Below are 115,343 nucleotides of genomic sequence, written 5' to 3'. Positions count from 1 at the left end.
GGCGGGCGGGCGCTGGCGGCTGCGATCCATTGGCCCAGTCGGGCAGGGGGGCGTGATGGCGGGCCATGCGCCGCGCGCCGCTTTGCGCAAACCAATGGGCCAGCGCGATGAGGGCTTCGGCCTCCTGCCCAAACGGGATGATTGTTCCGCAAACGCGCCCATCGGCCCGCAGGATCAGGCCGCCATCTGCGCCGCGTTCGATGCGGAAATCGCCCGGTTCGGCGCTCAGGATCGGTGCCCGTCCGGCATCGATGACAAAGCCGACCTTACCCGGCAGGGGCGGCAGTCGATCTATGCGCGCCATCAGGTCGCAGGCTATGCGGTGACTGTCATCGCCCTCGGCCCAGTTGGGGGCGATCAGGATATTGCGCGCCCTTTCACGCCACGCATCGGGATCGGTCAGCCCATGCTCGATCAATTGCACAATCAGCAGGGGCCAGTTCGCCTCGCTCACGCCGCGGATCTGGAGATTGGCGCGGCGGGTGATGTCGATCATGCCATTGCCACAGGTCTGGGCCAGCGCGCAAAGCGCCAGCGCCTGATCGCGGCTCAGGCGGCCAAGGCGCGGCTTGATGCGGACCAGCAGGCCATCACCGGTCGCCATCGGGCGCCATGCATCGGGGCACCAGCCCTTGATCGCAAAGCCGCTCATGCGGTCGGGTCCAGCGGCAGGGAGGCAAGGATCGAATTGCGCCTCGTCGTCCACAGGCCAGCGGCGTGGAGCGTGGCAAAGCGGGCCTCCATCGCGGCCAGCGCGCCAGGGTTTTCGCGATCGAGAAACGCGCGGACATCGCCTTGGCCCAGCGTGGCATCGTGATAGAGGTCGAAGAGATGCGGCGGCACGCAGCCCGCCAGATGAGCAAAAGCGCCCAGATGGTCTAGCGTGGCGGCGATCTCGGCCGCTCCGCGAAAGCCGTGGCGCATCATGCCCGCGATCCAGCCGGGATGGACGGCGCGGGCGCGTACCACGCGGGCGATTTCTTCGGTGAGAGCGCGGGCGACCGGACGGGCCGGATCGCGACTGTCGAGGTGATAGAGCGCGGCATTGCCCCCGGTCACGGCTTGCGCTGCGGCAAAACCGGCCTCATGCGCGGCATAATCAGCGGCCAGCAAGAGGTCACTTTCAGTCAAATCCTGAAGATGGACAAAGGCATCGGCCTTGGCCACACGGCGTCGCAAGCCATCGGGATCGGCATGGGATTGGGGTGCGTCCAGCGCATGATCGGAGGCGGCCAGCCATGCCTCTCCGGCCTTGCGGCGGGCCTCATCGCCATAGGCATCGGCCGCGATGCCAAGGCCGTAGCGCCCCGGCGCGGGGCCATAGACGCGCGGGGCGGCGATGGTTCCGGCAAAGGGGTTCCAGTCGTCCGGTTCGTCGCGTTCGCACAGGGCGCGCACCGCCTGACCGAACAGGACCGGCAGATTGGGGAAAGCATCGCGCAGCAGGCCCGAGACGCGCAGGGTCACATCGATGCGCGGGTGGTCGAGCAGGGCCAGCGGCAGGATTTCCACCCCCGTCACTCGCTCCGAAGTCAGATCCCACAGCGGTTTCGCGCCCAACAGGTGCAGCGCCATGGCAAATTCCTCGCCCGCCGTGCGCATCGTGGCCGAACCCCACAGGTCCACCACCAGCCCGCGCGGATAATCGCCATGATCCTGCAAATGCCGCCGGATCAGTTCCTGCGCCAGCACCACCCCTTGCGCATGGGCCGCGCGCGAGGGAACGGAGCGCGGGTCGATGGTGTAGAGATTGCGCCCCGTGGGCAGCACATCCCCGCGCCCGCGATGGGGAGAGCCGGAGGGACCGGGGGGCACGAAACGCCCCGCCAGCGCGGCCTGCAATCCTGCGCGCTCGGCCGCGCCATGTTCGCCCCGGCCAAAGATGTGGAGGCCATCGCCATACTGGCTCTCCTTGATGTCGCAGACGAAGCGGTCGATGCGGGTGATCGCCTCGGCGGGCGTGGCGGCGGCGGACAGCCCCAGTTCGGCCTCCAGCCCCAATCCTTGCGCCTCGTTGCGGATGGCGGTTTGCAGACGGTCGCGCCGGGCCGGATCAAGCCCCCCGGCGTTGGAAAATTCATCCAGCAAGGCTTCGAGCGTGGCCAGCCCCGCGCCATGGGCGGTGGGCGCAAGCGGGGGCGGGGCATGGCCGATAGTGACGGCGGCGATGCGGCGTTTGGCTTGGGCCGCCTCGCCCGGATCGTTGACGATGAAGGGATAGATTACCGGCATGCCCATGGTCAGCGCCTCGGGCCAGCAGGCGTCGGACAGTGCCACAGCCTTGCCCGGCAGCCATTCCAGCGTGCCATGCGCGCCCATATGCACCAGCGCGTCGATGCCGCGTGCGCGCAGCCAGAGATAGAAGGCGACATAGGCATGGCGTGGGCAATGCGAGAGATCGTGATAATCGCCATCGCGCGAGGCCGCATCGCCGCGCTCTGGCTGAAGCGCGATCAAGGTGCGGCCGGTGGTGATGGCGGCAAAATGGAACTGGCCCTCGATTGTGGCGGGATCGCTTTCGGGTGGGCCCCAATTTTGCTCCAGCGCATCGTGCAAAGGGGCGGGCAGGGTTGCGAGCTCGGCGCGGTACGCATCGAGCGGCCAGCCCACGCTTTGCTGCGCCAAAGCGGTCGCCAGATCAGGCACCGCAGGCTCGCCCAGATCGCTCAGCATCGCCTGCGCTGATGCCAGCGCGTCGAGGCCAACCGCATGAGCCATCTGATGCGCCTTGCCGGGATAGGTGGAGAGGATGATGGCCACGCGCCGGTCCTGCGCGGGTTTGCGGGCCAGAGCGATCCAGCCCGAAACCCGCGCGACGATGGCGGCGATCCGCGCCGGATCGCCCCGGTGCAGGTTTTGCGCAAAGCCCAGCGCCGGATCATGGGCTGCGGCTTCCTTGAAACTGGCCACGCCAGCAAACACCCGCCCGTCGATTTCGGGCAAGACCACATGCATCGCCAGATCGGCGGGCGACAGCCCGCGTGAGGCAGCCTCCCATGCCACGCGCGACGATGTGGCCAGCGCCAGTTGAAACACCGGCACATTGGCGACGTCGAGCGGGGTCTGGCTGCTCTCGTCGCGGGCGGAAAAGGCGGTCGCGTTGAGGATCGCCGCCGGGGCAAGTTCGCGGACCCAGCGTTCAATCAAAGCCCGCGATTGCGGTTCCTTCAGCGAGGGGGCGAAAAGCGAGAGCGTATCATAGCCTGCCGCCTCAAACGCTTGATGCAATTGGGCAAAGGGGTCGAGATCATGCGCGGCCAAATAGGAGCGGTAAAAGACGATCAGCACAAGCGGGCGGGTGGATTGAAAGGCCGAGGGATCGCAGACCCCGTGCGCCGGATGCCATCCCCCGGCCATCGGCAATTCTGCGCCCGCGCTCGCCGAGGTCACCGAGAACCCCGCCGCGCCGGCCAGCAGGCCCAGCGCCGCGCCCGCCGCATCGGCCCCGCCGCCATCGCACAGGCGGCCCAGATCGGCCAGCAGCCCCGACGCCACGGTCGAGGCCGAGTTCAGCCTTGCATCCGGGCGCCCGTCCGCAGGCAGCACCGCCAGTGCGATGCCCCGCGACCGGGCCAGCAGTTCGACCTGTTGCAGCCCATAGGGCCAATAGGCCTGTCCCCCGATCAGCCGGATCAGGATCGCCCGCGCGCCCGACAAAGTCCGCTCGATATAGGTATCGACCGAGAGGGGATGGGCCAGCGCCGACAGATTGGCGAGGCGCAGCGAAGGAAAGGCCGGATCCCGCTCCCGCGCCTGATGCCATGCCGCCGCGAAAGCCCCAAGGTCGCTGTCGGAAAAGGACAGCACGACCAGATCCGCAGGCGCCTGCCCCAGATCCTGCGGGATGGCGACCTCCTCCATCCCGTGCGTTTCGCGGAAGATGATATGCATCGGGTTTAGCCCGCCAGCGTGGCCCTGATGGCGGCGGCGTCAATATGGCCGCGTTCGGCAATGGCGACCAAGGTGGTCTGGCGCGTTTCGCCCGCGCGCCATGGGCGGTCATAATGGTGGCGCACCCGCCCGCCCACGGCCTGAACCAGCAGGCGCATCGGCTTGCCCGCCACAGCGGCATAGCCTTTGACGCGCAGGATTTGATGCTTGTCGGCCAGCAGGCCGATGCGCGCGGCCAGATCCGACGGGTCGGTGATTTCGGGCAGGGTGACGACTGTGCTGTCGAAATCATCGTGTTCGTGGTCATCCTCGCCATCGTGGTGCGAGGGGCGGGCGGCAATGTCATCCTCAGCGGCGGCGCCAAGGCCAAGGATGACGCGAGGGTCGATGACGCCCTCGGCCAGTTCAAGGATGGGGCGCGAGGTTTCCGCCGCGATCACCGCGCGGGCGGCGGCAGTGCCCTGCGGCCCGGCAAGGTCCACCTTGGTCAGCAGCACCATGTCGGCGCAGGCCAGTTGATCTTCGAAGACTTCGGAGAGCGGGGTTTCATGGTCCACGCCCGGATCGGCGGAGCGCTGGGCCTCGATGGCGGCGGGATCGGGGGCAAAGCGGCCTGCCGCCACCGCCTCGGCATCGGCCAGCGCCAGCACGCCATCGACCGTGATCCGGCTGCGGATCGCGGGCCAGTCAAACGCTTTGAGCAGGGGCTTGGGCAGGGCAAGGCCCGATGTTTCGATCAGAATGTGATCGGGGCGGGGATCGAGCGCCAGCAGGTGTTCGACCGTGGGGATAAAATCATCGGCCACCGTACAGCAGATGCAGCCATTGGCCAGTTCGACAATGCTTTCCGCCGGGCAATCGGGGATCGCGCAGGATTGCAGAATGTCGCCATCCACCCCCAAAGTGCCGAATTCATTGACCACCACGGCCAGCCTTCGCCCGCCCGCGTTGCGGATCAGATGGCTGATAAGCGTGGTCTTTCCCGCGCCCAGAAAGCCGGTGACGATGGTGACAGGAACCTTGGTCAGGTCGGACACAGCTACTTCTCCCGCGCGCCGGAGCGAGACAGGGCGGGGCATACCGGAAAGATCCGGCCGGAGCGCGACGACGGGCGGGCGCGACAAGGCGCCCGTGACCACGCAACCCGTGCAGCCCCAGCCACACAGTTCGCCGCTCAGACGGAGAAGTACCGTGCCGTGACCATTCCCTGGACCAAGGCAAGAGCGACCGGTGCGCCGGCAGGTCTCCTGGCTTGCGGGTCACAGCTTGATGCACGCCTTCCCAGACCGTTAAGCCCAGTGGCCGCCCCCCCGGGATGGTGGGGGACATGTGCATCGCGCTATCCGCTCACAGTTGCAGGGACAGCCGCGGATTTGGGGAGGCAAGCCCCCCGCACCGCATTCCCGATTAAGCCCGTTTAATGGGCACCGGCGCGATCAGTGAAAACCGGGTTGCCCCGATATTCGCCGCTGTTTCTAAACCACATGGCGCGAAAAGCAATTGGTGTGTTTACGAAACCTCGATTTCGTCAAAGCGCTTCCAGCGATAGATGGCGAAACTGAACACCCAGCACAGGACGAACAGGGCGATGATGCCAAAGCCCAGACTGTTGAAATTTTCACCCAATTGCGCCGCCATGGCCCAAGGCCAGCCCGTCAGGCCCAGCTTGCCCCCGATCAGCGCCAGCGTTTCGATCCCGCCGATGACGATGGCGACGATGGCCGAAACCAGCGTAATGGTGATGTTGTAATAGAGCTTGCGGATCGGCTTTACAAAGGCCCATTCATAGGCACCCAGCATCACCACCCCATCGGCCGTGTCGATCAACGCCATCCCGGCTGCAAACAGAGCGGGCAGCACCAGCACTGTGGATAGAGACAGGCCATTGGCCGCCTGATTGGCCGACATGCCCAGAATGGCGACCTCGGTGGCCGTGTCAAAACCGAGGCCGAAGAGGAAACCGAGCGGCGCCATATGCCAACTCCTGCTGATCAGCCGGAACATTGGGGCGAACAGCCGCGAGAGGGGGCCGCGCGATCCGGTCAGCATGTTGAGATCGGCCTCTGTGTAAGCGCCGCCCGCCCGGACATAAGCAAAGCTGCGCCAGACCGAGCGCAGGATGGCAAGGTTCATGCCCGCAATGGTGAAGAGGAACAGCGCCGAGATCACAGTAGCAATCACCCCGCCGATCTCCTTGAAGGCGCCGAAGCGGGCCAGAGCGCTGGCTGTCAGGGCGATGCCGACAGAGGCGATGGCGATGATACCTGAATGGCCCAGCGCGAACCAGAAGCCCACCGTGATCGGGCGCTGGCCATCCTGCATCAGCTTGCGCGTCACATTGTCGATGGCCGCGATATGATCGGCATCGACCGCATGGCGCAGGCCCAGCCCCCACGCCAGCAGCGCCGTCCCCAGCATCAGCGGTTGATGATGAAACAGGCCAAAGGCCCAGCCCCAGATGGCGATATTGGCAACGATCAGTGCGATCAGCAGCGCCCCGATCCGGCGGCGCAGCGATTTGAAATGGATGCTCATGATGCAAAACAGTCCCCCGGCGTCTTGCGACAGGGCCGGGGCAGACCCGCGCAAACGGGCGGCACGCGCAAGGGTCGGACGCCAAGAGCGACCCGCGCACGTATCCGTTGCGGCCCCGGCCGCTTATGCGTCGCTCAGACGGAGTACACCGTGCCGCGGCCATCCCCTGGGCCAGGGCAAGAGCGACCAGACGCCGGCAGGTCTCCTGGCTTGCGGGTCACAGCTTGATGCACGCCTTCCCAGACCTCGCAGGATTTAGCGTCCGGCCCAGTGGCTGGCCCTTTGCAAGGGCGCATGTGCATCGCGCTATCCACTTACAGTTGCAGGGACAGCCGCGGATTTGGGGAGGCAAGCCCCCCGCACCGCATTCCCGATTAAGCCCGTTTAATGGGCACCGGCGCGATCAGTTTGGCGACCGGATTGGCCGCCGGGGGCATGGTTACTGCAAATGGCGGGCGATGCCAAGAAGCGGCGAACGACAAAAGAGCCATGGAACGGGGGAGAGACCCATCCCATGGCTCTGCCTATTGATCATTCAGGCCGGCGCCCTCCTGATCAATGCGATCTGGCATCGTTTACATTACCAGTTGTAGGTAAAGCTTGCCCCATAGGTGCGCGGGGCCTGATATTGCTCGCGATAGGTCTGATAGGTCGCGCTGGTCGGGGCCGAGGCCGAGGAGAGCACAATCGTGTCCTCCAGATTGCGGACAAAGGCCGAAAGCGTCCAGTTGGCAGGCTCGTGCTTATAGGTCATGATGATGTCGCTGCGATGATAGCTGTCCTGACGGTCGGAGGTGAAATTGTAGAAGGTAAAGTACGATTCCGATTCAATATGCGTCTGGAAACGCGGGGTCAGACGCCCGCCGAAAACATGGAAATCATGCTCATAGCCCAGATTGACAGTCCAGACCGGGGCCTGGGGGGGACGCTTGCCGTCAAGCTGCCAGTTGGCGCCCACCAGCTTGCCCTCAGCCGCCGCCGCGCGGGCCAATTGACCGCTGACCGCCGCAGCGAAATTGGTGAAGCGCGCGTCCTGATAGGCGACATAGGCGTTGAAGTGATCGTCGGGCGTAGGATCGAACAAGGCGTCTAGTTCCACACCCTTATAGCGCGACGAACCGGCATTCAGCACCAGCGTGGCCACCGCGCCGTTTGAATTGGTGACGGTCTGCGACACCTGCTGATCGGTGTAATTGTAGAGATAGGCCGAGAGGTTGAGTTGAAGCCGGTTGTCCAGAAAGCGGTTCTTGGCCCCGATTTCATAGGCCGTGATGCTTTCGGGATTATAGGCCGCCAAATCGGTGAAGCCGCCCGCCTTATAACCGGTGTCGAATTTGGCATAGATCAGGTTGCGCGGCGTCACCTGATAATTGAGCGCGGCGTGCCAGGTGGTCTTGCTGCTTGCCGCAGTCGAATTTTGCGGCGTTGTCACCATCACGCAGGAATTGGTGAGGTAGCATTTGGTGTTCAGATAGGTGGTGACATTGGTAACGGTGTTATAGCCGATTCGGTGCTTGTCATCTTTGGAATAGCGCGCGCCCGCTTCCGCCGTCAGGCCGGGGATCAGCTCATACGAGGCCTGACCGAAGGCGGCCTTGGCCTCTGCAACGATATCGGGATAGACGTAATTCTGGATCAGGAAAGGCGTGCCCGAAATCGAATCCTGCCCCGGAAAATCCTGAAACTGCGTGGTCAGGTTGTTGCTTTCCTTGAAGTAAAATCCGCCGAACTGCCATTTCAGCGGCCCCTTGCTGTTCGAGGACAGGCGCAGTTCGTGGTTCCAAGAGGGCAGGTTTTCCCGTTGGCCAAAGGTGAAATTCTGGCGATTGGTGCCATAGGCGCCGCCCAGCGTGGTGCGCCGGTCGATTTTGAAGCGGCGATAGCCGCCCTGATAGGTCAGCGTGGCAAAGGTGAAGTCATAATCGGCCTGGGCGCGGAAATTCCACGCCTTGGTGCGCAGGAAAGAACCGGCGGGCATCGGGAAATCCTTGGCATTGCCGCGCGGGGGAACGCCCAGATCGACATCGCCCACCGCGTAACCGGCAGGAACATTGGCGGCGGTATAGAGCACCCATGGAATGGCCTGTGTTGCCGTTCCTACGCCGTCAAAGTCCGAATATTCCCCGGTCAGCAACAGCGAGAAGCGATCCGTGGGCTTCATCAACACATGCAGACGGGCCGAGCGGCTGTGTTCATCGTCGGCATTGGCGGAAGGCGCATTGTTGCGATAGCCGTCATGGTCGCGCAACTGAAATGCGGCGCGCAGCGTGATCCAATCATTGACGGGCACGTTGATCATGCCCTTCACATTATGCATCCGGTAATTGCCCGCCTCGACGCCCAGATAGGCTGACAGGTCGCCCGGCTTGGGTTTGGCCGTCACGATGTTGATCGCCCCGCCCGTGGCATTGCGGCCCAGCAGCGTGCCCTGCGGTCCGCGCAGCACTTCGACGCGCTCCAGATCGAACATGGACGCATTGAGGCCCAGCGCGCGTTGCAGGTTGAAGCCGTCGATGCTGATCGAAACGGCCGGATCGCCGATTTCCGAGGTGTCGCGACTGGAAACGCCGCGCACGCTGATGATCGTGGCGGGGCCTGCCTGCGCAAAGCTGACGCTGGGGGCCACGGCGGTCAGATCAGCCACACTGCCGACGCCGTTACGCGCCAGTGTTTCGGGGGTCAGGACCGACATGGCGATGGCGGTTTTCTGCTCGGTGCTTTTGCGCTTTTCGGCGGTGACGACGATTTCGCCCAGTCCTGCGGGTTGAGCGCTGACGGTTTGGGTTGCGCTGTTCTGAGCCATCGCCGGCGCGGCCTGAAGGTAGAGCGCGATGGTCAGATTGGATGAGATTGCAGCAAGCCAGTTCTTTTTCATGTGGGGCTGTCCCTCCCTGGGATGGCTTTGCCGGCGATGGTCACGGCGACCGATTCGTCTCGGCAATGGGATTGTCATATTTTTCGGGAGGAGAAATTTCAAGGTTAAAGTGAATGCACTTTTACGCTATATTGCGGAGACAAAGGGTGCAGTTCAGGAAAGGTGTCGGGATGAGCTGGCGCCGCATTCGGGCGTGGGATTTAGCGAACGGGCTCTGGAAATTCTGATTTTATGGCAAATTCCTGCGAATCCGGCAGCGAGAAAAGGTGCGAAAAACGAAAAATGTTTTATAAAATCACCCTTGCGCCGGGCGGGCAAAACGGCATACAGTTTTGTCGCAAATCAAGAGGCTGCCAGAGAGGTCAATCATGAAGTTGTCGCGACGTGAATTCGGTTTGGGCGCTGCTGTGCTGGGCATGGGCGCTCCGGCTTTTGCGGCATCGCGCCGTTCGACCCCAAGGCTGCAACTGGGCGTGCAGACCTACAGCTTTCGGGATATGTTGCAGACGCCCGGAGATATGATCGACAAGATGATCGCGGGTTGCCGCGCGGTGGGGCTTTCCAGCGTGGAATTGTTCGAGCCGACCATTCAGCCGCCCGCCTTTTCGGTTGATGCGCCATGGGCGATTGTGGCGGGTAAACCGACCGAAGCCTCGCTCTATGGGCGTCCGCCCGAAGGGCCCAAGCCCGCCTCGGCCCAGCAGGTGCGCGAACAGGTGCGCGCGTGGCGCCTGAATACGCCCATGTCGCATTTCGCCGCCATCGGCGCACGCTTTCGCGCCGCCGGGATTGCTGTGCAGGCGTTTAACTTTGGCCTGAAGGAGGATTGCACCGATGCCGAGGTGGAGCGCGGCTTTACCATGACCCGCGCCTTGGGCACGCGCATCATGACCGCCTCGACAACGCTGAAAATGGCCGAGCGCACCGCGCCTTTCGCCGCGCGCCATCGCGTCATTCTGGGCCTCCACGGCCATTCCAACCTGCATGACCCCAACCAGTTCGCCACACCCGAAAGTTTTGAGAGGGGGCTGGCCATGTCGCCCTTCTATCGGATCAATTTCGATATCGGCCATTTTGTCGCGGCCGGTTTCGATGCGCCTGCTTTCCTTGAAAAGCATCACGAAAAGATCGTCAGCATCCACCTCAAGGATCGCAAATTGCACGAAGGGGCCAATACCGTTTTTGGCCAGGGCGATACGCCGATCCGCGATGTGGTGCGAATGATCGCGCGCCATGGCTGGGCGATCCCCGCGATGCTGGAGTATGAATATGCCGGGACGGATTCGTTGACCGAATTGCGCCGGATGAAGGACTATGTCCGGGCGGCCTTGGTGTGATGGATCTGTTTTAGGGCTGCAAAAGGCGCCGCTCTCACTGGGAGCGGCGCCTTTTTTATGGCATGCAGTCAGGCGGCGCAGGCTGCCACGGCCTCGGATTCCCCCTCTTGCCTGGGCACCAGCGCTATAGCCAGCGCCGAAAGCGCGGCAACAGCGGCAAAGCCAATGAAATTCCACGCCATATCCAGTTGATAGGTCGCGATCATCCCGCCCAGCAGCGGCCCGCAGATCGACCCCATGCGCGAGAAGCTGAGGCAGCTGCCCACGGCTGTGGCGCGCAGCGCCGGGCTGAAATATTGGGACAGATAGCTGGTCACCATCACGGCGGCCGACACCGTGCCGACCCCTGCCAGCGCCACGATGCCATAGGTCATCATCAGTGGCCATTTGTGGGAAAGCAGCAGGATGGCCACCGCTCCGCCGCAAAAGGCGGCCACGATGATGGGCGCGCGGCCATGACGGTCGGCCAACCGGCCCAGCATGATGCCGCCCACCGAGGAGGCCAGCGCGAACACTCCCAGAAACATGATGCTGGGGCCAAGATCATAGCCCGAGGCGCGCATGATCTGGGGCAGCCATGTGTTCAGCCCATAGACGAGGATCATGCCGGTAAAGGTGGTCAGCCAGAAGCCGAGCGTGGCGCGCGCATGGCCATCGGCAAACAGCGCCCGCACGCCGGGTTTGATCGCGCCCTCAGCGGGCGGTGGGGCCAGATCCGCCGGATCAAGGCCGTAGCGACGGGCGATGTCGTCCGCCTTTTCATAGCGTCCCTTGCCCATCAGATAGGCAGCCGATTCCGGCAAAAGCCACAGGATGGCGGGTAACAGCACAAGCGGCGCGGCGCCCAGCGCCACGATCGGGCGCCAGCCCGCGTTTTGCAGCAGGAAGAAGGAAGCGAGCGCGGCGGCAAAGATGCCTAGCGAATAGCCGGAATACATGATGGCAAATTCGCGATTGATCTTTCCGCGCGGGGCAAATTCGCAGGCAAAGGCGGCGGCCACCGGCACGATGCCGCCAATGCCGATCCCTGCCAGAAAGCGCATGGCCGCAAAGAACAGCGGGGTTGGCGCCGCCGCTGCCGCTGCGCTGGTGATCGAAAACAGCGTCAGGCAGGCGATGAAGCAGGTCTTGCGGCCAAAGCGGTCGCTCAGCACGCCAAAGCCGTATCCGCCAAAGAACATGCCTGCCATGGCCGCGCTGGCCAGCAGGCTGGCCGAGGTCGGTCCCAGATGCCACGCCGGATCATTGAGCAGTCCGGGCAGTACAGCGCCCAGCACGCCCATGTCATAGCCTTCGGAAAAGAGGCCGAACCAACAGATCCAGATGATCAGCCGGGGCCGGCAATACCACGGGCGGCCAGACCGCAGGCGGGATTCGGGCGGGAAAGGCATCGTCAAGAACATCCTCCTTGGCGCCTTGCGGGGCGCAGGCCTGATCGGGGTGGTGCGGGCGTTGCTCTGGCCGGTTGCGCAAAGATGCATACCAGACATCGCGCTTCGCCTCGCCGCATGCCTCCGTGGGAAATGGGGCGGGATTAAACTGAATGCAGTTTTAGCTTGCATCAAACCGCGCGATCTATCAAGCTTGAAATATCAGAGCGGCGGTTCAGGCCGTCCTGCAAAACTATCCGCGATCTGCAATGTCGATCAAAGGTGTGCTCAATTTATCGAAAATATATTCTATATCATTCTAATAATTGAATTTATCGACTCCATCGCGATACCCCGCCTCACGGCTCATCGCAGAGGGATTCGACGTTGAAAACGAAAGGTTGTGCCGCAGGTGGATCTGAAAAATAGAATTCAGTCTATGCGCGTTCACGGATCGGTCTATGTCGATCCGGAGATCTTCGAGCTGGAAATGCAGCGCGTTTTTGGCCGCGCATGGGTCTTTCTCGGCCATGAATCGCAGGCCTGCGGCGCCGGTGACTATTATGCCACGCATATCGGGCGTGAACCGGTCATGATGCTGCGGGGCAAGGATGGCGTTCTGCGCGGTTTTTACAACCGCTGCGCTCATAAAGGCGCGCAGCTCGTGCCCGATGGCGCGGGCCAGATGAAGGCGATCCGCTGCGGCTATCACGGCTGGATCTATGGTCTGGACGGCGCGCTGCGCACCGTGCCCGCGCAAAAGGGCTATGGCGAGCGCCCGGTCAAGCCCGGCGCTTGTGATTATGGCATGGCGGCGCTGCCCGGTTTCGCCTCCTATCGCGGGTTCGTGTTCGGCCGTCTGGCGGCGGATGGGCCGTCGCTGGAGGAATGGCTGGGCCCGATGGCGGGTTCGCTCGACAATTTCGTCGATCGCGCTCCGCTTGGCGAGATCGAGGTGGCGGGCGGCGTGTTGCGCTATGATCACGCCTGCAACTGGAAATTCTTCATGGAAAACACGCTCGACGCGCTGCATCCGATGGTGGTGCATATGTCGGCGGCGCGCCCCGCGCGGGCGGTGGCGGCGCAATTGCCGCAAGGCGCCGATGCGCTGCATTTCGAGCTTCAGGCATTGGCGCCCTTTTCGGCCAGCTATGATTTCTTCGACGAAATGGGCGCGCGGGTGATGCCCCATGGTCATGCCGATTTGGGCGGCAAGGCCAGCATCCATTCCGCCTATGCCGAGGTTGACGCCTATTGGCGGGCGATGGTTGAGGGCCATGGCGAGAAGCGCGCAAGCCAGATCCTGTCGGTCAGCCGCAACAATTCCATCGCCTATCCCAGCCTGATGCTCAAGGCGCCGGTGCAGTTGCTGCGCGTGGTGCGCCCCTTGGCGGTGGATCGCACGATCATCGAAACATGGCATTTCCGGCTGAAAGGTGCGCCGCCTTCGACCTTTCAGCGCACCATCGCCTATTCCACGCTGGTCAACAGTTCGGCGGGCATGGTGGGGCCGGACGATCACGAAATCTATCGCCGGATGCAGGCCGGGCTTAAGGCCGGACAGCCCGAATGGGTCGAGCTGGGCCGCTATGCCGATCTCGCGCCGCCAGGCCCCGATGGCGCGACCGAAGTGCCAGGCACCAGCGATGCGCTGTTTCGCGGTCAGTTTCAGGCCTGGCTCGATCTGATGGAGGCGGCATGACACGGGCCGATCTGCTCGAACGCGTGACCGGCTTCCTGTTTGACGAAGCCGAGATGCTTGACCGGCGCGACTGGGATAGCTGGGGCGCTCTGTTCGATCCTGAAGGGATTTACTGGCTGTCCGCGCGCGCCGATCAGAGCGATCCGCTCGAAGAAGTCTCGCTGATCTATGACACGCCCTTGTTGCGCCAGATCCGTTTGGAGCGGCTGAAAAATGATGATGCCTCCTCGCTCGCCCCCGGTGTGCGCTCGGTGCATCATGTGGGCAATATTCAGCTTGGCCCGGTCGATCCGGGATCGGAGGATGTCATCGTTCGCTCCCGTCTGATGGTGGGGCAATGGACGCCCTCGGCCCAGACGACCTTTCACGCCCGCGTCATCCATGTCCTGTCTTTCGATGGTGCGCGCCTGCTGATCCGGCGCAAGCGGGTCGAACTGCTGGGAGCCGAAGGGCCTTTGGGCGACATTCTCACCATTCTTTGAAATGGACCGCGCCGACGGCCCATGCTCCCCCGATTTTTCAGGAAGTTTCAATGTCGACACCACAATTTCCCGCGCAATTCTCTCCACGGGCGTCGCGATTGATCGATGCCTTTGCGCCGGATCAGCGGACCATTATCTCCATGCTTTCGCGGCGCTGCGAGACGGCGGGTGATACGCCTCTGCTGCTGATCGACGGGGCGGTCCTGTCCGCGCGCGATCTTGCCGACCGCGCCGGGCGCAGCGCGGCAAGGCTGGCGCAGGCGGGGATCGAGCCGGGTGACCGGGTGGCTCTGCTTTGCGGCAACCGGCTGGAATTTTTCGATATGCTGCTGGGCACGATCTGGCTGGGCGCGATTGCCGTGCCGATCAACCGCGCCGCGCGCGGGGCGCAATTACAGCATATCCTGGCCAATAGCGGCGCGCGCCTGCTGGTGCTGGAGGCCGATGTGGCGCAGGCCATGGCCTATGTCCCGAGCGATGATCTGGCGCTGGAGGCGATCTGGATACTGCCCGCGCGCGGCGAGGATGCCTTGCCGGAAACCGCCGGAGAATGGGCGCTGCGCCCTGTACCCGAACCGGGTGCCCCGCGTGAGCCTGCCGCCACCGGCCCGGCCCATACCGCGATGATCATCTATACTTCGGGCACCACCGGGCCGTCCAAGGGCGTCTGCTGCCCTCAGGCGCAGTTCTTCTGGTGGGGCCTCAACAGCATCGATGTGCTCGAGATCGAGGCGGAGGATGTGCTGCTTACCACCTTGCCGTTGTTTCATGTCAATGCGCTGGGCGCCTTCTTTCAGGCGCTGCTGTCGGGGTCGCGGCTGGTGGTGATGGACCGTTTTTCTGCCAGCGGTTTCAGCGCCGCCCTGGCTCGGCATGGCGCAACGGTGACCTATCTGCTGGGCGCGATGGTGTCGATCCTGCTGGCCACTCCGGATCAGCCGGATGACGCCGCCCACAGGGTGCGCCGCGCATTGGCCCCCGGTGTTCCGGCCCAGTTCCACGCCGCCTTTGCTGGGCGCTATGGCATGGCGCTGATCGACGGCTATGGCGCGACAGAGAGCAATTTCGTGATCGGCGGGGGAGATCCTCTGCCCGGCTGTATGGGCAAGGTGCGCCCCGGCTATGAGGCCATGGTGGCCGATGAGGACGACAATCCGCTGCCCGATGGCATGCCGGGCGAATTACTGCTGCGCGCCGGCCATCCTCATGTCTTTGCCGCCGGTTATCATGAGATGCCGTCGCAAACGGCGGCGTCATGGCGCAACCTGTGGCTGCATACTGGCGACCGCGTGTGGCGCGATGCGGAGGGGCGTTTCTATTTCATGGATCGGATCAAGGACGCGATCCGGCGTCGCGGCGAGAACATTTCCGCCTTCGAGGTCGAGCAGGTCCTTCTGTCCCATCCCGCCATCGCCATCGCGGCGGTCTATCCAGTGCCCAGCGAACATGGCGAGGATGAGGTGATGGCCTCGCTCGTCCTGCGCGAGGGTGCGGCGCTTTCGCCCGAGGCGCTGCTCGATTTCTGTCAGCCGCGCATGACCTATTTTTCCGTCCCGCGTTATGTGCGCTTTGCCGATACGCTGCCGACCACGGAAAATGGCAAGGTCCAGAAATTCCGCCTGCGCGATATGGGCGTCACGCCTGATACGTGGGACCGCGAGGCGGCGGGCTATCAGGTGGCGCGCGCTGTTCGGGCGGTGGCGGGCTGATGGCGGTGCAGCCTTTCGACGGGGTGGCCGTCGTGGCGCCCACCACGGTGCGCTATGTTCGCCACAGCGACAAGCCGGCCCATTGGTGGGTCGGGCGGGCGCTGCATGATGTGATCGCGGCGGCGGGCATCGCCAAGGAGGAGGTGGATGGTCTGGCACTGTCCTCCTTCACCATGGGGCCGGATACGACCATCGCTATGACCGAGCATTTCGATATGGCCCCGCGCTGGATCGAATGGCTGCCTACGGGCGGGGCCAGTGGGGTGATGGCGCTGCGCCGCGCGGCGCGGGCGGTGCAGATGGGCGATGCTTCGGTTGTTGCCTGTATCGGCGCCGATACCGCCAATCCGGCCAGCTTTGCCGAACTGGTCCGAAATTTCAGCCATTTTTCCGATTCGGCTGTGCGGCCCTATGGCGCGCCGGGGCCTAATGGCATGTTTGCTTTGATTACCGCAAATTACATGGCGCGTTTTGGCGCGACCCGCGCCGACTTCGGGGCCATCGCCACGTCACAGCGCGCCAATGCAGCAGGCAATCCCAACGCCCTGCTAGGGAGCAAGGTGCTCAACCTTGAGCAATATCTGGCCGCCCCGGCCATTGTTGAGCCGCTGCATCTGTTCGATTGCGTGATGCCATGCGCGGGGGCCGAGGCCTTTCTGGTGATGAGCGAGGAACGGGCGCGGGGGCTGGGCCTCCCCCATGCCGTGATCCGGGGCAGCATCGAGCGTCACAATGCCTATTTCGACGAGCCGGTGGCGGTGCGGGCGGGTTGGGCGATGGACCGTGACAGTCTTTATGCGCAGGCCGGTGTCGGGCCGGAAGCGATGGATTGTCTGGAGGTCTATGACGATTATCCCGTCATCGTGGCGATGCAACTCGAAGATCTGGGCTTTTGCGCCAAGGGCGAAGCGGCGCAGTTTTTGCGGCATAACTCGCTCACCATCGAGGGCGCTTTGCCGGTCAACACTTCGGGCGGTCAGCTTTCCTGCGGTCAGGCGGGGGCGGCGGGGGGATTCCTGCCGGTGGTCGAGGCCCTGCGGCAAATAACCGGCCAAACGCTGGGGCGCCGGGTGGCGGGCGCACGTCTGGCGCTGGCCAGCGGCTATGGCATGGTGACTTATGATCGCTGTCTGGCCACGGCGGCGGCTGTTCTGGAGGGGCGGGCATGACCATCACCTTACAAGGTTGCGCCCAATGCGGGGCGCGGCAATATCCGCCGCGTGCGCTGTGCCGTGCCTGTCTGGCCGATGCGTTGAGGCCGGTGGAGGAAACGGGCGAGGGGCGGTTGATCGTCAGCGCCATCGTCCATCGCAGTCTGGAGCCGGGTTTTGCCGGTGATCTGCCCTTGCGGATTGGGACAGTGCATCTGGACTGCGGGTTGCGGATCATCGCCTTTGTCGATGCGGGGCTTGTCGATGGCCAATCCGTTCGCTTGCGGCAGGAGGCAGGGGCCGTTGCTCTTTGGCATGCGGGCGCGCTGGAGGCGGGCGTATGACAGGCTTTTGCCATTTCCTGACCGCGATGGCGGATGAGGGGGGCAGGGATATGGGCGCCGATCGTATCGCCTGGTTGCTGGGGGCGATTGACGGGCTGCGTCATGCGGTGGCGATGGGGCCTGCGGGCGCGCGTGATCTCTATTACGACGATGGTCCGGCGCCGGTTGGGATGCTGCAACTCTACTATGACCGGCTGGAGGATCTGGAAGCGGGGGCAAATGGGGCCTTGGTCCGATTGCCAGAGGTTTTGGGGCGTGGTGTGTCCTTGCGCCATCAGGCGATGGTCTGCCGCAGCTTTACTGTGCCTGAGGCGGCGCGTGTGGTGACAGGCTGTGCCTATATGGTCCATTATTGGGGGCAGCCGCGCAATGCTAACGCCTGGCATGGGCATTATCTGGCCCATCACGCGCCGGTCATGGCCCGGTTTCCCGGTTTGCGCAGCCTCGAAATTTATACGCCCGTCGAATGGGTCGATGATCTGGACTGGCCGCGTGAGACGCATTTTCAGCGCAACCGTATCCTGTTCGACGATGAGGGGGCGCTGGAGCATGCGCTGCATTCGCCGGTCCGCGACGAGATGAAGGCCGACCGCGCCCAATTCCCCGCCTTTGAAGGAGGCAGCGGGCATTTCGCGATGAAAACCATGACTTTATGCAACCGGCGGGGAGCGTTCGATCATGCGGTTTGATATGGATGAGCTTTCCGCCGCCCATCGCTATCGCCTGATGACATCTTCGGTGACGCCGCGCCCGATTGCGTGGGTGACCTCGGTGGGCAAGGATGACTTGCGTAATGCAGCGCCCTTCAGCTCGTTCAACATGATGGGGGCCTCGCCTCCGATTCTCGCGCTGGGGCTGCAATCGCGGGCCGATGGGACCGCCAAGGATACGCTGGCCAATATCGCGGCCACGGGCGAACTGGTGGTCAATCTGGTCAGCGTGGAGGATGCTGCGGCGATGAATGAGACGGCCCGCGATTTCGCGCCGCAGGTCGATGAACTGGCGCATTGCGGGATTGACTGGTTGCCGTCCGATGCTGTCACGCCCCCGCGCATCGCCAGCGCCCCGGTCAGTTTCGAATGCCGCACGGCCCATCTGATCGAGATGGGGCCGGATCTGACCGTTGTGCTGGCGCGGGTTGCGGTGATGCATGTGGTGGATCGGTTCGTGATCGATGCCGAAAGAGGGCATCTCGATACGCCCGCGATGCAGCTCGTCGGGCGGATGCAGGGACCGGGCTGGTATGTCCGCTCCACCGACCTGATGCAGATGATGCCGCCTTTATGATCCGAATTTGGGCGAAAATAGGCTGGACAGCGCGGAGCAGAGGTGCAATCCGAATTCAGTTTTAAGGGTGAAGCGCATGAGCACGTCTGACAAAATTGTTCCGGTGAATCCCTCATCCGGCAGCCCGGACATCTATCAGACGGTCTTGAAACGTATCCAGCGCGGCGAAATCAAGGATGGCGAAAGAATCGTCGATACCGCAATCGCGGCCGAATTCGGCGTTTCGCGCATGCCCGCGCGTCAGGCTCTGCTCCTGCTGGTCCACGAAGGCTATCTGGTTGGCACCACGCGGGGCTTTGCCTTGCCGCAATTGTCGGATCAGGATGTGGCTGAGATTTTCGAGGTCCGCCTGCAACTCGAGCCCAGAGCTGCGGGATCGGCTTGCCCTCGGCTGGAGGCCGAGCATCTGGTCGCCCTGCGCAAGGCCTATGAACTGGCCGCTGCGGCGCAGGCTGCGGGCGATACCGAAGGGCTGATGGATGCCAACAGCCAGTTTCGTCAGGTCTGGCTGGATCTGGTGCCCAACAAGCGGATGGCCGCCTCGATCCAGCGCTTTGTCGATCAGGTGTTGATCGTGCGCCGCCGCACGGTGATCGATCCAGGCGCGCAGAAGCTGGTGGTCGAACTGACGCTCGATCTGCTTCATGCCTTTGAGCGGCGCGATGGCCTGCGGGTTCACGATCTGATGATCGGCTTCATCAACGAGGCGCGCGACATCTATTTCGCCAGCGACAGCGCCGCCGATGTGGGCGCGCGCCGGGGCAAAGCGAAGGCGGCAGGCGGCTGATCGCCCCGCTCAGATCGCCGTTCCGCCCCATGTGGCCAGCCAATGATCGAGGCGGCTTTTAAGCGCCCGGTCGCGACCGAACCGCAGATCATCCTCCTTCATGCATTCCACCACCTCGAAGGTGAAGGCATCGGCGCCGTAGAGCGTCCATGCCTCCTGCAGGCTGCGATGGGGATTGCCGCCCTGACGCAGGGTAAACCACAGGCGGTTCTGGATGGTGGACAGGTCGGGGGCCTTGCCGATCCATAATTGGCCCGAGGCAGCGCAACGCAGGGCATAGATGCCCGCCTCGACCTTGCGATCCTTATAGGCCGTCACGGCCTCGCGCCTGCTTTGTCCCGTCATTGTGGTTCCTTTCCCATTCCGTCTTCTTTATATTACCCGGATATATTGACTCGCAAGCATGGATAATTCATCAGGGCATAATGATGGAAAGTGCTTTGGATCACCCCCTTTCGACACCTTGTACCGCCTTTGTCGGCGGGCGGAGGCTGGCCGCCGGCGATCTGGCCGATGTGGCGCTGGCCGTGAATGCGCGGATGGAGGGTGCGCAGGCCCCGATCCTGATCTTTGACGATGCCACCGGGGCGCAGATCGATATCGACCTGCGCGGCACAACGGCGCAAATCATCTCCAGACTGGCCGCCTATCAGGGGGCCCGGCCGGAGGCGCGCAAACGCGGCCGTCCCAAGCTGGGGGTGGTCGCGCGGGAAGTCACCCTTCTGCCGCGCCACTGGGACTGGCTGGCCCAGCAGCCGGGCGGAGCATCGCAGGCCCTGCGCCGTCTGGTCGAACAGGCGCGCAAGGAGGATAAAGGGCGCACCGCGACCCGCCTAGCCCATGAACGGGCCTATCGTTTCATGGCGGCGCTGGCGGGCGATTTTCCCGATTTCGAGGCGGTGAGCCGGGCGCTGTTTGCCGATGACATGGCCGCGCTGGCTACGGCGATGGAGGGATGGCCGGGGGATGTGCGCGATCATGCGCTGCATCTTGCCCGCCCGGTTGAGGAGGGTTGAAGCGACGGCAATAAATTGAGCAATCGCAATGCGGTTGCGATCTGTTCCTTCTAGTTGAGCGGCAGCCGCAATGCCTCCAATTAGGCGAGGAGCAAATCAGATGACGCGCAAACCGACCCCACCGACCCCCTTTAAGATCGAAGCCGATGCAGGCAGCGGTTTCTGGCACAAGGGCCCGGCTGACACGCTGCCTCCGCCCGATATGATGGGGCCCTATATGCGCAACCGCCCGGTGGGCGCATCAAACGCCGAAGGGCGCAAGGCGTGGATTATCGGGGGCGGGATCGGCGGCCTTGCGGCGGCCTTCTATCTGATCCGCGACGGAAGCATGCGGGGCGAGGATATCACGGTCCTCGATGCTCTGAATATTGCGGGCGGTTCGCTCGACGGCGCGGGCAATGCAGAGGATGGCTATATCATTCGCGGCGGACGCGAGATGAACTGGAATTACGACAATTTCTGGGATGTGTTTCAGGATGTCCCGGCGCTGGAATTGCCGGAGGGCTATAGCGTTCTGGACGAATACCGGATGGTCAACGATGCCGATCCCAACTGGTCCAAATCGCGCCTGATGCACAAGCAGGGCCAGATCCGCGACTTTTCCACACTGGGGCTGAGCCTTGCTCATCAATGGGAAATCATCCGCCTTTTGCTGAAACGCAAGGAGGAACTGGACGACATCACCATCGAGCAATATTTCAACCCAAGCTTTCTGGAGACCAATTTCTGGTATCTCTGGCGCTCGATGTTCGCCTTTGAAAACTGGCAGAGCCTGCTTGAAATGAAGCTCTATATGCATCGTTTCCTTGATGCGATCGACGGGCTGACCGATATGACGGCCTTGGTCTTTCCCAAATATAACCAATATGACAGCTTTGTCGTTCCGCTGACCGGGATGCTGCGGGCGCAGGGCGTGCAATTCCGCTTTGGCGTTCGCGCGCATGATCTGGATATGACGCAGCAGGATGATCGCCGCACTGTCACCGCCATCCGCTGTCGGGTCGGTGAAGAGGACCAGACCATCGCGGTGGCCCCGGACGATCTGGTCTTTGCCCTGACCGGTTCCATGACCGAGGGCACCGCCTATGGCGACATGGATCATGCGCCCGAACTCAAGCGCGGCAATGATGATCCGGGCGAGGACAGCGACTGGGCCTTGTGGAAGAAACTGGCGCGCCAATCGCCCATTTTTGGCAAGCCGGAGAAGTTTTACGGCAATGTCGCGGGTTCGATGTGGGAATCGGCCACGCTCACCTGTCGGCCATCGCCGCTGGTGGAACGGCTCAAGGAACTGTGCGTCAACGATCCCTATTCGGGCAAGACCGCAACCGGGGGGATCATCACCTTTACCGACTCCAATTGGGTGATGAGCTTTACCTGCAACCGCCAGCCCCATTTCCCGACGCAGCCCGATGATGTGCTGGTGCTGTGGGTCTATGCGCTGTTGATGGACAAGGAGGGCAATTGCGTCAAAAAGCCGATGCCTGCATGCACCGGCCGCGAAATCCTGACCGAATTGTGCCATCATCTGGGCATCGCGGACCGGATCGACGAGATTGCCGCCAACACCAAGGTGCGCATGGCGCTGATGCCCTATATCACCGCCATGTTCATGCCGCGCGCCGCCGGGGATCGCCCCCGCGTGGTGCCGCCCGGCTGCACCAATCTGGCCTTGCTGGGGCAATTTGTTGAAACCAGCAATGACATCATCTTCACCATGGAGGCATCGGTGCGCACGGCGCGGATCGGGGCCTATACGCTGCTGGGCCTGCGCAAACAGGTGGCCGATATCAGCCCGACCCAATATGACATACGCAATATCCTGAAAGGCGCCCGCGCGCTCAACAATGGCCGGCCCTTTCCCGGCGAGCGCCTGCTCCATGCGCTGCTTGGCAAGACCTATTACGCCCATATCCTGCCGCCGCTGCCCGAACCGGAGGATAGCCTGATCGACAAGGCAAAGGAGGAGATGGCCTCGCTGATCGAGCGGGCAGCCGGTATCTATGCAAGGTTTTGCGGGCGCGGATCAGAGCATTAGCCGATAGCCCACGCCCGGTTCGTTGCGGATGACACTCTGTTCGACCGGAACATCCTCCAGCTTGCGCCGCAATCCTCGCGCGGCCACACGCAGATATTCCACCGCCTGCTCCTGTCCGGGGCCCCATACCGCGCGCAGGATCGCGGCATGCGATACAACCCGCCCCGGATAACGCGCCAGTTCGGCCAGAAAGCCATATTCCTTGGGGCTGAGATGCACCTCTGCCCCATCGCGCCGCACGATGCGGGCCGCCAGATCGACCTCCACCGCCCCAAAACGCACCATCGGCGCGGTATTATCGGCCAGCAGCCGATTGCGCAGGGCGACCCGAACGCGGGCGAGGACTTCGTCCGTATCGAAGGGTTTGGTGACATAATCATCCGCGCCCAGATCGAGCGCGGCCACCTTTTGCGCCGTGGCATCGCGGGCCGAGACGACCAGCAGCGCCGCCCGGCTCGCCTTGACCGGCCCGATCAGCTCCTGCCCATCCCGGTCGGGCAGGCCCAGATCGAGCAGGACCAGATCGGGCTTGTCGATATCCAGCGCGGCCATCGCCTCGCGTGCATTGGAGGCTTCCACCACATCCATGCCCGCCCGCGACAGGCTGCCTCGCAACAGGCGGCGGATCGCCATTTCATCGTCCACCACCAGAATTTTGGCCAGTTTTCCGGGCGCGGTCATGACCTGTCATTTTCCTTCCATAGCAATCCGCCGGGCATGCGCAGCGTAAAACAGGCTCCCTTGCCATCCGCGCGATTGGCCGCACTCACCTGCAGTCCCATCGCTTCGGCAAAACCCTTGACGATGGCAAGGCCAAGCCCGGTGCCGCCCTTGCGGTCCGATCCTTCGAGTCGGGTGAAGGTTTCGAACACGCGGGTTTCGCTGCCCGGCGGCAATCCGGGGCCTTCGTCAATCACCGCCAGATCCAGTCCGTCGGTATCGGCGCGCGCCTCTATGCGGATAGGCGTGTCGGCGGGGCTGTAATGGGCGGCATTCTCGATCAGGTTTATCAGGCAATGGTGCAGCAAGCGCGGATCAAGCCGCACGAGGGGCAGATCGGCGGCTATATCCACGGCCAGCTTCCTGTGACCCAGCAAACGGCGCAGATCATGCGCGGCGCTGCCGACCGCCTCGGCCAGATCGACCGGCTCGGGATGCAGTTCGACCGCGCCCGTCTCGATCCGTACCATGTCGAGGAGGTTGGCGACGAAGCGTTGCAGCCGCTCGGCCTCGGCGCGGGCAAGGTTCAGCACGCGCTCCTGTTCAGGATCGGCGGGCATCAGATCACCCAGCAGGCCGATAACGGCGGTGAGCGGCGTACGCAGATCGTGGCTGACTGAGGAGAGCAGGGCGGCGCGCAAGGCATCGCGCTCCTCCAGCCGCCGCAGATGGCCGCGCTCGGCCTCCAGCCGGATGCGGTCCAGCGCAAGGCCCGCCTGATCGAGAAAACTGGTCAGCATGGGCAACAGATCGGCCCGCACCGGCTGGGCCGCATCGGGATGCGCCACGCCAAGTACGGCCAGCGCCTTGCCTCCGGCTTCGACCGGCAGGAACAGCCATTCGGCCGCCGAAAGCGTGTCCGATCCGCGCCCGGCGGGCTTGCGATTGTCAAAGGACCATTGCGCCACCACCCTGTCCAGCGCTTGCAGGGTGATCTCCTTCGGACTGGCCGCGATCTGGGCAAGGGCGCCGTCCTCGGGCATCAGCAGGACCGTATAGCACCCCAGCAGCCCCGCGCCCTCCTCGCACAGCACGCGCCCCAGTTCGCCCGCCGCGCCGATCCCTGTCAACTGCCGCGCAAACCCGGCCAGCGCGCTGGAGCGCACCGCGCTGGCCCGAGACAGCATCGCCGTATCACGCAAACGCCCCGCCATATGGCTGACCACCAGAGCCACCGCCAGCAGCACCACCACCGTGATCAGATTTTGCGGATCGGCGATGGTGAAAGTGTGGATAGGGGGAATGAAGAAGAAATTATACGCGAGCGAGGAGAGCAGCCCGGTTACGATCCCCGTCCACAGCCCATAGCGCGTGGCCGCCAGCATCACCGGCAGCAGATAGAGCAGCGCGATATTGGTCACGCTGCCCAGAGCGGCAAACATGACGCCCGCAAAAGTGACGCAGGCGGTCAGCGCGCCCGAGATCAGCAGGCCGGGCGGGAGCAGCCAAGCGGCCAGATCGAACTCTCCATCGCGTGCTGCCACAGGGCGGCGGGGCGCGGCCGCGCAGGGCACGATATGCATGGCCGCGCCAAGCCCCAAAGCCGCCAGTTGCGCCGGCAGGGCATCCCGCCGGAACAGACTCCGACGCCTGCCCTGACCCAGCACGAGGATAGTGGCGCGCAAATCCGCCGCCATATGGGCCAGCCCTTCGGCCAGCCCCCCCGCCGGAATAGTCGCCACCTGCGCCCCCAGTTGCGAGGCGAGATGAAGCGCGGCGGACAGATCCTCGCGCAATGACGACGCGGGCGAGGAATGGCCGGTTTCGATATGCACCACCGTCCAGGGCGCGCAGAGCGAATCCGCCAGCCTCTTGCCCGCGCGCACCACCTCGTGTGCCCCGGCATCCGCGCCCACGGCCACCAAAAGACGCTCGCCTGCCGCCCATGTGCCCTCAAGAGCATGGGCGCGCAGGTAATCGAGCATCTGCACATCGACCGCCTGCGCCGCACGGCGCAGCGCCAGTTCGCGCAGGGCCGTGAGATTGGAATGCGAAAAGAAATGGGCCAGCGCCCGGCTTGCCTCCTGCGGCACATAGACCTTGCCCGCTTTCAGCCGCTCGATCAGCTCGCCGGGGGGAATGTCCACCACCTCGATCTCGGCATGGTCCAGCACCCGGTCGGGCAGCGTCTCACGCACGCGCAGCCGGGCAAAGGATGCAACCACGTCGTTGAGGCTTTCCAGGTGCTGGACATTGAGGGTCGAGTAAACGTCGATCCCCGCATTCAGCACTTCCTCGACATCCTGCCAGCGCTTGTCATGGCGGCAACCGGGCGCGTTGGTATGGGCCAGCTCGTCGATCAGCACGAGGGCGGGACGGCGGGCGATGATGGCGTCGAGGTCCATCTCATGCAGGGTCTGTCCGCGATGGTCGATGGCGCGGCGGGGGATGATTTCAAAGCCTGTCGCGCGCTGCTCGGTCTCGGCGCGGCCATGGGTTTCGATCACGCCGATCACCACATCCTCGCCCGCATCGCGGCGGCGCGCGGCCTGCATCAGCATTTCATAGGTCTTGCCCACGCCGGGGGCCGCCCCAAGGAAAAGCTTGAGGCGGCCCCGGACGCCGTCCTGCCGGTTGAGCGCGCGCAGCAGGGCATCAGGATCGGGGCGGATAGTGTTCACCGCGCCATCATGCTCCTTGTTGTCTGGCTGGTCGAGGGGCCGCGTCGAGGGCCAGATTGAGCCGCAGCACATTGACCCGGTTTTCGCCCAGCACGCCCGCCAGCGGCGCTTCGATGGCGGCGCGCACCAGCGCCTCGACGCGCTCCACAGGCATTTGGCGGGCCTGCGCCACGCGGGGGGCCTGCAAAAGAGCCGCCTCGGGGCTGATATGGGGGTCAAGCCCCGAGGCGGAGGTGGTCACCATTGCAGGTGGGACATTGTGATAGCCTTGGGCGCGCAGGGCGGAGGTATCCTTGGCGATGCGCTGCGCCAGCACGGCGGATGCAGGACCAAGGTTGGACCCGGCCGAGGCGCTGGCGTCATAGTTGGCGGCCGACGGGCGGGGGTGGAAATAGCCGGGCGCGGCAAAGCTTTGGGCAAGCAGTTCCGAACCGATCACCCGCCCATTGCGCTCGATCAGGCTGCCATTGGCCTGATGGGGAAACAGGGCCTGTGCGGCGGCGGTGATGGCCAGAGGATAGGCCCCGCCCAGCAGCAGGGCAAAACCGGCGGTCATCACCAGAGCAGGGCGCAGGGCGGAAGCAAAAGTCTTGAGCATGGGTTATCTCCCTCAGGCCAGATTGAGCGCGGCAACGGCAAGGTCGATGGCCTTGATGCCGACAAAGGGTGCGATCAGCCCGCCCAGCCCATAGATCGCCAGATTGCGCGCCAGCATCGGCCCGGCTCCCATCGGGCGATAGGTCACGCCTCTCAGCGCCAGCGGCACCAGCGCCGGAATGATCAGCGCATTGAAAATGATGGCCGAAAGGATCGCGCTTTGCGGGCTGGCCAGCCCCATCACGTTGAGCGCGCCAAGGCCGGGATAAAGCACCACGAACATGGCCGGAATAATGGCGAAATATTTGGCCACATCATTGGCCACGCTAAAGGTGGTCAGCGCCCCGCGCGTCATCAGCAATTGCTTGCCCAGACCCACGATCTCGATCAGCTTGGTCGGGTCAGAGTCCAGATCGACCATATTGCCCGCCTCGCGCGCGGCCTGTGTGCCGGTGTTCATTGCCACGCCCACATCAGCCTGCGCCAGAGCGGGCGCGTCATTGGTGCCATCGCCGCACATGGCCACAAGGCGCCCGCCTTGCTGTTCGTGCCGGATCAGGGCAAGCTTGTCCTCGGGCGTGGCTTCGGCAAGGAAATCATCAACGCCTGCCTCAGCAGCGATGGCGGCGGCGGTCAGGGGGTTGTCGCCGGTGATCATCACGGTGCGGATGCCCATCTGGCGCAATTGTGCAAAGCGGTCGCGCACGCCCGATTTGATGATGTCTTTGAGCGCAACCACTCCCAGCAGGCGGCCATTTTCCGCCACGCCCAGCGGGGTCTGGCCAAGGCGGGCGATGTCATCGGCGATGCGGCGCAGTTCAGCGGCGGCGCCTGGCGCGGCATCGGGATGGGCGCGCAGCAGCGAATCCACCGCACCCTTCTGGATTAGACTTTGCGCCGTGCGGATGCCCGACAGGCGTGTCTGGGCGGTAAAGGGGATGATCTGAGCATCCTCGGGCAGCGCGCCCTGCGCCAGATTGGCGGCGCGGGCCAGCACCACGATGCTGCGCCCCTCGGGCGTTTCATCGGCCAGACTGGCTATCAGCGCGGCCTGCGCAAGGCGTTCCATCGGCACGCCGGTCAGGGGGCGCAGCTCGCAGGCCGCCCGGTCGCCCACGGTGATCGTGCCCGTCTTGTCGAGCAGCAGCACGTCGATGTCGCCCGCCGCCTCGACCGCGCGGCCCGATTTGGCCAGCACGTTGAAACGCACCAGCCGGTCCATCCCGGCGATGCCGATGGCCGAGAGCAGCGCGGCAATCGTGGTGGGAATGAGGGTGATCAGCAGCGCCGCCAGCACCGCCACGGGCACGCTGCCCCCCGCATAATGGGCAAAGGCGGGGATGGTGGACACCGCGATCAGGAAGATGATCGTCAGCCCCACCAGCAGGATCGTCAGCGCGATCTCATTGGGGGTCTTTTGCCGCTGCGCGCCTTCGACCAGCGCGATCATGCGGTCGAGAAAGCCCTGCCCCGGCTCCTGCGTCACGCGCATACGGATATGATCGGAAATGACGCGGGTGCCGGCGGTAACGGCACTGCGGTCGCCGCCTGCCTCGCGGATGACAGGGGCGCTCTCGCCGGTGATGGCGGCCTCGTTGACGCTGGCTACGCCCTCGATCACCTCGCCATCGGCCGGGATCAGGTCGCCGGTTTCGACGATTACCTCGTCGCCGCGCTGCAACTGGCTGGCCGGGATCATGCGGCCATCGGGCAGGCGGGCGACCAGATCGGATTTTGCGGCGCGCAGGGATGCGGCCTGCGCCCGCCCGCGCCCTTCGGCCAGCGCCTCGGCAAAGGTGCCGAACAGCACGGTCAGCCAGAGCCAGACGATCAGTTGCAGTTGAAAGCCCAGCGACAGGCCGCTGCCGCCGATTATCAGCAGGATGGACAGCAGCGTGGCCACGACGGCGGTGGTGAAGAGCACCGGATTGCCGATGAGTTCACGCGGAGCCAGCTTGCGCAAGGCATCGCGCATTGCGGGCAGCACCAGTTCGGGCGCAAACATGGATTGGGGGGTGGACATCACTGTGGTCCTTTAGAAAGCAGTATGGGCCAGCACCGAAACCTGATCGGCAATCGGGCCAAGCGCGAGGCTGGGCAGGAAGGTGAGGCCGCCAAGGATCAGGATCACCCCGATCAGCAGGCCGACCCACAGCGCCCCGGTGGTGGGAAAGGAACCGGCGGTGGCGGGCGTATGCCGCTTGGCGGCAAGGCTGCCTGCGATGGCCAGCACGGGGATGATGACAAAGAAGCGCCCCACCCACATGGCTACGCCCAGCAGACCATTGTAAAACGGCGTGCCTGCGCTGAGCCCGGCAAAGGCCGAGCCATTGTTGGCCGTGGCCGAGGAGAAGGCGTAGAGGATCTCGCTAAACCCATGCGGGCCTTTGTTGAGAGGTCCGGCCAAGCCGGCAGGCAGCACGGCGGCCAGCGCGGTAAACCCAAGGATCGAGAGCGGCAGCACGGCAATCGCCAGCACAGCCAGCTTGACCTCGCGCGCCTCGATCTTCTTGCCGACATATTCAGGGGTGCGCCCCACCATCAAACCGGCCACGAACACCGCCAGCAGCGCAAAGAGCAGAAAGCCGTAAATCCCCGAGCCCACGCCGCCGATGACGATCTCGCCAAGCTGCATGTTGAAGATCGGGATCAGGCCGCCGATCGCGGTGAAACTGTCGTGCATGGCGTTGACGGCGCCGCAGCTGGCCGCGGTGGTGACGGCGGAGAACAGGGCGCTGGCGGCGATGCCGAAGCGCACTTCCTTGCCCTCCATATGTCCGCCCGCCATGGCCAGAGTGGCGCCGTCGGCCTCCTGCCAATAGGCGATGCCAGCGCCCGCCACGAACAGGATCAGCATCGCGCAAAGGATCGCCCAGCCCTGACGCGTGTTGCCTACCGCGCGGCCAAAGCACCATGTCAGGCCCGACCCGATGGCAAAGATCGAGAGCATCTGGACGAAATTGGTGAGCGCGGAGGGATTTTCGAAGGGATGGGCAGAATTGGCGTTGTAGAAACCGCCGCCATTGGTGCCCAGCATCTTGATCGCTTCCTGGCTGGCCACGGGGCCAAGCACGATGGCCTGACGCGCGCCCTCCAGCGCATGGGCCTCGACAAGGCTGGTGAAGGTCTGCGGCACGCCGCAGGCGACCAGAAACAGCGCGTAGATCACGCAGAGCGGCAGCAGGAGATAGAGCGTCACGCGGGTGCAATCGGCCCAGAAATTGCCCACAGTCTTTGCCTCATGGCGGGCAAAGCCGCGAAACAGGGCAAAGGCAATGGCGATGCCCGTGGCGGCCGAGAGGAAATTATGGATCGTCAGGCCGACCATCTGGCTGAAGTTCGAGAGCACGCTTTCGCCCGCATACCATTGCCAGTTGGTGTTGGTGACAAAGGCGATGGCGGTGTTCATCGCGCCATCCGCGCCAATGCCCGCCAATCCGCGCGGGTTCATCGGCAAGACGCCCTGAAGCCGCAGGATCGCATAGGTGAAGAGCGTCAGCACCACCTGAAAGGTCAGCATATGCAGCCCATAGGCCAGCCAGCCCTGTTCGCGGTTCGGATCAATGCCCGATGCGCGATAGAACCCACGTTCAAGCGGGCCGAGCACGCGGTGCAGGGGAGTGGCACGCCCTTCATAAAGCGCAAAGAGCCATCGGCCCACCGGCTTTGCCAGCAGCGCCACGAGCGCGGTGAAAATGAGGATCAGGCCCCAGCCGGACATGGTCATGCCAGTTGTCACAGGCGCCTCCTTTCTAAAACTTTTCGGGCCGCAAAAGCGCGACCACCAGATAGGCGAGCAGCCCCAGCGCCGTCAGCGCGGCAAGGCAAAGCGGAAGGGTCATGGCCGGTTTCCTTGAAGGTCAGGCGCGCTCGGTCAGGCGCAGAAAGGCGAGGGAAAGCAAAGTGAGGCCCGCCAGAACGGCGAGCCAGACGAGGTCGGTCATCGAAACCTCCAATGGTGTGATAAAAACTTGCTGGGCGGGTTTCCTGCAACGGGGCAGGCTCTTCCTTGCGCTTCCTGCGCGTTAAGCTTCCACGCGAAGCTGGGGGCGAGGGCGTGAAATTTGCATAAAGGACCGGCCTCTTTCCATTCGGCTCGCCATCGCGCACAATAGGCTCATGCTTCGAACACTTTATCCCCCCATCGAACCCTATGACACCGGCATGCTCGACACCGGCGAAGGCCATGCCATCTATTACGAGCGCTGCGGCACGCCGGGCGGCAAACCGGCGGTGTTTCTGCATGGCGGGCCGGGGGGCGGGATTGCCCCGGCGCATCGGCGTCTGTTCGATCCGGCCCTTTACGATGTCATTCTGTTCGATCAGCGCGGCTGTGGCCGCTCGACGCCCCATGCCGGGCTGGAGGCGAATACGACATGGCATCTGGTGGCCGATATAGAGCGCTTGCGGGAATTGGTCGGGGCCGAGCAATGGTTGGTGTTTGGCGGCTCATGGGGCTCGACGCTGGCGCTGGCCTATGCCCAGGCGCATCCGGAGCGGGTCAGCGAACTGATCCTGCGCGGCATCTATATGTGTTCGCGGCCAGAGCTGGACTGGTTCTATCAATTCGGCGTTTCGCAGATGTTTCCCGACAAATACGAACGCCTCATCGCGCCTCTTTCCGAGGAGGAACGCGGCAATGTCCTGCGCTCCTATCATCACCGTCTGACCACAGGTTCGCCTGAGGAACAGATCGAGGCGGCGCGCGCATGGAGCCTTTACGAGGGCGAAACCATCACGCTGCTGCCCGATCCGGCCATGTCGGCCCAGCATGACGATGGGCATTTCGCGCTGGCCTTCGCCCGGCTGGAAACGCATTATTTCGTCCATGACTGCTGGCTGGAGCCGGGGCAATTGCTGCGCGATGCGGATCGGCTGCGCCATATTCCCGGCACCATCGTCCATGGCCGCTATGACATGCCATGTCCGGCCCATTATGCCTGGGCGCTGCACAAGGCATGGCCGGAGGCGGAATTCCACCTGATTGAAGGGGCGGGGCATGCCTATTCGGAACCGGGCATTCTGGATCGGTTGATCCATGCGACCGACCGTTATGCAGGCAAAGGTTGAGCTATCGCATCAGCGCGAGGTTTCGCCAAACATCTGCCTTTGAGCCGCCTCGATCTCTTCCAGATAGCGCCGCCGCGCGTGGCGCTCGCTGACCACGCCGATGACCTGGCCCTGCGCATCCACCACGGCCAGTTCGTCGGCCATCGCGCTGTCGAAACTGTTCAGCACGCTCTTGATCCCCATGGCGGGGGTCAGCGTGGTGTCTGCCAGCATTGCCAGCGAACCCACCGGCGCCAGAGGGTCGCCCTGTGGCGCATGGGCGGCGGCGGTGGCCACGATGCCGCAATAATGGCCGTCGGCATCGGTGATGATGGCCTTGCTGGTCGCGCCCAGCGGCACGGTTTCGCGAAATTGCGCGACGCTCATGTCGGAAAGCACGCTGGTCCAGTCGCGCCGCATCATGCGCCCGGCGTTCAGCGTCAGCATCCAGCCGATGTCGCGCGGGCTGCGAATGTCGGTCCCGCGCACATGCAGACGCCATGTGGAGAAGGAATAGCCGAACATTTCCCGCGTGATGCTGGCGGAAACCAGCGCGGCGGTCAGCACCACGCCCATCAACGCGAAATCATGCGTGGTTTCCAGCATCAGCAGCGCCAGCGTCATCGGCCCGCCCACGATGGATACGCTCAGCCCCGCCATGCCCACCAGCGCGGCATCGACCGGTGACAGCACCAGCCCCCACGGGTTGAGGTTGAACACTTGCCCAAAGGCCTGACCCAGCAGTGAGCCGAGGAACAGCGAGGCGAAAAACAGCCCTCCGCGAAACCCGCTGGCCAGCGAAATCACCGAGGCGGCGATCTTGAGCGCCATAACGAAGAGCAGCAGCGGCACCGGCGGCTGAAGCAGCATATTGAGATGCAGCGCGCCATGGCCCGCCGAGAGCGTCTGGGGCGAAAGCAGCGCCAGCCCGGCCAGCATCACCCCGCCCGCCACCGGCCGCCAGCGCACCAGCACGGGCCATGCCTGAAACCACCGCTCGGCCAGCGTGACGAGGCGCATTACGCCGATCCCCATCAGCGCGCACATGGCGCCCAGCAAGGCATAGGCTCCATAATCGACGATGGTGATCGCGCGCGTGGCGGTTGTGGCGATCAGATAGGGTTCGCTATGCATCCCGCGCAGCACGAGAGCGGCCGCCAGCGCCGCCGCGATCACCGGGGCGACCGCCCCCGTACTATAGGCGCCGATCACGATTTCAAAGGCATAGAAAGCGCCCGTCAGCGGCGCGCCAAAGGCCGCACCTACCGCCGCCCCGGCCCCGGCGCCCACCAGATTGCGCAGATCGGCCCGCCGCAACCGCAACCACTGGCCCAAGAGCGAGGCGATGCCGCCGCCCATCTGCGCATAGGTTGCCTCCAGCCCTACCGAGGCGCCGCAGCCGTTGGACAGGATCGTCTGCGCCGCGATCACCAGATTGTCGAAGGCCGGGATCCGCCCGCCATGCAGCGCGTTGGCCTCCACCACGTCGATAGGTGCGCCGGCCCTGGTGCTGCCGGCGCGGCGGGCCAGCATCCGCCCCAGCAGCACCAGCACCAGCCCGCCCAGCGGCAGCGCGAGCAGTTTCCACGGATGATGGATCTCCGCCAGCGCGCTCAGCCGGTTGGCGGCGACGCCATAGATAAGCCCCTGTATCGCATGGGCCAGCCAGCCTTGCGCCGCCGTGGTCAGACCCGCCATTGCGCCCACTGCCACAGCCAGCAGGATGAACGCCAACTCGCTGCCCCGCAGCCATTGGCGCAGCGTTACCGCCGCGCGGAGCAAGGAATGGGAAGGAGGCCATCTCATCGCGCCATGGTTGTAACACCGTGCGGCAAGGTCAAGCCAATAAGCATGAGAAAATCCGGCTTAGATCAATTCATCGATCCGCCGGGCCAGGTCCAGATCGCGCGTCGAAACGCCGTCCGCATCATGGGTGGTGAGCCAGATATCGAGCCGGTTATAGACATTGGTCCATTCGGGATGATGGTCGCGCTTTTCCGCCTCAACGCCGATCCGCACCATCAGCGCGAGCGCTTGGCCGAAGTCCTTCAGGACAATCCGGCGATGGATCGCCTTGCGCGGGGCATCGTAAGTCCAGCCCGGCAGGGTCGCCAGAGCTTCGTTGATGGCGGGCATGGGCAGGGGAGTGATGGTCATGCGGGGGCCTTGGTTGGAACGGTTCTGGAATGAGCGTAATGCTGGGTGCCCCGATGGTCCACGCGGTCGCTGTCCAGCACGGCGGCAGGACCAATATCCGGCGCGCCTTGCAAGGAGCGATAGAGCGGGGCGAAATCGCTTTCGATGGTCTGGTGCAACAGATCCTCGAAACTGTCGATCACGAAATAGGTCTGCTGGAAATCGTCGATGCGATAAAGCGTGCGCATCACGCGCCCCAGATCGAAAGCGATCCGGTTGGGCGAGGGATCGTCGAGGGCAAAAATCGACTCGCTGAAAGAGGAGACGATGCCCGCGCCGTAGATTTGCAGCCCGTCAGCCCCGCGTATCAGCCCAAATTCCACCGTGTACCAATAGAGCCGCGCCAGCCTTGCAATCGCGCCCAGTTCCCCGGCGCGCCGACCGCCCCGGCCATAGGCCTGCATGTAATCGGCGAAAACGGGGTTGGCCAGCAGGGGGACATGGCCAAAGACATCGTGGAAAATATCCGGTTCTTCGAGATAGTCGATCTGTTCGGGCGTGCGGATGAAGCGCCCCGCCACAAAGCGCCGGTTGGCCAGATGGTCGAAAAACACTGCATCGGGTACCAGCCCCGGCACCGCGACCACCTGCCATCCGGTTGCATCCATTAAACGGATGTTGAGTTCGGTAAAATCGGGAATGCCCGGTTTGGACAGGCGCAAAATGTCGAGCCCTTCGAGAAAGGCGGGGGCCACGCGGCCCGGCAGCATCCGCGTCTGCCGCTCGAACAGATGATCCCACATGGCATGCTCATCCGCGCCGTATCTGTCCCACTCTTGCGGTATGGTCCAGTCATCGGCGGCCTGCGGGGGCTTGACGGCGCTATAGTGGGTCATGACAGAATTATCTCACAAAACCGGCTTGATTGGATTTCAAAATCCCGGCACTTTGAGGAAATTCTGAAACAGAATATCAATCATACGGTGATATGTGAAACAGGAATATCGGCTTGACCCAATTGACCTGCGAATCATCGATGCGCTCCAGCATGACGGATCGCTCAGCCATGCCGAATTGGGGGAGCGGGTAGGCACTTCGTCGGCCTCATGCTGGCGCCGGATCAAGGCGCTGGAGGCGGCGGGCATTCTGACCGCGACCGTCCGGCTGGTCGATCCGGACAAGATCGGGCGCGGGGTCAATGTGTTCTGCAACATTCGCGTGCGCCATCATGCGCAGGAGGTGCGTCGGCCCTTCGAGGAATTTGTGCGCGCCCGGCCCGAGGTGGTCGAATGTTTCTCCATGTCGGGCGAATGGGACTATCTGTTGCGGATCGTCGTGGCCGATGTGGCCGATTATGAGAATTTCCTGATGGGCACCCTCCTGGAGCATCCTGCGGTGGGGGCGGCGGCCTCGCATTTCGCGCTGTCGATGACGAAATATACCACGGCGCTGCCCGTTGGCTGACGATAGGAACATCACCCGAGGCGCCATTTTCGCGCAGGCTTGGCCGATCATTCTGGGTCAGGCGCTGGTGCCGCTGGTCAGCGTGGTCGATGTCGCGGTCATCGGTCGGCTCAGCGATGGGCGCAACCTTGGCGGGGTGGCGCTGGGCACGACGATCCTCAACCTCGTGTTCTGGAGCTTTGGCTTTCTGCGCATGGGCGTGACCGGGATCACCGCGCAGGCAAAAGGGGCGAGGGAGGATGAGGAGGTCTGCGCGACCATCCTGCGCTCGCTGGCGCTTGGGTTGGGGCTGGGGGTGATGCTGCTGGCGCTCTCGCCGGCGATCGTGCCGCTGGGTCTGAGGCTGATGGCCGCGCCTGCAGGCGTGGGCGATGCGGCGCATGATTTTCTTATCATGCGCTTTCTGGGCGCACCGGCGGCGCTGGGCTTTTACGCGATCAATGGCTGGCTGCTCGGTCTTGGGCGGACACGACTGGCGCTGGGCGTGCAGGCGTTGATGAACGGCGTGAACATCGGCCTCGATCTGCTCTTTGTCGGCGCGCTGGGCATGGGCGCGCGCGGGGTCGGGATTGGCACGACTCTGGCCGAATGGAGCGCGTTGGCAGGCGGGATGGCTGCCATTGCCCAAGTGCTGGGGCCGGATTGGCGCGGGCAATTGCGCGCGATTGGACGGGCGCGGTTGCTGGATATGGCGGCGGTTCGGCGGCTGGTGGTGGTCAATGCCGATATTATGGTGCGCACGCTGGCTTTGCTGGCGATTTTTACATGGTTCACCCGCTCGGCCGCCGCGCTGGGGCCGGTGCCGCTGGCAGCCAATCATGTCTTGATGCAGATGATCAGCATCAGCGCCTTCGTCCTCGACGGCTTCGCCTTTACCGCTGAGGCGCGGGTGGGGGCGGCCATCGGTGCGCGTTCCCGAGCCACATTGCTGCGGGCGATCCGCCTGACAGGGGAGTTTTCGCTGGGCGGCGGCTTGATGTTTTCGCTGACAATTCTTCTGGTCGGTCCTGCCGCCATCGCATTCCTCACCCATGATGCGGCGATCCGGGTGCTGGCCAATGCGATGCTGCCCTATTGCGCGGCTGTGCCTTTGGTGGGCGTGGCCAGTTGGCTGCTCGACGGCATTTTCATCGGCGCGATTGCCGGGACCGCTCTGCGCAACGCAGCGCTGGTCGCGCTGGGCCTCTATCTGCTGACCGACTTCGCATTAAAGCCGATGGGCGACGCCGGCATCTGGATCGCCCTGCTGGCCAGCTATGCCTATCGAGCGATGGCGTTGGGGTTTGCCGTGCCGGGACTGCTGCGGCGCAGTAGATAAGTCAGGTCTATGGGTGCATGCTGTCCCATGGGCTGGCAAAGGCGATGCGGACATGGACAGCCGACACACGCACAACCGCCAGCCACAGCGTCTGCAAAGAGAGCAGAGGGGAGAAATTCCCCCGGTTTGAGCAGGGTATGGATGCTTGTTGCATGGCGAATGTCCTCTAAACAGTGACGCCGCTATGCCATTCGCTGCGCATTTCGGCCAACCAATTGATCGACAGGCATCATTAGCTGTGCTTATGATGCGGTCATGCGTAAGATCCCCCCTCTGGCCGCCGTCCGCGTTTTCGAAGCGGCGGCGCGGCACGAAAACTTCACCGCCGCCGCCCGCGAACTGGGCATGACGCAAGCCGCCGTCAGCCATCAGATCCGCCTGATCGAGGATAATCTGGGCCAGCAATTGTTCCGGCGCGAGCGGCAGCGGGTGGCGTTGACCGATGCGGCGCGCAGCGCGGCGGCCCGGATCGGCAAGGGGCTGGACATGATCGAGGCCGCCTTTGTCGAAATGCGCGCCGATGATGACACCACGCTGACCATTTCGACCACGCCCACCTTTGCCAACGCCTGGCTGGCATGGCGGATCGGGCGGTTTCAGATGCGCTATCCCGATATTGCGGTGCGGCTGTTGATGCAGGAAGGCCTGGCGGATCTGTCAGGCGACGGGGTCGATGTGGCGGTGCGGTCGGGCAGTGGCGTGTGGCCGGGGCTGGCGGCGGATCGGCTGATGGAGCAGAACTTTACGCCCATGTGCAGCCCCGGCTTTCTGGCGGCGCAGGGCGGGCGCATCCGGCCGCAGGATCTGCTGGGCCTGCCGCTGATCAGCCCGCACGATCCCTCATGGGCCTGCTGGCTGCGGCAGGCGGGGTTGGCGCAGGCGGTGGAGGGGCCGTTGCAGGGCGTGCGCATGGATTCGCAGGCCAATGAAGGTCATGCCGCCATGGCGGGGCAAGGGGTGGCCATGCTCACCCCGTTTTTCTGGCATCAGGACATGTCGGACCGGAGGCTGGTCCAATTGTTCCCCCAGGTGTCCAGTCTGGGGATCGCCTATTGGTTCGTCTATCCCGAACATCGCCGCCGCACGCCCAAGATCCGCCGGTTCCGCGAATGGCTGCTGGCCGAAATCGGGGTAAGGCCTGGCGCGGAGCCCTCGATCACCCCGCCGATGGAGAAGGATCGAGGGCCTGCCTGATTATCAGAAGCGGTAGCCCAGACCCGTCAGGACCTGATTGCGCGAAACGTTGTCCTGAAAATTGGAATAGCGATATTCAACGCTGGCATAGACATTGCGGTTGAACAGATATTGCGCGCCAACCCCGGCACGCACGCCATCGCCGTTGCCCGAAGCGCGCAGCGGCCCGAGCGTTTCGATGCTGCGGGCATTGGCATAGCCGACCTTGGCGTAGAGGTTGACATTGCGGGCGGCCGAAAGCGTGATGCGGCCGCCTGCATAAAGGTCACGGCCAAATTTCAGCGTATATTGGGCGTTGTGATACTCGGTCGTGACGCCGGTCACTTCGGCATCGGCGCCGAGCGAGACGTTCTTGCTCACCGGGAGGTCATAGCCGATTTCGCCGCCATAGGTGAAGCCCGACCGGGAAATGCTCCAGCCGAAAAAGCCGACCGAGGTGGAATCATAGCCGATCTTGGCCTCGACGCGGGGGCCGCGGGCGGCCTCGGCATGGGCCGGGGCCGCAGCAAGGGCGGCCGCTGCCAGAACGGCTGAAGCAAGAGCTTTCATAATATCCTCGTAGTTTGAATGTGTTGCGTGAAGTGTGCCTATCGGCCGCGCCTTTGCGGCTCAAGCGACGCATCGCGCCAGAGAGCGCGGCGTCTGCGAATGTTGCACGAATGTAACTTCGCCATGGGCCAAATGGCCAAAATCCGGCATTTCTGCCGATTAACCGTTATTCATGATTGAAATAATCATGAAATTTAGAAAATTTTATTTGACGGCCATGAAGACGAAGTCGCCTGTATTGTGAACCACCCCTAATTTCTTAAATGAACATTTGTTCATCTTCGCGCATTTATTGATCTGCGCGGATGTTCCTCATGATGGGCCTTGCCCATTACGACTTTTGCGCAATATGCCCGCGTTTCCCGTGGCCTCCGCCGCTGTTTTGCGCCACCATCGCGGCCAAAGGAGAGGGCAGATGACCACGGTTCGCGAGGCCACGCAGGCGCTGTTGCGCCAATTGGGCATGACCACGATCTTTGGCAATCCGGGCAGCACCGAATTGCCGATGTTCCGCGATTTTCCCGATGATTTCCGTTATGTGCTGGGGCTTCAGGAAAGCGTGGTGATGGCCATGGCCGATGGCTATGCGCAAGGGACAGGTCGCGCGGCGCTGGTCAACCTGCATTCCAGCGCGGGGACGGGCCATGCGCTGGGCAATTTGTTCACCGCCTTTCGCAACCAGACGCCGCTGGTCGTTACCGCCGGTCAACAGGCGCGCTCGATCCTGCCCTTCGAACCTTTCCTCTATGCCGAAGGGGCCACCGAATTTCCCCGCCCTTTCGTTAAATGGGCGGTCGAACCGGCCCGCGCGCAGGATGTTCCCGCCGCCATTGCGCGCGCGTGGATCGTGGCGATGCAGCCGCCGCGCGGGCCCACCTTCGTTTCCATTCCCATCGATGATTGGGAACGTGATTGCTATCCCATGGTACCCCCTCGCGCCGGAGCGGCCAATCCCGGCGATCCTGCGCTGCTGGCCGAGGCTGCCGCTTTGCTGGCGCGCGCGCGGCGCCCGGCGCTGGTTTTGGGCGCTGGGGTGGCGCGCGATGGGGCATGGGATGGGGCCGTGGCGCTGGCTGAAAAGCATCAGACTGCTGTCTATGTCGCCCCTTTCAGCGCGCGTTGCAGCTTTCCCGAGGACCATCGCCTTTTCGCAGGCTTCCTGGATCCAAGGCGCGAGGCCATCGTCGCAGCGCTTGGCAATCATGATGTCATCCTCGCCATCGGCGGTCCGCTCAGCCTCTATCATGTCGAGGGCGAGGGGCCGCATCTGCCGCCCGGCGCTACCACCATTTTCATCGCCGATCATCCGGGGCAAGCCAGTTGGGCGCCCTGCGATCTGTCCATCGTGGCCCATGCGGGCCATGCCATCGCTGCGCTGCTGTCCGCGCCCGCGCCGCAGCGTGCGATGCCCCCCGCCTTGATCCGGCCCGAACCGGCCGCGCCCGGCGGCGGGGCCATCACCGACCGCTGGCTGCTCTCGCGCATTGCGGCCTTGCGCCCCGCGCGCGGTGTGATTGTTGAGGAAGCGCCCACCGCGCGCGGCCCTATGCACGACCATCTGCCGATCACGCGTCCCGATGGCTTCTACACCTGCGCCAGCGGCGGGCTGGGCCATGGGCTGCCTGCGGCGGTGGGTATGGCGCTGGCACGGCCCGATGAAAAGGTGATTGCCCTGATCGGCGACGGATCGGCCATGTATGCGATTCAGGCCCTTTGGAGCGCCGCGAAACTGGGCACGCCGGTCAGTTTCATCATTCTCAACAACCGCCGCTATGACGCCCTGCGCGGGTTTGGGCGATTGTTCGGCATGCAAACCGTCGAGGGGACCGATCTGGCGGGCCTCGATTTCGTGCAGATCGCGGCGGGGCAGGGAGTTAACGCTCAGCGCGTCGAGCGGGCGGAGGATCTCGATGCGGCGCTGAACTGGTCACTGGCTTCTGCGGCGCCTACGCTGGTTGAAGTGGTGATCGAATGATGGCGGCATGGTATAGGGTCGCCGCGCCTGTGGAGAGATGAAATATGACGACCGGGCTTGTCGATGCCAGCACCATTCGCGACCGTTTCTGCGCGGCGCTTTCCGCCATGTATCGCGCTGAGGTTCCGCTCTATGGCGATTTGCTGGCCATCGTGGCGAAGGTCAATGCCCGCGTTGCCCCGGCGGGCGCCGCCCCTGCGCGCGTGGAGATCGAAAGGCATGGCGCGATCCGTGTGGGGACCGCCGCCGAACTGGCGATGATGGGGCGGGCCTTTGCGGTGATGGGCATGGAACCGGTGGGCTATTACGATCTGGCCCCGGCGGGGGTGCCGGTGCATTCGACCGCCTTTCGCCCGGTTACGGAAGAAGCGCTGGCCCGTAACCCGTTTCGGGTGTTCTGCTCGCTGCTCCGGCTGGAACTGATCGCCGATCCTGATCTGCGGCGTGAGGCATCCGCGCTGCTGGCGGCGCGGCAGATCTTTCGCCCTGAAGTGCTGGCACTGGCCGAGCGGCATGAGGCGCAAGGGGGGCTGGATGAGGCCGATGCAGATGCCTTCGTGGCGGGCCTGCTCGAAACCTTCCGCTGGCACGAGGATACGCTGGTGGACCGAGTGACCTATGACCGGCTGGTGGCCAGCCATCGTCTGGTGGCCGATGTGGTGGCTTTTCGCGGGCCGCATATCAACCATCTGACCCCGCGCACGTTGGACATTGATGCCGCACAGGCCGCTATGCTGGCGCAGGGGCTGGATATCAAGGAGGTGATCGAGGGGCCGCCACCGCGCGCGATCCCGATCCTCCTGCGCCAGACCAGCTTTAAGGCTTTGACCGAAAGCGTGCGCTTTGCCGGGGATGAGGGCGCTCCGGGTCGCCACACCGCCCGCTTTGGCGAGATCGAGCAGCGCGGGGCGGCGCTGACCCCCAAGGGCCGCGCGCTCTATGACCGCTTGCTGGCGCAGGTGCAGGCGGGCCCTGCGGACTTGCCCTATGAGCAAAGGCTGGCGCAGGCCTTCGCGGATTTTCCCGATGATCTGGAGACGTTGGTGGAGCGGGAGCTGATCTATGCCCGCCGCCTAACAGCCCCCAATGGCACGATCACGCTCGAACCGTTGACCTATGAGGATTTCCTGCCGGTCAGCGCGGCGGGGATTTTTCAGTCCAATCTGGGCGCGCAGCAGCACGAGGCCTATGGCGAGCAGGGGGCACAGGCCGCCTTCGAGGCGGCGTTGGGGCGTGCGGTGCTGGACCCCTTTGCGCTCTATGCCGCGATGGCGGATCGGCCCTAGACCCCATCGCGTGCGAGGCGGCAGAGCAGGAGCGCGCTCAAGGCGGCCCGCTCGCCCAGACTGTCGGTAATCAGATATTCGTCGGGCGAGTGGATCGCGCCCCCGCGCACGCCCATCGTATCGACCACCGGCACGCCGCAGGCCGCGATATTGTTGCCATCGCAGACTCCGCCGCTGTCCTTCCAGCCGATCTCCTGCCCCAGCATCTGCCCGCAGGCGCATACCAGTTCGAGCAGCTTTTGCCCCTGCGCATTGATCGGCTTTGGCGGGCGGGCAAAGCCACCATGGCGGTGGATATGCAGATCATGCGCGGCGGCCACCTGGGCCATGATGCGGTCAAGCGCTTCGCTGGCCAATGCCTCGTCCAGCCGCGTGCGCGGGCGGATGTTGACGCGCAGCACCGCATGATCGGGCACGACATTGTTCGGCCCGCCCCCCTCGATCCGCGCGCAATTGACCGACAGGCCGGGGCTAATCAGCGCGCTCAGCCGCAGCGCCAGATCGGCGGCGGCCACCACGGCGTTGCGCCCATCCTGCGGGTTGCGTCCGGCATGGGCGCTGCGCCCGGTTATGATAATCGAGAAATTCCCGCTGCCCGGCCTTGCTGCGGCCAGCGTGCCATCGGGCAGGGTGGAGGGTTCATAGGTGAGCCCTGCCAGCTTGCCCGCCGCCGCCCGCGCCAGCAGCGCCGCTGATCCGGGCGAGCCGACCTCCTCATCGCTGTTGAACACGACCTGATAGCCGAGCCTTTCGCATTCGGGTGAGGTTTCAAAGGCGCGCAGGGCGGCGATCATGACGGCGAGACCTCCCTTCATATCGGCCACGCCCGGACCGTTGAGGACGCGCCCGTTCAGCACACCGGGCGAAAGCCATTGGCAGGACTGAAACGGATGCTCGGCATCAAAGACGGTGTCCATATGGCCCGTCAGCAGGATCTGGACCGGGGCCGTTGGACGCACGGTCAGCAGTAGGTTGCGGCCATGCGTCACCTCGCGTTCATGCCCCTGCGCGTCGATCCTTGTGACGGGCGCAGGATCGAGCAAGGCGATCTGTCCGGGCAACGGCGCGCAGGCATCGGCCAGTTCGCTCGCCATCGCAGCAAGGCCCGCCAGATTGCCGCTGCCGCTGTTGATCGCCGCCCAACGCAGGACCTGATCGAGCATGGGCGCGGCCTTGGCCTGCTCCACGACGGTCCTTTCGGTCGGCGTCATGGCATCAGACCCGGAATAGGCAGGCTCTCGATGCGCGGCGCTTCGAAACTGGCGACGGGAAAGGCGCAGTAATCGGCGGCATAGGCGGCGCTGGGGCGGTGGTTGCCCGATTCCCCCAATCCGCCAAAGGGCATGGCCGAGGCTGCTCCCGTGGTCGGGCGGTTCCAATTGACCACGCCCGCGCGGATTTGCGCGGCAAAGCGATCCCACAGCGCCGGGTCCTGCGCGATCAGCCCTGCCGACAGGCCGAAGGCGGTGTTGTTGGCCGCCGCGATGGCGGCGTCGAAATCGGCCACCCGGATCACCTGCAAAACAGGCGCAAATATCTCCTCATCAGGCGCGGCGATCCCGGTCACGTCGAGCACGGAGGCGCCCATGAATGCTTGGTTACCATCGCGCGGAGCGGTGGCGGGCAGCAATATCCGCGCGCCTGAACCTGCCAAAGCGTCCACCGCCCGTCGGGTCCGGTCCGCCCCCTGCGCTGAAATCAGAGGGCCCATAAAGCCTTCGCCCTCGTCCCATGCGCCCAGCGGCAGCATCGCCGCCTGCGCCAGCACGGCGTCCAGCATCCTGTCCCCTTCGGCCCCGGTCGGCAGGATCAGGCGGCGCGCGCAGGAGCAGCGCTGGCCCGTAGTGATAAAGGCCGAATGGCTGACCAGCGAGGCGACGGCCTCGGGATCGCCGTCCCATCCCACCAGCGGATTGTTGCCGCCCAGTTCCAGCGCCAGAATGACATGCGGCCTGTCGGCAAAGGCATGCCGGAAGGCGCGCCCCGCCTGCGCCGATCCGGTGAAAAGCAGGCCGTCAATATCGCCCGCGATCAGCGCCGCGCCCGTCTCACGCCTGCCCTGCACGATCTGGAACACGCCATCGGGCAGGCCCGCCTGCGCCCAGAGCGCCGCCACATGCGCGCCTACCGCCGGGGTTTCCTCCGATGGTTTGAACACCACCACATTGCCCGCGATCAGCGCGGGCACGATATGACCATTGGGCAGATGGCCGGGGAAATTATACGGCCCCAGCACCGCCATCACCCCATGCGGCCGATGGCGCAGCACCGAGCGGCCAAAGGGCATAGCCTGTTCGCGCGTTCCTGCTCGCTCGGCCTGTGCGGCGATGGAAATCTCCACCTTGCCGATCATGGCGTTGACCTCGCCCCGGCTCTCCCACAATTGCTTGCCCGTCTCGCGCGAGATCAGGCGGGCCAAGGGTTCCAGCCCTTCCTTGAGCAGGGCGGCGAAGCGGCGGGCGATGGCCAGACGTTCCTCCAGCGGCGTTCGCGCCCAGAGCGGGGCTGCGGCGCGGGCGCGCTTCAACGCGGCGTGGCATTGCGCGGGGCCATCGACCGCGCCCTCCCAGACGACCTCGCCGCTGGCCGGATCATAGGATTGCAGGATCATTTCAGTCCTCCTTCCACACGCGGAAATCGCGCAAAAGGCCCGCCGCGTACAGGCGGTGGGGGCCCTTTGTGGCGCGGATGGGCACGGCCGGGTCTATCACTTCGCATTCGCGGATGGTGCGTATATGGTCGGTGCGGGCATGGACGGTGGGCCCTGCGTCGAAAATGTCGCAATAGCCGTCGTCGAGGAAATCCTCGGCCAGCAGCAGGCGATAGGCGGGGGCCGAATTATCATGCGGACGACCGATCACCGCGCGCGCATCAGCGGGCAGCATCGAGGTGTAGATCGGATAGCGCGGCATCAGATCGGCGATGAACTGATTGCCATGCATGGCGTTGAACAGGTCCGCCTCCAGCATGTCGCCGCCGAAGAAGGGGCCCGCCACCGCGTCCCAGAAGGGGCTGTTGGGCCCGTCCATCCAGCCGCGCAATTCGGCCACCACCTGATCGCCAAACCGCTCGCGGTGCTGGGCGATGAAGAGGAAGCGGCTGCGCGCCAGCATCGCACCCAGACCTTTTGCGCGCGCATCGGGATGCAGCAGCAGGCCCGCCACCTCGCTCGCCCCGTCGAAATCATTCACCAGATGGAGAACTTGCGTGGAAAACATTCGGTCCAGTCCGCGCGACACATGGGTGACGCGGGCCACTTTGTAGCTGTAGAAGGGCCACTGCGTGCCGACGCGCGAAAAGATGCTGGCCGTGCCGATGATGCGGCCCGCGCCATCCTCCAGCACCAGCATGTAGAATTCGTCCTGCGGGGCGGCGATTTGCGCGTTGGTCGAGCGTTCGCTCCATGACAGGCGTTCGCTCAGGGCCTCGCGGTCCTGCGGCAGATTGGTCATGCCCCCGCCGGACAGGCCCGCAAGCGCAAACAAGGCGTCGAGATCCTCCATCCGCGCCATGCGGATAAAGGGCTGATCGGAGCGGGGGAGGATCATAGCAGTTCCTCCTGGCCAAAACCAAGCAGGTCGAGCAAGGCCGCCCGCGCGCTTTGGCATTGACGCCAGATTTCGGGATGACCGATGTCCTCTGGCGCGATGCGTTCGGGCCAGTGGCGCTCGATCAGCGCGGCCAGCGCATCGCATTTGGCCGGATCGAGCAGGAAGCGCTGATCGAGCGCGGCCAGTTCGCCCTCGTCCAGCACGACGCGCAGCCGCAGGCAGGCCGGGCCGCCGCCATTGCGCATGGATTCGCGCAGAGGCATGAATTCCACTTGGCCAATCGGCCCATTCGCCTCCTTTAGCGCCTCCAGCCAATGCGCTACAGAAGGAACAGCGCGCGCTTCCTCGGGCAGCAACAGCATCATGCCGCCATCGCCCAGCGTCACCAGTTGCGAGTTGAAGAGATAGGAGCGGATCGCATCGTCGAGCGAGACGAGGCTGGCGGGCACTTCGATGATTTCGGCCTCAGGCATAAGCTGGTGGATTTGCGTATAAAGGCTTTCCTGCTCGGCAAAGGCCTGTTCATGGGTAAACAGCACGGTTTCATTGGCCACCGCGACCACATCATTGTGAAAGGCCCCCGCCGCAATCGCGTCATTGCTCTGTCGGGCGAGGATGGCCCGGTCTGGAGAAAGCCTGTGCCGCCGCACCAGCGCCTGCGAAGCCGCAGCGTGCTGGCGCGCGGGAAAGCCGTTGACCGGCCCGGCGCCATGGACGAAGATTTCCAGCCCCGCCTCGCCATGGCCGGGGCACAGGCGCATGTGGTTGGCCGCGCCCTCATCACCGAAACAGGCGGGCAGGGGATCATGGACAACCACACCGGGCAGGCCCGCGAAAAGCTGGCGCAACTGGCGCCCGGTCTGGCCTGCCTCGATGCTGCGGTGGGGCATGGAAGAGAGATTGGCGATCGAGATATGCATGCGCCCATCGGCCGTATCGGGCCGGGGCGAGACGGTGGCGGCATTGGCGGTCCACATAGCCGAGGCGGAAAAGGCATTGCGCAGCAAGGCGGGCTGGGCCTCCCACGCGGCGCGGCAGACGGCTGTGTCATCGCCCGCAAAACCCAATTGCCGCAGCCAGTTCGCATCGGGCCGGTCATGGGGCAGCAGCAGGCCTTGGGCAAAGCCCAGCCCCATCATCCGCCGCATTTTGGCAAGGCCCTGAAGCGCGGCCTCGCGCGGGCTGGAGGTGGCGCCCGCATGGGTGGCCGAGGCGATATTGCCCAGCGACAGCCCCGCGTAATTGTGGCTGGGGCCGACCAGTCCGTCGAAATTCACCTCCAGCATCGCCTGCCTCCTGCCTCATCAATGTGGAATATGGGTAAGCCTTTCGCCCGCTGTGGCCCGAACGGCCTCTGCTGCGGCCGGGTCGAGGATGATGCCGCCCTCGGCCATCGTCACCCTTCCATAGGCGGCGCGAAAACCGCCCAGCCTGCCGCGCGCCACCAGACTTTGCGGGCCGTCATTGTCCGCGATGGAGATCAGTGCATCCTGCCTTGCATAGCGGATCGTGGCGATATCGTCGGTGGCGCAGACCATCGTGGGGCCGCCGTCAAACACGTCGATATAGTTGCGATAGGCAAAGCCTTCCTTTTCCAGCATCCTTTGCGCCGCGCGGCCCGAAGGATGGGCCACCCCCATCACGGCAATCGCGCTTTCGGGCATCATGGCGGTATAGATCGGATGTTTGGGCATCAGGTCGGCGATGAATTGCGCACCGTGCAGGGCCTTGAACTCGTCGGCCTCGCGAAACGTCATGCCGAAGAAGCGGCCCGTCACCCCGTCCCAAAAGGGCGATATGCCGAAATCGTCGATCACCCCGCGCAATTCGGCCAGAGTGCGGTCGGCAAAGCGCGGGCGGTGCATGGCCATGAACAGATAGCGGCTGCGCGCCAGCAGCGATCCGGCCCCGGCCGACCTTTCGGTGGGGTGCAGGAACAGACCGCCCACCTCGCTGCTGCCGTTGTGATCGGTCACCATGGTCAGCATCTCGCAGCGCATGGCGCGGCCGAATTCGCTGCTGTAATGGGTAAAGGCGTCGATGCGATAGCTGTAGTGGGGCCGGTCAGCGCCGATGCAGGAGAAGATCTGGCATGTGCCGCGCACCTTGCCGGTCTCGGTGTTTTCCAGCACAAACATATACCGGTCGTCGGCCAGAGTGTCGGGCGCGCGGGCAAAGGAGGCGGCGGCAATTTCCAGCTTGTTCGCCAGCTTTGCCCGGTCGGCGGGCAGGTTGGTAAAGCCGCCGCCGGTGCTTTTGGCCATTTCATAGATCGCCGACAGATCGCTCTGGCTGGCGGCTCTCAGAACATGGGTCATCCTCTTGCTCTCCCTGTTATAGCGGCGGGTTTGCCGGCCGCAGGGGCGATGCGAGTGACCAGAATAGGAGCGAAAGGGCCTGGACACAAAGGCAAAGATAAGGGGATCTTATCCGCCGGAATTATCACGGTATCGGGGCAGCGGATTGTCGCTGCCCGCGCAGCTCACGCCACAATGAAATCGCTTTGCACCAGTGCACTCACGCCGGTCAGTTGGACGGCAAAGTCGGAATTGTCGTAACCATTGCCGTTGAGATCGGCATAGACGATCAGCCCCGAACCTATTGATTGAAAGCCGATCTGGCCCGCATAATCGGTGATGTGGAGCGCTGATATGTCGAGCTTGTCGATGCCGGTCTGGAAATCGGTGATGACATCGCGCAGCGATCCGCCCGCCTTGCTGTCACCGGGGGCAAAGATGAAACGGTCCGCGCCATTGCCGCCGGTGAGCACATCCTTGCCCGTGCCGCCAACAAGAGTGTCGTCGCCATCGCCGCCGTTGAGGCGATCATCACCGCCTTCGCCCAGCAGCCGGTCGTTGCCATCGCCGCCCGCGATCACGTCATTGCCCGCCCCGCCATAGGCGAAATCATCGCCTGCGCTGCCTGAAAGCGTGTCATTGCCATCGCCACCGTCGAGTTCATCCGCGCCCGATCCGCCATAGAGGCGATCATCGCCCGCCTGACCAACCAGCAGGTCATCCCCGGCATTGCCCGAGAGAACATCATGGCCAAACCCGCCGAAGATGAAATCAAGGCCGCCGCCCCCGCTCAGATTGTCATTTCCCCCGCCGCCATGAATGTATTCGGCCGCCCCCGTGCCGGTGAAGGCATCGTCCACGGCGGCAAGGGGATCGCCGTCGAAACCAGCCGCAAGGAAGTCGCCGGCGCTCAGACCGGGGTGTTCATAGACCCAGTCAGCCACCCCATCGCCATCCTCGTCAATCGCCGCGCCTTCGGGCGTCAGGAGGAATTCTCCGGCCACGCCCGAAAAGGACGAGACCAGTCTGTGGCCATCATTGAGGACGATCTTGTCGCCGTCTGTGCCTGCGTTCAGATCGGGATAGAGGCCGAACCAGACATCGCGGCCAGCCCCGCCATCGGCAAAAGCGCTCAGCATGATGTCATTGCCCGCCCCGCCATAGGCATAGTAACCGCCCAGCAGATAATCCGAGCCGTCGCCGCCGTTGATCACCTCGCCGCCCCAGATAAAATCGTCGCCCGCGCCGCCATCGGCGATCATCTGGTCGAACAGCATGTCGGAACCTGCGCCGCCGTAATTGCCGCCATAGCCGCCGCCATAGATGGTGTCGTCGCCGTCACCGCCATCGCCGCCATTCCCGAGATAGTCGTTTCCAGCGCCCCCGACGCCTTCAATGCCCAGGATTGTGTCATTGCCGTCGCCGCCATAGGCGATGCCAGGACGGTCGGGGTCATCCTCGATGAAGCTGATGAAATCATCGCCTGTGCCGCCATCAATCGTGGCGCTTGAAACATAGCCCTGGATGATGATCCGGTCATCCCCCGCTCCGCCATTGGCGGTGATGCTATAGAGGGGAGCTTCCTCTTCGCTGTATCGGTCGGCAACGCCGATGATCGTCAGGGTGTCATTTCCGCCCAGCGCATTGATGGTGCTGCTCTGAGTGAGATTAAGGACGAGGACGTCATTTCCTTCGGTCAGATCGGTCACGCTGCATCCTCCTCGCAATGCGGGGCATGATAGGAGGAATATTCAATATGGAAATCTCATTGATCGCCCTTATGGTCTTAAATGTTCATATAAATAAGTAATTTACATTAGGTATTTTGCGTGATTCCTCATCTCTTCTTTGGGAAATGGGCAGCGAGATGTTCGATCAGCGCGCGCACCGCAGGGGGCAGCCCCCGCCGCGTGGTGAAAACCAGATGGACGATGCCCCGTTGCGCCCGCCATTCGGGCAGGATGTGGACCAGTTGGCCGCCGTCCAGAGCCTCAGTGCAGATGTGATCGGGCAGCAGCGCCACGCCCAGATCGGCGATGGCGGCGGCGCGCACGGCGGCAAAATCGCTACATGTCATACGCGGTTCGTGGCGCAGGCGATGGCTGGCGCCATGTTCCTGTTCGAGGTGCCAGTCGATCTCGCCAATCTCGTCGCTGGTGCCCAGTGTCGGCATCTGGCCAAGCGCCTCGACATTTCCGCCGATGCGGTTGGCCATTTGCGGGCTGCCCACCAGAATGCGCGAGGAATGGCCCAACGTCCGCATGGTCAGCGCCGCATCGCTGGTCAGTGCCACGCGCACGCGTAGCGCCAGATCGATCCGCTCCTCAATCAGATCCACCGGACGGTCGATGGCCAGCAGTTGCAGCCGCACCTTGGTGTAGCGGGCGAGGAAGGAAGTGATGCTGGGCTGGACCACCTCGACAAGGCCGGTCGGGCAACTGAAACGCACGCGGCCATGGGGTTCAGCCTGCGCCTGCGCGACGGCGGCTTCGGCCTGCTCGGCCTCATCCAGCATCGCGCGGCAGTGCTCGTAGAAGCTCTGCCCCACCTCGGTCACGCGGAAACTGCGGCTGGATCGTTCGATCAGGCGCACGCCAAGGCGTACCTCCAGCCCGGCGATGCGGCGGCTGAGCTTGGATTTGGGTTCGCGCAGCGCGCGACCGGCCGGGGCAAAGCCGCCATGCGCCACCACCGCGGCAAAATAGGCATAGTCGTTGAGATCGGTGCGCATCATCGTTCCTTATATGGAACGCTAAGTATCATTTTTGCCGACTACAGCCAATATCGTTCCGGATGCATCTCCTGTCTCAGCGGCGCAGACGCGCTGCCCCAACCAACAGGAGATGAAATATGGCACAGGATTTCAACAATAAGGTCGTGGTCGTCACCGGCGGCACCTCGGGCATCGGCCTTGCCGCAGCCAAGGCTTTTGCCGATGCAGGCGCATCGGTCTTCATCACGGGCCGCCGTCAGGATGCGCTGGACACCGCGGTCAAGGCCATCGGCGGCAAGGTTACGGGCGTGCGTGGCGATATGGCGGATCTGAACGACATCGACCGCCTCTATGACGCCGTCCAGCAACAGAATGGTCAGATCGACGCCCTGTTCGCCAATGCGGGCGGCGGCGAATTTGCCCCGCTGGGCGCGATCAGCGAGGAACATTACGCCAGCACGTTCGACACCAACGTCAAAGGTGTGCTCTTTACCGTGCAAAAGGCGCTGCCCTTGCTGCGCGATGGCGCCTCGGTGGTGCTGACGGCCTCGACGGTCAGCATTTCGGGCAATCCGGCCTTCTCCGTTTATGCGGCCAGCAAGGCGGCTGTGCGCAGCTTTGCCCGCAACTGGATACTTGATCTGAAAGACCGCCGCATCCGCGTCAACGCCATCAGCCCCGGCCTGACCGACACGCCCGGCGTCACGCATCTGTTTGGCGAGAATGCCGAAGGAACCAAGGACTATCTGGCTGGTTTGATCCCCGCCGGGCGCGTTGCCCAACCCGAGGAGATCGCCAAGGCCGTCCTGTTTCTTGCCTCGGACGATGCCAGCTATATCAACGGCATCGAACTTTTTGTTGACGGCGGGCAGGTTCAGATCTGAACCTATAACCAAATACCCGCATCCTCAATCAGGGCAAGGATGCGGGCCGTCTCCCCCGGCCCCACCATAAGGAGCATATCCCATGACGATCACTCCCCGCTATAAAACCAGCGCCACGGCCACCGGCGGGCGCGACGGCAAGGCGGCCACCGATGACGGCAGCTTTGCCGTGACGCTGGCCGTGCCCAAGGAATTGGGCGGCGATGGACAGGGCAACAATCCCGAACAGCTCTTTGCCTCGGGCTATGCCGCCTGTTTCCTTGGCGCGATGAAATTTGCCGCTTCGCAGGACAAGGCCCTACCGCGCGTTCCGACCGATGCCAGCGTCAATGCCACCGTCGGGATCGGCCCGCGCGATGACAAGGGCTTTGGACTGACGGTCGAACTGGTGGTCACTTTGCCGGGTGTCGATCGCGCCGCCGGCGAGGCGCTGATTGCCGAGGCCGATACGATCTGCCCCTACAGCCATGCCACGCGCGGCAATATCAGCGTGAGCCTGGCGCTCGCCTGAGGATTGTCGAAATGACGGCGCGAACCACTGTCTTCGCGCCGTCATGAGGCCTCAGCCGCGCGTGAAGCGCCAGCGGTCGGCCTCGCTCTCGGCGGCGTCAAAGCGATAGCCGTCGCTGTCGAAGCCGCGCATCGCGTCAATATCGGTGACATGATGTTCGCACATCCATCGCGCCATCATGCCCCGCGCCCGCTTGGCGTGAAAGCTGATGAAGCGCGGGCCATCGGGGCCTGCCTCGCGAAATTCCACTTCGATCACACGCAATCCGGGCAATTGCCCCGATACGGCGGCGAAATATTCCTGACTGGCAAGGTTGAGCACCGTGCCCGAGCCTTCCTCTTCAACCTGCGCGCGCAAATGGCTGGCGATCCGGTCGGCCCACCAATCGGTCAGTTTCTTCTGACCCGGCGCCCATCGCGTGCCCATTTCCAGTCGATAGGGCCGGATTGCATCGAGCGGCCGGAGCAGCCCATAGAGCCCTGAGAGCATTCGCACATGATCCTGCGCAAAGGCGACGCCTGCCTCATCGAGCGTATGCACCTCAAAGCCGGTATAGACATCGCCGGCGAAGGCAAAGAGCGCCTGACGCTCGGGCTGATCGGCAAAGCTGTTGAAACGCTCGACGTTCAACTGCGCCAGCTTGGGCGAGATATGCATCAGCTTGCCCAATTGCTCGGCGCTCAGATCGGCGGCCGATCGGGCAAGGTCGAGGGCTTCTTTGGCAAAATGCGGGGTCGAAACGGCGAGCGGAGGCAATTTGCGCTCGAAATCGAGCGTCTTGGCCGGGGAGAGCAAAGCAATCATCGCGACCGCGTTAGCGAGAGCGGCGGGCAGCGTCAAACGGCACGCGCGCAAAAGCCACCGCCGTCATATCCCGATCATCCCGGCCAGTTTCGTCCCCGACAGCCACGCCAGTTCAATCCTTGGCCCCATCAGCCAGTCGCCACAGGCCCCCAGCCGCAGGTCAGCATTCCACAAGGCGCCCTTCGCCGAGGGTTGGGTTTTGGCATAGCGCCAGCGATGGGCCGACAAATGAAGGCGCGCGGGAAGCGGGGCGCCACCGGCCTGACCAGCCAGCCAGTCGGCCAGGTGTTCGGCCACATCTGCGGCGTCGTCCTCCAGATGCCGGTTCGACCAGACCGGGCAGGCCTGCACCACCCATGCCTCGGTGGCGGGGCGTCCCGGTTTGGCGCTGTTGCGCGCGGCCCAGCCGACCGGACCGGAAGGGGCCAAAACATCGGGCCCAATCGGCAGTTTTTGCGCAAAACCGATCATTGCGGTCCAGCAGGGTTGCGAGCGTGCGGCAATCGCGCAGGCCGCCATAGTCAGATCATAGGTGCCCAAAAAAGCGGCGGCCTGCTCGGCCGGAAGAGCCAGCACCGCGGCATCGTAAGGACCATGCCGCGTGCCGTCATTGAGAAGGACCCGCCAGTCCGCTCCTTCGCGCACCAGACCCATGGCGTGACTGGAAAACCGCGTATCGCGCGCCTTTGCCATGTGGGCGATAGGCGCATTCATGCCGGGCGTTCCCACCCAGGCATCATCCTGCGGCGCGGACCAGCGCGCCACCAGTCCGTCCGCATGCCAGCGCTCGACCTGAGCGCTGAAGGCGGGCTCGCGGGCGGTAAAGAATTGCGCGCCATGGTCGAATGACAGATGGGTTTCGCCCATCGCCACCCGCCGCGTCGACATGCGCCCGCCCGGTCCGCGCCCTTTGTCAAACAGCGTTACCTGATGACCCATCTGCTCCAATGCCTGCGCGCAGGCGAGGCCCGACATGCCTGCGCCGAGAATGACAATCCGCATCGTCGTCACCCGCTCAATATCCCATCAGCGCGAGTACTTCCTTGCGGCTGCGGGGATCATCGAGGAAAGTGCCCATCATTCGGCTGGTCACCATTCCTACGCCCGGCGTGCGCACCCCGCGCCCGGTCATGCATCCGTGCTGCGCCTCGATGGTCACCGCCACGCCCAGCGGCTGGAGATTGTCCCAGATACATTGCGCGACCTGCGCGGTCAGGCGTTCCTGAATCTGCAAACGGCGAGCATAGCCATGAAGCACGCGGGCCAGTTTGGAAATGCCGACCACCCGATTGCGGGGAAGATAGGCGATGCTGGCCTTGCCGGTGATCGGTGCCATGTGGTGTTCGCAATGCGACTGGAACGGGATGTCTTTGAGCAGGACGATCTCGTTATATCCGCCCACTTCCTCAAATTGACGGGTCAGATGCACGGACGGGTCTTCACCATAGCCGCCGCAATATTCGCGCCACGCCCGCGCCACGCGCGCGGGCGTATCCAGCAGGCCTTCACGCGCAGGATCATCGCCCGCCCAGCGGATCAGCGTGCGAATGGCTTCCTGCACGGGTTCAGGTACGGCGGGGCGCGCGTCGATGATTGGAACGTGCTCGTGCGGCTCGTCGAGCAGGGCATCGCAGGAATGAAGCGAGGTGAGTAAATTCATCGGCTGACTCCCTGCGACGCGATTTGGCTCGCGTCATGGCTGGACATATTTGCCTCTCTAGACAGGGGGCCGAGCGCGGCAACATGGCTTAAAGGGTATGCCGTAACGAGGGCGATGCTGATGGTGGCAATTGCCGGATGGGAAACGTTTCGGCCTATGGCTATTTCCGATATGATCAAGGGCAGTCTCGTGGCCGCCGTCATCAGCAATCCCAGAATGCCGGACAACCCGATCATCGAATGCAACGCCGCTTTCGAGGCGCTGACAGGCTATGGCCGGGACGAGGTGATCGGTCGCAATTGCCGTTTTCTGACCGGGCAGGGGTCTGAACCCGAACTGATCGAGGCCCTGCGCGAGGGCATCCGCGAGCAGCGGCCGGTGATGGTCGAGATCCTCAATTACCGCAAGAATGGCCAGCCGTTCCGCAATGCGGTGATGGTCGCGCCCATTTTCGACAGCGAGGGCGTGCTGGAATATTTCCTGGGATCACAGGTGGAGATCCCCGATGATGCGGGCGCCTTGCGGGCCAATACGGCGCGCGACAAGGTCGAACAGCTCTCGCCGCGCCAGCGCGCGGTATTGCTGGCCATGGCGCGAGGGCGGCTCAACAAACAGATTGCCTATGAACTGGGCTTGTCGGAGCGGACGATCAAGATGCATCGCGCGGCAATGTTTCATGCGCTTGGTGTGCGCACGGCGGCCGATGCGGTGCGTCTGGCGATAGAGGCAGGATTTTGACCGACGCGGCCCCATGAGGACAGGGTTTGGCCGCGCGCCTGCCCCAAGAGGCACCTTGCCGCGATGAAGGCTTTTGGGTGAAACAAAAGTGCATTGTTTGCCAAAACCGGCCAATGGTCACAGTCGGTGCGTCAAGATGATCAGCCGCCCCATCCCTCAAGTCGTATGGTTCAAGCGCGATCTGCGGTTGGAAGATCACGCTGCGCTGTATCAGGCAGCGCTGGCGGGGCCGGTGGTGGCGATAGTCATTGTCGAGCCTGCCTATTGGCAAGGGGCGGATACTTCGGCACGGCAATGGCGGTTTTGGCGAGCGTGCCTGGCCGATCTGGCCAAGGCGATCGCGCGGCGTGGTGGCCGCCTGTGCCTGCGCATTGGCGACGCCGTGGCCGAACTGGAAGCACTGCGCTGCGATATCGGCCTCTTTGCGCTGTGGGCGCATGAGGAAACCGGCAATGGTTTCACTTTTGCGCGGGATCGGGCTGTGCGCGCTTGGGCGCGGATGCAAGGTGTTCCCTTTGTGGAATGTCGCCAGTTTGGTGTGATCCGGGGGCGCGGTCTTAACCGGGATCATTGGTCCGTTGCCTGGGATGCGATGATGGAGCAACCCGTGCTGCCGATACCCCCGATTGTCTGGCAATCGGCGTCCGGTCATGATGTTTTGCCCGGCGCGGCGACGCTTGGGCTGGCGCCCGACGATGCGTGTGCCTCGGCGGCGGCAGGCCGCCACGCGGCACTGGCGACGCTGGAGAGTTTCCTTTTCCGGCGCGGTGAGCATTACACCCGCGCCATGTCCTCGCCGCTGAGCGCGCCTGACGCCTGTTCGCGATTGTCGTGGCATCTGGCCTATGGTTCCATTTCGATACGCGAAGTCTGGCATGCCACGCGCGAGCGCTACGCCGCCTTGCCGGATGAGGCGCATCACTGGCGGCAAGCTCTGCGCAGTTTCATGGCCCGGCTGCACTGGCATTGCCATTTCATTCAGAAACTTGAGAGCGAGCCGGAGGCCGAATTCAGGCCCTTTGCCCGACGTTATGAAGGGCTGCGCCGGACGGCTGATCCCTCGCGCCTCGGGGCATGGGCACAGGGGCGCACGGGTTATCCCTTTCTGGATGCGGCGATGCGCGCGTTGCAGGCTACCGGCTGGGCGACTTTTCGCATGCGCGCCATGCTGATGAGTTTTGCCGCCTATGATCTGTGGCAGCCATGGCAGGAGGCCGGGCTGGTGCTGGCGCGGGCCTTTATCGATTACGAACCGGGTATCCATTGGCCGCAATGCCAGATGCAGGCCGGCGAGACCGGTATCAACACGGTTCGGATCTATTCCCCCGTCAAACAGGGGCTCGATCAGGACCCGCAGGGCCAGTTCATCCGGGCGTGGATACCCGAACTCTCGCAAGTTCCCGGTGCGTGGCTGCATGCGCTCGACAGGATGGACCGCGATCAGCGGCGGGCCTTATGCCCTGAATATCCTCTGCCCATTGTCGACCATACCGCAGCGGCCCGCTCGGCCCATCAGGCCATTGCAGCCCTGCGCGGCACCCCTGAGGCGCGGGCAGAGGCGGATCGCGTGCAGCACCAGCATGGCAGCCGCAAACGATCCACCACACGCAAAAGAGAGGGGAAAACCGCGGCAGTTCGAGACAGGGGCAACGAAAGGGCGCAGATGCAATTGGATCTTTAGCAGTCTCTCTTCAACGCCCTCGGCCTGCCTGTCTGGCGATATTGAAGGCGATTGCGGCCTTGATCAGCGCATCGAAAGCCTTCTCATTCACCTGATCGCCTTCGCGCAGGTCGATGGCCCGCCGCGTGCCGCCGCCAAACCCCGCGTTGAACAGCCCCTCAGGATCATCCAGCGCCGCGCCATGCGCAAAGGTGAGTTTGACGTAGTTCTTATAAACCTCCCCGGTGCAAAGGATGCCCGCATGTTCCCATGTGGGCACGCCCAACGGATTGGAAGGTTTGGCCCATTTCACGCTTTCCACCACATCGGGATCGGCCCGATGGATCAGCATCCGCAAATGTGCCAAAGCCGAGCCTCTCCAATCGCCCAGATCGGCAAGTTTGGCATCGATCCGCTCTGATGGTGTTTCCTGATCTGCCATGGCGCCCCTCTGATCGCAGTTCGTTTACGGCTGGTTTTGGCTTTAACGGACTGTCCATACAACGGGGTAAATCGCTGCTCGTCCCAAAACCTGCAGGTCTGATCGGCCTGCTGCGCGATGGAGAGCCGCGCGCATGCATCCTTTGGCGCCTTTGTCCCTTTCCACAACAGGATGGCACAGCCAGAGGACAGGATAATGATACGAGACCGCCGCAAGGAAAATGTTCGTCGCAAGATCGAAGAGAACCAAAGCGCCGGAAAGCCGCCCGCGCCTTCCACAATGATGCGCGATCAGGCCAATCCCGGGCCGGACGCGGGGGGAGCAAATAATGGCTTCAGGCGGGCAGATCGGCCAAAGGCTCGATAACCGTTTCGGACAATGCCGCGCCCTTGTGTCTTAGGAAAAGGCGAAATTCGCTCTGCGCAAGGGCGGCCGGCCGTATATCGATTGTGACGCGCCAACGCCGCGCGGCGCCGACAACCGGATAGGCGGCCTGTGCCGTAATCGCGGCGGGAGGCAGGTTGGTTACGGCCTCAACCCCGCTCGACCGGTCCAGACCGGCCAGATTGTCCCCTTCGAAATCGAACACCAACTTGCGTGTATCCTGTCGCCCGATGGCGCCGGGAATGCCGCCCGCGCCGCTCCATTGATCGACAAGATGCGCGCGCGCCCCCGCCGAAGGATCGCGTGATATCCAGCGCAGCCGATAGCGCCATTCATGATATCCACCCCCTCGCATAGGCATGTCGCTGACCCAAAAGGCGGCGATATTATCAGTGGTTTCGGAACCGGTCGGAAATTCGTAGAGCATCACTGCGCCCGGTCCCCAGTTGCCGATGGGCTCTATCCAGAGACTGGGGCGGCGATCATAAAAGGCCCCGTCATCCTGATAATCGCTGAAACGGCGATCGCGCTGCAACAGGCCGAACCCGCGCGGATCGGAAAGGGCAAAGGCATTGGTACGAGGCGCGCGCGGGTTGCGCAGCGCCCGCCACAGATGCTCGCCATTGGCCGCAACGATGGCCAGACCGTCGGAATCGTGAATTTCGGGCCGCCAGTCGCTGGTGCGGGCGGGCGAATTCTGATCATACCAGAACATGCTTGAGGCGGGGGCTATGCCCAGCCGCCGGATATCGCGGCGCAGAGCAAAAACGGCCGTCACATCCTGAACCACCCCGCCCGGCGCGTTGGAGCTGTCGATCCGCATCGCGCCTGACAGGCTTGGCCCATCGATCAGCGCATGGATGAGCACGCGGGCATCACCCGGATTTTCGATCCAAAACTCGGTGAAACGTGGAAATTCCTCGCCATGGGCCAAAGCTGTGTCTACCGCGACCCCTCTTGCGGAAATGCCATATTGGTTTTGCGCCCCGGCGGTGCGAAAATAGGAAGCGCCCAGAAAGGACAGCCAATCGCCATCGCCGCGAGGATTGAGCACGCGCAGCCCCGCAGGAGCCGCCGAACCGCCATGGGCAAACATCCCTTTGCCCGAGAGCAGGCGGCGCGCCTGACCATCCTCGATAAAGTTCAGCCGTACCGGGATCGGCGCATCGCGGCTGACCGGCAGCAGGCGCACCGTTCCGTTCAGCGCCGTAGCGGGGCCGTAGGTCAGCTTGCCGGCGGCATCAAAGTCGATATCATGCGCGCCCGGTGCGGCAGCTTCGGCCTGATAGGGCCTGGCCGCCAGCGCCCGGGCATGCGCAACCAGCGCTTCCCATGAAAAGCTCTGAGGCGGACCAAAGCGGGCGGCACCAGCGCTTGCGGCGCGCGCCAGTGGCAAGAGCGAGAGGCCCGCAAGGCCGCCGCAAACGCCGCGGCGCGTAAAGGCGCTGGATGGGTTTCGCGTGCTCATGCGGCAAAATTCAAGCTTTCTCGCTGTACCGCAGATTTACGCGCTTGGAATGCATACAGGCCTCGGACATCTTACGGGGTGAGCGGCCCGATGGAGGCGATGAACCGTGCGCAGTCCAACCCTCCATCGGGGCCGCACGACGCCGTCAAAGCTCCTTGATGCGAATATTGCGCCAGCGGCACTGGGCGCCGCGACCCCAGCGCGAATCCTTGAAGATCGGATCGTTGTCATGCACCTCCAGCGCGATATGGCCGCGCGTACCCAGCAGGCCCAGAATGGCATCGGGATCGTAATCAGGCGCCTGCATCGTGGCGGTGTTCAGCTCGGCAATCTTCACGCCATTGACCCATGTGGTAATGACCGGCATCGCGCCCACCACGCGGATCTTCATCTTGTTCCATTCACCCCATTTCCACGCTTTCAGGAAATCCTGAACATCGGCGGCATAGGACAGGCGGGCGAGCTGTTCGGGCTGGAGGGGTTCCTGTGAATCTTCGGGCGTATCGGCCTGCATGCCAATAACATTCCCGGCATCATCACGCACAGCCTTGATCTTGAACGGCGCGGCCATAAACGAGGCCAGACCATTGCCGAAAAACCCGCCGATCCCGCCGCTTTCCCTGTGGTCGAGCAGGATCTGAAACCCGGTCCAGTCATCGCGCAGGCGGCGCACCATGATGCCGGTGTCGGCGGGCCAGTCGGGCCGCGCCTCCAGCACCAGTTCGAAATCGCCGAATGTGTCTTCGGTGATCAGATAGCCGCCATAGCCGCTGCCGGGAAATTCCTGTTCGCCAACGATATATCCATCCTCGACAAACCAATGGGCGGGATGTTTTTCCGGCTCGACGGGCAGGGGAATGCCGCGCTCGATCCACATGTCGGCCACGGTCGGCCCACCCGGATGGCGTCGGCCATAGATGCGGGGGATCGCCCGCCAGCCTTTCAACGTCTCTCCATCGAACAGCGGGCGAAAGCCCTCTTCATCACCCATCATGCTTCTCCCTTTTGCTTGTTCTGCAAGGCGCTCAGTGCATCGAGCACCATCCTGTGATCATCGAGCTGCGGCAGGCCGGACACAGCCACCACGCCCACCATGCCCGCGCCCGCCACCCGGATCGGCACCGCGCCTCCCGCCGCCGCATAGGTGGCATGGTCAAGGCCGAAGCGTTCGAACATGTTCTCGCCCGCGGCAAACTTCCGGTTCATCAGATAGCTGGACTTCTGATAGCGCCAGGCGATGGCCACCTTGCGCTTGATCCAGCCCAGATTGTCGGCCGTGGCGCCGGTCAGCAGCGCAGTGAACAAAGTGGTCGGACCGACCGAAATGTCGATGGCGATGGGCGCCTGACGGCCGGCCCCCGCATCGCGCAGGAAGCAGCCCAGCCACCACGCGTCATCATTGGAGAAGCGGGGCAAGACCAGATCGCTTTCGCACTGAATAAGCGTATCGAGATCAGCATCCATGGAAATAAGACCTTTCAATCATTTGACATGACGGATGGGCAGGATGGCAAGGGTGCCCCCGGCGGCAAACAGGGCGGCCGCGATAAAAACGGCCTCGTAATTGGAATGGCCCCCGCCGATGGCCAGAAACAGCGGCGCGATGGCCGGGGCCAGCGATTGCGGCAGGCTGCTGGCGATCTGGATGATGCCCATATCCTTGGCCGCACTGGCCCGGTCGGGCAGAACTGAGGCGCCCAGCGCCGTGGTCAGGGCATAGATCACGCTCTTGCCCGCCCCCAGCACGATCATGGCGGCGATAAAGGGTGTTAGCGATGTCGTCTGGCTGATAGCCAGCAGGCCGACGGTGGCCAGCAGGCCCGCGCCAAAAACCAGCGGCTTCATCCGCCCGGTCTTGTCCACCAGTACGCCCGCCAAGGGGGTAAGGATCGCCCCGATGATGGCCACGGACGAGGTGATCGTGAACATCGCGCCGGGCACCTGATGCGTGGCCAGACCTATCACATCCATCAGCAGAAAGACCTGATAGGTCTGGGCAAAGGAATTGCCGGTGGTCAAAAGAAAGCGGCAGGAGAAGGCGAGGCCAAAGTCGCGATCACGAAACGGATTAGCCCGAAAGGCCGAAAAGACCGTCGCCAGCGAAATGCCATCGGTGGAATGCGAAGGCGCATCGGGCAAAAAGCGCAGCACCAGCAAGACCGCCACCAGATAGGGCAGCCAGGGCACGATGAACATGGCCATGCTGTTCTGATGGGTAAACTGGGTGATGAATGTGCCCGAAACCAACGCAAAGACCGTGGTCAGCCCCAGAAAGGAGGACATGCGCCCGCGCTGTTCCAGCGGCACGTGATCGGGCAGAATGGCGCTGATGGCGGCCTGCGCGGCGTTCGATCCGGTCTGGCATATGATCCAGCCAAGGCCGAACAGCCAGATCGAGTCGCTGAGCGCCATAGTGATCAGGCCGGTCAGCAGAAACAGCGAACCCGCCACGATCCAGAATTTGCGCCGTCCGATCCGCGCCGTGGTGTGATCGGAAATCGCGCCCCAGATGGGCGCGGCCACCATCGCGAAAAGCGCCCCGACCGACATGATCGTGGCCAGATAGGCGCTCTTCTGATCCGGCGGGGCGATCTGGCCGATGCGCATGGCGATCGTGATCGTTACCGGGGTCAGGATCGCCAGCCAATGGGCATATTGGGTAAAGGTGTAAAGCGCCATGAAACCGCCGCTGACGGGACGTGGCATGGATGCGGATAGGGTCACGTCAGACATCGTTTTCCTCTCTGACCAATTCGGCATTTTCTCCCTTCGGCCTTCCAATTGCGCGGCCTTGCGGCGTCTGATTCGCATGGGGGCTTGATCAAAATGTGAATGATAAACAGTCATTTGATTGGAAGATTTGCCGAAATTTTGTTCTGGTCTTATTTTTTAATCTTGTTAAAAATATACAACAACAGCCGAGGGAGGAAGAGGATGAATGAGGGTGCCGGCAAAAAAATCTTGGGCCCGCAATGGAGGCGTAAGCATGTTTGCGGGGCTGCTCTTGCTGTGGCCCTGCTGGCGGGCGGCGCATCGGGCCAGGGGACGGGCGACTGGGCCTTCTATCATGGCAATCCGGCCGGTGATCACTATTCCGACCTGACACAGATCGACCCCGAAAACGTGGCCAAGCTGGCCCCGGCATGGCGGATCGATACCGGCGAGGGCGGGCTTCAAACCACGCCTCTGGTGATCGCGGGCGTGCTTTATGCGATGACGCCGAACCAGACGGTTCTGGCGATCGATGCCGCAACGGGTCGCGAATTGTGGCGGCGCGCCTTGCCCGATGCCAATCTCCAGCCGGTGCGGGGCCTGAGCTATTGGACCCAGGGGCGTGAGAAACGCCTGCTGGTCGGCGCGGGCAGCTATCTTCATGCGCTTGATCCGGAAACCGGGGCCGCGTTGGACGGCTTTGGCGATCATGGGCGGATCGACCTGCGCGCGGGGCTGGGCCGAGCGGCGGATCAGGTGGCAGTGGCACTGACCACGCCTGCCACGATCTGGCAGGATTTGGCCATCGTGGGCTTTCGCACCGCCGAAAGCGCCCCCGGCGCGCCCGGCGCGATCCGCGCCTATGATGTGCGCACGGGCCGCCTGCGCTGGACATTCCACACCATTCCCCGGCCCGGACAGGCAGGCTATGCCACATGGCCCAAGAAGGCATGGAAAACCGCAGGCGGCGCCAACAACTGGCAAGGCATGGTCGTGGATGAGGCGCGCGGGATCGTCTTTGCACCCACCGGATCGGCGGTCAGCGATTTTTACGGCGCGGACCGCAAGGGCAACAATCTCTATGCCAATTCACTGGTGGCGCTTGATGCGCGCACGGGGCGGCGGCTCTGGCATTTTCAACTGGTGCATCACGACATTCTCGACCGCGATCCGCCCAGCCCGCCTGTGCTGCTGACGGTGAAGCGGGACGGCCGCATGGTGGACGCGGTGGCGCAGGCGACCAAGCACGGCGTGCTGTTCCTGTTCGACCGGGTGACAGGCAAGCCCTTGTTTCCCATTGAGGAGAAGCACATCCCGCATAGTCTGGTGCCCGGCGAGGCCAGTTCGCCGACCCAGCCGATGCCGAGCCTGCCCGCGCCTTATTCGCGTCAGCGCCTGAGCGCAGACATGCTGACCAACCGCACGCCCGCCGCCCGTGACGAGGCCGCCAAGGCCTTCGCCTCCTTCATCAGCGACGGCCCCTTTGCCCCCATGGCGGTAGACAAGCGGACCATTGTGTTTCCCGGCTTCGACGGCGGGGCCGAATGGGGCGGACAGGCCATCGCGCGCGGGCGCGGCATCCTTTATATCAACGCCAATGACGTGGCCTGGACGGGTTCGTTGGCGAAAGTCTCGTCCAATCAGGGCGCTGCCACCTATCAGCAGAATTGCGCGGCCTGCCACGGACTGGACCGTAAGGGATCACCACCGAATTTCCCCTCGCTCGAAGGCGTGCCCAACCGGATGCTGGAAGGCGAAATCGCGGGCATCATCATGAAGGGCAAGGGGCGGATGCCCGGCTTTGCCCATCTGGCGCCTCAGATGGCGGGGTTGATGGATTATCTGCGCAACGGCGATGGGCGCAGGAATGAAATGGCCAGCGTCGGCAAGGCCGGTTCTGCGCGCTATATTTTCACCGGCTATCGCAAATTCCTTGATGCCGATGGCTATCCCGCCGTGGCCCCGCCATGGGGAACATTGAGCGCCATCGACATGAACAGCGGCGAATATCTATGGCGCGTGCCTTTCGGAGAATATCCGGCGCTTATGCAGGCCGGGCAGGCGCCCACCGGCACCGAGAATTACGGTGGCCCGATTGTCACGGCCAGCGGGCTGCTCTTCATCGGCGCAACGGTCTATGACCGGCAATTGCGCGCCTATGACGCGGCCAAGGGCAAGGTTTTGTGGCAGGCAACCTTGCCGCAGGCCGGGGTGGCTACGCCTATCACCTATATGGCCCATGGCCGCCAATTCGTGGTGATCGCCACCAGCAACGCGCGAAATCCCAAGATGCCCGCCGGGTCGGGCTATTCAGCCTTTGCGCTGCCCGAACAGCCTTGAAAGATGGATATCATGACACAAAGGTCAGAACACGACCGTCCGCTGGGCGTGGGGATTGTCGGATCGGGGCTGGTGACGCGCTCGATCCATCTGCCCGCGCTGGCCGCGCTGGCCGATGATTTCGCGGTGCGCGCGATCTGGGACCCTCATGCCGATCTGGCCGAGGCCACTGCGCGGACCTGCGGGGCCTGGGCCGCGCCGACCTATGAGGCCATGCTGGCCGATCCGGCCGTCGAGGCGGTGGTCATCGGCAGCCCGCCCGCGTTTCACGCCGCCCAGACTATCGCTGCGCTTCATGCGGGAAAAGCGATGGTGCTGGTGGAAAAGCCGCTCTGCGCCACGCTGGAGGAGGCCGAGGCGATTGCCCGCGCGGCAAGGGAAACCGGCGGAATGGTGGTGGTGGGCGCGATGCATCTGTTTGATCCCGCGTGGCGCTTCATGGCCCAACAGGTGAAGGCGCAGGACAGCCCGCCCTCGCTGATGCGCTCCTGTATCATCCTGCCGCCCAATGGCCGCTTTGACGACTGGGCCAGCGAGGTGATCCTGCCGATGCCTGCGCCCGGCCCGGCGCACCGAGGCGATGATGATGCATGGCGCGATCATGGGGCTGGCCATTCACGATCTGCCGCTGGTGCGCCGATTGCTGGTCGATGCTTCCGCGCCGGAAGTGCTGCATGCGGTTCGCCTTGCGCCCTTCGGCTATATGCTGACCCTGCGCGCAGGCGAGCAGATGGTGGATATGTTCGCCTTCATGCATGGCCACTGGCGCCCGGAATGGACGCTGAGCGCCACCGCGTCTGATTGGCAGGCCCATGCCGAATTCACGCCCTCTTTCGTCATGGCGGGTTCGGGGCAGGCCAGTTTCGCCACCCCGGCGCAAGTCATCAGCCAGCCCCCGCTGGCCGAGAATGGCTATGCCGGGGAATGGCGGGCAATCGCCGCGATGATGCGAGGCGAAGCACCCCCGCCTGACCTGGACGAGATCGTGCAGGATTTCACCTTCGCCTTGGCCATTGCCGAACAGGCATCGACCATGATCGAGGAAGGAGCGGGGCAATGACGTCCGTGAAACTGGAATGCGATGGGATGGCGGGCGTTTGGGAGCGGGCTTTGGCCGCTTCGCTGCCTGCTTCGGTGCAATGGGCGGAGCGGGATGGCGATGTCGTGCTGATCGGCCGCCAGGATGGCTGGGCCGCGCGGTTGCGGGCGCGGATGGAGGCTGGGCAGCGGCGCTTTATCGTGATCGATCCGCAAGTCGGCGCTGCGGGGCAATTGAGCGATACCATTGCCATGGCGGAGAGGATCGGCGCGCATATTGTCTTGTGCGAAACCCATGCCGACAATCCCGCCGTGGCGCCCTTTCGTGTCGGGCTGAACGGAACCTATGCGGCCGCGACCATCACGGGGCAGGGCGAGGCGCCGATGGGTGATCTGGTGCTTCAGCAATTGCGACTGGCGCGGGCGGCAGGCTTTGCGCCTGATGCGGTGCTGCACGCCGCCGCCGATGCCCGGCGCGCGTTGGCCACGGTGCAGGCGCATTATGGCGAAGATAGCGCCTTGCTGCGTCTGACGGCGGTGTATAGCCGGGCGGGCGAGGCTCACCATCGGCTGATGCTGCATGGCCGGACGGAAAGCGCAAGTTTGCACCTGTGGAGCGACCCGTTGGCGCGGCCCGGCCAAGCCTTTCACATCTGCGAGCAGCAGACCACCGAGCAGCCGACGATCTATGAAAGCGCCCACCGCGCCGCGCTGCGTCGCTTGTCGGCAGCATCCGATCCGGTGCCGGCCGGTGCGGTCCTGCGGCAATGGGATCACGATGCTTGTCTTGCCATGGTCATCGCGGGGGCGGGGTGACTACGGAAAGGGCCGCACAGGGGGATCTGGCCTCATCGCGGCGGGGAAGGTCAAAGCGCGTCGGCCCAGTCATGGTCGGCGCTTCTCCCAAAGGCGCGGCGCGGCGGGAGGAAATCCTGAACGGCCTGACGGAGAAGATTGCCCGGCAAGAATTGCGCAACCCGTCCCTGCGCGAGATCGGGCGGGCGCTGAACATCGAGCCGGCGCATATCCTCTATTATTTCAACAGCCGTGAGGATCTGCTGCAAAGCGTCATTATGCGCTGGGACGAGGATGCGCGGGCGGCGGTGCATCCCGATATCGTCACGCTGGACAAGTTTGCCGAACAGTTGCGGCGCAACATCGCGATTCCCGGCGTGGTTCATCTCTATCTCAACTTTGCCGCCGAAGCGGTCGATCCGCGCCATCCGGCCCATGAATTCTTCAGGCTGCGTTTCGACAAGGTGGCCGTCAATCTGGCACAGCGGATCCGCGAAGAGCAGGCCGGCGGCACAATAAGAGCCGGCGTCAATCCCGAATCCAGCGCCCGGCAATTGATTGCCATCGCCGACGGACTGCAATTACAATCGCTTGTCAACGCCAATATCAATTCGGTGAAGGATATGTTCGACGCCATTGCCTCCTTGCGGGTCTAGTTCGGGCTGCTCCAACACTGTCTGGGCCAACACTGTTGCGATGCGTGAAGCCTTGGGGCAGTTGGAGCATTGTTTTCGCAAAGCAATGTCAGGATGAAAGCGCCCCGATGAAGACCATCATGAGCGAAGCGGTTGAAGGCATTGGCGGCGTATGGATCGACTTGTGCGAGCCGGATGAGGGCGAATGCCGCGAGATCCATGACCGCTATGGCATCCGCGTGCCAACGCTGGAAGCCTTGCAGGAGATCGAAAGCTCGAGCCGGTTGCGCCTTCATGATGATATGCTGAATATGAGCGCGCCTTTGATGGCGCCTTCGGATGGCGAGCGATGGGTGATGGCGCCTGCCGGTTTTGTGCTGACGCGCGATGTGCTGGTCACCACCCATTTTGCCCATATCAAGGCCTTTGACACCGTGGCCGAAGCGTTGAAATCGCATCCTGAGCCGACCCCGGCAGGCGTTCTGGTCCGGCTGCTGGAGGAGCTGGTCGACCGCGCGGCCGATCAGCTTGAGCATGTCTCGGAAATGATCGCCTCGGTCTCGCGGACCATCTTCTATACCGACCTTGATGCGCGGGGCGTCAGCCGGGAAACCGCGATCCTGCGCCATTCGATCATCAAGCTGGGCCGGGCCTATGATCGGGCCTCTCGTGTGCGTTATATGTTTTTGAGCATCGGCCGCATGGCCTCTTTCATGGCGGACCGCTACAAGGATCATCTCGATGACGGCCTTGTTACCCGGCTTCAGGCAGCGATCCATGACATCGCCTCGCTCGACGAATTCGAGGCCAGCCTGTCGGCCCGGACCCAGTTCCTTCAGGACGCGGCCAACAGCCTGATCAGCATCGAGCAGAACGATGTGGTCAAGGTGTTGACCGTTGCCTCGGTGGTGGGGATTCCGCCGGTGCTGGTTGTCGGGATCTATGGCATGAATTTTCACAACATGCCCGAATTGTCCTGGCCCTGGGGCTATCCCATGGCTCTTGCCCTGTGTCTGGTGACGACGCTGATCCCCTATATGTGGTTCAAATGGCGCAAGTGGCTCTAGGGATGGTTTGGGCCGGGCAGGCGGGAGTGGCCCCCGCCCGCCCGGCCATGGTCAGAAGCTGCGGCGCAGGCTGATCTTCCATTCGCGCGGCATGGCGGGCTGGCCCACCACGATGCCGATCGGATAGCGGATCTTATTGAGATAATAGAACTTGTCGAACATGTTCGTCAGGGTGAAGGCAAGCTGCCAGTCGCGATTGGCATCCTCAAAGGCGATGCGGGCGTTGGCCAGAACATAGCCATCGACCTTGGCCAGCGGATTGTTGTCGATGTTCGAGAAGAAGGCGGATTGGTAATTCACGTCGAAGCGCGGCGTGACGGTGCCCGCCTTGCCCAGCGCGAAGGCATATTGGATGCCGCCGCCCAGCTTCCATTCCGGCGCATAGGGGGCCCGGTTGTTGGTGGTGATGCCAACGATGGTGGCCCCGGCCGCGCCGATCCGGGTCAGCTTGAAATCCAGCCAGCTGGCCGAAGCATCGATGGTCAGGCCCGCGATGGGGCGCGCGGTCACTTCCACTTCCACGCCCTTCATATCCGCATCGCCCGCGTTGACCGGCGTGGCGTTGGTCACGCTGTTGGCCGTGGGCGAGACATTGGTGAAGACGATGTCATGGTATTTGTTGAAGAAGGCCGACAGGTTGATCCGCAATGCGCGGTCGAACAGGTCGGTCTTGGCGCCGATTTCCCATGCGTCGAGCGTTTCGGGCTTGAAGGAAACCGCCTGTTCGGGCGCAAAGGGGCGCGGGTTGACGCCGCCGCCCTTATAGCCGGTCGAGAACTGGGCATAGGTCATCACCGCCTTGGACCAGCGATATTCGGCATTGGCGCGATAATCCCAGCGGGTCGCGGCAAATTGGCCGGTCACGCCGTTGATCGCGCCTGCCACCGTATAGGCCGGTTGCGACACGTCATAGGGATTGAGGCGGCCGTAAGTATAGGTCTTGCGATCATCGGTATAGCGGATGCCGCCGGTCAGCGTCAGCGCATCGGTCAGCTTGTACGATGCATGGGCAAAACCGGAAATGCTGCGCGCGGGGATGCGGTCCTGCGTGACATAGAAGTTTTGCGCGGCGGTGCCCGGCGCGATGAAGGTGACGCCGCCAAACCGGCTGGTGGCCTTGTAATAAAAGCCGCCCACGGTCCAGTCGAGACGATTGTCCAGCGAGGAACCGTTGAGGCGGATTTCCTGTGTGAACTGCTCATGATTATAGATGTAATTGGCCGAATTGGTCGAATAGGGCGTCAGATCGAGGTCGGAACCATAGCTGCCCTTGTAGCGCTGATACGCCGAGATCAGCTTGAGCGAGAGCCCATCGCCAAGTTTATAGTCGATCGTGCCATAGATCTCGCGCCCGCTCACCTTGCTGACCGGGTCGATATAGGACGCGCCATGGCTGCCCTTGGCATCGGTGAAGGGCAGGTTCAGATAGGTGGCGTAATTGGTATAGGAATTGGGCGCGGTGATGAACTGGGCCGGATTGGTGCCGGTCGGCATCGAGAGCGAGGTGGTCAGCGAGAGCAGTTTGCTCGCGCCGATCTCGGAATGGTCCTCGGTGGCCATAGCCACCAGATTGGCCTCCAGCCGGTCCGAGGCCAGCCAGCGCAGCGCCACGCGGCCGGCCTGCATATTCTTGCCGCCCTCGGTGCCCAGTTTGCAGCCCGCATTGGTCGTGGCCGCCGGGACCCCGCTCGACGGGTTGAGGCAGCCATAGTCAAGCCGCGTCAGATAGCCGTCGTTCATCTTGGACACGCCCGAAACGCGCAGGAAGAGCTGATCGGGCACCAGCGCGAAATCGGCGCTGCCCTTCAACTCGATGCGGTTGAATGCGCCATAACCGGCCTCGATATAGCCATGCCCGCTGCCGGTGGGCTTGGCCGAATAGAGCTTGACCGCGCCGCCGATGGAATTCTTGCCCGCCAGCGTGCCCTGCGGCCCGCGCAGGATCTCCACCCGGTCAAGGTCGAGCAGGTCGAAGATTGAACCCAGCATCGTGCCGTGAAACACGTCATCCACATACATGCCCACGCCCGGTTCAAAGGCAAAGCTGCTGTCATATTGGCCGATGCCGCGGATATAAACCTGCGCCGCCGGGCCAAAGGCCGAGCCGCCGGGGCGGATGTTCACATTGGGCGCAAAACCCGCGACATCCAGCACGCTGCCCAGATTGCGCTGCTGGATGTCGCTGGAATCCATGGCGGTGATGGCCAGCGGCGTGTCCTGCAACCGCTGCGAACGGAATTGCGCGGTCACGACGATTTCTCCGGGCGAGACCGGAGCGGCGGACGCATCCTGCTCGGCCAGAGCGGGCGCGCTCCATCCGGCGGCGGCGAGCATGACAAGGCTGCTGCACGCCAGAATACGGGCGCGTGGCGGAGTGGAATGGCGGTTGCCAGGCATCTGAATTCTCCCATGTATTTGTGTTGTCTGGCCCCTGCGCGCCGAATTTTGCGGGCGCAGAGGGGCGTTGCCGGTCGCCTGTCGGGGCGCCGGGCATTAAGTGTGTCGTGGTTGAGGAGCGCAGGGCCGATGCGGGCGCGCGCCCGCATCGCCGGTCCCGTTTCGGTCGCTTAGGTCTGGTCTTCGGTCATATCCGGACATCCCCTTTGGCGTCGCTCTGTTGGCGATCTGATGGATGTCTTTTGGTTTATCTAGCAACCAATGTCAACGCGCTCGATCAAGCGGATCAGCAAGGCCGCGTTCCACATCAAGCGGGTCAATGCCATTGGCCAGTTCCAGATTGCTGAACATCCGCGCCAGATAGCCCAGCACGATGGTCTTTTCATTGGGCGAAAAACCGTCAAGCAGCATGGACTCGCGCGCCAGTGCGACCGAGACGATACGGTCGTGCAGCGCATAGCCTTCCTCGGTCAGAGCAATCGGGCGCGACCTCTTGGCCTCGCCGATGCTGACCAAGCCGCGCCCTTCGAGGATTTGCATGGATCGGCTGGTAATAGACTTATTCATAACAAGAATTTCGGAAATCTCAGCCGCCGTCAGCGAGCCTGCATGGGCCACCACGGTGATGATTCGCGCCTCGTTGATGCCGATGCCGAAATGTTTGAGATAGATGCGCGATTGCCAGCGCTCCATGCCATTGGCCAGAACGACGAGATAATGCGGAACATAGAGATGGCGGTCGATCACCTTGCGCGCAGAAGAGGCGGCGCGCGGAGCGGGTTGGGCTTGGTCGGTCATGCCTCTTTTTGCGCGTTTCTTGCGCAGAGTACAAGCGGGACCAGTGCCTGTGGATTGACACGCCTTGGTTGCCATGTAAACTAATGGACGAGAGGAATGCCAAAGCGCGGCAAAAATCGCGCACCGCGTTCTGCCCGATCCGCACGGCCATATCATCATCTGAATCAGGACCGCCATGACAGACGCTCCCACCACCGGCGCCCTTTGCGCGCCCACGCTCGATTTCGACCTTTTTTCGCCCGAAGTAATGGCCGACCCCGACCATTACGATACGCTGATTCGCGAAACCGCCCCTGCGGTGTATCTCTCGCGCCATAATGTCTGGGCGGTGGGGCGCCAAGCCGATGTCCATGCCGTGTTTTCCGACTGGCAGACCTTTTCCTCGGCCTCCGGGACGGGGTTCACCAATATCAAGCAGCAGGAAAATTGGCGCCGGCCCAGCCTGATTCTTGAAAACGATCCGCCTCAGCATGGCAAATATCGCCGGATCATGAACCGCATCCTTTCGCCCGCGGTGCTGCGCCGCCTGCGCGAGGATTTCGTCAACACTGCCGAGCGGATCGTTGATGCCGCGCTGGAAAAGGGCGAGGTTGATCTGGCCGTCGATCTGGCCGAGGCGTTTCCCTTTGCCGCCTTGCCCGATGCGGTTGGGTTTCGCAAAGAGGACCGGCGCAACCTGCTCATCTATTCCGAGCTGAATTTCAACGCGATGGGCGAAAAGAACGAGCTTTACCGCGCCGCGCTGGCCCGTGCCGAACCGATTATGAATTGGGTGGTCGAGAATTGCCGCCGCGAGGCTGTGGCGCCCGATACGCTGGGCGCAGCGATCTTTGCCGCCGCCGATGATGGCGAAATCACCGAGGAGGAAGCGGGCCTGCTGGTGCGCATCTTCATTTCGGCGGGCATGGACACGACCATCAACGGCATCGGCCTGACCTTGCAGGCTTTGGCCCAATTCCCCGATGCATGGGCGCGGCTGCGCGCGGATCCCTCGCTGGCGCGCGCGGCATTCGACGAAGGGCTGCGCTATCAGGCGCCAAGCCCCTATATCGGGCGCACCACCACGCGCCAAACGGAGATTGGCGGCGTGCGCATCGGGGCCGAGCAAAAAGTCATCCTCTTCATCGCGGCCGCCAACCGCGACCCGCGCCAGTGGGAGCAGCCCGACATGTTTCAGATCGACCGCAAGACCTCGGGCCATCTGGCCTTCGGCTTTGGCATTCACGCCTGCGTGGGCCAGATGATGGCGCGCCTAGAGGCCGATGTGCTGATCCAGACCATCGCGCGCAAGGTGGCCCGCATCGAAATCACCGGCGAGCCGACATGGCAACGGATCAACTGGCTGCGCGGTCTTGCGGGCCTGCCCGTCCGGCTGGAGCGCGCCTGATGCCTGAGTCAGAATCTGCCTATCCGCCCCCGTTGCGGGCATGGCTGGTGATCGCCTTGCTGTTGCTGGCCTATACGGTGGCCTTTGTCGATCGCCAGATCTTGAGCCTGATGGTCCAGCCGATCCGCGCCGATCTGGGGCTCGACGATACCGCGATCAGCTTGCTGCACGGGTTCGCCTTTGCCATTTTCTACACGTTTCTGGGCCTGTTTCTAGGCCGCCGCGCTGATCAGGGCAGCCGCAAGGCGCTGATGGTGGGGGGCATGGTGCTGTGGTGTCTGGCCACGGTCGCCTGCGGTTTCGCGAAGAATTTCACGCAGCTTTTCATTGCCCGCATCTTCGTCGGGGTGGGCGAGGCCACTCTCTCGCCCGCCGCCTACTCACTGATTTCAGACAGTTTTGCCCCTGCAAAACGCGGACGGGCGATGAGCGTCTATACGATGGGCGTCTTTGTCGGCTCGGGTCTGGCGCTGGTGCTGGGCGGCATGGCGGTGACGGCCACATCGGGCCACGCCTTGATCAATATGCCGCTGGCCGGGCTGGTGCGGCCATGGCAGGCCGCCTTTATGGTCGTGGGCCTGCCTGGCCTGCTGGTGGCCGCGCTGATGCTGCTGTTGCGCGAACCGCCGCGCAGGGAGCGCGCGGGGCAGACCATGCCCAGTCTTGCGCAGACCCTTGCCTTTTTCCGTGCGCGGGCTGCCACCATCGGCTGCATCGTGGTGGGCTTTGGCGTCAATTCGATCATCAGCTATGGCCTCTCGGCCTGGGTGCCCTCGCTGTTCATCCGGGTGCATCACTGGGCGGCTGCCGATATTGCGCTGGCTTATGGGCTGGTGCTGTTGACGGCGGGCTGCGGCGGTATCTTGACCGGTGGCTGGCTGGCGGACCGGATGACAGCGGCGGGCCACGCGGATGGACCATTGCGCGTCTCGCTGTTGGGCATGTTGGCGGTCATTCCGGTGGTACCCTTTGTCGGGCTGGGGGCTACGCCTGCGGTGTCGCTGGCGGCGCTGGCATGGACCAGCTTCTTTCTGGGCGTGCCCACCGGCATCGCGCCCGCTGCACTGCACGCCATCACCCCAAACGAATACCGGGGGCAGGTGACGGCGCTTTATCTCTTTGCCATCAACCTGATCGGTCTGGGCTTTGGCCCAACGCTTGTGGCGCTGACCACCGATCATCTGTTTGTCGCCGATCTGGCCGTGGGGCGCTCGCTGGCGCTGGTTACGGGCATTGCCTCGGTGCTGGCCTTTGCGCTGATTGCATCGGCCCGGCGCGGATATGGCAAGGCTGTTTAAAACTGTTCCGTGAGAGGAAATGCCATGAAAAAACTGATCAATGATCCGGCTCATGTTGTCGACGAGATGATCGAGGGGCTGGTTCTGGCCGATGCGCGACTGCTGCGTCTGGCGGGCGAGACGGTGGTGATCCGGGCGGATTACGTGGCGCTACGCGATGCGGGCCGGGTGGCCATCGTGTCAGGCGGCGGATCGGGGCATGAGCCTGCCCATGCCGGTTATGTGGGCGAGGGTATGCTGACCGCCGCTGTCGCCGGGCCGGTGTTCACCTCGCCCAGCGTCGACGCGGTACTGGAGACAATCCTGACTGTCGGCGGGGCTGCAGGCGTGTTGCTGATCGTCAAGAATTACACTGGCGACCGGCTGAACTTCGGCCTTGCCGCCGAGATCGCCCGCACGCGCGGCGTACCGGTGGAGATGGTCGTGGTAGGCGATGATGTGGCCCTTGGCGATGGCAATGCGGCGGTGGGGCGCCGGGGCATCGCGGGCGCGATCTTCGTCCACAAGATCGCCGGTGCGGCGGCGCAGGCCGGGCTCCCGCTGGCGCAGGTGCTGGTCGAAGCGCAGGCGGCGGCAGACAATGTCTTTTCGATGGGGCTTGCGCTCAGCCCCTGCGTGGTGCCTGCCGCCGGGCGCGCGGGTTTTGAACTGGGCGAGGATGAGGTCGAATTCGGCCTTGGCATCCATGGCGAGAGCGGCGTGCGGCGCGCGACCATTGGTCCGGTCGATGCCATGCTGGAGCCCGCGCTGGAGGCGATCCTGCGCCATGGCAGGCTGCTGCCGGGCGAGGAGGTGGCGCTGATGGTCAACGGGCTGGGCGGTACGCCCGCGCTTGAACTGGCCATCGCCGCGCGCTTTGCCCTGCGCGAACTGGCGGGGCAGGGAATTAGCGTGCGCAGCGTCCATTGCGGCACGTTTCTGAGCGCGCTGGAAATGGCGGGTTGTTCGCTCTCGCTGATGCGGCTCGATGCCATGCGGTTGCAGCGCCTGCTGGCCCCTAGCGCGGCCTCGGCATGGAGCGCGCCGACCATTCCGGGCACGATGGCCGAAGTAGCCCCGCCCGATCATCGAGCGGAGGAAACAGTGAGCGGCCCGACATGGGCCGACGCAGCGCAGCAGGCCGGTTTCGGCGTGGGCATTCGCGCCGTGATCGCGGCTCTGCGCCATGCCGAGCCGGAATTGACGCGATTGGACAGCGCGGTGGGCGACGGCGATCTGGGCATCAGTCTGGCGCGCGGGGCCGACAGTGTGGAGCGGGCCTTCGACACGCTCGATCTGGCGCGGCCCGCCCGCGCGCTGGCGCAGGTTTCGGCTCTGCTGCGCCGCTCGGTGGGAGGCACTTCGGGGCCGCTCTATGCGATGTTCGTGCTGCGCGCGGCGCTGGCCATGGCGCAGGAGGAGGATGCGAGCGCCCCCGACGCATGGGCGCGGGCGATGTCGGCGGGCTGCGATGGGATGATGGAACTGGGCGGGGCTGTGCCGGGGGATCGCACGATGCTCGACGCGCTTGTGCCCGCCGTGCAGGCTCTTGCGCATGGCGCGGGCGATGCGCGCGCGCGGATGAATGCGGCGCATGGCGCGGCGCTGGCAGGGGCCGAGGCAACGCGCGCCATGGCTCCGCGCCGCGGCCGCTCCAGCTATCTGGGAGATCGCACGCTGGGCCATCCCGATCCGGGGGCGGTTGCGGTGGCGGTCTGGCTGGGCGCGCTTGCGGCGGCTTTGAAGGAAGGCGGGGCTGGTTGAGTTCAACCCTGAGCGGTTCCTGCTGAACCGTCGGCATCCGGGTAGAGGCCGAGATAGCGACTGATCAATCTGGTCTGATGCTCCCATTGTCCATCCTTGGTCTTGCGGGCGGTATCGCGCCGCTCCGCCGGAAGTCGGTCAAAGTCGGTTTCCGTGATCCGCGGAAGGGTGTCCTTGGCGGCCTCACAAAGTTCGAAGCGGACGAGCGTGGCCGGTTCGGTCGCATAATCGCGCGTCTTATCACTGGCGAAGGAGTGGAGCGCAGCGCCAGCCGGTCGAACAGATCGCGCCGGCCACGGAATTCGACGATCTCCAAAGGATGCGACGCGCCTTTGGGCGCGCCTTTGGCCAGCCCCCGCAGGCCATGCGCCGTATCGCACAGGCGCTCTGAGGCGGGTAGTTCGATCGCATTGTCGCGGAAATGACATGACCGGCTCTTATCGGAGCGGCGTGTTTCGTTCCTGGCAAGAGTGATCGTGTCCGTCGTTCGCCCCATAGACCGCTGGTTCATCAACGAGGTGCTGCCGCATGAACGCGCGCTGCTGGCCATGGCTGTGCGGCTGTGCGGCAATGGGGAGGATGCGCGCGATCTGGTGCAGGATGTGTTCGCCCGGATGCTGGCCACCGAGGGCTGGGCGGCGATCACCAACACGCGGGCCTTTATGTTGCGGACGGCGCGCAATCTGGCCATCGAGCGGATGCGCCGGTCCAAAATCATCGATTTTCGCCAGATTGCCGACGCCGAGCACATGGAACTGGCCGAGGATGCGCCCGATCCGCATCAGATCGCCGAAGGGCGCGAGGCGATGAGCGATTTCCAGCAGGCGCTGAGCCAGTTGCCGGAGCGGTGTCGCACGGTCTTTGTCCGCCGCCGTATCGAGGAGCAATCCCCGCGCCAGATCGCCGCCGATCTGAACCTGAGCCTTTCGACGCTGGAAAAGCGGCTTGCGAGGGCCATCGAACTGATCACTCGCGCGCTGGAGCCGAGGCGGCGAGCCGATTATGATCAGGCCGAAGAGGCGGGCGAAAGTGCTATGGTCGAATAATTTTCGTCCATCCTTTGCAAACTTGGCGGTTTTTCTTCGCCCGCTCGTCTAGCTGCCATGAGCCTGACCGAAAGAACCCCGATGACGCCGGAAGCAGCAGCTGCGCAATGGGTCGCCCGGTTCGCTCTCGACACGATGGATGATGCGGAATTCGAGGTGTGGCGCAGCGCCGACCCGGCCCATGCCATTGCCTTTAACCGGGCGATGGCGGCCTATGAAGCCTTTGAAGGGCAGGGCAATCTTGCATCTGTCCCCTCGTCGCGCCGTGGTTTTATGCGGGCGGCGGGTGGCGGGGCTTTTGTCATGGCGCTGGGTGCAGGTGGGCTGGCCACGCGCGCCTATGCGTGGAGCAGCGCATCGGCGCCTATTGGCGGGCATCGAAAATTGGGCCTGCCCGATGGCAGCATCGCCGCGATCAACACCGATTCCTGCCTTGCATGGCGCTTTTCCGAGAATGAGCGCACGCTCTGGGTGGAGCGGGGCGAGGTGGCCATCGACCTGTGCCCCGGCGCGCGCGCGATCCTGCATGGGCGCGATCAGCAGGTGGCGCTCTTGCCCGGCCGCTTTAATGCGCGGCTGCGCGGCGATACGCTTGACCTGCTGGTCCTGCGCGGACAGGCGCGGGCGGGCAGGCAGCCTGTTAAGGCGTTCCAGAGCCTGCTCCTTTCGCCTGACCGGCCACCCCTGCGGCGCCTGTCCGCCGCTCAGGTAGAAGCGGTCATCGCATGGCAACAGGGCGAAATCCTGTTCGACGAGGCCACGCTCGGTCTTGCGGTTGAGGAATATAACCGGTTCCTGACGCGCAAGATCATCATTGTCGATCCCGAATTGGCCACGATCCCGGTAGGCGGGCGTTTCACCTCCAACGATCCGGCGGCCTTTCTCGATGCGGTGTCGATGGGGCTGGGCATCCATGTTTCGGTCTCGGAAAAGGCCTATTTGCTGACGCGATAAATTTTTTGCTGTGACTTGGCGGTGGGCGGGCGCTCAATCGTCTTGAGGATTGAGAACGACGCAAACGTTCCTTCCCCAAGAGGTTCCATTCATGTCCCGTGATTTCCGCAAGCCGCTTTTCGCGGCCCTTCTTGCTGCGCCCGCCATCTATGCCGCCCCGGCCTATGCCGCCGATCAGAATTTCGACATTCCGGCCCAGCCTCTGGCCAAGGCACTCAATGAATTCGGGCGGCAGGCCGGGGTGCAGATCTTCTTTCCACGCGGTGCCATCGCCGCCATGCGGTCCGAGCCGATCAAGGGCCATATGTCGCGTCAGGCCGCGCTGGCCCGGTTGCTCGCGGGCAGCGCGCTGGCGGTGAAGAATGACGATGGCAGAACGGTCATTCTGGGCATGCAGGAAGCCCCACGCGACACGCTGGCCCAGACCATTCCCGCCGAAGAGATCATCGTAACCGGCACGCGTGAGACCGGCCAGACCCGCTTTACCGCTCTGGCCCCGGTTGATACATTCAGCGGCAAGACGGTCAATTCCACCGTCAGCAGCACGCTGCATGAAAAGCTGGCGCAATTGGTGCCCGCCTTTACGGTTAAGCGCCTGCCCGCCTCGGACGGGCCGCAATTCGTGCGCCCGGCCTCGCTTGATGGCCTTTCGCCCGACATGACGCTGGTGATGATCAACGGCAAGCGTTTCCACCGCTCCGCCTTTATCAACAGCGGGTCGCAGGCCCCCGATCTGGCGCAGATCCCGACCTTTGGCATCGGAAGGCTCGAAGTTTTGCGCGATGGCGCATCGGCGCAATATGGGTCGGATGCCATTGCAGGCGTCATCAACATCATTCTGGACACCAAGCCCGGTTTCTCCGCCTTTGTTCAGGGCTCGCAATATTACATGGGCGATGGCGCCTCGGTGCAGGCCGGTGGGCGCGCCGGTTTCGCTCTGCCCAATGGCGGCCATTTGGTGGTGACGGGCGAATATGCCCGCAACGAGGCCACCTCGCGCTCGCATCAGCGCGACGATGCCATCGCCTTTGCCGCCGCCAATCCCACCATCGCGGTACCCTCGCTGGTTCAGCGCTGGGGCAATCCTGAAGGGCGCTCTTTCCGCATGGCGGTGGATGCGGCCGAAAATATCGGCGCCAATGTCGAAGCCTATGCCTTTGGCACGTTCAGCACCGGCAAGAGCTGGTCCGACATCAACTGGCGCAATCCCGCCACCAACAGCAACCTGTACAAGACCACCACAACCTATCCCGGCTTCAACCTCAACACGATCTATCCCGCCGGTTTCACCCCCAGCGAGCGGGTGCGCTATGACGATATCCAGATGGTCGGCGGTCTGCGCGGCGGCAAGGGCAGCGATCTGAGCTGGGACATCAGCGGTTCTTATGGCTCGAATGCGACGAATTTCTTTCTCGACAATTCGATCAACGCCTCGCTGGGGCCTAACAGCCCGCTCAATTTCTATCTGGGTCGCAATGTCCAGCAGGAATTCAACCTGAATGCGGACGGCGTCTATCGTCTGGCCATGCCCTTCCTCGACCGCCCGCTCAACATTGCCTTTGGCGCCGAGCGGCGGGTGGAAAGCTACAAGATCCGGCCCGGCGAATATGCCTCCTATGCGGTCGGGCCGGGGGCGGCGGCGGGCCTTGCCGCCGGGGCCAGTGGCTTTCCCGGTTTCACCCCGCAACAGGCGGGCACATGGAGCCAGACCAGCTATGCCGGCTATCTGGACGTGACCGCGCCGATTACGGAAAAATGGAGCGCGACGGCCGCCATTCGCGATGAGCATTTTTCCAGCTTTGGCAACACGTTCAATTACAAATTTGCCACGCGCTATGAAGTCGCGCCGATGCTGGCGGTGCGCGGCTCCTATTCCACCGGATTTAAGGCACCCACGCCCGCCCAGCTCAATTCGACCAGCACCAGTCAGGGCCTCGATACCAACACCTTGCTGGTTTACACCACGGGCCGTCTCTCGCCCACCAATCCCATAGCCCAGTTCTTTGGCGGCAAGGCGCTGCAACCGGCCACCTCGCGCACGATCACGGCGGGCGGTGTGTGGAAGACATCATGGGGCCTGTCCGGCTCGGTCGATCTTTATCAGATCCAGGTCGACAAGCGTTTCAGCACTTCGCCCACCTATACGCTGACCCCCGCGCTCAAGGCCCAGCTTCTGGCGCTCGGCCTGTCGCAGGCGACCGATTACAGCACGATTTCCTTCTATACCAACGACTATAACACCCGCAGCCGCGGCATCGACATCGTGGTGTCCTATAACCATCAGGTCGGGCCGGGCCGCCTTGATGCGACGGTGGCCTACAGCTATACCAAGACCAAGGTGACGGCGGGCGCTCTGGCGGGCAATACCACGCAAAAGACCCTGTTCGAGCAGGGCCTGCCCCAACATAATGCCACGGGCAGCATCACCTATACGCTGGGCAAATGGTCGGCGATGGGGCGCGGCCGCTATTACGGGGCCTATACCGATTCAAGCGGCAATTCGACCGGCGACATCTTCCAGCGCTTTGGCGGGATTGCCTTTTTCGATGCCTCGCTGTCTTATGCGATGAACCGGAACGTTACCCTGCGCATCGGAGCGGAGAATATCTTCGACACCTATCCGCAAAAGGCTTTGTTCCAGTATAGCCGGGGCCTGAACTATTCGCGCAACACGCCCTATGATACCAATGGCGGCAATTATTACGCCCGTGTGGATGTGAAGTTCTGATGCGTATTACTCGCCGCTCCATTTTGCCGGTTGCTGCCGGGGGCCTGTTGGCTCCCGGTCTGCTGGCCGCCGCTCCCTCGTCCATGCCGCCGCCTCAGCCCGAGCATAGCGGGGATGTGAAAGCGCGCCTTGGCGTGACCGAAAACCCTTTCGGCCCCAGCCCGGCGGCGCGACGGGCAATCATCGCCTCGGTGGCCGAGGCGCCTTATTATCCGCATAGCGAGGCGGCATTGCGGCAAAAAATCGCCGCGCAGGAAGGGCTTGCGCAGGATCAGGTCACGCTCTCCAGCGGATCGCTCGATGCGCTCACGCTGCTGACGGTGGCGATTGCGGCGGGCGGGCGCGTGCTGGCGCCGCGGCCCACTTACAGCACCCATCTGGCCTATGCCGCGCGGCAGGGGATCGAGACAGATTGGGTGAACTTGCGCGCCGATCATCACATTGACCTTGATGCGATGCTGGGTGCTATCGGCCTGCAGACGAGGCTGGTCTATCTGTGCAATCCAAATAACCCGACCGGCCTTCGCCCCGAACCCGAGCAATTGCGGGGCTTTTGCATCGCTGCCTCGCGCAAGGCGCCGGTGCTGGTGGATGAGGCCTATTTCGAACTCGCGCCCGATCCGCATCGGCAATCCATGGGTTCTTTGGTGGGCGCGGGGCATGATGTCATCGTGACGCGCACCTTTTCCAAGGTCTATGGCCTCGCGGGCCTGCGCATCGCCTATACGCTGGCTCAGCCCCAGCGCATCCGCCAACTCAACGCGCGCATCACCACCTCGCGCAATCAGGCGGGGTTGGCCGCTGCGCAGGCGTGCCTTGGCGATGCGGCCTATCTGGCGGGCGCTATTGCCTATCTGAAACAGTGTCGCGAGATGATCTATCGGATCTGCGAGGCCAATGGGCTGCGCTATCTGAAATCGGACGGCACCTTTGTCTATATCGACTGCGGCATGCCCGCCGCCGCTCTTCAGGCCCGTCTGGCCGCGCGCAGCGTCGAGGTGCGCCTGTTCGAGGGCGAGGCCTATCGCAACTGGATGCGCGTGGGAACGGCAACGCCGGACGAGCTGGCCTATTTTGGCCAAGTTCTGCCCGGCGCGCTGGCGGGGTGATTATGAAGAGGGGGCCGTCGCGGCTTCGGCGTCCATCCGCGCATAGAGGATGTTGCGCGCCCGCGCCCCGGCGGCATCCCCCGGCAGCCAGCCCAGCTTGACATCGCGCAGCGATCGGCCAGCCAGATTGCGCTGCTGCTCCTCCAGCATAGGCAGGTCTTCCATCTCGAAAGGCATCTTGAGGAAGTCCACCTGCGTCCGCGCCAGCGCTTCTGCCTGCGGCCCCATGGCGCGGGGAAAAGCGATGGAATAGAAATAATGCGTGCTGCCCTGCGTGGCCGGTGTGAAGAGATGGCCAGTCGGCGTACCGGGCGCGCCGCCGCGATCCTGGCCTGCCGGAACCGCGCCGGCAAAGATCGCCAGATTGGCGGGCGCATCCCAGCGCGTATGGATCCAGCGATCAACCGGCCTATCCGAAGGCACGCCCATCGGCCCCGCGAGTTCGGGCCGCATCATTTCGCCATAGACATCGCGGTTCGACCAGATCTGGTCGCCGTCCTGATGCCATTCATAGGCGCCATTGGCCACCTCGCTGCTGCCCAGCGTGGTGGGGTGCAGGAACTGGATATGGCTGAGGTCGAGGATATTTTCGACCTCCAGCTCCCAATTGGCCTGTACCAGGAGATAACCTTGGCCGACGCAATGGACGGTGGGATCGTTGAAGGAGAAATCAGGCAGCAGGTCAGGGTCGGCGGCAGCAGGTTCGCCCATCCAGATCCAGATCGCGCTGAAACGTTCGATCACAGGATAGGAGCGCAGCCGCATCCCCTTGGGCGGCGCGCCGAAAGGATTGTGGACACAGGCCCCCGTATGGTCAAAGCCGAGCCCATGGTAGGCGCAATGCACCGCGCCATCCTCCAGCCGCCCCATCGACAGCGAGGCATAGCGATGCGGGCAGACGCCGCTGAGCGCGGTGACCGTGCCGTCAACCTGGCGGAAGAAAATCAGCTTTTCGTCGAGAATGTGGCGCGGCAGCATGGCCTCGTCGGTGACTTCGCTGTCCCATGCGGCGACATACCATGCGTTGCGGATGAATGGCATTATATCCTCTCCCTTGCTTATGTGTACTAACGGTACACTTGTGGGGCGCCAAGTCAACCATGATATCGTGACCCCATGGGCGGATCACGCTACAGGCAGGATGGAACACCCGCCGATGCCTCTTACGGAGCCTGTTTTTGTCACGATCCCCGGAACCCAAAGCGCGCGCCGAAACCCGTGGCAGCAAGGCCGATGCGGCCCAAACAAGGCGCGCGGCGCTGATCAAGCACACGCGGCAACAGATGCTGCTGCATGGGCCTCATAATGTCAGCCTTGCCGAAGTTCTGCGCCTTGCGGGTGGGTCAAAGGCCACGGTGGCCAAATATTTCGGCGGGCGCGACGGGCTGATCGCGGCGACCATGCTGGACACGGCGCAGACCGCCATGCAGGAGCTGGCGCTGGCCAAACAGGGCGCATCGGTGGAAGAGGCGCTGGAAAATCTCCTGACCGGGATTCTGAGCTTTTATCTCCAGCCCGAATCCATCGCCGTCTATCGCGGCGTCATCGCCTGCGGCGGAACCGATGCAGCCGCGGGGCGGATCTTTTACCAATCGGGCCACAAGAAAATTGTCGAGGAATGTGCGGGATTTCTTGACCGCTGGAAGGGGCAGGGCCTTCGTCATGACCTCTCCTCGCCCGATGCCGCAGGCCAGTTGGTCCATGCTATCAGATCCGGCCTATATGAGGAAGCGCTGCTGGGTCTGCGCGCGGTTCCGGTGGATGGAGCATGTATCCGGGAGAGGGCGAAGGCGGTGACGCTGCTGTTTCTGGCGGGAGCTGCGCCGCGTTTGGCTTAGAGCATGGTTTCTCCCGTGGCTCGCCATTTGAACCGGGGCCGGCCAGGTGCTAAAGAATGCATCAAAACAGGGGGGATGCCATGAAGTGCCGTCGGGCTGATTCCGTGATTCGTCGCGCCTTTTTTATGTCGCTGCGTTTCCATGGCGAATGATCAGGTGCAATCCGGGCGGCGGCCAAGGCTGATCGACGTTGCGCAGGCAGCGGGCGTGTCTGTCGCCACGGTTTCGCGTGTGCTTGACGATCATCGCGCCATCACGCCCGACACCAAGGCCCGCGTTATCGCGATAGCGCAGGAGATGGGCTATCCTCTGCGCGAGGGGGCGCAGGACAAAGCGAAAACCCGCGCCCGAAAAACCAGACGCAGCGGTTCGATCTGCGCGGTCATGCCGGTCGCACTGCCCAGCGGCAGCCGCCTTGCCAATTCCTTTGAACTCAACCTGTTGGGCGGGATCGGGGCGGCGATGCGCGATCACGGGCTGGATTTTTCGATATCCTCCCAGGCCCCTTATGATGACGCCTCGCTGGCCCGTTTTATGGCCACCCATCCCTATGACGGCATTATCTTTCTGGGCCAGTCGCAGTTTCACTCCGGGCTGAACCAGATGGCGCAGGGCGGGCGGCCCTTTGTCGTCTGGGGCGTGGAAACGCTCGACCAGCTCTATTGCTCAGTGGGCAGCAACAATGCCGAAGGGGGATGGCAGGCGACCAGCCATCTGGTGAAACTGGGGCGGCAAAGGATTGCCTTTATCGGTCAGGCCGCGCCCATCACCACGGCCCAGACCCGACAGGCGCAATTGTCCGAAAGGCTCTTCGGTTTTCGCCATGCGCTGGCGGGCGCGGGCCTGCCTTCCGGCCTCACATTTCTGCGCCCAGCACCGTCGGGAATGCAGGCAGGCACCGAGGCAGTACATGCGCTGCTCGACCAGAAGGTGGCGTTCGATGCGATTGTCGCATCGTCTGATCTGGTGGCGGTGGGGGCCATACGGGCGCTGCATGAGCGCGGATTGCGCGTACCCGATGATGTGGCCATCGTCGGCTATGATGACAGCGAGGCCGCCCGCCTTGCGCATCCCCAATTGACCACCATCCGGCAGGACACGATCCTTGCCGGCAACCTCCTGGTTTCAAAACTGCTGAGGATGATGGAAGGCTATCAGGTGCGCTCCGAAAGGTTGCCCACCGAACTGGTTATTCGCGAATCCTGTGGCGCTTTATCCGCCGAGGGAAGGATGGAGCCGCAGGTCCCGAACAAGGCGATCAGTCCATAGGCCAACATGGGGATGACAAAGCAAAGGGCAAAACCGAAATGCTCTCCGGTCCACCCTACCAGCACCGAAAGGATCGCGCCTCCGGCAATCGCGGTGCTGAGCAGGCCCGAAACGGCTGCAGAAGGAGCCGCCGAGCGTTCGACCGTGATCGAAAAGATGACCGGAAACATGATCGCATTGAACAGGCCGATGGACAGCGCGGCATAGCCCGCCACCGGCCCCGAACCCATTGCGGCAAGGGCGCTGGCGATTGCCGCGCCGCCCGCCGCAAAACCCAGCATGCGTGCCGGGGGCCAGCGATGAAGCAGCCATGTGCCCCCCAGACGCCCCGCCAGCGCGCCGCCCCAATAGAACCAGCCCAGATAATGCCCGGCCTGCTCAAGCGACAGATTAAGGACAGATTTCTGGTGGAGATAGGAGATCAGGATGCTGCCGATGGACCCTTCGGCGCCGACATAAAGCGCAATACCTCCGGCTCCGGCCAAGGCCCAGCCGGACCCAAGCGCCGCGCGGATCGGCGCATTACCGGATTGAGCGTTATCGGATTTTACAGAAGGCCGCGACCAAGACCACGCGGATGCTCCGACCATCAGTGCCGCGACCAGCGCAACCCCGTTGAACGCCGCCGACCAGCCATAAGCCTGACCAATGCCCAAAGTCATGGCGGGGGCCGTCGTGACCCTGGCGTTAAGCGCGAGGTTCGTGCCCAGCGACACGCCCACCAGCACGCCCAGCGAATTGAAACTCTGCGCCAGCGTCAGGCGCGAGGAAGCGGTGCGCGCAGGGCCAAGCTGGACCACCAGCAGATTGGCCGCCACCTGAAGCACCGACGTGCCCAGTGCGATCACGGCCAGCGAGGCCAGCATCAGCCCATAGCGCGCATCGACGCCAAAGGGGGAAAGGATGAACAGCCGCACCTGAAAACAGCCCAGCATCATCAGGCCCAGCCCCGCCAGCACCATCGCCTTTGCTCCAAAACGGTGCAGCAACTGCGCCAGTATCAGCGAGGAAAGCCCGCTGACCACCAGCGCGATCCATTGCACCGTCATGGCCGAGGAAAGGCCCAGACCAAAGACGATGCGAATCGCCGGAATCAGCGTTGGCCCCATCGCGCCCGACAGGCCCATGACCAGAAACACCAGCAGAGCAACCGCTTGAAGAGATTTTTGCCGATCAGTGGCGGACAGGACGGAAACTGTGTTCATCGCGTGCTTATGCCTCGATCTTGCCGGGGCGGACAGGGTGCCCGAAATTTGCATATGCAAACGGAACGCCTACCCATTGCAACCGATTGCGTAAAGACTCAATATTGTGGGCGAACGAAGGCTGGCGGCCAATTTGCGATCTGCCAGCCATGCACAGGGAGGGAACCAATCTCATGAAGCTACAGAAGAGTCTTGCCTGCTCCACGGCGATCATCGCCCTGATGAGCCATGGCGCCGCATTCGCGCAAGTTGCGCCTCAGCCGACCGCCGCCCCGGCCGATATCGTCGTCACCGGCATGCGAGCCAGCCTTGAACGCGCGCAGGCCGTCAAGCAGAAGAGCGCGGGCGTTGTCGAAGCGCTCTCGTCCGAGGACATCGGCAAATTGCCGCAATCGAGCGTGGCGGATTCGCTGGGTCGTTTGGCGGGTCTGGCCGGTGAACGCCGCGCCGGCCGCGTCAGCGGCATTTCGGTGCGCGGCTTCCGCGAGGATTTCGTCGGCACCACGATGAATGGCCGCGAACTGATCGGCATTGGCGACAATCGGGGGGTGGAATATGACCTCTATCCGTCCGAAATCATCGACACGGCGGTGGTCTACAAGACCCCCAATGCCGATCTTTCCGCGATGGGCGTGGGCGGCACGGTGGACATGCGCACGATCCATCCGTTGGAGCATAAGCGCACGCTGGTGGTGAACGGTACGTTCGAACAGAACGGACAGAAGTCGAAGAACCCCGATTTCAAGGACAATGGCTATCGCGTCGCCCTGTCCTTCAGCGACAAATTCGCCAACGACACGATCGGTGTGGCGCTGACCGCGGCCACCACCTCTTCGCCCACGCAGGATCAGTATTTCAGCGTGTGGGGCTATGACAAAGGGGCGATTTCCTCGGGCGCCAATGCGGGCAAATATGCGCCCGCCGGGATCGATATCTCCTCACGCTCGCGCCTGTTGAAGCGTGATACGCTGGCCGGTGTGCTGGAATTCAAGCCTGCCGAGAATTTCACCGCGATGGTGGATGCGCTTTACATCAATTTCTCCGATCAGGGCATCTCGCGCGGCTTTGTCGAAGCCTTGCCCATCGCCTCGGACGGCAGCACGGTGATTTCATCGAACGCCACGGCCATCACATCGGCCCGCACCATCGGCTTCAACTCGGTCCTGCGCACCGATCCGCTGGACAAAAAGGGCAAGCTCAAGAGCTTTGGCGGCAATCTGAAATATGATCCGGCGCCCGATCTGCATCTGTCGCTCGATGTCGCCCATTCCGAAAGCACCAAGCGCGATACGCGGGCCGAAAGCTATGCAGGCCTTGGCCGCGCGGGGCTGACCACGCAGGGGCCGAACAATATCCGTACCTACAACTATGGCGACAATGGCCTGACCTTCTCGAACAGTTCGCAAAGCTTTGACAATTACAGCACCGTGCGCCTTGCCGGACCGCAGTCATGGGGCGGCAGCCTGTCGCCGATCACGGCGCTGAACCAAAGCGCGGTGATCGGTGCGGGCGGGCAGCCGATCGGCTTTGCTCAGGCGCAGGATGGCTTCCTTAACACCGCGATCTTTGATGAAAACCTGGATTCTCTGCGTTTTGCGGTTCAGAAGGATTATGAGGATTCCTTCATCAAGCATGTCAATCTGGGGGCCCGCTATTCCGACCACAAGAAATCGAAGGTCAATCAGGGCTACTTTCTGACCGCCAGCACCTATCCGCTGGACGGCGCCATTCCCACCTCGGCGCGACGCGGCGTGGCGGATGTGAACTGGGCAGGTCTGGGCAATGTGGTGGCCTATGATGCGCTTGGGCTGATCAACAGCAACTTCTATACCCGCTATGATGCGGCCAGCCTTGAGCCGGATCGCATGGGCGACACCTATACGATCCGCGAGAAGGTGTGGCAGCCCTTCTTCAAGGCCGATTTCGAAAAGACCTTCGGCGGCGTCCGCATGTTCGGCAATGTCGGCCTGCAAGGCGTGATCACCAACCAGCGCGCCTCGGGCTTCAACTCGGTGATCGGCTCGAACCAGCTCGACATCGCCACCCCGATCAGCGACGGCGCCAATTACGCCCGCGTGCTGCCCAGCCTGAACCTGAACTTTGACCTTGGCAGCGGCCATACCGTGCGTTTTGCCGCCTCCAAAGTGATCAGCCGCCCGCGCATCGACTATCTCAACCCCGGCTCCTCGGTGAAATTCCGCAATAATGTGGCCAATGTGACCAACACCGATCCGGGCCTTGGTCCGTGGGTGTCGACCTCGGGCAATGCGCAACTGCGCCCCTATGAGGCCAACCAGTTCGACGCCTCCTATGAATATTATTTCGCCCGCGACGGGTTCATCTCGGTCTCGGCCTTCTACAAGGATCTGGTCAACTGGAACGTGGCCACCACCACGGTGCGCGATTTCACCCAGTTCTATATCCCCGGCTATCATCAGGCGGTCAGCAGCAATGGTTCGACCATCTACACGCCCGCCACGTTCAAGGGCCTGAACACCACCTATACCGGCGGGCTGAAGGGCGAGGTAAAGGGTATCGAAATTCAGGCGAGCCTGCCCTTCGGCCGCTTTGTTCATGCGCTTGACGGCTTTGGCATCGTGGGTGGCGCGGCCTTCACCGATGGCGGGCTGAAAGATGGCACCGATGTGCCGGGTCTGTCCAAGCGGGTGTTCCAGCTCACCGGCTTCTTTGAAAAGGGCGGCTTCTCGGCCCGCGCTTCGATCAACAACCGTTCCAAATGGCTGTCGGAGGATCGGGGCGGATCGAACACGATCTCGCCGGTCAACCGGGCCGGGCAAACGCTGGTCGATGCACAGATCGGCTTTGATTTCAAAAAGACCGATATTGCCTATCTCAAGGGCCTGAGGATCTCGGTTCAGGCTCAGAACCTGACCGACCAGAAGGACACCTATACCGATACGGCCAGCGGGCTGGTCACGCGGGTGGAAACCTTCGGGCGCAACTTCCTGCTCAACCTGACCTACTCGTTCTTCTGAGCGGGGCCGTTCTGACAGGGCCTTGTTCGTGATAGTCCTCCCCGCTCGCCCCAACGGGCGGGGAGGGCGCCCATGACCAAAACACAAGAGGATGCAAACGTGATCCGACCGATCCGCAAGGTGGTCATTCTGGGAGGTGGTACGGCCGGCTGGATGACGGCCGCCCTGCTGGCCAAGGTTCTGGGGGCGACCACGCAAGAGCGCAGAATCGCCATCGAACTGGTCGAATCCGACGACATCGGCATCATCGGTGTTGGCGAGGCGACGATCCCGCCGATCCAGCAGGTCAACGCCGTGCTGGGCATCGACGAAGCCGAGTTTCTGCGCGAAACCAAGGCGACGATCAAGCTGGCCATCCGGTTTGAAAACTGGGGCGCGATTGGTGAAACCTATTATCACACGTTTGGCTCGGCGGGGCGCAATCTGCCCTTCTGCTCGTTTCACCATTTCTGGACCCGCGCCCGCCAATTGGGGATCGAGGGCAGCTATTGGGATTTCGACCTCAATTATCTGAGTGCGCAGGCGGGCAAATTCGCGCCCACCACCGGCAATGACCCCATCTGGGATATGCCCTATGCCTATCACTTCGATTCCGGCCTCTATGGCCAATTTTTGCGGCGCTATTCCGAAAGGCTGGGCGTCCTGCGCACCGAAGGCACCGTCCGCGATGTTCAGCGCGCCGCCGGGGTGGGCGATATCATGGCGCTGGTGCTGGCCGACGGGCGACAGGTGGCGGGCGACCTGTTCATCGACTGCTCGGGCAGCCGGGGCGTGCTGATCCAGCAACAGTTGGGCACCGGCTATGAGGATTGGGGGCACTGGCTGCCCTGTGATCGCGCCATGGCCGTTCCTTCACAGCGCCATGCGCAAACCGCGCCTTTTACCCGCTCGATTGCCCATGGCGCGGGATGGCAATGGCAGATCCCACTGCAACATCGCAATGGCAACGGGCTGGTCTATTCCAGCCGCTTTTGCAGCGACGATGAGGCCGCGCGAGTGTTGCTGGACCATCTGGAAACGCCAGCGCTGGACGAGCCGCGCATCATCCATTTCCGCACCGGACGCGCGCGCCGCCAATGGAACCGCAATGTCGTAGCCATCGGTCTGTCGAGCGGCTTTCTCGAACCGCTCGAATCCACCAGCATTTATCTGATCCAGTCGGCGATCACCCGCCTGCTGCACCTGTTTCCCCATGACGGGATCACAGCCGATCTGATCGGGGAATATAACCGCCAATCGCGGATCGAGACGGAGCTGATCCGCGATTTCATCATCCTGCATTACCACGCCAATCAGCGCCGGGATTCCGACTTCTGGCGCGACCTTCGCCAGATGGAAGTGCCCGAAAGGCTGGCGCGCAAGATCGCTCTCTTCGCCGCCAATGGCACGCTGTTTCAGGACCAATATGACATCTTCATGGAGCCGTCCTGGGTGCAGGTGCTGATAGGGCAGGGCATTTTGCCCGCCGATTATCACCCGCTGGCCGATGGCCCGTCGGAGGCGCAATTGCGCCGGCAATTGGCCCAGTTGGCGCAATTGAAAGCCCGACCGCTTGAGCAATTGCCCAGCCATGACGACTATCTGCAACGCTGTCTGGGCCAACCGGCATGAGGCTGCCTATGACCCCCTTGCGCATCGCGATCATCGGCGGGGGGACGGCAGGATGGATGACCGCCAATCTGCTGGCCCATCGCTGGGGCGAAGGCAAGGCACAGATCACGTTGATTGAAGCGCCCGAAATTGCCACCATCGGCGTGGGCGAGGGATCGACCCCCACGCTCAAGCGGTTCTTCGAGGTTCTGGGTATTGCCGAGGGCGAATGGATGCCCGCCTGCTGCGCGACCTATAAGGCCAGCATCCGTTTTCAGGGCTGGAGCCCGGCCTCGGGCGTGGCGCAATACAGCCATCCTTTCCTGACCCAGCTCGACCTGCATACAGAGGAGGCTTTTAGCCTCAATTGCGGCAATCGCAGGCTGGGGCTGGATGTGCCGACCGCGCCGGGCGATTTCCTGCTGGGCGGCGTTCTTGCCGCGCGGGGTAAAGCACCGCTCGCGCCCGCACATTTCCCGTTCCGGATGGAATATGGCTATCATTTCGACGCCGCATTGCTGGGCCAATTCCTGCGCGATTGCGCCACGGTGCGCGGGGTTACGCATCGTCAGGCGCATGTGCAGGACATCATCCGCGATGATCGCGGCGCCATTGCGGCGGTAATGACCGATCGGGCCGGACGGATCGAAGCGGATTATTTCGTTGATTGCACAGGCTTTGCCGCCTTGTTGATGCGCGGCGCGCTCGATGTGCCTTTTGTCAGCTTCCGTGCCAATCTGTTCAACGATGCCGCTGTGGTGCTGCCCACGCCTGCCGCCGTGCCCGTCCCGGTGGAAACCACCGCGACCGCGCTTTCCCATGGTTGGGCATGGTCAATCCCGCTGACCAACCGCACCGGCAACGGCTATGTCTACAGCAAGGATTTCCTGTCCGCCGATGCCGCAGAGCAGGAATTGCGCGCCGCTCTCGGGATGCTCGACAGCCCGGTCGAAGCGCGCCACCTGAGTTTCCACACCGGCCGGCTTGCCCGGCATTGGGAGCAGAACTGCCTTGCCGTCGGGTTGGCGCAGGGCTTTGTCGAGCCGCTTGAGGCCACCGCGCTGCATCTGGTGCTCAACACCGTCGATCTGTTTATGGATCATCTGGAGCGGGGCAGTTTTACGCCGCAATACGGCGATGCCTTCAACGCCGCTATCACCGACCGGGTTGAGCGGGTGCGCGACTATATTGTCGCCCATTACAAGCTGAACACGCGCGATGACAGCGACTATTGGCGCGCCAATCGTGACAATGACCATCTCTCCGATCCCTTGCTCCATATTTTCGACACATGGTTTCGCCGGGGCGATCTGGCGGCGCTGCTCGCACAGCAGCCGGGCCTGAGCCATTTTACCAGCGCTTCGTGGCATTGCCTGCTGGCCGGTTATGGCGCCTTCCCGCCTCTGGCCGAGGCGCAGCGCGAGGATGTCGATTTTTACCGGTCCCGCGATCTGGCGCGGTTTCTGGATGGATGCAGTCTCAATTTCCCGTCGCATGGCGATGCCCTTGCCCAAATGAAGAAGGTGGCAGCATGAGAACCCCAAAAATCGGCAAATTTGCACTCACCGCGGCGTTGGGCACTGCGCTGGCCTTAAACGCATTTCCGGCGCAGGCCGCCAAACCGGCCCCTGGGAAGCAGACGGTGAAGACGGCCGCAAAGGCCCAGCCATGGTGGACCCATGCCGTCATCTATGAAATCTATCCCCGCAGCTTTCAGGACAGCAATGGCGATGGGATCGGCGATCTCAACGGCGTGACGCAGCGGCTCGATTATCTCAAGGAACTGGGGGTCGACGCCATCTGGCTCACGCCATTCTTCCCTTCGCCCAATGCCGATTTCGGCTATGACGTGTCCGATTACACCGCCGTGGCGCGCGAATATGGCACAATGGCCGATTGGGACCGGCTGACCCGCGAGGCGCGCAAGCGCGGCATCCGGGTGATGGTCGATCTGGTGCTCAACCATTCCTCGGACCAGCATCCGTGGTTCAAGGAAGCGCGGTCATCGCGCAACAATCCCAAGCGCGATTGGTATGTGTGGCATGATCCTGCACCCAATGGCGGGCCGCCGACCAATTGGGAATCGATCTTTGGCGGATCGACATGGGAATATGACAAGCCCACCGGCCAATATTACTATCACGTCTTTTTGAAGGAGCAGCCGGATCTGAACTGGGCCAGTCCCGGATTGCAAAAGGCGATGCATGATGTGGCGCGCTTCTGGCTGCGCCATGGCGCCAGCGGCTTTCGCCTCGATGCCACACCCTATCTGTTCGAGGATACCAATTGGCCCCAGGATCCCGATGTGAAATCGGGGGCGTCGGTCGGTCTCAAGCCCTATAACAGCAACCTGCCCGCCACACGCGCGGCCTTGCGCGGCCTGCGCAAGGTGGTGGACAGTTTCCACGGTGATCGGGTGCTTCTGGGTGAAAATGCAATTTCCTCGATTGCCGATCTGCGTCGGGTTTATGGCGCGAAGGGCGACGAGATCAATCTGCCGATGGATTTCCTCTATAAGGATGTGGCCAGCCTCAACGCCTCTACCTTCAAGGCGCGGATTGACGAGGCGGAGCTGAAGCTGGACGGTTTTCCCCCGGTTTTCCATTTCAGCAACCATGACACCCCGCGCCAATGGTCCCGTTTTGGCGATGGCCTGCATAATGACCAGATTGCCCGGATCACGTCGGCCATGACGCTGACCCTGCGCGGCACGGCGCTGATGTATTATGGCGAGGAGATCGGCATGCCCGATCTGGCGCCCGAAGAATTGCGCGACATTCCCCTCGGCGCCAAACGCAAGGTGGCCGACAATCGCGACCCCGAACGTTCGCCTATGCAATGGAGCGCGGGGAAAGTTGCGGGCTTTACCAGCGGCGATCCTTGGCTGCCGGTGGGGCGCTCAGCCGCAAAGGTCAATGTGGCCAATGCGCAAGCCGATCAGGGCTCGCTCTATCATTGGTATGCGCGCCTTCTGCAGTTGCGCAAGACGAATGCCGCCTTGCGCGATGGGGCCTATGTTCCTCTGGAATCTGGCAACGATCAGGTGGTCGCTTATGCCCGACGCGACACGGGCGGCAAAGGTGTGCTGGTTCTGCTCAACATGAGCAATCAAGCTCAAACACTTGCCATCGAAGGCTTTAAGCCGGGCGGCGTGCTTGCTCCGGGCGCTGTGCTGATGAGCAGCTTGCCCGGCGCTGCGGCCGATTTGCGGCATCCCGTGCTCGAACCTTTCGGTGTGCGACTGGTGGCCTTCAAGGGCGGATAAGAACATGACGGGCGGGGGAGGGACATCGTTCAACCCCCGCCAGCTTTCCGCACAAGCCCTATTGACGGGTTGCTATTATCTCTATATTTCGAGTTTTATCGAATGATGGAGATAATGATGGACGCATCCGCCGCCATCCGCGCGCTTGGCGCCCTTGCGCAGGAGCATCGTCTCGCCGCCTTCCGCCTGCTGGTGCAGGCGGGCGAGGAGGGCCTGCCGGCCGGTGCCATTGCCGAAAAGCTGGGCGTCGTTTCCTCCTCGATGAGCTTTCATCTGGCCGCGCTGGCCAATGCAGGGCTGGTGACGCAGCGACGTCAGAGCAGGCTCATCATCTATTCCGCCAACTATCCCGCGATGAACGGGTTGATGGGCTATCTTACCGAAAATTGCTGCGGCGGCGTTCCCTGCACGGACGATGTGGCTTGTTGCCCGCCTGCGACTGCCTGAACGGAGTTAGACTATGATCACCGACATCATTATTTATCATAACCCCGCCTGCGGCACCTCGCGCAACGCTTTGGCCATGATCCGCAATGCGGGAATCGAGCCGCATGTGGTGGAATATCTCAAGACTCCGCCCTCGCGCGACATGCTGGAAAGCCTGATCGCGCGCGCTGGGATGACGCCGCGCGCGCTGCTGCGCGAAAAGGGCACGCCCTTTGCCGAACTGGGGCTGGATAACCCCGAACTGAGCGATGCGCAGTTGATCGATGCGATGATGGAGCATCCGATCCTGATCAACCGCCCGCTGGTTATTTCACCGCTGGGTGTTAAACTGTGCCGCCCGTCCGAGGCCGTCCTCGACCTTTTGCCCGCTGAGCAACGCGGTGCTTTTGCCAAGGAAGATGGCGAGCAGGTGGTGGACGCCGATGGCCAGCGGGTAAAGCCATGAGCCGCCTGTCTTTTCTGGACCGCTATCTTACCCTGTGGATCTTTCTGGCGATGGCTTTGGGCATCGGCCTCGGCCGCTTTGCGCCCTCGGTTCCGGCGGCGCTCAACGCGATGTCTGTCGGCAGCACGAGCATACCGATTGCCGTCGGCCTGATCCTGATGATGTTTCCGCCGCTGGCCAAGGTCCGGTATGAGGAATTGGGGCAGGTGTTTCGCGATACGCGGATTCTAGGCCTGTCCTTTGCGTTGGCATGGATTGTCGGCCCGGCGCTGATGTTTGCACTGGCGGTGACATTCCTGCCCAATTCGCCCGAATATATGACGGGGCTGATCCTGATCGGCATTGCGCCCTGCATCGCGATGGTGCTGGTGTGGAACCAATTGGCGCACGGTGATCCGCAATATGTGACCGGGCTGGTGGCGTTCAATTCGCTGTTTCAGATCTTCTTTTACACGCCCTATGCCTGGCTTCTGCTGACGGTCTTGCCGCCGATGTTCGGGTTGCAGGCCCATGTGGTCAATGTCGAATTTCCGATGATCGCCCGCGCGGTGCTTACCTATCTTGGGGTCCCGTTTGCCGCAGGCTTTCTGGTGCGCCGCAGCCTGATCGCGCGCAAGGGGCAGGACTGGTACGAGCATCACTTCATCCCGGCCATCAGCCCGCTGACGCTGATCGCGCTGCTCTTCACGATCATCGCCATGTTCAGCCTGAAGGGCGGAGAAATCCTTGCCTTGCCGATGGATGCGATCAAGGTCGGGGTGCCGCTGGTAATCTTCTTTGTCGTGATGTTCCTGCTCAGCTTTGCCTTGGCGAAGCTGGCTGGGGCCGATTATCCGCGCGCGGCGGCGCTGTCCTTCACCGCCTCGTCGAACAATTTCGAACTGGCCATTGCGGTGGCCATCGCCGCTTTCGGGCTGGCTTCGCCCGTGGCCTTTGCCGCCGTGATCGGGCCGCTGGTGGAGGTGCCGGTGCTGATCTCGCTGGTCAATGTCTCGCTTTGGATCGGTCGACGCTGGTTTCCCGATAGCGCGCCGGTGGGGGCTTGAATCATGGATGAAAACGGTTTTTCCCGCCTGCGCGAACTTGCCGATCCCGATCATCTGCCGGCGCTCCGGCCCGAATTTGCCCATCGCCGCCCGGCGCTGGGGCTAGGGGAAATGGATCCGCCGCCGCGCATACTCATGCTCTATGGTTCGCTGCGAGAGCGGTCCTATTCGCGCCTTGTGGTCGAGGAAGCCGCGCGCCTGCTCATCCTTTTCGGCTGCGAGGTGCGGATTTTCGACCCTGCCGATCTGCCCATGCCCGACAGGATTGCGGGCGACGATCATCCTGCCGTCGCCGAATTGCGCCAGCTCTCGCTTTGGTCCGAGGGGCAAGTCTGGTGCAGCCCGGAGCGGCATGGCCAGATTACCGGCATCATGAAGACCCAGATCGACCATCTGCCTTTGGCCATGAAGGGAATGCGCCCGACGCAGGGGCGCACCCTGGCGGTAATGCAAGTCTGCGCCGGGTCGCAATCGTTCAATTCGGTCAATACTTTGCGCCTGCTGGGCCGCTGGATGCGAATGTTCACCATTCCCAATCAGTCCAGCGTGGCCAAGGCCTATGAGGAATTTGACGAGGCGGGCCGGATGAAGCCGTCATCCTATTACGACCGCATCGTCGATGTCTGCGAGGAACTGGTGCGCTTCACCGTCCTGCTGCGTCCCCATGCCGACCAATTGGTCGACCGCTATTCCGAACGGGTCGAGCGAGGTTGCCCGGTTGAAACGCCGGTGGAAAAGGCCGGTCTGGCAGGAGCGTGAGGCCATTGAAGGCTGAATGACAGTGATATTGCTGAAGATTCCTATTTACATAATATGGAATATCAACAATCAGCACAACAGGTCGGGAGCAGGCAACTCCCGACCCCTTGTCGCATATTTTCCGGCTCGGCCATCTATTCCCGACCGCCGTCAATGAGATTGCCGATATCAGCTCTTTCCATGCGATGGTCGATCAAAAACGACCCCAGATCCTCGGCGCGCGCCATACGTCCGTCCTCCTTCATCACGGCGCACAGCACCGCCGCATCGCCCACACCGGCCATCCGGCACAACTCCACCGCAGCCTCGGTGGCCGACGGACGAACCGCAACCCCGCCACTGCACGCGATAAGTGGAAAGACATGGCCCGGTGAGACGATGTCCTGAGCACTGGCCGATGCGGACGTGGCAACCTGTACAGTCATTGCCCGATCGGCCGCGGAAATCCCTGTCGTAATACCTTCGCGCGCTTCGATGGAAGGAGCGAAAGGTCGACCCGTGCGTTCCAAAGCTCCCGTATCCAGCAGCGACAGCCCAAGGCGTACCGCCCGGTCCGGCGTTATGGCAAGGCAGACCAATCCGCGCGCATACCGCGCCATGAAGTTGATCGTTTCAGGACGCACAAGACTGGCCGCCGCGACCAGATCCACATCGCCCCCGCGCAACCTGTCCCCGGTCAACAGGATGATTTCTCCGCGCGCCAAAGCCGCCAGCGCCGGCTTGAGCCGGCTCATGCAACTACTCCTGCAAGGCTGCGCGCGCCCATCACCACCTGCGCGCCAACCATGTTCAGTTGCGCGGCGACCCTCGCATCGCTGCATCCTCCCTGGGCGTCAAACAGGCCCTGAAATGTGCGTACCGTTGCGCCCAGAGGCGTGGGCCAGCCTCGCAGCGCATGGGTGATGGCGCGCAAGGTCATCATCGTGCTCATCGTCGCCTGATCGCCATAGGCCGTGGCGATCAGGCCCACCGCGCGCCCATCGAGATAAGGGCGCGCGTCCCCCGCCAGATCCTCCAGATAATCCAGCGCATTTTTTACCAGACCCGACACAGTGCCGTGGTAACCGGGCGCGGCAATGATGATCCCGTCGGCCTCCCTGACGGCCTCGACCAGTTCGCCCCCGGCCCCGGCCTCATGCCCTAGCCCCCGGTAATGAGGCAAAACGCCCAAATAGTCCCCGCCGAAATACCTGACATCCGCGCCTGCTTCCCGCGCGGCCTGTCCGGCCAGCATCAGGGCGCATTCCGTGGCGCTACCGCTGGTGACGGTGCCGCCGATGCAAACTACTTTCATGGCCATGCTCTCCTCTCCGCCATATATTTTTCAAGTCGCGCAGTCTGGTTCCCGTCAAAGCGCAGCCCCAGTTTGGTGCGGCGCCACAGGATGTCGGCCGCTTTCACCGCCCATTCCTCGCGCATCATCCAGTCCACCTCGCGGGCGCAAAGGCTGTGGCCGAAATCCTCGCCATCCTGCGCCGCCGAGGCTCCAACCGGCCCATCCTGCGCCAGCACGAAGGTCCCATGACACCGCACCAGCCGCCGGATCGCCCGTTCCGACAAATCGGGCCGCCGTGTACGCAGGGCGGCGATGAGATCTTGCTGCCCCTCCTTAGGGAAATCGCCGCCCGGCAAGGCCGCGCCATGCGTCCATGATGCGCCGGTGATCGCCGGAACCAGCGGCGCCAGACGGTCCACCGCGCTCGCGGCCAAATGGCGATAGGTAGTGATCTTGCCCCCGAACACCGAGAGCAGAGGCGCCTCACCCGCGCGACCGTCCACCTCGAAGCGATAACCGCGCGTTGCCGCCTCCGGCCGCCCGGAACCATCGGAAACCAGCGGGCGCACGCCGGAATAGGTCCACACCACGTCATCCGGCGTGATCTGGTGTTGGAAATATTCATTCACCCCGGCGCAGAGATAGGCGATCTCCTCCTCGCTGGCGCATACTTCGGACGTCGGCCCGGTATGATCGCGATCGGTTGTGCCGATCAGGGTGAAATCCTCTTCATAGGGGATTGCGAAAAAGATACGGCCATCGGGAAGCTGGAAGAAATAGGCCTTTTCATGGTCGAACAGACGGGGGACGACGATATGCGACCCGCGTACCAGCCGCATTTGCTGCCGCGTCGTCTGCCCTGCCCGGCCCAGCAGATCCAGCACGGCGGGGCCGGCGGCATTGACCACGGCTCCGGCAGTGAAGGAGCCCTGCGATGTCTGGATATGCCAAAGGCCCTCGCCCCGGTGCAGCCCTTCGACCTTGCAGCGGGTGCGGATGTCCGCGCCGCGCATCGCTGCGTCGCGCACATTCAGCACGACCAGCCTGGCATCATCTACCCAGCCGTCGGAATAGACGAAACCATTGGAATAAGAGGGTTTCAACACCTCCCCTTCCGGACCTTGGGTCAGGTCGATAGTCTGTGTGGCGGGCAAGGCGCGGCGACCGCCGATATGATCATAGAGAAACAAGCCAAGCCGCAGCAGCCAGCGTGGACGCAACCCCGCCCGATGCGGCAGCACGAAACGCAGCGGCCAGATGATATGGGGCGCAATGCTCCACAAAACCTCGCGTTCGCTCAAAGCCTCGCGCACCAGCGCGAATTCATAATGCTCCAGATAGCGCAGTCCGCCATGGATCAGCTTGGTGCTGGCCGAGGACGTGCCCTGCGCCAGATCGCCCTGTTCGAGCAGCAGGACGCGCGCGCCGCGCCCGACGGCATCACGGGCAATACCCGCCCCGTTGATACCCCCGCCGATGATGGCCAGATCATATTCCGGTTTCATGGGATCACCCACTTTATTGAATAACCCAGAGGGCAAAGGCGAAAGCGACAAGGAACGAGGTGGCCGTCGCCGCCAGCACCGGCAGCACCGAGTTCCACCCCAGTTGCAGAATGAGGTCCGTACGGGTTCGCATCGCCGTGGCGGTGACCGCCAGCAGGAGCAGCCCTTTGGACAGCAAAAGTGCATTGGCCGAAATGAGCGTGGGAACGGCCACCAACGAGTGACCCACCACCAGCGCCAGAAAGGCCACGATAAAAGGCGGCAGCGCCAGCGCCTTCCATGGCGAAACCTCTCTGCCGCGCGAATCAAAGCGCTCGATGACAACGGCGGCCAGCGCCACCAGCGGCCCAAGCAGAGCGACGCGCGTAAGCTTGACCACCGTGGCTGCGGCGCCTGCGGCATTGGAAACGGCATAGCCCCCGCCGATCGACTGGGCGACATCATGGATGGCCGCGCCGGTCAGGAAACCGGCCTGCCGCGCATCGAAATGGGCCACGCGCGCCAGTTCGGGATAGATAGTCATGGCCAATGCGCTGGCCACCGAGACGACCACCAGCGTCAGCGTGAATTGCGCCTGGCTGACCCTTTCGCGCCCGACCACACCATAGAGCGCCAGCGCCGCCGAGGCTCCGCAAATAGCCGTGGCGCCGCCCGCCAGAATGCCGATGGCCAACCCCTGCCCAGCCATGCGCGCGCCGACCAGCGCCGCCAAGATCGCCGCGCTCATCACCACCAGCAGCGCGACAAAGGGTACCAGTCCGAGCGCGCCGATTTCGGACAGGGTCACCTGAAATCCAAGCAAAACGATGCCCCAGCGCAAACAGGTGCGGCCCACGAATTCAAGCCCCGGCGAGGTGCGCGGATCGGCCGAAACAAATTGCATCGCCAGCCCGAGGATCAGCCCCATCAGGATGATCGGCATGCCGTAATGATCGGAAAACCACGCACCTGCCGCGCTGACAATCGCGCTGATGGCGATGCCGGGCATGAGCTGGCGCCATTTAGCCGGAGGGGCCGCCGTTGCGGGGGCCAAATGGGTTTCGCCAAACAGGTCCCCTGCCCATAGCGGGGTGTTATCCTTGGCATCGGACGGTGCCGGCATAGATTGCATCTTCCCCAAAATGTTTTGTGCTTATGCTGCCTCGACCGAGAATCTGTCCCACGGTGTCACAACAAGCTTTCCTTATCCTCCAAAAGCGCTACTGTGCAAGAGCAAAGCGCCGCGAATGCGCTTGGATTAGGGGAGAGATGGACCATGGAACCTGCCGCCAAGCGGGCTTCTTCCGGCGCGACCATGGCATTGGTTGCGCTGCTGTTTGCGGGCAATGCGCTCAATTATGTCGACAGGCAGGTGGTGGCCCTGCTCAAGCCCACGCTTCAGGCAACATTCCATTGGAATGACGGCGATTTTGCTCATCTTGGCTCAGCTTTTCAATTAGCTGCGGCCAGCGCGCTGGTGTTCGTGGGCTGGTTTATTGACCGCTTGGGAGTGCGGGTCGCCTATGGCGCGGCGGTCGCGGTATGGAGCTTGGCGGGCATGGCCCACGCCTTTGCTGCCAATGTCCAGCAATTCGTCACCGCCCGAGTCGTGCTGGCGATCGGCGAGACAGTCAGCACCCCGGCAGGCGTCAAATCGGCCACGCTTTACTTAACCCCGGACGGTCGAAATCAGGCATTGGGCATCATCAATACGGCTCCCAACATAGGCGCGATTCTGACACCGTTGATCATACCGCCCTTTGCTATGGCTTTTGGCTGGAAAGCGGCCTTTCTTGTGACCGGCGGGTTGGGTCTGGTCTGGCTGGCGGCATGGTGGTGGGGCACGCGTTCACTTGAACCTGTCACCAAGGCGTCTGAACGCGCGCCCGTCAACTGGCGGGAATTGTTAAGCGCGCGCAGCAGTTGGGTTGTCATCGGCGCCAAATTCCTGACCGACGGGGTGTGGTGGTTCGTGCTGTTCTGGATGCCCGACTTCTTCAACCGCGTTTTCGGGATGAGCCAAGCGCGGTTGGGCCTGCCGGTCGCCATCATCTTCTCTCTGGCGGCGGCGGGCGCGTTGACGGCAGGCGGCCTGTTTCCCCGCTTGCGCCGCAACGGGCACAGCATCAATGCGGCGCGCAAGCGTTCGATGCTGTTCTTTGCGCTGGTGGTGCTGGCCATGCCGGTGGCTTTGCTGACGCGCAATGTCTGGCTGGCGGCGTTGCTGATCGGGCTGGGCCTTTTCGCGCATCAGGGTTTTTCGACCAATATCTTTGGCATGACGGCCGATATTGTACCTGCCGGGCGTGTGGCCAGTGTTATCGCGCTGGGCGCGGTGGCGGGCAATCTGGCGGGCATGGGGGTGATCGAGATGGCGGGCTGGTCGCTTTCCAGCGGCTTTGGCTATACGCCGATGTTTATCCTGTGCGGGGCGGCCTATCTGCTGGCGCTGGGGTGGATCCATCTGGTGATGCCGCAGCTCGAAGCGGAATGAGCCAACAAAAAGGGGGCGCTCCGGTGTGGAGCGCCCCCTTTCTTTGTACCTTGATTTCTAATCAGAAATTATAGCGGGCGCTGATCCCGAAATAGCGCATCGCGTCGCGCGGGATCTGATAGCGATAGCTGCCCCCCGGCCCTCCATTGATGATCGAGGCCGCATAGGCCTGATCGAACAGGTTACGCACCTGCGCCACGATCCGCCATTTGTCGCTGGGCGAAACCAGACCGGCCTGAATATTGACCAGACCATAGGCCGGGATCGTGCCGAACTGACGCTGAACCGGATCGGCGGAAAAAAGCGACAACTGGCTCGACTGGAAATTACCCGAAGCGCCAAACACCAGATCGGCCCAGCCCTCCGTGCGCACGCGATGGTCGAGGCTGAGCGAGCCCTTCCACTTGGGCGCGTAGGCCAGCGGGGTGCCTGCCGGAATGATCGCCGTCGATGCCGCGCCGGGGGCGGCAAAGAAATTGACCACATGCGCATCGGTATAGGCCAGACCGCCGCCCAGCGTGGTGTCCGGGCCAAGGCGCCATGACATATCCGCTTCGACGCCCTGCGTGGAAACATCACCTGCATTGGTAAAGCGCGTCACCACCACTCCTGCCACAAGATCAGGATTATTCGCCTGGAAATTGTGGTACTTGGCATAGAAACCGGCAAGGTTCAGCGTCAGCCTGCCGCCAAACAGCGTGTTTTTCAGGCCCACTTCAAACGCATCCGAGGTCTCAGGCGCGATGACATTGGTGCCCGTGGCGGTCAGGTTGAAGAAGATATTATAGGCCGGGCCCTTATAGCCGCGGGCATAGCTGGCATAGGCCATCACATCGCGGCTGAGATCGGCCTGAAGCACCGCCTTGCCCGACAGATTATCCTTTGACGTGCCGGTGCGGAAGGGCACGCCGTTGGAGGAGGTCACCGCCGCCGAAGCGGCCGCGCTGGCCGTGCTGCCCCCGGCGATCAGCGCGTTATAGGCATCATAAACGCCCTGATCGAAATTGCCGTTGATGCCCGGCCCGGTCAGCGTGGTGCGGCGGCTGTGAAACACGTCCAACTTATCATGCGTATAGCGCAGGCCGCCGACCAGCCGGACATGATCGGCCAGCTTGAACGTGGCCTGCCCAAACAGCGCCAGATTATTGAAAGTCGAACCGAAATCAGCCGTGGCGTTGGGAAAGGTCGAGGCATTGGCATTCGCGCTGCCGCAGGGGATCAGCACGCCGGTGGGCGCTGTCGCGGTGGCGGTGCAGACCTCGTCGCTGCGGGTGAAGATGCGTTCCGAAAAGGCGCGCGAATAATAGGCGCCCAGGACATAGGAGAGCCGGTTACCCGCAGGCGAAGTCAGGCGCAATTCCTGACTGAACGTATTGGATTTTTGCGGACCGCTATCGTGCAACTGGTTAAACCCGACATAGGCGCGGTCCAGCCAGTCGCCGTCGCGGATTTCGGTGTTGTTCCATTCGCGATAGGCGGTAATGCTGGTCAGCGTATGCGTGCCCACGTCAATATCAGCCTGACCCGAAATGCCCCAGCCATCCTCCTTGGTGCTGGTCACAAGGTTTTGATTGATAAAGCCGGTTTTCGCCCCCATCGGCGTTGGCAGCACATTGAAGGCCAGACTTGTCGTTGGCGCGCCCGCACCCGTCAGCGCTCCGGTGGCGATGATGTCGGCGCAGCAATTGTCATTGTTGCGGTGATAATCGGCCGCGACATAGATCTTTACGCCCGTGCCGGGGTTATAAAGGAATTGAGCGCGACCACCGACATGGTCATAGCCATTGACCATCGATTGGGTGGCCATATTGCGGATATTGCCGTCATAGCCGCTGGCAAAACCGGTGAAACGCGCCGCCAGATCCTTACCCAAAGGCACGTTGATCGCGCCTTTCACGCGCCATTCGTTGCCTTCGAAATAATTGGCCTCGATGCTGCCGGAAAACTCGTTCTTGGGCATCTGGCTGGTGATAGTGATGACGCCCGCGCTGGCATTCTTGCCAAACAGGGTGCCCTGCGGCCCGCGCAGCACTTCCATCTGGGCAATGTCGACCAGATCGCTGAACGCCTCGCCCGAGCGGGCATAGACCACACCGTCCACCACGGTCGAAACCGAAGGCTCGCCCGCGATGGAGAATGTGGCCGTGCCGACGCCGCGCAGATAGATGGTCTGATTAAGCGTGGTGCCCGATTTCTGGAAGTTGAGGGCGGGGACAAGCTGGGTCGCGCTTTCAATGCTGGGCCGGGCGGTGGCGGCCAAAGCCGCGCCGGTCAAAACCGAAACGGCGACCGGCACGCTGTGCAGCGACTCCGAACGCTTCTGGGCGGTGACGACGATTTCTCCGGCTGTTCCCGAATCTGTCGCTTGCTGGGCAAGAGCGGGCGTGCTGCCCACGGCCAGGAGCGGCAGGCACAGTAAGGGCGATAGTTTTGATTTCATGTTATAATCCTCCCCAAATGCGGGGGGCTGGCAATCTTGCCTCTTCCCGCTATGGCTTCCCTCTCGCATTTTTTTGCACTGCGATTGATGGTTGATTTGCCTGCCGCGTGGCGATATGTCAAGCGGTGTCACATCGATCCATTCACGGATTGGCAAGACCAAAATCAACGTTTGGATGAGCGATGCAGGTGCAATTTTCTCCTTTCAGAGACGGTTTTCAGCTGGATTTCGCCGGGCGCACAGTTCTCCGCCACGACTCGCAATGTCCTGCGCTGGTCATAGCGCGAGGCCATCCGTCCGTGGCGATGTATCGCGGCAACTTCCGCATTGAAGATGAGCCCGGTGACCATATTGTCCCGAAGGGCTGGCGCCTGGAGGATGATGCCGTCCTGCTGCTCCATGATGAGGCGCCGGTCGCGCGTATCGCTCTGGGTCAGGCCGCGCTGACCATCCACGCTCTCGACCCTGCTTTTGATCGCCTCTGGGTCCATTCCCATACCGAGCCGGGCGAAACCGTCTGGGGCGGCGGCGAACAGATGAGCTACCTTGCGCTCAATGGCCGCCGCTTCCCGATGTGGACCAGCGAGCCGGGCGTCGGCCGCGACAAGGCCACCGAGCTGACCCGGATCATGGATGAAACCGGCATGGCGGGCGGCGATTTCTGGAACACCAACTATCCCCAGCCGACTCTCCTCACCTCGCGCTGGCTGGCCATCCATCTCGATTCCAGAGTCTACAGCGTGATCGACGCCAGCGATCCGGCGCGTTGGACATTCGAGGTCTGGGCCGATCAGGCACGTTTCGAACTCTTCGCCGCCGATGGGCCGCAGGATCTCGTCGGCCAGCTTTCGCTTCGTTTCGGACGTCCGCGCACCTTGCCGGATTGGGCCATCGGCGGGGCGATTGTCGGGTTGAAACAGGGCGAGAAGAGCTTTGAAAGGCTCGAAGCCTTCATCGATGCGGGCGCGGCTGTCTCCGGCCTGTGGTGCGAGGATTGGGCGGGCATCCGTGAAACCAGCTTTGGCCGCCGCCTGTTCTGGGATTGGCAGCGCAGCGAGAAGCGCTATCCCGACCTGCCCGCGCGGATCAAGGCGCTGAACGCGCGCGGCATACGCTTTCTTGCCTATGCTAATCCCTATCTGGCCGTCGATGGCGCAATGTATCAGGAGGCGCTGAGCGGCGGCCATCTGTGCCGCAAGTTGGACAGCGATGAACCCTATCTGGTCGATTTTGGCGAATTTGACTGCGGCGTCCTCGATTTCACCCGCGAGGAAAGCTGCGTATGGTTTGCCGAGCGCATTCTGTGTCGCGAGATGCTGGACATCGGCATCGACGGCTGGATGGCCGATTTCGGCGAATATCTGCCCACCGATGTGCGTCTGGCAGGCGGCATGGACGCGATGGAAGCGCATAATCTCTGGCCGGTGCTCTGGGCCCAGGTCAATGACCGAGCACTCGCCATGCGGGGGCGTCAGGGCGATGCGGTGTTCTTCATGCGCGCCGGGTTCAGCGGCGTGTCGGGTGCTTGTCCGCTGCTCTGGGCCGGGGATCAGTCGGTCGATTTCACCCGCCATGACGGTATCGGCACGGTCATCACGGCCGCCCTGTCCGCAGGGCTGGTCGGCAATGCCTACAGCCATTCCGATTGCGGTGGCTATACCTCGCTGCATGGCAATATCCGCAGCGTCGAACTGATGCAGCGCTGGTGCGAACTGGCCGCCTTCGCCCCCGTCATGCGCAGCCATGAGGGCAACCGGCCCGACGACAATCTGCAATATGATTCAAGCCCCGACCTGCTGGCCAATTTCGCAATGTGGAGCAGGGTTCACGCCCATCTGGCCCCCTATGTCCGCCACCTGTGCGACGAGGCGATCGCCACCGGCCTGCCCGCCCAGCGGCCCCTGTTCCTGCATTACCCCGAAGAAACCAGCCTTTTCACCCTTCAGGACCAGTTCCTCTATGGCGCCGATCTGCTGGTTGCCCCCGTGGTCGAGCAAGGCGCAACCCGGCGCCGCGTGACCCTGCCGGGCGATCGGCCATGGCGCCATGTGTGGTCAGGCGTGGATTATGCGCCGGGAACACATGACATTGCCGCGCCCATCGGCCATCCTCCTGTATTCTATCGAACAGAGAGCGTTTTTGCCGATCTGTTCGCCCAGATGGGGGGAATCGTGACGCAATGAGCGAGAGGTCCAATATTCGCGATGTGGCCGCGTTGGCGGGGGTGGCGGTCAAAACGGTCAGCCGGGTGCTGAACGGCCATCCCTATGTCAGCGCCGCCATGCGCGAAAAGGTCGAAAAGGCGATGAAGGAGCTGGAATTCCGGCCCTCCATTGCCGCGCGCATCCTGACCGGATCGAAATCGAACCAGATCGCGCTGATCTATGACAACCACAGCCCCTATTACATGTTCCAGATCCAGAGCGGATGCTGGGACTATTGCAAGACCCATGGCATCCGCCTGATCGCCCAACCGGTCGATGTGGCCGATGCCAATGTCGGCGATCAGGTGCGCGGACTGGTCAGCGAGACGCATGTCGACGGCATCGTCCTTTCCTCGCCCGTCACCGATTGCGTGGGGGTGCTTCAGGCGTTGGATGCGCTCGATGTGCCCTTTGTCCGCATTTCGCCGGGCACCAATCACGCGGTAACCTCTTCGGTGTTCATGGACGATGCACAGGCCGCCGATGACATGACCACCCATCTCATCAACACGGGGCACCGCCGGATCGGTTTCATCAAGGGCCACCCCAACCATATGTCGAGCGATGATCGCCTGTTCGGCTATCGCCGCGCGCTCGACCGGGCGGGGATAGCTTTCGAGCCGCAACTGGTGATGCCGGGCGCGTTTGATTTTGAAAGCGGGTTTGCGGCAGGAGGCATGTTGCTGGACATGGCCAATCCGCCCACGGCCATCTTTGCCGCCAATGACGATATGGCTGCGGGCGTTCTGGCCATGGCGCATGGCCGGGGGATGGCTCTGCCCGAACAGCTTTCGGTCGTGGGGTTTGACGACACTACGCTGGCGCGCACCGTCTGGCCCGCGCTCACCACCATTCACCAGCCGATGGCCGAACTGGCGCGCACGGCCACCGAAATTCTCATTGCCGGGGGCGACATCACCCATCGCCGCCTGCCCCATACACTTGTCGAACGCGCCTCGGTTGCGGCGCCTTTCAGGAAGAACCCATGAGCCTTTTGCCCCTCCCCTCCGCTGAGCGCCCGCTGGGCGGCTCAGGCTTGAATATCTCTCCCATCGCATGGGGCATGTGGCGCCTTGCCGAAGACGGCCGTACGGCGGCTGATGCGGCACGCCTTGTCCATGCTGCGCTTGATGCCGGGATCAACCTGCTCGACACCGCCGATATTTATGGTTTCAACGGCAAGGGCGGCTTTGGCGATGCCGAGGCTTTGCTGGGCGAGGTGATCGCCGCCGATCCGGGGCTGCGGAACCGCTTCGTGCTGGCCACCAAGGGCGGCATCATGCCCCCCCTGCCCTATGACCAGTCGCCCGCATATCTCTCGGCGGCCATTGATGCCTCGCTGCGGCGTTTGAAGGTTGACACCATCGACCTCTATCAGGTCCACCGCCCCGACATTCTGGCTCATCCGGCGCAGGTTGCCCGCGTACTGGACGATGCGGTGGCTTCGGGCAAGATCCGCAGCATCGGCGTGTCCAATTTCACCATGCCGCAGGTGGCCGCGCTCAACCATTTCCTGACCAACAAGCTGGTCGTCACCCAGCCCGAAATCAGCCCGCTGCGTATCGCCTGCCTTGAAAATGGCGAGATGGATCAGGCCATGATGCTTGGCCTGACGCCGCTGGCATGGTCGCCGCTGGGCGGCGGGCGTCTGGCCACACCCGAAACCGCGCGTGAAAAGGCCGTGGCCGCTGCGCTCGATGTAGTGGCGGCGGACCGGGGCGTGTCGCGCACCGTGGCGGCCTATAGCTGGTTGATGGCGCATCCCGCCGGGATCGTCCCCATCATCGGTTCGCAAAACCCTGCCCGTATCGCCGAAGGGGCCGCCGCCCTTTCGGTCCAGTGGAGCCGGGAAGAATGGTATGCGGTGCTGGTTGCCGCACGAGGAGAGAGGCTGCCATGAGCGAAGAACAACAGTGCGAGATCGCATGGTTTTCGGCCCTGTGTGACGATGACTATGAATTCCTCGGCGTGCATGACCCCTATCTGAAATCCAGTTGGGAGCATTGCCGCAACATCGTGATGCGCGCCGAAGAGGGTGGGTTCGACAATATCCTGCTCCCCTCGGGCTATAGCCTCGGGCTGGACACTACCGCCTTTGCCGCCGCCGTGGCGACGCAGGTGCGGCGGATCAAGCTGCTCTGGGCCACGCGTATCGGTGAGGACTGGCCGCCGCAACTGGCGCGACGGATCGCAACCTTGGATCGCATCCTTGGCCCCAATGCCGATGGCACCGGGGGGCGGCTCAATGTGAACATCATTTCCTCGGACATGCCGGGTGAAACCATCGCTTCGGCCCCGCGCTATGCCCGCGCGACCGAGGTGATGAAGATCGTGCGCACCCTGCTCAACGGGCAGTCGCTGGATCATGAGGGCGAGTTCTACAAGCTGAAGCTGGACCCGCCGCGCATCACCACCATCTCGGGCAAGGCCCCTGCTTTCTATTTCGGCGGTCTGAGCCATGAGGCGCGCGAATGCGCCGCCGAGGGCTGCGATGTTTACCTGATGTGGCCCGACACGATGGACAAGGTGCGCGAAACCATCGCCGACATGAAGAGCCGCGCCGCCCGTTTTGGCCGCAGCCTGAAATTTGGTTATCGCGCCCATGTCATCGTGCGCGAAACCGAGGATGAGGCCCGCGCCTATGCGACCCGCCTGCTGTCCAAACTGGACGACGAGGCCGGGCGCGCCATCCGCGAACAATCGCTCGACGCCAAGAATTTCGGCGTTCAGCGGCAGGCCGAATTGCGGCAGGCGGCGGGCAATGACGGCTATGTCGAGGATCATCTGTGGACGGGCATCGGGCGCGCGCGCTCGGGCTGCGGCGCGGCGATCATCGGCACCCCCGATCAGGTGCTGGCCAAACTGCGTGCCTATCAGGCCGAGGGGATCGAGGCCTTCATCCTCTCGGGCTATCCCCATGCGCAGGAAGCCGACCTGTTTGCCCGCCATGTCTTGCCTCATATCAAGCATGGCCCGCTGAATATCTGAACGCAGCAAAGGGAGGCATCCATGGCCTCCCAACCCCGGCGAATGGGCGAAACACGCGTAAGGAGCGCTTCTAAGGATGACACTCTTCAATCCGACCCTTTCGCGCCGAAGCCTGCTGAGCGGTGTGGCAATGGGCGGCCTCGGCATGGTGGCCCGGCCCTTGTGGGCGCAGGGGCTTGTCGATCTGCACCTGCCCGACAAACCGTCCAAGCGCCCTCTGACCAAGGCTTTTCCGCAAAAGAGCGAGATGATCCTGCAAAGGGTCCGCCCGCCCCTGCTGGAAACGCCGATGCAGGTGTTTGACCGGCATATATTGACCCCCAACGACCAGTTCTATGTCCGCTGGCATTGGGCCAATATTCCCGAAAGCGTGGATGCCAAGGCCTTTCGCCTGACGGTGCGCGGCCATATCAAACGCAAGCTGGAATTGCGGCTCGACGATCTGCTGCATGGATTTGAGCGGATCGAATATGTGGCGGTCAACCAATGTTCGGGCAATTCGCGCGGGCTCTTCTCGCCCTCGGTGGCGGGGGCCGAATGGGGGCACGGCGCGATGGGCAATGCGCGCTGGACCGGGGTGCGGCTGCGCGATGTGCTGGACCGGGCCGGGGTGAAGGCAGGTGCGGTCGATGTGCGCTTTGGCGGGCTGGACGAAGCGATGGTGAGCGAGGGGCCCAAGTTCCTCAAATCACTGACCGTTGATCACGCGCGCGATGGCGAGGTGATGATCGCCTATGCGATGAACGGCGAGCCTTTGCCCTTGCTCAACGGCTATCCCCTGCGGCTGGTGGTGCCGGGCTGGTATTCGACCTATTGGGTCAAGATGCTCTCGGACATCGAGGTTCTGCCGCAAAAGGACGATAATTTCTGGATGGCCAAGGCCTATCAGGTGCCCAAAACGCCCTTTGGCCATGTTGCGCCCGGCACCGCCGATTTCCCCAAGGAGCCGATCAGCCGGATGGTGCCGCGCTCGCTCATCACCAATCTGGTCGAGGGACAGGCGGTGAAGGCAGGAGCGCCGCTGGCAATTTCCGGCGTGGCGATGGGCGGTGATTGCGGCGTGGCCAGGGTCGAGATCTCCACCGATGGCGGCGCCACATGGCAGGTCGCCGCGTTGGGCGAGGATCTGGGGCCTTATAGCCTGCGCCGTTTTACCCACCGCATCACCATGCCTGCGGGACGGTTTACGCTGGCCTGTCGCTGCACCAACACCAAGGGGGTCAGCCAGCCCCTGACGATGAATTGGAACCCCAACGGTTATATGCGGGCGGGCGTAGAAACGCTCACGCTGGTGGCTGGAGAAAAAGCATGAAGGCCAAGCTGATCGTGGGGCTGGCACTGGCTCTGGCGGCCCCGGCATGGGCTGGGCATGCGCCGCGCAAAGTGGCAACGAAACCTGCGACGCCCTTTGCCTTTCGCAATGTCCGGGTCAGCCTGCCACAGGATTTCGACGTCGAATATCCGGGAGGCGCAGGGGTGGACGCGGTCAATGCCAATTGCCGGGCCTGTCATTCGCCTTCGATGGTGCTGACCCAGCCGCGCCTCTCGGCGGAGGAATGGCACAAGGAGGTACGCAAGATGATCGAAGTTTATAAGGCGCCCATTGCCGAGGATCAGGTCGAGGCGATCACCGGCTATCTCAAAGGGCTGTCGGCTGCCAAATAGTTACAGATTCATCGCCCAGATTTCGCTGCCGATCTCCTGCCCGAAAAAGCGCTCCTGACTGACCTCCACCCGCGCAAAGCCTGCGCGTTCATAAAGCCTGCGCGCGGAAAGAAGCTGGCTGTCGGTCCATAGTTCGACCCGTTCGTAGCCAAGCGTGCGAGCACGCGAAACGCAGGTGTCGACCAGCAGTTTGCCGGCCCCCATGCCGCGCATGTCCGGCTCGACATAGAGCAGGCGAAGTTTGCCCACGCCGGGCCGATCCCCGCGCACGAGAAAGATGGACCCGGCCATTGTGTCATCGCAATGGGCGATCCAGGCATCATCGCGCGCCGGATCGAAATGCTGATGAAAGTCGGCCAATATGCTTGCAATCAGCGCCTCGTAATCGCTGTTATAGCCATATTCGCGAGCATAGAGGACCGCCTGCCGCGCGATGATCATGCCCAAATCGCCCGGCTGCAAAGCACGGAGCGCGATTTGGGGCGCAGCCTCAGCCTGAAACAGGGCGACGATCTCGTTCGCCGCCGCCAGCAGCCTGTTCCGTCGCGGCAACGGCAGCGAAGCCAGCAGATTGCCGGTCGTCACGCAGGTTGCCGCTTCGAGCGCCTGAAAAGTAGCGCGACCTTCGGGTGTCAGCGCCAGCAGGCGGTGTCGGCCATGCGCGGGATTGCCACGACTGGTCAGCAACCCGGCGGCCATAAACCGCTTGAGTGTGCGGCTCAGTTGCGCCCGGTCGAGGAGCAGAGCACGCCCAATCTCGGCGGCGGTCGGATCGGTGCGGTGGGCAAGCTCATACAAAACCCGCGCCTCGCTCAGTGTGAAGGGACTTTTGTCCAGCTTGGCCTGAAGCAAGCCCAGCCGAAGCGTATAGACGCGGTTGAAGGCTCGCAGGGTGGCAATATCGTTTTCGCGCTGTGTCATCGCCCAAGCCAATCATTGTTGATTATGACAACATATTCATTGTTGCTTTAATCAACAATGGCAAAATGGATGCTTGGCCCAATGGAGCAGAAGAGAAGAAAATCTGCCGGGGCCGAGCCGGAATTGCAGGTCTGCAATTGGTTGAGAAAAAAGCGCTCCGAAGTTCAGAATGCCATAAAAATGAAATATAAATCAGTGTGATGAGGTTCCATTCTACGCTCACACCTTTCATGATCCGGCAACGCCGAGGCGGCCTCTTCCATGTCATCAAAGTTTCCCAGAATCGCTCTAGTCGGGCGGTGCAACGGCGCGGGGTAGCTGCATCCAATTTATTTAATTAAATTGACGTATTAAACGGGGGCGACATAAAATGTATATTTCCAACCGGGTTCCCATGCTGGCCATGGGGCTGATGCTGGCGTTGACGACGCAGGCGCAGGCCGAAGAAGCGCCCACCGCGCCGCCTAAGGACGCGCCCACCGATATCATCGTGACCGGCGCCGCCCGCGCCGAGCGTCGCTTTGATGTGTCCTATGCGATCAACTCGCTCAATCAGAACGACATTGCGAAAATCGCGCCTAAAAACTTCGCCGACCTGCTCGGCACCGTGCCCGGCATCCATGTCGAGGCAACCGGCGGCGAGGTTCAGAACATCACACGTGTGCGCGGCATTCCCACCGACCGCGGCTATTTGATCTTTCAACAGGATGGCCTGCCGCTCTATCACGAAATTGACGGCGTGTTCTTCAACTCGGGCGAAGGCATGAACCGCTATGACCTGATGAGCGAGCGCGTGGAAATCGTGCGCGGCGGCCCCGCCCCGATCTATGCCAGCAGCGCGGCGGCCATCGCCAACACGATCACCGTTACCGGCAAGGCCCAATCGGCGGGCAAGGCGCAAGTCACGCTGGGCGATACCGGCCTTTATCGCCTTGACGCGATGCAGTCCGGCCCGCTGGGGGATCGCACCTATTACGCCATCGGCGGCTTTCTGCGCCAGCATGACGGCTATCGCGACAGCGGTTTCCCCAGCGACCGCGGCGGCCAGATCCGCGCCAATATCAAGCATGACCTCGACAATGGCTATATCAAGGCCTCAGTCATGTATGTTAATGACCACAACCTGTTCTACCTGCCGATCCCAGTGGCAGATCCGCGCAATCCTTCGACATCACTTGACCCCTATATCAATTATTTCAGCGGCACGATGAACTCGCCTTCGCTGCGCAATGTGGTGATCAAATATCGCGACGGGGCAGGTGTGACGCAAAGCCTGACGCGCGATCTGGCCAATGGGCGCCATATGCGCTTCTTCAACGCGGGGCTTGATTATCAGGGCGATTTCGGCGGCTGGCTGATTTCTGCCAAATTCGGCGCAACGCAGGGCAAGAGCAGCTTTGACGCCTTCTATTCCACCACCAACCCGGCCGACGCCACGACTTTTGCGAACAGCTATCTGAGCGCGGCCCAGACCGCCTTTGGCGCGGTAACGCGCATGGGCTATGCGATTGCCGGCACCAATGGCCAGAGCGTTTACAACCCCGCCGCCGCCTCGGGCCTTGTTATGTCGGGCCAATATCGCGCGGTGGAATCGAAATTCTACTCGGTTCAGGGCGATTTGAGCATCACGCGCAAATTCGACACCCCGCTGGGCAGCCATGACCTGCGCGCCGGGCTTTACAACTCGTTCTACGGCAACACCAATTTCACCGTCTATCAGGACATGCTGATCGAGGTGGCCGGTCAGCCGCGCACGCTCGATCTGGTCGCCTATTCGGGCAGCGGCGCGGTGATGGGCTATGTCACGCAAAATGGCGTGCTGCGCTATGGCACCACGCTGGCCAATGCCAAGGCGGACGCGCGTATGATCGCGCTTTACGCCAATGACACTTGGGACATCACCGATGGCCTGCGGGTGGATGCGGGCATCCGGCGCGAATGGTACGGCTATACAGGCTTTGCCACCAACACCACAGCCGCCGATCTGGGCGATGCCAACACGCTGGCCGACAATGCGGTGCGCGCGCTGAACGCCACCACTGTCAACCAGCGGTTGAACCCTTCGGCCACCAACTGGACCGTGGGCGTCAATTATGACTTCACCCGCCATCTGGGCGCCTATGCCCGCGTGTCCAATCTGGAGGTCCCGCCTCAGGTCAGCGTGGTGGCCAGCATCAGCCCGACCATCGTCAAGACCAAAGCCCGCCAATATGAACTGGGTATCAAGGCCAGCTTTGGCCAGAATTATCTTTATGTGACCGGTTTTTACACCAAGTTCGATCCCTTCAACGCTTCCTTCGTGGCCTATAACCCAACCACCGGCCGCAATGATCAGTCGGTGCCCTTCATCGGCGAGGCCGTGGCCAAGGGGATCGAGGTTGACGGGCGCGTGGTGCCGGTCTCGTGGTTCGCGCTTAATGGTTCGCTGACGCTGGCCGATCCGCAATATCGCAATCTGGCCAACAGTTCGGGCGCCGACCCCAGCGCGGTCAACGGCAAGCAGATCATTCGCGAGCCCAAATTCTTCGGCAACATCCGCCCCACCGTCAATTTCCCGCTCGGCAAGGGTAATCTGGAGCTTTACGGGCGCTATGAATGGGTGGGTCGCCGCTATGTCGACCTGTTCAACCTGACCGCCCTGCCCGCTTATGAAACGTTTGGCGCGGGCGCCACGCTAAACTGGGGCGCATGGCGGGTGCAGGTGGTCGGCGACAATCTGACCAATGCCAAGGGCCTGACCGAGGGCAATCCCCGCACCGACCAATTGGCCGGGCAAGGCGCGAGCGATGCCATTTACGGTAGGCCGCTGTTTGGACGCAATGTGCGCCTGATCGTCGGCCTGTCGTGGTGATTGGTTGCTGAAAAATGGCCTCGCTGCATGGATCGCGTCGAGGCCCCTTGGGCAAGGGTGAGGTGAAGGCGGATATGATTGGCAAGACTTCGATGCGTTGGCTGGCTGGCCTTTGCGCCGCGCTGCTAATGGCCCCGCAGGTGGCGCAGGCGGCGAGCAACCGCGCCGCGCCCGTAATCCAGACTGTTGCCGCTCAGCCTCTGGCGCGGCGCATTGTACCCTTGATGCAGGATGCGGCCCAGGCGCCGGGCTGGCGCGCAGCCTTGCGCGCCGATGCCGATATGCAGGCGCTGGCCGCCGAGCGCGCAGCGCGGGTGGCCGCTGCCGGGGAATGTACGCCGCAACCGGTCTGTTTGGCGCAAGGCTGGATGTGGGGCGAGGCCGACCGTGATCGTGTGTCGGCGGCGCTGCGCCGGATTGGTGCGAACCGGGCGCGCTTGGCCGCTCTGGTCGAGGGCCGAATGCGCCCCTCGCGGCTATATGCCCGCCATGGCGAATTGGACGATGCCGCGCTGCTCGATGCCGCATGGCGCGAGGCGGCCGCCGGGCTCAACCATATTATCGCCGTCTATGCGCTGGGCGAAAAGCCGCGCTATCCGGTGATCGACAGCATGATCTTTGATCCGCGCGATGCCGCCTATCCCGCCCTGCTTAAAGCCCATACCGCCATCACTCTGGCCGAGGCTCGCGGGGATGACACGGTTTTCGATCCCGTGCTGCGCTATGCGATGGGCCTGCTGGCGGCCAATGAGCGCGCCAACGCTGCCGAATATCTGCCGCTTTCATCGGGCCTGAATGCGCCGGCCTTCGCCGCCCTGCGCGCCACGAAGCAGGATGCCTATCCTTATGCGGCAGTACTGGTGTTTGGCCATGGGCCGGAAGATCCCATTTCGCACACCGGCGTGCTAGGCCATTTGCGCCTGCGCCTTGCGGCCGCGCAACTGACCAAAGGGGCCGCGCCGGTCATCCTCCTGTCGGGCGGGCGGGTTCATCCCAACCGCACCGGCTATAACGAAGCAGTCGAGATGCGGCAGGAACTGATCTCGCTCTATGGCGTCTCGCCCGCACGGATAGTGATCGAGCCCCATGCCCGCCACACCACCACCAATCTGCGCAATTGCGCCCGCCTGCTGCTGGCCGCACCCTTTGCACAGGGCAAACCGGCGCTGCTCGTCACCGATCCGGCCACCCATGCCTATATCGGCGGCGAAGGCTTTGCCGCGCGCAACCGGGCCGAGCTGGGCTATGAACCGGGGCATGTGACGGCGGGGCCGGATGCTCTTTCGCTGCGCTTTATGCCGGATGCCCATTCTTTTCATGCCGATCCACAGGACCCGCTCGATCCATGAGCAAATTAGGCATCTTCCTTGCCGCAAGCCTGCTGACCGCCACGCCTTTGCAGGCGGCGAAGCCAAAGCCTTTGGTCGATCTGATCAACCCTTTCGTGGGCACGCTGGAGGATTATGGGCAGTTGACGCCCGCCGCCGTGGCCCCCTTCGGCATGGTGCAGCTGGGGCCGGATACGGCGCCCGCCAACCATAATGGCTATGACTACGCCGCGCGGAGCT

99 protein-coding genes and 2 riboswitches (2 of these 101 running past the window's edge) are annotated in these 115,343 nt (G+C 63.2%); of the genes, 56 read left to right on the top strand and 43 right to left on the bottom strand.

The window, feature by feature from the left end; translation table 11 throughout:
• The 5 genes from FHW96_RS07590 to FHW96_RS07570 form a co-directional block, all read right to left on the bottom strand.
• Positions 1–652: the 5' portion of a cobalamin biosynthesis protein CobG gene (locus tag FHW96_RS07590; RefSeq protein WP_172339932.1), read on the bottom strand. The gene continues 461 nt to the left of window position 1, outside the view; 652 of the gene's 1,113 nt are visible here — the first part of the coding sequence; its start codon is at positions 650–652; the stop codon falls past the left edge of the window.
• On the bottom strand, positions 649–3,891 hold the full coding sequence (gene cobN / locus FHW96_RS07585; RefSeq protein WP_172339931.1) for a cobaltochelatase subunit CobN: 3,243 nt from the start codon (positions 3,889–3,891) through the stop codon (positions 649–651). The genes FHW96_RS07590 and cobN overlap by 4 nt, the downstream gene beginning before the upstream one ends.
• 5 nt (positions 3,892–3,896) lie before the next feature.
• Complete coding sequence (gene cobW, locus FHW96_RS07580) at positions 3,897–4,928, bottom strand: cobalamin biosynthesis protein CobW (RefSeq protein WP_172339930.1); 1,032 nt, start codon at positions 4,926–4,928, stop codon at positions 3,897–3,899.
• Between the two features lie 182 nt (positions 4,929–5,110).
• Positions 5,111–5,338: riboswitch (cobalamin riboswitch) on the bottom strand.
• A 62-nt stretch (positions 5,339–5,400) separates the two neighbouring features.
• Positions 5,401–6,426 (bottom strand): HoxN/HupN/NixA family nickel/cobalt transporter, encoded by a 1,026-nt coding sequence (locus FHW96_RS07575; RefSeq protein WP_172339929.1) that lies wholly within the window; start codon positions 6,424–6,426, stop codon positions 5,401–5,403.
• Between the two features lie 177 nt (positions 6,427–6,603).
• A riboswitch (cobalamin riboswitch) is annotated at positions 6,604–6,840 on the bottom strand.
• Between the two features lie 166 nt (positions 6,841–7,006).
• A complete protein-coding gene (locus FHW96_RS07570; RefSeq protein ID WP_172339928.1) occupies positions 7,007–9,301 on the bottom strand; it encodes a TonB-dependent receptor in 2,295 nt (764 codons plus the stop codon).
• Here FHW96_RS07570 and FHW96_RS07565 point away from each other — a divergent pair.
• Both FHW96_RS07565 and FHW96_RS07560 read left to right on the top strand, forming a co-directional pair.
• Entirely contained in the window at positions 9,258–9,689 is a 432-nt protein-coding gene (locus FHW96_RS07565) for a hypothetical protein (RefSeq protein WP_172339927.1), read from the top strand. The two genes, FHW96_RS07570 and FHW96_RS07565, sit on opposite strands and share 44 nt — an antisense overlap.
• The gene (locus tag FHW96_RS07560) at positions 9,670–10,638 is read left to right on the top strand and encodes a sugar phosphate isomerase/epimerase (RefSeq protein ID WP_172339926.1); all 969 of its coding nucleotides are present in this window, start codon (positions 9,670–9,672) and stop codon (positions 10,636–10,638) included. The genes FHW96_RS07565 and FHW96_RS07560 overlap by 20 nt, the downstream gene beginning before the upstream one ends.
• A gap of 68 nt (positions 10,639–10,706) precedes the next feature.
• On the opposite strand, the gene FHW96_RS07555 is transcribed toward FHW96_RS07560, so the two are convergent.
• Entirely contained in the window at positions 10,707–12,029 is a 1,323-nt protein-coding gene (locus tag FHW96_RS07555) for an MFS transporter (protein WP_253950815.1), read from the bottom strand.
• 418 nt (positions 12,030–12,447) lie between these two features.
• Between FHW96_RS07555 and FHW96_RS07550 the strand changes: the two genes are divergently transcribed.
• From FHW96_RS07550 to FHW96_RS07515, 8 genes are all read left to right on the top strand, one after another.
• A complete protein-coding gene (locus tag FHW96_RS07550; RefSeq protein ID WP_172339924.1) occupies positions 12,448–13,710 on the top strand; it encodes an aromatic ring-hydroxylating dioxygenase subunit alpha in 1,263 nt (420 codons plus the stop codon).
• Positions 13,707–14,192, top strand: a complete 486-nt coding sequence (locus FHW96_RS07545; RefSeq protein WP_172339923.1) for an aromatic-ring-hydroxylating dioxygenase subunit beta — start codon at positions 13,707–13,709, stop codon at positions 14,190–14,192. The genes FHW96_RS07550 and FHW96_RS07545 overlap by 4 nt, the downstream gene beginning before the upstream one ends.
• Positions 14,193–14,332: 140 nt before the next feature.
• Complete coding sequence (locus FHW96_RS07540) at positions 14,333–15,901, top strand: ATP-dependent acyl-CoA ligase (RefSeq protein WP_253950802.1); 1,569 nt, start codon at positions 14,333–14,335, stop codon at positions 15,899–15,901.
• Complete coding sequence (locus FHW96_RS07535) at positions 15,901–17,070, top strand: thiolase family protein (RefSeq protein ID WP_172339921.1); 1,170 nt, start codon at positions 15,901–15,903, stop codon at positions 17,068–17,070. Before FHW96_RS07540 ends, FHW96_RS07535 begins: the two co-directional genes overlap by 1 nt.
• The gene (locus FHW96_RS07530; RefSeq protein ID WP_172339920.1) at positions 17,067–17,396 is read left to right on the top strand and encodes a Zn-ribbon domain-containing OB-fold protein; all 330 of its coding nucleotides are present in this window, start codon (positions 17,067–17,069) and stop codon (positions 17,394–17,396) included. Before FHW96_RS07535 ends, FHW96_RS07530 begins: the two co-directional genes overlap by 4 nt.
• Positions 17,393–18,085 (top strand): EthD family reductase, encoded by a 693-nt coding sequence (locus tag FHW96_RS07525; RefSeq protein WP_172339919.1) that lies wholly within the window; start codon positions 17,393–17,395, stop codon positions 18,083–18,085. Before FHW96_RS07530 ends, FHW96_RS07525 begins: the two co-directional genes overlap by 4 nt.
• A complete protein-coding gene (locus FHW96_RS07520) occupies positions 18,075–18,683 on the top strand; it encodes a flavin reductase family protein (RefSeq protein WP_172339918.1) in 609 nt (202 codons plus the stop codon). Before FHW96_RS07525 ends, FHW96_RS07520 begins: the two co-directional genes overlap by 11 nt.
• Positions 18,684–18,759: 76 nt before the next feature.
• On the top strand, positions 18,760–19,470 hold the full coding sequence (locus FHW96_RS07515; RefSeq protein WP_172339917.1) for a GntR family transcriptional regulator: 711 nt from the start codon (positions 18,760–18,762) through the stop codon (positions 19,468–19,470).
• A 9-nt stretch (positions 19,471–19,479) separates the two neighbouring features.
• Here FHW96_RS07515 and FHW96_RS07510 read toward each other — a convergent pair whose 3' ends face one another.
• Positions 19,480–19,815 carry a GIY-YIG nuclease family protein gene (locus FHW96_RS07510; protein WP_172339916.1) on the bottom strand — a complete coding sequence of 112 codons (336 nt, stop codon included), beginning with the start codon at positions 19,813–19,815 and terminating at the stop codon, positions 19,480–19,482.
• A gap of 80 nt (positions 19,816–19,895) precedes the next feature.
• On the opposite strand from FHW96_RS07510, the gene FHW96_RS07505 reads away from it, so the two are divergent.
• Together FHW96_RS07505 and FHW96_RS07500 are read left to right on the top strand one after the other, a co-directional pair.
• Positions 19,896–20,486 (top strand): DUF2239 family protein, encoded by a 591-nt coding sequence (locus tag FHW96_RS07505; protein WP_253950801.1) that lies wholly within the window; start codon positions 19,896–19,898, stop codon positions 20,484–20,486.
• A gap of 100 nt (positions 20,487–20,586) precedes the next feature.
• Entirely contained in the window at positions 20,587–22,524 is a 1,938-nt protein-coding gene (locus FHW96_RS07500; RefSeq protein WP_172339915.1) for an oleate hydratase, read from the top strand.
• On the opposite strand, the gene FHW96_RS07495 is transcribed toward FHW96_RS07500, so the two are convergent.
• Genes FHW96_RS07495 through kdpF form a run of 6 tightly spaced genes read right to left on the bottom strand, consistent with a single transcriptional unit; the run spans position 22,513 to position 30,304 of the window.
• Positions 22,513–23,205, bottom strand: a complete 693-nt coding sequence (locus FHW96_RS07495; RefSeq protein ID WP_172339914.1) for a response regulator — start codon at positions 23,203–23,205, stop codon at positions 22,513–22,515. The two genes, FHW96_RS07500 and FHW96_RS07495, sit on opposite strands and share 12 nt — an antisense overlap.
• Positions 23,202–25,865: a DUF4118 domain-containing protein gene (locus FHW96_RS07490; RefSeq protein ID WP_371815659.1), complete on the bottom strand. Its 2,664-nt coding sequence runs from the start codon at positions 25,863–25,865 to the stop codon at positions 23,202–23,204. The genes FHW96_RS07495 and FHW96_RS07490 overlap by 4 nt, the downstream gene beginning before the upstream one ends.
• Before the next feature lie 7 nt (positions 25,866–25,872).
• A complete protein-coding gene (kdpC, locus tag FHW96_RS07485) occupies positions 25,873–26,463 on the bottom strand; it encodes a potassium-transporting ATPase subunit KdpC (protein WP_172339912.1) in 591 nt (196 codons plus the stop codon).
• Positions 26,464–26,475: 12 nt separating this feature from the next.
• Positions 26,476–28,485 carry a potassium-transporting ATPase subunit KdpB gene (gene kdpB / locus FHW96_RS07480; RefSeq protein WP_172339911.1) on the bottom strand — a complete coding sequence of 670 codons (2,010 nt, stop codon included), beginning with the start codon at positions 28,483–28,485 and terminating at the stop codon, positions 26,476–26,478.
• Between the two features lie 12 nt (positions 28,486–28,497).
• The gene (kdpA, locus tag FHW96_RS07475; RefSeq protein ID WP_172339980.1) at positions 28,498–30,189 is read right to left on the bottom strand and encodes a potassium-transporting ATPase subunit KdpA; all 1,692 of its coding nucleotides are present in this window, start codon (positions 30,187–30,189) and stop codon (positions 28,498–28,500) included.
• A gap of 25 nt (positions 30,190–30,214) precedes the next feature.
• On the bottom strand, positions 30,215–30,304 hold the full coding sequence (gene kdpF, locus FHW96_RS07470) for a K(+)-transporting ATPase subunit F (protein ID WP_172339910.1): 90 nt from the start codon (positions 30,302–30,304) through the stop codon (positions 30,215–30,217).
• 277 nt (positions 30,305–30,581) lie between these two features.
• Here kdpF and pip point away from each other — a divergent pair, with 277 nt between their 5' ends.
• Entirely contained in the window at positions 30,582–31,532 is a 951-nt protein-coding gene (pip, locus tag FHW96_RS07465) for a prolyl aminopeptidase (protein WP_172339909.1), read from the top strand.
• Positions 31,533–31,541: 9 nt separating this feature from the next.
• On the opposite strand, the gene FHW96_RS07460 is transcribed toward pip, so the two are convergent.
• From FHW96_RS07460 to phhA, 3 genes are read right to left on the bottom strand one after another with little or no spacing between them, the layout of a single operon-like run.
• Positions 31,542–33,317, bottom strand: a complete 1,776-nt coding sequence (locus tag FHW96_RS07460) for a chloride channel protein (protein ID WP_172339908.1) — start codon at positions 33,315–33,317, stop codon at positions 31,542–31,544.
• A gap of 60 nt (positions 33,318–33,377) precedes the next feature.
• Positions 33,378–33,668, bottom strand: coding sequence for a 4a-hydroxytetrahydrobiopterin dehydratase (locus FHW96_RS07455; RefSeq protein ID WP_216650817.1), 291 nt, complete (start codon positions 33,666–33,668; stop codon positions 33,378–33,380).
• A complete protein-coding gene (gene phhA / locus FHW96_RS07450) occupies positions 33,665–34,543 on the bottom strand; it encodes a phenylalanine 4-monooxygenase (protein ID WP_172339907.1) in 879 nt (292 codons plus the stop codon). The genes FHW96_RS07455 and phhA overlap by 4 nt, the downstream gene beginning before the upstream one ends.
• A 94-nt stretch (positions 34,544–34,637) precedes the next feature.
• Between phhA and FHW96_RS07445 the strand changes: the two genes are divergently transcribed.
• Together FHW96_RS07445 and FHW96_RS07440 are read left to right on the top strand one after the other, a co-directional pair.
• Positions 34,638–35,111 carry an Lrp/AsnC ligand binding domain-containing protein gene (locus tag FHW96_RS07445; protein WP_172339906.1) on the top strand — a complete coding sequence of 158 codons (474 nt, stop codon included), beginning with the start codon at positions 34,638–34,640 and terminating at the stop codon, positions 35,109–35,111.
• A complete protein-coding gene (locus tag FHW96_RS07440; protein WP_216650816.1) occupies positions 35,104–36,429 on the top strand; it encodes an MATE family efflux transporter in 1,326 nt (441 codons plus the stop codon). The genes FHW96_RS07445 and FHW96_RS07440 overlap by 8 nt, the downstream gene beginning before the upstream one ends.
• Before the next feature lie 7 nt (positions 36,430–36,436).
• Here the strand turns inward: FHW96_RS07440 and FHW96_RS07435 are convergent, their stop codons facing one another.
• Entirely contained in the window at positions 36,437–36,583 is a 147-nt protein-coding gene (locus FHW96_RS07435; protein WP_172339905.1) for a hypothetical protein, read from the bottom strand.
• Positions 36,584–36,684: 101 nt separating this feature from the next.
• Here FHW96_RS07435 and FHW96_RS07430 point away from each other — a divergent pair, with 101 nt between their 5' ends.
• A complete protein-coding gene (locus FHW96_RS07430; RefSeq protein ID WP_172339904.1) occupies positions 36,685–37,623 on the top strand; it encodes a LysR substrate-binding domain-containing protein in 939 nt (312 codons plus the stop codon).
• Positions 37,624–37,626: 3 nt separating this feature from the next.
• Here the strand turns inward: FHW96_RS07430 and FHW96_RS07425 are convergent, their stop codons facing one another.
• Positions 37,627–38,172: a porin family protein gene (locus FHW96_RS07425; RefSeq protein ID WP_172339903.1), complete on the bottom strand. Its 546-nt coding sequence runs from the start codon at positions 38,170–38,172 to the stop codon at positions 37,627–37,629.
• A 415-nt stretch (positions 38,173–38,587) separates the two neighbouring features.
• Here FHW96_RS07425 and mdlC point away from each other — a divergent pair, with 415 nt between their 5' ends.
• Together mdlC and FHW96_RS07415 are read left to right on the top strand one after the other, a co-directional pair.
• On the top strand, positions 38,588–40,147 hold the full coding sequence (mdlC, locus tag FHW96_RS07420) for a benzoylformate decarboxylase (RefSeq protein WP_172339902.1): 1,560 nt from the start codon (positions 38,588–38,590) through the stop codon (positions 40,145–40,147).
• A gap of 44 nt (positions 40,148–40,191) precedes the next feature.
• On the top strand, positions 40,192–41,433 hold the full coding sequence (locus tag FHW96_RS07415; protein ID WP_172339901.1) for a VOC family protein: 1,242 nt from the start codon (positions 40,192–40,194) through the stop codon (positions 41,431–41,433).
• On the opposite strand, the gene FHW96_RS07410 is transcribed toward FHW96_RS07415, so the two are convergent.
• The 7 genes from FHW96_RS07410 to FHW96_RS07380 all read right to left on the bottom strand — a co-directional run bounded on the left by FHW96_RS07410 (position 41,430) and on the right by FHW96_RS07380 (position 50,015).
• Positions 41,430–42,644, bottom strand: a complete 1,215-nt coding sequence (locus FHW96_RS07410) for a hydrolase (RefSeq protein ID WP_172339900.1) — start codon at positions 42,642–42,644, stop codon at positions 41,430–41,432. The two genes, FHW96_RS07415 and FHW96_RS07410, sit on opposite strands and share 4 nt — an antisense overlap.
• Positions 42,641–44,044, bottom strand: a complete 1,404-nt coding sequence (astD, locus tag FHW96_RS07405; RefSeq protein ID WP_172339899.1) for a succinylglutamate-semialdehyde dehydrogenase — start codon at positions 44,042–44,044, stop codon at positions 42,641–42,643. The genes FHW96_RS07410 and astD overlap by 4 nt, the downstream gene beginning before the upstream one ends.
• Position 44,045: 1 nt before the next feature.
• Positions 44,046–44,981: an arginine N-succinyltransferase gene (locus tag FHW96_RS07400; RefSeq protein WP_172339898.1), complete on the bottom strand. Its 936-nt coding sequence runs from the start codon at positions 44,979–44,981 to the stop codon at positions 44,046–44,048.
• Positions 44,978–46,270 (bottom strand): N-succinylarginine dihydrolase, encoded by a 1,293-nt coding sequence (locus FHW96_RS07395; protein ID WP_172339897.1) that lies wholly within the window; start codon positions 46,268–46,270, stop codon positions 44,978–44,980. The genes FHW96_RS07400 and FHW96_RS07395 overlap by 4 nt, the downstream gene beginning before the upstream one ends.
• An 18-nt stretch (positions 46,271–46,288) precedes the next feature.
• The gene (locus tag FHW96_RS07390) at positions 46,289–47,302 is read right to left on the bottom strand and encodes an arginine N-succinyltransferase (protein ID WP_172339896.1); all 1,014 of its coding nucleotides are present in this window, start codon (positions 47,300–47,302) and stop codon (positions 46,289–46,291) included.
• 164 nt (positions 47,303–47,466) lie between these two features.
• Positions 47,467–48,990: a calcium-binding protein gene (locus FHW96_RS07385; RefSeq protein ID WP_172339895.1), complete on the bottom strand. Its 1,524-nt coding sequence runs from the start codon at positions 48,988–48,990 to the stop codon at positions 47,467–47,469.
• Positions 48,991–49,118: 128 nt separating this feature from the next.
• Positions 49,119–50,015 carry a LysR family transcriptional regulator gene (locus FHW96_RS07380; RefSeq protein WP_253950800.1) on the bottom strand — a complete coding sequence of 299 codons (897 nt, stop codon included), beginning with the start codon at positions 50,013–50,015 and terminating at the stop codon, positions 49,119–49,121.
• Between the two features lie 116 nt (positions 50,016–50,131).
• Between FHW96_RS07380 and FHW96_RS07375 the strand changes: the two genes are divergently transcribed.
• Both FHW96_RS07375 and FHW96_RS07370 read left to right on the top strand, forming a co-directional pair.
• The gene (locus tag FHW96_RS07375) at positions 50,132–50,878 is read left to right on the top strand and encodes an SDR family NAD(P)-dependent oxidoreductase (protein WP_172339894.1); all 747 of its coding nucleotides are present in this window, start codon (positions 50,132–50,134) and stop codon (positions 50,876–50,878) included.
• An 82-nt stretch (positions 50,879–50,960) separates the two neighbouring features.
• The gene (locus tag FHW96_RS07370) at positions 50,961–51,389 is read left to right on the top strand and encodes an organic hydroperoxide resistance protein (protein ID WP_172339893.1); all 429 of its coding nucleotides are present in this window, start codon (positions 50,961–50,963) and stop codon (positions 51,387–51,389) included.
• A 51-nt stretch (positions 51,390–51,440) separates the two neighbouring features.
• Here FHW96_RS07370 and yaaA read toward each other — a convergent pair whose 3' ends face one another.
• From yaaA to folE, 3 genes are all read right to left on the bottom strand, one after another.
• The gene (gene yaaA / locus FHW96_RS07365; RefSeq protein ID WP_172339892.1) at positions 51,441–52,193 is read right to left on the bottom strand and encodes a peroxide stress protein YaaA; all 753 of its coding nucleotides are present in this window, start codon (positions 52,191–52,193) and stop codon (positions 51,441–51,443) included.
• Positions 52,194–52,256: 63 nt separating this feature from the next.
• Positions 52,257–53,195, bottom strand: a complete 939-nt coding sequence (locus tag FHW96_RS07360; protein ID WP_172339891.1) for an NAD(P)/FAD-dependent oxidoreductase — start codon at positions 53,193–53,195, stop codon at positions 52,257–52,259.
• Positions 53,196–53,208: 13 nt separating this feature from the next.
• Positions 53,209–53,853 (bottom strand): GTP cyclohydrolase I FolE, encoded by a 645-nt coding sequence (folE, locus tag FHW96_RS07355; protein WP_172339890.1) that lies wholly within the window; start codon positions 53,851–53,853, stop codon positions 53,209–53,211.
• Positions 53,854–54,009: 156 nt separating this feature from the next.
• Between folE and FHW96_RS07350 the strand changes: the two genes are divergently transcribed.
• Positions 54,010–54,591: a PAS domain-containing protein gene (locus tag FHW96_RS07350; RefSeq protein ID WP_172339889.1), complete on the top strand. Its 582-nt coding sequence runs from the start codon at positions 54,010–54,012 to the stop codon at positions 54,589–54,591.
• 136 nt (positions 54,592–54,727) lie between these two features.
• Positions 54,728–56,272 carry an FAD-binding domain-containing protein gene (locus FHW96_RS07345; protein ID WP_172339888.1) on the top strand — a complete coding sequence of 515 codons (1,545 nt, stop codon included), beginning with the start codon at positions 54,728–54,730 and terminating at the stop codon, positions 56,270–56,272.
• A gap of 10 nt (positions 56,273–56,282) precedes the next feature.
• Here the strand turns inward: FHW96_RS07345 and FHW96_RS07340 are convergent, their stop codons facing one another.
• From FHW96_RS07340 to FHW96_RS07320, 5 genes are all read right to left on the bottom strand, one after another.
• Positions 56,283–56,693 (bottom strand): DUF1801 domain-containing protein, encoded by a 411-nt coding sequence (locus FHW96_RS07340; RefSeq protein ID WP_172339887.1) that lies wholly within the window; start codon positions 56,691–56,693, stop codon positions 56,283–56,285.
• Positions 56,694–57,027: 334 nt separating this feature from the next.
• Complete coding sequence (locus FHW96_RS07335) at positions 57,028–58,545, bottom strand: glucan biosynthesis protein (RefSeq protein ID WP_172339886.1); 1,518 nt, start codon at positions 58,543–58,545, stop codon at positions 57,028–57,030.
• A 145-nt stretch (positions 58,546–58,690) separates the two neighbouring features.
• On the bottom strand, positions 58,691–59,539 hold the full coding sequence (locus tag FHW96_RS07330) for a DUF1080 domain-containing protein (protein WP_216650815.1): 849 nt from the start codon (positions 59,537–59,539) through the stop codon (positions 58,691–58,693).
• Positions 59,536–60,009, bottom strand: coding sequence for a heme-degrading domain-containing protein (locus FHW96_RS07325; RefSeq protein ID WP_172339885.1), 474 nt, complete (start codon positions 60,007–60,009; stop codon positions 59,536–59,538). The genes FHW96_RS07330 and FHW96_RS07325 overlap by 4 nt, the downstream gene beginning before the upstream one ends.
• Positions 60,010–60,027: 18 nt before the next feature.
• Positions 60,028–61,278: an MFS transporter gene (locus FHW96_RS07320; protein WP_172339884.1), complete on the bottom strand. Its 1,251-nt coding sequence runs from the start codon at positions 61,276–61,278 to the stop codon at positions 60,028–60,030.
• Between the two features lie 276 nt (positions 61,279–61,554).
• Here FHW96_RS07320 and FHW96_RS07315 point away from each other — a divergent pair, with 276 nt between their 5' ends.
• The 6 genes from FHW96_RS07315 to FHW96_RS07290 all read left to right on the top strand — a co-directional run bounded on the left by FHW96_RS07315 (position 61,555) and on the right by FHW96_RS07290 (position 67,132).
• Positions 61,555–63,597, top strand: coding sequence for a PQQ-binding-like beta-propeller repeat protein (locus FHW96_RS07315; RefSeq protein ID WP_216650814.1), 2,043 nt, complete (start codon positions 61,555–61,557; stop codon positions 63,595–63,597).
• 12 nt (positions 63,598–63,609) lie between these two features.
• Positions 63,610–64,398: a Gfo/Idh/MocA family protein gene (locus FHW96_RS07310; RefSeq protein WP_172339882.1), complete on the top strand. Its 789-nt coding sequence runs from the start codon at positions 63,610–63,612 to the stop codon at positions 64,396–64,398.
• On the top strand, positions 64,328–64,657 hold the full coding sequence (locus FHW96_RS07305; RefSeq protein WP_172339881.1) for a hypothetical protein: 330 nt from the start codon (positions 64,328–64,330) through the stop codon (positions 64,655–64,657). The genes FHW96_RS07310 and FHW96_RS07305 overlap by 71 nt, the downstream gene beginning before the upstream one ends.
• Entirely contained in the window at positions 64,654–65,451 is a 798-nt protein-coding gene (locus tag FHW96_RS07300; protein ID WP_172339880.1) for a hypothetical protein, read from the top strand. Before FHW96_RS07305 ends, FHW96_RS07300 begins: the two co-directional genes overlap by 4 nt.
• A 71-nt stretch (positions 65,452–65,522) precedes the next feature.
• On the top strand, positions 65,523–66,086 hold the full coding sequence (locus tag FHW96_RS07295) for a TetR/AcrR family transcriptional regulator (RefSeq protein WP_172339879.1): 564 nt from the start codon (positions 65,523–65,525) through the stop codon (positions 66,084–66,086).
• A gap of 119 nt (positions 66,087–66,205) precedes the next feature.
• Positions 66,206–67,132, top strand: coding sequence for a magnesium transporter CorA family protein (locus FHW96_RS07290; protein ID WP_253950799.1), 927 nt, complete (start codon positions 66,206–66,208; stop codon positions 67,130–67,132).
• Between the two features lie 51 nt (positions 67,133–67,183).
• On the opposite strand, the gene FHW96_RS07285 is transcribed toward FHW96_RS07290, so the two are convergent.
• Positions 67,184–69,529, bottom strand: coding sequence for a TonB-dependent receptor (locus FHW96_RS07285; protein ID WP_172339877.1), 2,346 nt, complete (start codon positions 69,527–69,529; stop codon positions 67,184–67,186).
• A 264-nt stretch (positions 69,530–69,793) separates the two neighbouring features.
• Positions 69,794–70,327: a MarR family winged helix-turn-helix transcriptional regulator gene (locus tag FHW96_RS07280; protein ID WP_172339876.1), complete on the bottom strand. Its 534-nt coding sequence runs from the start codon at positions 70,325–70,327 to the stop codon at positions 69,794–69,796.
• A 175-nt stretch (positions 70,328–70,502) separates the two neighbouring features.
• Here FHW96_RS07280 and FHW96_RS07275 point away from each other — a divergent pair, with 175 nt between their 5' ends.
• From FHW96_RS07275 to FHW96_RS07245, 7 genes are all read left to right on the top strand, one after another.
• Entirely contained in the window at positions 70,503–71,714 is a 1,212-nt protein-coding gene (locus FHW96_RS07275) for a cytochrome P450 (RefSeq protein ID WP_216650813.1), read from the top strand.
• Positions 71,714–73,012 (top strand): MFS transporter, encoded by a 1,299-nt coding sequence (locus tag FHW96_RS07270; RefSeq protein WP_172339875.1) that lies wholly within the window; start codon positions 71,714–71,716, stop codon positions 73,010–73,012. The genes FHW96_RS07275 and FHW96_RS07270 overlap by 1 nt, the downstream gene beginning before the upstream one ends.
• A 24-nt stretch (positions 73,013–73,036) precedes the next feature.
• Positions 73,037–74,755 (top strand): dihydroxyacetone kinase subunit DhaL, encoded by a 1,719-nt coding sequence (gene dhaL, locus FHW96_RS07265; protein WP_172339874.1) that lies wholly within the window; start codon positions 73,037–73,039, stop codon positions 74,753–74,755.
• A gap of 476 nt (positions 74,756–75,231) precedes the next feature.
• A complete protein-coding gene (locus tag FHW96_RS07260) occupies positions 75,232–75,801 on the top strand; it encodes an RNA polymerase sigma factor (RefSeq protein ID WP_172339873.1) in 570 nt (189 codons plus the stop codon).
• A gap of 57 nt (positions 75,802–75,858) precedes the next feature.
• Positions 75,859–76,755 (top strand): FecR domain-containing protein, encoded by an 897-nt coding sequence (locus tag FHW96_RS07255; protein WP_172339872.1) that lies wholly within the window; start codon positions 75,859–75,861, stop codon positions 76,753–76,755.
• 91 nt (positions 76,756–76,846) lie between these two features.
• Complete coding sequence (locus FHW96_RS07250) at positions 76,847–79,483, top strand: TonB-dependent receptor (protein ID WP_216650812.1); 2,637 nt, start codon at positions 76,847–76,849, stop codon at positions 79,481–79,483.
• Entirely contained in the window at positions 79,483–80,592 is a 1,110-nt protein-coding gene (locus FHW96_RS07245; protein WP_172339871.1) for a histidinol-phosphate transaminase, read from the top strand. The genes FHW96_RS07250 and FHW96_RS07245 overlap by 1 nt, the downstream gene beginning before the upstream one ends.
• Here FHW96_RS07245 and FHW96_RS07240 read toward each other — a convergent pair whose 3' ends face one another.
• The gene (locus tag FHW96_RS07240; RefSeq protein WP_172339870.1) at positions 80,593–81,633 is read right to left on the bottom strand and encodes an aromatic ring-hydroxylating dioxygenase subunit alpha; all 1,041 of its coding nucleotides are present in this window, start codon (positions 81,631–81,633) and stop codon (positions 80,593–80,595) included.
• Positions 81,634–81,770: 137 nt separating this feature from the next.
• Here FHW96_RS07240 and FHW96_RS07235 point away from each other — a divergent pair, with 137 nt between their 5' ends.
• A complete protein-coding gene (locus FHW96_RS07235) occupies positions 81,771–82,430 on the top strand; it encodes a TetR/AcrR family transcriptional regulator C-terminal domain-containing protein (RefSeq protein WP_172339869.1) in 660 nt (219 codons plus the stop codon).
• Between the two features lie 141 nt (positions 82,431–82,571).
• Positions 82,572–83,699, top strand: a complete 1,128-nt coding sequence (locus FHW96_RS07230) for a LacI family DNA-binding transcriptional regulator (protein ID WP_172339868.1) — start codon at positions 82,572–82,574, stop codon at positions 83,697–83,699.
• Here FHW96_RS07230 and FHW96_RS07225 read toward each other — a convergent pair.
• Positions 83,585–84,904: an MFS transporter gene (locus tag FHW96_RS07225; RefSeq protein WP_172339867.1), complete on the bottom strand. Its 1,320-nt coding sequence runs from the start codon at positions 84,902–84,904 to the stop codon at positions 83,585–83,587. The two genes, FHW96_RS07230 and FHW96_RS07225, sit on opposite strands and share 115 nt — an antisense overlap.
• A 173-nt stretch (positions 84,905–85,077) precedes the next feature.
• Between FHW96_RS07225 and FHW96_RS07220 the strand changes: the two genes are divergently transcribed.
• From FHW96_RS07220 to arsH, 8 genes are all read left to right on the top strand, one after another.
• Positions 85,078–87,900 (top strand): TonB-dependent receptor, encoded by a 2,823-nt coding sequence (locus tag FHW96_RS07220; RefSeq protein WP_172339866.1) that lies wholly within the window; start codon positions 85,078–85,080, stop codon positions 87,898–87,900.
• 72 nt (positions 87,901–87,972) lie between these two features.
• Positions 87,973–89,511: a tryptophan halogenase family protein gene (locus tag FHW96_RS07215; RefSeq protein ID WP_216650811.1), complete on the top strand. Its 1,539-nt coding sequence runs from the start codon at positions 87,973–87,975 to the stop codon at positions 89,509–89,511.
• Positions 89,508–91,025, top strand: coding sequence for a tryptophan halogenase family protein (locus FHW96_RS07210; RefSeq protein WP_216650810.1), 1,518 nt, complete (start codon positions 89,508–89,510; stop codon positions 91,023–91,025). Before FHW96_RS07215 ends, FHW96_RS07210 begins: the two co-directional genes overlap by 4 nt.
• Positions 91,026–91,132: 107 nt before the next feature.
• The gene (locus tag FHW96_RS07205; RefSeq protein ID WP_172339865.1) at positions 91,133–92,755 is read left to right on the top strand and encodes an alpha-glucosidase; all 1,623 of its coding nucleotides are present in this window, start codon (positions 91,133–91,135) and stop codon (positions 92,753–92,755) included.
• A gap of 117 nt (positions 92,756–92,872) precedes the next feature.
• Positions 92,873–93,202, top strand: coding sequence for a helix-turn-helix transcriptional regulator (locus tag FHW96_RS07200; RefSeq protein WP_172339971.1), 330 nt, complete (start codon positions 92,873–92,875; stop codon positions 93,200–93,202).
• Positions 93,203–93,215: 13 nt separating this feature from the next.
• Positions 93,216–93,647: an arsenate reductase (glutaredoxin) gene (arsC, locus tag FHW96_RS07195; protein WP_172339864.1), complete on the top strand. Its 432-nt coding sequence runs from the start codon at positions 93,216–93,218 to the stop codon at positions 93,645–93,647.
• Positions 93,644–94,693: an ACR3 family arsenite efflux transporter gene (gene arsB, locus FHW96_RS07190; RefSeq protein ID WP_172339863.1), complete on the top strand. Its 1,050-nt coding sequence runs from the start codon at positions 93,644–93,646 to the stop codon at positions 94,691–94,693. The genes arsC and arsB overlap by 4 nt, the downstream gene beginning before the upstream one ends.
• Positions 94,694–94,696: 3 nt before the next feature.
• Positions 94,697–95,452 (top strand): arsenical resistance protein ArsH, encoded by a 756-nt coding sequence (gene arsH / locus FHW96_RS07185; protein ID WP_172339862.1) that lies wholly within the window; start codon positions 94,697–94,699, stop codon positions 95,450–95,452.
• 134 nt (positions 95,453–95,586) lie between these two features.
• Here the strand turns inward: arsH and FHW96_RS07180 are convergent, their stop codons facing one another.
• From FHW96_RS07180 to FHW96_RS07165, 4 genes are read right to left on the bottom strand one after another with little or no spacing between them, the layout of a single operon-like run.
• Entirely contained in the window at positions 95,587–96,186 is a 600-nt protein-coding gene (locus tag FHW96_RS07180) for a 3,4-dihydroxy-2-butanone-4-phosphate synthase (RefSeq protein WP_172339861.1), read from the bottom strand.
• On the bottom strand, positions 96,183–96,752 hold the full coding sequence (locus FHW96_RS07175; RefSeq protein WP_172339860.1) for an NADPH-dependent FMN reductase: 570 nt from the start codon (positions 96,750–96,752) through the stop codon (positions 96,183–96,185). Before FHW96_RS07175 ends, FHW96_RS07180 begins: the two co-directional genes overlap by 4 nt.
• Positions 96,743–98,233 (bottom strand): glycerol-3-phosphate dehydrogenase, encoded by a 1,491-nt coding sequence (locus FHW96_RS07170; RefSeq protein ID WP_172339859.1) that lies wholly within the window; start codon positions 98,231–98,233, stop codon positions 96,743–96,745. Before FHW96_RS07170 ends, FHW96_RS07175 begins: the two co-directional genes overlap by 10 nt.
• Positions 98,234–98,246: 13 nt before the next feature.
• Complete coding sequence (locus FHW96_RS07165) at positions 98,247–99,221, bottom strand: YeiH family protein (protein ID WP_371815658.1); 975 nt, start codon at positions 99,219–99,221, stop codon at positions 98,247–98,249.
• A 267-nt stretch (positions 99,222–99,488) separates the two neighbouring features.
• On the opposite strand from FHW96_RS07165, the gene FHW96_RS07160 reads away from it, so the two are divergent.
• Positions 99,489–100,706, top strand: coding sequence for an MFS transporter (locus FHW96_RS07160; RefSeq protein ID WP_172339857.1), 1,218 nt, complete (start codon positions 99,489–99,491; stop codon positions 100,704–100,706).
• A gap of 61 nt (positions 100,707–100,767) precedes the next feature.
• On the opposite strand, the gene FHW96_RS07155 is transcribed toward FHW96_RS07160, so the two are convergent.
• Positions 100,768–103,146 (bottom strand): TonB-dependent receptor, encoded by a 2,379-nt coding sequence (locus FHW96_RS07155; RefSeq protein ID WP_172339856.1) that lies wholly within the window; start codon positions 103,144–103,146, stop codon positions 100,768–100,770.
• A 182-nt stretch (positions 103,147–103,328) separates the two neighbouring features.
• Between FHW96_RS07155 and FHW96_RS07150 the strand changes: the two genes are divergently transcribed.
• The 6 genes from FHW96_RS07150 to FHW96_RS07125 all read left to right on the top strand — a co-directional run bounded on the left by FHW96_RS07150 (position 103,329) and on the right by FHW96_RS07125 (position 110,003).
• Complete coding sequence (locus tag FHW96_RS07150) at positions 103,329–105,329, top strand: alpha-glucosidase (protein ID WP_172339855.1); 2,001 nt, start codon at positions 103,329–103,331, stop codon at positions 105,327–105,329.
• Positions 105,326–106,339: a LacI family DNA-binding transcriptional regulator gene (locus tag FHW96_RS07145; protein WP_172339854.1), complete on the top strand. Its 1,014-nt coding sequence runs from the start codon at positions 105,326–105,328 to the stop codon at positions 106,337–106,339. The genes FHW96_RS07150 and FHW96_RS07145 overlap by 4 nt, the downstream gene beginning before the upstream one ends.
• Entirely contained in the window at positions 106,336–107,250 is a 915-nt protein-coding gene (locus tag FHW96_RS07140; protein WP_172339853.1) for an aldo/keto reductase family oxidoreductase, read from the top strand. The genes FHW96_RS07145 and FHW96_RS07140 overlap by 4 nt, the downstream gene beginning before the upstream one ends.
• Entirely contained in the window at positions 107,247–108,338 is a 1,092-nt protein-coding gene (locus FHW96_RS07135; protein ID WP_172339852.1) for an LLM class flavin-dependent oxidoreductase, read from the top strand. Before FHW96_RS07140 ends, FHW96_RS07135 begins: the two co-directional genes overlap by 4 nt.
• Positions 108,339–108,414: 76 nt before the next feature.
• Positions 108,415–109,650: a molybdopterin-dependent oxidoreductase gene (locus FHW96_RS07130; protein WP_172339851.1), complete on the top strand. Its 1,236-nt coding sequence runs from the start codon at positions 108,415–108,417 to the stop codon at positions 109,648–109,650.
• Positions 109,647–110,003: a cytochrome c gene (locus FHW96_RS07125; protein WP_172339850.1), complete on the top strand. Its 357-nt coding sequence runs from the start codon at positions 109,647–109,649 to the stop codon at positions 110,001–110,003. The genes FHW96_RS07130 and FHW96_RS07125 overlap by 4 nt, the downstream gene beginning before the upstream one ends.
• Here the strand turns inward: FHW96_RS07125 and FHW96_RS07120 are convergent, their stop codons facing one another.
• Positions 110,004–110,924: a helix-turn-helix domain-containing GNAT family N-acetyltransferase gene (locus FHW96_RS07120; protein ID WP_172339849.1), complete on the bottom strand. Its 921-nt coding sequence runs from the start codon at positions 110,922–110,924 to the stop codon at positions 110,004–110,006.
• On the opposite strand from FHW96_RS07120, the gene FHW96_RS07115 reads away from it, so the two are divergent.
• From FHW96_RS07115 to FHW96_RS07100, 4 genes are all read left to right on the top strand, one after another.
• The gene (locus tag FHW96_RS07115; protein ID WP_172339848.1) at positions 110,918–111,115 is read left to right on the top strand and encodes a hypothetical protein; all 198 of its coding nucleotides are present in this window, start codon (positions 110,918–110,920) and stop codon (positions 111,113–111,115) included. The genes FHW96_RS07120 and FHW96_RS07115 overlap by 7 nt on opposite strands.
• A gap of 179 nt (positions 111,116–111,294) precedes the next feature.
• Positions 111,295–113,775, top strand: a complete 2,481-nt coding sequence (locus tag FHW96_RS07110; protein ID WP_216650809.1) for a TonB-dependent receptor domain-containing protein — start codon at positions 111,295–111,297, stop codon at positions 113,773–113,775.
• A 74-nt stretch (positions 113,776–113,849) separates the two neighbouring features.
• A complete protein-coding gene (locus FHW96_RS07105; protein WP_172339847.1) occupies positions 113,850–115,124 on the top strand; it encodes a YdcF family protein in 1,275 nt (424 codons plus the stop codon).
• A protein-coding gene (locus FHW96_RS07100; RefSeq protein ID WP_172339846.1) for a glycoside hydrolase domain-containing protein crosses the window boundary here: on the top strand, positions 115,121–115,343 show its 5' end (the start). It continues 1,829 nt past the right edge of the window; 223 of the gene's 2,052 nt are visible here — the first part of the coding sequence; it begins with the start codon at positions 115,121–115,123; its stop codon lies beyond the right edge, outside the window. The genes FHW96_RS07105 and FHW96_RS07100 overlap by 4 nt, the downstream gene beginning before the upstream one ends.

The sequence above is a fragment of the Novosphingobium sp. SG751A genome (assembly GCF_013149295.1).
In the GTDB taxonomy this organism is placed as follows: Bacteria; Pseudomonadota; Alphaproteobacteria; order Sphingomonadales; family Sphingomonadaceae; genus Novosphingobium.
This window is presented reverse-complemented; position numbering and strand designations above follow the sequence as displayed.

Excerpts from the sequence above, each read along its gene's own strand:
- FHW96_RS07305 (WP_172339881.1), top strand. The coding sequence starts at position 64,328 with ATGGTGGATATGTTCGCCTTCATGCATGGCCACTGGCGCCCGGAATGG.
- astD (WP_172339899.1), bottom strand. The coding sequence starts at position 44,044 with ATGATCCTGCAATCCTATGATCCGGCCAGCGGCGAGGTCGTCTGGGAG.
- FHW96_RS07160 (WP_172339857.1), top strand. The coding sequence starts at position 99,489 with ATGGAACCTGCCGCCAAGCGGGCTTCTTCCGGCGCGACCATGGCATTG.
- FHW96_RS07210 (WP_216650810.1), top strand. The coding sequence starts at position 89,508 with ATGAGGCTGCCTATGACCCCCTTGCGCATCGCGATCATCGGCGGGGGG.
- FHW96_RS07430 (WP_172339904.1), top strand. The coding sequence starts at position 36,685 with ATGCGTAAGATCCCCCCTCTGGCCGCCGTCCGCGTTTTCGAAGCGGCG.
- cobN (WP_172339931.1), bottom strand. The coding sequence starts at position 3,891 with ATGCATATCATCTTCCGCGAAACGCACGGGATGGAGGAGGTCGCCATC.
- FHW96_RS07215 (WP_216650811.1), top strand. The coding sequence starts at position 87,973 with ATGACCAAAACACAAGAGGATGCAAACGTGATCCGACCGATCCGCAAG.
- FHW96_RS07230 (WP_172339868.1), top strand. The coding sequence starts at position 82,572 with ATGGCGAATGATCAGGTGCAATCCGGGCGGCGGCCAAGGCTGATCGAC.
- FHW96_RS07530 (WP_172339920.1), top strand. The coding sequence starts at position 17,067 with ATGACCATCACCTTACAAGGTTGCGCCCAATGCGGGGCGCGGCAATAT.
- FHW96_RS07460 (WP_172339908.1), bottom strand. The coding sequence starts at position 33,317 with ATGAGATGGCCTCCTTCCCATTCCTTGCTCCGCGCGGCGGTAACGCTG.
- FHW96_RS07150 (WP_172339855.1), top strand. The coding sequence starts at position 103,329 with ATGCAGGTGCAATTTTCTCCTTTCAGAGACGGTTTTCAGCTGGATTTC.
- dhaL (WP_172339874.1), top strand. The coding sequence starts at position 73,037 with ATGAAAAAACTGATCAATGATCCGGCTCATGTTGTCGACGAGATGATC.
- FHW96_RS07560 (WP_172339926.1), top strand. The coding sequence starts at position 9,670 with ATGAAGTTGTCGCGACGTGAATTCGGTTTGGGCGCTGCTGTGCTGGGC.
- FHW96_RS07335 (WP_172339886.1), bottom strand. The coding sequence starts at position 58,545 with ATGAGCACGCGAAACCCATCCAGCGCCTTTACGCGCCGCGGCGTTTGC.
- FHW96_RS07345 (WP_172339888.1), top strand. The coding sequence starts at position 54,728 with ATGATCAGCCGCCCCATCCCTCAAGTCGTATGGTTCAAGCGCGATCTG.
- FHW96_RS07290 (WP_253950799.1), top strand. The coding sequence starts at position 66,206 with ATGAGCGAAGCGGTTGAAGGCATTGGCGGCGTATGGATCGACTTGTGC.
- FHW96_RS07495 (WP_172339914.1), bottom strand. The coding sequence starts at position 23,205 with ATGACCGCGCCCGGAAAACTGGCCAAAATTCTGGTGGTGGACGATGAA.
- FHW96_RS07180 (WP_172339861.1), bottom strand. The coding sequence starts at position 96,186 with ATGAGCCGGCTCAAGCCGGCGCTGGCGGCTTTGGCGCGCGGAGAAATC.
- FHW96_RS07155 (WP_172339856.1), bottom strand. The coding sequence starts at position 103,146 with ATGAAATCAAAACTATCGCCCTTACTGTGCCTGCCGCTCCTGGCCGTG.
- FHW96_RS07550 (WP_172339924.1), top strand. The coding sequence starts at position 12,448 with ATGCGCGTTCACGGATCGGTCTATGTCGATCCGGAGATCTTCGAGCTG.
- FHW96_RS07350 (WP_172339889.1), top strand. The coding sequence starts at position 54,010 with ATGGCTATTTCCGATATGATCAAGGGCAGTCTCGTGGCCGCCGTCATC.
- FHW96_RS07575 (WP_172339929.1), bottom strand. The coding sequence starts at position 6,426 with ATGAGCATCCATTTCAAATCGCTGCGCCGCCGGATCGGGGCGCTGCTG.
- phhA (WP_172339907.1), bottom strand. The coding sequence starts at position 34,543 with ATGACCCACTATAGCGCCGTCAAGCCCCCGCAGGCCGCCGATGACTGG.
- FHW96_RS07520 (WP_172339918.1), top strand. The coding sequence starts at position 18,075 with ATGCGGTTTGATATGGATGAGCTTTCCGCCGCCCATCGCTATCGCCTG.
- FHW96_RS07395 (WP_172339897.1), bottom strand. The coding sequence starts at position 46,270 with ATGCTGGAGGTGAATTTCGACGGACTGGTCGGCCCCAGCCACAATTAC.
- FHW96_RS07220 (WP_172339866.1), top strand. The coding sequence starts at position 85,078 with ATGAAGCTACAGAAGAGTCTTGCCTGCTCCACGGCGATCATCGCCCTG.
- kdpB (WP_172339911.1), bottom strand. The coding sequence starts at position 28,485 with ATGTCCACCCCCCAATCCATGTTTGCGCCCGAACTGGTGCTGCCCGCA.
- FHW96_RS07120 (WP_172339849.1), bottom strand. The coding sequence starts at position 110,924 with ATGACACAGCGCGAAAACGATATTGCCACCCTGCGAGCCTTCAACCGC.
- FHW96_RS07270 (WP_172339875.1), top strand. The coding sequence starts at position 71,714 with ATGCCTGAGTCAGAATCTGCCTATCCGCCCCCGTTGCGGGCATGGCTG.
- FHW96_RS07125 (WP_172339850.1), top strand. The coding sequence starts at position 109,647 with ATGAAGGCCAAGCTGATCGTGGGGCTGGCACTGGCTCTGGCGGCCCCG.
- FHW96_RS07130 (WP_172339851.1), top strand. The coding sequence starts at position 108,415 with ATGACACTCTTCAATCCGACCCTTTCGCGCCGAAGCCTGCTGAGCGGT.
- FHW96_RS07540 (WP_253950802.1), top strand. The coding sequence starts at position 14,333 with ATGCTTTCGCGGCGCTGCGAGACGGCGGGTGATACGCCTCTGCTGCTG.
- FHW96_RS07285 (WP_172339877.1), bottom strand. The coding sequence starts at position 69,529 with ATGCCTGGCAACCGCCATTCCACTCCGCCACGCGCCCGTATTCTGGCG.
- FHW96_RS07390 (WP_172339896.1), bottom strand. The coding sequence starts at position 47,302 with ATGACCCATGTTCTGAGAGCCGCCAGCCAGAGCGATCTGTCGGCGATC.
- FHW96_RS07145 (WP_172339854.1), top strand. The coding sequence starts at position 105,326 with ATGAGCGAGAGGTCCAATATTCGCGATGTGGCCGCGTTGGCGGGGGTG.
- FHW96_RS07340 (WP_172339887.1), bottom strand. The coding sequence starts at position 56,693 with ATGGCAGATCAGGAAACACCATCAGAGCGGATCGATGCCAAACTTGCC.
- FHW96_RS07165 (WP_371815658.1), bottom strand. The coding sequence starts at position 99,221 with ATGCCCGGCATCGCCATCAGCGCGATTGTCAGCGCGGCAGGTGCGTGG.
- FHW96_RS07570 (WP_172339928.1), bottom strand. The coding sequence starts at position 9,301 with ATGAAAAAGAACTGGCTTGCTGCAATCTCATCCAATCTGACCATCGCG.
- FHW96_RS07505 (WP_253950801.1), top strand. The coding sequence starts at position 19,896 with ATGATGGAAAGTGCTTTGGATCACCCCCTTTCGACACCTTGTACCGCC.
- arsC (WP_172339864.1), top strand. The coding sequence starts at position 93,216 with ATGATCACCGACATCATTATTTATCATAACCCCGCCTGCGGCACCTCG.
- FHW96_RS07245 (WP_172339871.1), top strand. The coding sequence starts at position 79,483 with ATGCGTATTACTCGCCGCTCCATTTTGCCGGTTGCTGCCGGGGGCCTG.
- FHW96_RS07200 (WP_172339971.1), top strand. The coding sequence starts at position 92,873 with ATGGACGCATCCGCCGCCATCCGCGCGCTTGGCGCCCTTGCGCAGGAG.
- FHW96_RS07515 (WP_172339917.1), top strand. The coding sequence starts at position 18,760 with ATGAGCACGTCTGACAAAATTGTTCCGGTGAATCCCTCATCCGGCAGC.
- FHW96_RS07545 (WP_172339923.1), top strand. The coding sequence starts at position 13,707 with ATGACACGGGCCGATCTGCTCGAACGCGTGACCGGCTTCCTGTTTGAC.
- FHW96_RS07275 (WP_216650813.1), top strand. The coding sequence starts at position 70,503 with ATGACAGACGCTCCCACCACCGGCGCCCTTTGCGCGCCCACGCTCGAT.
- FHW96_RS07525 (WP_172339919.1), top strand. The coding sequence starts at position 17,393 with ATGACAGGCTTTTGCCATTTCCTGACCGCGATGGCGGATGAGGGGGGC.
- FHW96_RS07250 (WP_216650812.1), top strand. The coding sequence starts at position 76,847 with ATGTCCCGTGATTTCCGCAAGCCGCTTTTCGCGGCCCTTCTTGCTGCG.
- FHW96_RS07135 (WP_172339852.1), top strand. The coding sequence starts at position 107,247 with ATGAGCGAAGAACAACAGTGCGAGATCGCATGGTTTTCGGCCCTGTGT.
- FHW96_RS07310 (WP_172339882.1), top strand. The coding sequence starts at position 63,610 with ATGACACAAAGGTCAGAACACGACCGTCCGCTGGGCGTGGGGATTGTC.
- FHW96_RS07375 (WP_172339894.1), top strand. The coding sequence starts at position 50,132 with ATGGCACAGGATTTCAACAATAAGGTCGTGGTCGTCACCGGCGGCACC.
- FHW96_RS07280 (WP_172339876.1), bottom strand. The coding sequence starts at position 70,327 with ATGACCGACCAAGCCCAACCCGCTCCGCGCGCCGCCTCTTCTGCGCGC.
- FHW96_RS07500 (WP_172339915.1), top strand. The coding sequence starts at position 20,587 with ATGACGCGCAAACCGACCCCACCGACCCCCTTTAAGATCGAAGCCGAT.
- FHW96_RS07170 (WP_172339859.1), bottom strand. The coding sequence starts at position 98,233 with ATGAAACCGGAATATGATCTGGCCATCATCGGCGGGGGTATCAACGGG.
- FHW96_RS07455 (WP_216650817.1), bottom strand. The coding sequence starts at position 33,668 with ATGACCATCACTCCCCTGCCCATGCCCGCCATCAACGAAGCTCTGGCG.
- mdlC (WP_172339902.1), top strand. The coding sequence starts at position 38,588 with ATGACCACGGTTCGCGAGGCCACGCAGGCGCTGTTGCGCCAATTGGGC.
- FHW96_RS07565 (WP_172339927.1), top strand. The coding sequence starts at position 9,258 with ATGGTCAGATTGGATGAGATTGCAGCAAGCCAGTTCTTTTTCATGTGG.
- FHW96_RS07415 (WP_172339901.1), top strand. The coding sequence starts at position 40,192 with ATGACGACCGGGCTTGTCGATGCCAGCACCATTCGCGACCGTTTCTGC.
- FHW96_RS07105 (WP_172339847.1), top strand. The coding sequence starts at position 113,850 with ATGATTGGCAAGACTTCGATGCGTTGGCTGGCTGGCCTTTGCGCCGCG.
- FHW96_RS07325 (WP_172339885.1), bottom strand. The coding sequence starts at position 60,009 with ATGGATGCTGATCTCGATACGCTTATTCAGTGCGAAAGCGATCTGGTC.
- FHW96_RS07320 (WP_172339884.1), bottom strand. The coding sequence starts at position 61,278 with ATGTCTGACGTGACCCTATCCGCATCCATGCCACGTCCCGTCAGCGGC.
- FHW96_RS07140 (WP_172339853.1), top strand. The coding sequence starts at position 106,336 with ATGAGCCTTTTGCCCCTCCCCTCCGCTGAGCGCCCGCTGGGCGGCTCA.
- folE (WP_172339890.1), bottom strand. The coding sequence starts at position 53,853 with ATGAATTTACTCACCTCGCTTCATTCCTGCGATGCCCTGCTCGACGAG.
- FHW96_RS07255 (WP_172339872.1), top strand. The coding sequence starts at position 75,859 with ATGAGCCTGACCGAAAGAACCCCGATGACGCCGGAAGCAGCAGCTGCG.
- yaaA (WP_172339892.1), bottom strand. The coding sequence starts at position 52,193 with ATGATTGCTTTGCTCTCCCCGGCCAAGACGCTCGATTTCGAGCGCAAA.
- FHW96_RS07225 (WP_172339867.1), bottom strand. The coding sequence starts at position 84,904 with ATGAACACAGTTTCCGTCCTGTCCGCCACTGATCGGCAAAAATCTCTT.
- FHW96_RS07425 (WP_172339903.1), bottom strand. The coding sequence starts at position 38,172 with ATGAAAGCTCTTGCTTCAGCCGTTCTGGCAGCGGCCGCCCTTGCTGCG.
- FHW96_RS07400 (WP_172339898.1), bottom strand. The coding sequence starts at position 44,981 with ATGATCCTCCCCCGCTCCGATCAGCCCTTTATCCGCATGGCGCGGATG.
- FHW96_RS07175 (WP_172339860.1), bottom strand. The coding sequence starts at position 96,752 with ATGGCCATGAAAGTAGTTTGCATCGGCGGCACCGTCACCAGCGGTAGC.
- FHW96_RS07410 (WP_172339900.1), bottom strand. The coding sequence starts at position 42,644 with ATGACGCCGACCGAAAGGACCGTCGTGGAGCAGGCCAAGGCCGCGCCC.
- arsH (WP_172339862.1), top strand. The coding sequence starts at position 94,697 with ATGGATGAAAACGGTTTTTCCCGCCTGCGCGAACTTGCCGATCCCGAT.
- FHW96_RS07360 (WP_172339891.1), bottom strand. The coding sequence starts at position 53,195 with ATGCGGATTGTCATTCTCGGCGCAGGCATGTCGGGCCTCGCCTGCGCG.
- arsB (WP_172339863.1), top strand. The coding sequence starts at position 93,644 with ATGAGCCGCCTGTCTTTTCTGGACCGCTATCTTACCCTGTGGATCTTT.
- FHW96_RS07300 (WP_172339880.1), top strand. The coding sequence starts at position 64,654 with ATGACGTCCGTGAAACTGGAATGCGATGGGATGGCGGGCGTTTGGGAG.
- kdpA (WP_172339980.1), bottom strand. The coding sequence starts at position 30,189 with ATGACCATGTCCGGCTGGGGCCTGATCCTCATTTTCACCGCGCTCGTG.
- pip (WP_172339909.1), top strand. The coding sequence starts at position 30,582 with ATGCTTCGAACACTTTATCCCCCCATCGAACCCTATGACACCGGCATG.
- FHW96_RS07370 (WP_172339893.1), top strand. The coding sequence starts at position 50,961 with ATGACGATCACTCCCCGCTATAAAACCAGCGCCACGGCCACCGGCGGG.
- FHW96_RS07330 (WP_216650815.1), bottom strand. The coding sequence starts at position 59,539 with ATGATGGGTGATGAAGAGGGCTTTCGCCCGCTGTTCGATGGAGAGACG.
- FHW96_RS07110 (WP_216650809.1), top strand. The coding sequence starts at position 111,295 with ATGTATATTTCCAACCGGGTTCCCATGCTGGCCATGGGGCTGATGCTG.
- FHW96_RS07295 (WP_172339879.1), top strand. The coding sequence starts at position 65,523 with ATGGTCGGCGCTTCTCCCAAAGGCGCGGCGCGGCGGGAGGAAATCCTG.
- FHW96_RS07510 (WP_172339916.1), bottom strand. The coding sequence starts at position 19,815 with ATGACGGGACAAAGCAGGCGCGAGGCCGTGACGGCCTATAAGGATCGC.
- FHW96_RS07555 (WP_253950815.1), bottom strand. The coding sequence starts at position 12,029 with ATGCCTTTCCCGCCCGAATCCCGCCTGCGGTCTGGCCGCCCGTGGTAT.
- FHW96_RS07435 (WP_172339905.1), bottom strand. The coding sequence starts at position 36,583 with ATGCAACAAGCATCCATACCCTGCTCAAACCGGGGGAATTTCTCCCCT.
- FHW96_RS07380 (WP_253950800.1), bottom strand. The coding sequence starts at position 50,015 with ATGATGCGCACCGATCTCAACGACTATGCCTATTTTGCCGCGGTGGTG.
- kdpC (WP_172339912.1), bottom strand. The coding sequence starts at position 26,463 with ATGCTCAAGACTTTTGCTTCCGCCCTGCGCCCTGCTCTGGTGATGACC.
- FHW96_RS07240 (WP_172339870.1), bottom strand. The coding sequence starts at position 81,633 with ATGCCATTCATCCGCAACGCATGGTATGTCGCCGCATGGGACAGCGAA.
- FHW96_RS07535 (WP_172339921.1), top strand. The coding sequence starts at position 15,901 with ATGGCGGTGCAGCCTTTCGACGGGGTGGCCGTCGTGGCGCCCACCACG.
- kdpF (WP_172339910.1), bottom strand. The coding sequence starts at position 30,304 with ATGACCCTTCCGCTTTGCCTTGCCGCGCTGACGGCGCTGGGGCTGCTC.